Below are 115,343 nucleotides of genomic sequence, written 5' to 3' on the forward strand. Positions count from 1 at the left end.
ATCAGCGTCGAACACCTCGCCGACTGGATCGCCACCCGCGGCTACGCCACCAGCTGACCCAACCCGAACCACATGACCGAAGGGCCGGACCCCACGAGGGTCCGGCCCTTCGTCGTCTTTCCACCATCTGCGGCACGTATTGACAATTGTCGACTTCGGCGTGAGGCTGGGTGCAGTGAGAGCGCTCTCTCGCACCCGGCCCAACCGGCCACCACCCAGTCTGGCCAGGCACAACTCCGATGCCTTCGGCGGCGGCGCCGGAGCTGTCCCTGACCCGTCCCCCGACAGGAGTCACGATGGACAGGGCCGCACCCCTCTCCGGCATCCCCCGCCGACTGCGCCTCGCCACGGCGATCGGCGCCCTGCTGGTGCTACTCGGCACGTACCTGGTGTCCACCACCAACCGGGCCGACGCCGCCCCCGGCCAAGCCGGCGCTGACTTCGGCGCCAACGCCATCCGGGTCGCCGAGTTCCCCGCCGACTGCACCTACAGCCACCGGCTGCCGGACGACCCGATCGTCTTCCCCGGGCTGCCCGGGGCGTCGCACATGCACAGCTTCTTCGGCAGCACTGTGACGAACGCCAGGACCACCCTCCCCGACCTGGTCAACTCGCCCACCACCTGCAACCCGCGGGTGGACGTCTCGTCGTACTGGGTGCCGACCCTGTACCAGGACAACGTCGCGGTGGAACCGGCGATCGCCACGTTCTACTACCTGGGCGAGGGCGTACGCGCCGACGTCGTCGCGAACACCCAGCCGTTCCCGCAGGGGTTGCGGCTCGTCGCCGGCAACGCGAAGGCCACCGGGCCGAACGACAGCATCGCCCGGTGGTCCTGCCTGCACGCCGGGCACGTGCCGCCGTCGAAGGACTTCGTCAACTGCCCGTCGGGCACGATGCTGGAGTCGTACCTGGACTTCCCGCAGTGCTGGAACGGCCGTGACCTCGACTCGCCGGACCACAAGAGCCACCTGGCGTACCCGGTGAACCAGGCCTGCCCGAGCACCCACCCGGTGCACGTGCCGAAGTTGCGCCAGGTGCTGCGGTACCCGGTCACCGGCGATCCGTCGCGGTTCCGGCTGGCCTCCGGGCCGGGCTACACCATGCACGGCGACTTCTTCAACGCCTGGCCGGTCGCGGAGTTGGCCCGCCGGGTCCAGGACTGCATCCGTCCCGTCATCAAGTGCGGTCACGACGGCCGACCGATCTGAGCGACAGCTCCACACCACGGCGGCGGGTCCGGTCACCCGGGCCCGCCGCCGTGGTTCGGAAGGGAGATCGGATGCGCCAGCCCGCAGCGTCCACGGTGCTCATCGCCGTGCTGGTCGTCGCCGGCTGCGGCCCCGGGCCACGGGACGCGGTCAGCACCGCCACACCACCCGTGGCCGCACCACCGGCGACGACCACGCCGACCCCCACGGGTACGGCGTTCAACCCGACCGACGTCGCCTGGCTGCAACTGACAGTGGCGATGACCGAACGCCTGCTGCCCGTCCTCGATCTGGTGCCGGGGCGGACCACCGACCCGGCCTGGCGGCAGACGGCCACCCAGGTGGCCACCACCCGACGCGCCGATCTGGAGTCCGCCCGCCGGCTACTGGCCGACGCCGCCGCGCCGACCACGAATCCGCACGAGGGCCACGACATGCCGGGCATGGCCACCGCGCAGGAGATGGCCGCGCTGCGGGCGGCCAGCGGGCAGCCGTTTCACCGCCTGCTCGCCGGGCACCTGCGGGCGCATCTCGCACAGTCGGTCCGGATCGCCACCGCGGAGCAGCAGAGCGGCGTCCAGCCGGCGACCGTCGCGCTGGCGGCGGCCGTGGTTCGGTCCGGCACCGCTGACCTCGAACGGCTCGATCACCTCGACCCCGCGTAGCCGCGCGCTCGGTGGGCGGTCCGGCGGGGTCGACGCTGGCAGGCGGATGGCCACACCGACGACTTGGAGGAGCAGGCGGCGCGGCTCAGGCGGCGTAGCGGGCGGCGAGGTCGACGACGCGCCGCGCGGCGGCCACCATCGCCCGGTCGGCGAAGCGGCCGTCGGGCAGCACCACGGTCCCCGAATCCCGCTGGTGCGCGTCCGCCACGGCGGCCAGCAGCTCCGCGGCGCGGGCCACCTCCCGATCGGCCGGGCGAAACGCGTCGACGATCACCGGGAGCTGGCGTGGGTGGATCGCCGCACGGCCGAGGAAGCCGAGCCGTCGGCCCGCCGCGCAGGTGGCGGCCAGACCGGCGAGGTCGACGACGTCGGCGTACACCGACATGGCCGGCGGGGCCAGACCGGCCGCGCGGGCCGCGACCACCACGCGGCCGCGCGCCCAGAGCAGCCCGTCGTCGTCGCTCACCCCCAGATCCGAGCGCAGGTCGGCCTCACCGAGCCCGATCGAGGCCACCGCGGGGTGAGCGGCGGCGATCGGGTACGCGGCCTCCAGCCCGGCCGCCGACTCGATCAGCGGGTGCAGGGGCACGTCGACCCGCTCGGCGAGGGCCGCCAGCGTCGCGGCCGACTCGACCTTCGGCAGCCGCAGCCCGGCCAACCCGGGCCGGCCGGCCACCGCCGCCAGGTCGGCATCAAGGTCCGGGCCGGTCAGCTCGTTGACCCGGACCTGCACGGGCACCGGGTGCGCCTCGGTGAGGAACTCGGCGACGGCGTCCCGGGCGTACGCCTTGCGTCCGGCGACGACGGCGTCCTCCAGGTCGAGGATGACCGCGTCGGCACCGGAGGCGACCGCCTTGGCGAACCGGTCCGGGCGGTCGCCGGGTACGTAGAGCCAGCTCAACAGCATCAGAGCACCCCCCGCTCGCGCAGCGCGGCCAACTCCTCGGCGCTCAGGCCGAGCGCGCCGAAGACCGTGTCGGTGTCCTGGCCGTGCCGCCGACCGGCGTGCCGGATCTCGCCGGGCGTCTCGGTGAGGCGGAACGGCACGTTCTGCATCCGTACCTCGCCCAGTTCCTCGTCCGGCACGGTGCGCACGGTGCCCAGCGCGGCGTACTGCGGGTCGGCGAGGATGTCGCGCACGTCGTAGACGGGAGCGACCGCGGCCTGGGCCTCCTCGAACGCGGCCACCACCTCGTCGCGGTCCCGTTGCGACACCCAGGCGCTCACCGCCGCGTCCAACTCGTCGGCGTGGGCGGCCCGCCCGCTGCCGGTGGCGAACCACGGCTCGTCGATCAGCTCGCCGCGGCCGACCAGTCGCAGCACCCGCTCGGCGATGCTCTGCGCGCTGGTGGAGACCGCCACCCAGCGCCCGTCGGCGCAGCGGTAGGTGTTGCGCGGGGCGTTGTTGTTCGACCGGTTGCCCAGCCGGGGCTGGATGTAGCCGAGCTGGTCGTACCAGGTGACCTGCGGCCCGAGCATCGCCATGATCGGCTCGATGATGGCGAGGTCGACCACCTGCCCGGCGCCGGTGACGTCGCGGGCCCGCAGGGCGAGCATCACCGCGTACGCGGCGGCGAGCGCGCTCACCGAGTCGGCCAGCCCGAACGGGGGCAGCGTGGGCGGCCCGTCCGGTTCCCCGGTGGCCGCGGCGAAACCGCTCATCGCCTCGGCGAGGGTGCCGAAGCCGGGCCGGCGGGCGTACGGGCCGACCTGCCCGAACCCACTGATCCGGGTGATCACCAGCCGGGGGTTGACGGCGTGCAGCTCGGCCGGCCCGAGCCCCCACCGCTCCAGTGTTCCGGGGCGGAAGTTCTCCACCAGCACGTCGGCGTCGGCGAGCAGCCGACGCAGCAACGCGGCGCCGTCCGGGTCGGAGAGGTTGAGGGTGACGGTGCGCTTGTTGCGGCCGAGCACCTTCCACCAGAGCCCGACACCGTCGCGGGCCGGGCCGTGCCCCCGCGACGGGTCCGGCTTGGCCGGATGCTCCACCTTGATCACGTCGGCGCCGAAGTCACCGAGGAACGCCGCCGCGAGCGGCCCGGCGAAGAGGGTGGCCAGGTCGACGACCTTGACACCGTCCAGTGGCGCGGTCATCGGGTCACCTCCGGCAGGTCGGCCGCACAACGGAAGCCGACCTGTTCGGAGCGGGCGAGGCCGGCACCGGTGAGCAGCAGCTTCACCGACACGTCCGCCGGTTGCGGGCCGCCGTCGAGGTACCAGTCGGAGCCCTGCGCCCGGTACTGGGCGCCGCCCTTGAGGATGGCGAAGCGGGTACGACCGTCGGAGTGCTCACTCTCGGTCAGGTTCCACACCAGCGGTTCCCGCCGTACGAGCAGCCCCGCCTCGGCGGCGACCTGCCACTCGTCCTCGGTGGGCAGTCGCAGCCCGGCCCACGCGGCGTACGCCCGCGCGTCGGCCAGCTCGACCCCGGTCACCGGGGCGTCGGCCGGACCGGAGCCGGCGGTGAACCGCTCCGGGCGCACCGGAACGTAGCCGGCGGCGCGCAGGAACTCGGCGTACTCGCCATGGGTGACCTCGTGCACGGCGATGGCGAACCGGCCGAGCCGCACACTGCGCCGCAGCGTGCCGGGGTGGTGCAGCCGGGGCGGCAGGGGCTTCCACTCGTCGACGTAGGGCGCTTCGCCGTACAGCCCGGTCTCCCGTACCCGGTGCCGGACGACCAGGTCGTGCCGGCCGCCCTCGACGGCGACCAGGCCCGGCGGCACCTGCGGTCGGGGCGCCCATGGCGTACGGACTCGCACCGCGGCGCGGGCCGGGAAGGACGGGTCGCCGGTCGACGGGTCGTGCCGGTGCGCGGAGGCGGGTCCGCGCGCCACGGCCGCGATCGCGCCGGCGGGGAGCGGGCCGCCCACCGCCAGTCGACCGTCGGCGGTCTCGGTGACGGTCAACGCGGCACCGGTGACCAGGTCGACGAAGTGTCGGCCAGCGCTCGGGTCGGTGACCAGCCACGGGCCGTCGTGGTCCGCGCCCCGGTTCACCACCGTCCACAGCGGCTCGTCGTCGTGCGTCCAGCGGGACGCGTACACCTGGCCGTCGCCGGGGTGGTCGGCGAGCGGCACCCAGTCCTCGGCGCGCAACCACGCCGCGTGGCTGGTCTGCACCCGGCGCATCGCCCGCAGCACCGCGCGGTCGCGCTCGTTCCAGCCGACCCAGACGCCGAAGACGCTTTCCCAGACCAGCACGCCGACGCCGTTGAGCCAGGCGGAGTGCAGCTCGTCGAGGTGGTCGCGGTGCCAGCGCCGGGTGTGGTGCAGCACGTGCCGTCGCTCGAACCACTTCGCCCGCAGCACGCCGGGCACCTCGGAGTCGGCGAACCACTGCGCCCAGGACATGGCGTGGTCGGCGATGCGGGCCAGCGGCACCCGGCTCTCGCCCTCCAGGACCATGCCGGGGCGCACCGCGTCCAGCGCGGCGCGCAGCTCCCCGGCGCCCTCCTTGAGGGTGTCCAGGAAGACCCCGTCGACGCCGAGCTTGCCGGCCAGCGTCGCGACCTCCTCGGCGTCACTGCCCACCTCGCGCCGGGTTCCGGTGTCCCACGGGTTGTAGTCGACAAAGACCCGCACCCCACGCTGCTGGAACGCGCGCACCACATCGGGTAGCTCCGGCACGTCCCGGTACCAGTCGAACTGGTTGCGGTCGTCGAGGCCGATGACCGGGTACGCGTGCCAGAGCACCACCCCGTCGAAGCCGCCGAAGTCCCGCCCGGCCGCGTCGAGGAACTCGTCGACGGTGAAGACGCCGCGTTCGTGGTCGTAGAGCGTCTCGTCCCAGAGCCAGGCCAGGCAGACGCTGAAGCAGTCACCGGCGATCTCGTCGTAGTGCTCGCCGACGTAGCCGATCCGGTCCCGGGCGTCGACCCGCCACCGGGCGATCTGTTCCCGCCAGGCCGGCCAGTCGGCCGGGTCGGCGGGGGCGGCGAAGATCTTCGCCTCGTCCAGGGTGCTCAGGTCGGCGTGCCCGCCCAACGGCACCTCGGTCGGCCGGTCGATCGGGCGCGGGACGTACGGGTTGAAGCTCACGGTGCACCTCGGTAGGTCGCGTCGTAGAGGGCGTCGATGGCCGGCCGGTCGGGCAGGGCGGTGGACGCTCCGGGCCGCTGGGCACAGGCCGCGCCGGCGGCGCAGGCCCAGCGCAGGCTGGCGGTGACGGTGTCCTCGCTGCTGGCGCCGCCGCGTTCGGCCCAGCTCACGGCGAGCGCGCCGGTGAACGCGTCACCGGCGGCGGTGGTGTCCACCGCGTCGATCTGCGGCGCCGGGACCGCGAGACGCAGGCCGTGTCGATCGGCGTACGCGGCCCCGCGCGCGCCGAGGGTGAGAACCACCCGGGGCACCAGCTTCAGCAGGGCGTCGAGCAGCATCGGCGGGTCGTCGGAGGCGACCTCGGCAACGACCGCCGCCTCGTGCTCGTTGACCACCAGCACGTCGACCAGGTCGAGCAGGGCGGTGGGCAGCGCGGCGGCGGGCGCGGCGTTCAGCACCACTGTGGTGCCGTCGGCCCGGGCCCAGCTCGCCGCCTGGAGCACGGCGCTCAGCGGCACCTCCAGTTGCAGCAGCAGCACGTCGGCCGCCGCGATCCTCGCCCGGTCGTCCGCGTCCAGCTCGGTCAGCGTTCCGTTGGCGCCGGGCGCGACCAGGATGAAGTTCTCCGCGTCCCGGTCGACGGCGATCAACGCGACACCGGAGGGGCCGGCGGCGGTCCGCAGACCACTGACGTCCACGCCGGCGTCGACGAGACTGGCCCGCATCCGGGTACCGAACTCGTCGTCGCCCACCGCGCCCACGAAGTCGCAGGCCGCACCGGCCCGGGCGGCGGCGACGGCCTGGTTGGCGCCCTTGCCGCCGGGTACGGTCCGGAAGTTCTCGCCGAGCACCGTCTCACCGGGGCGGGGCAGCCGCGACGCCGTGACCACCAGGTCCAGGTTGCTGCTGCCCACCACCGCCACCCGCGCGCTCATGCCACGCTCCCTTCCGTCGCCGGCTGTGCCAGGGCGAGGGTCCGCTCGGCCAGTTCGTCGAAGCCGATCCCGTCGAAGCCGGCGATGCTGCTGGCCAGCCGGTTGCCCAGCGGGGCGACCCAGCGCTGCGGCAACCCGGACGCGCCGGTGAGCGCTCCGGTCACCGCGCCGACCGTCGCGCCGGTCGAGTCGGTGTCCCAGCCACCACTGACCACGGCGGTGATCGACCGTTCCAGGTCCCCCCGCCCGTACGCCAGGGCGGCGGCCACCAGCGCCGCGTTGTTGCGGACGTGCACCCAGTGCAGGTGGCCGTGTCGTGCGTACAGCTCGTCGACGACGCGTTCCCAGTCGTCGGTGCCCGCGCCGAGGGCGCGCGCCTCCCGGACCGTGGCGGCGAACCTGCTGGTCGGCGGCAGCACCGCCTCGGCCGCGTCCAGCACCTCGTCCACGGTGTCGGCCACCGGCGCGGCTGCCGACAGGGCCGCAGCCCAGAGCGCGCCGTGCACCCCTCCCCGGACGTGGCTGACCGTCGCGTCGCGTACCGCCAGTTCGGCGGCGCGGTCCGGCCGGCCGGGGTTGACCCAGCCGTACACGTCGGTGCGGATCTGCGCGCCGATCCACTCACGGAACGGGTTGTGCCGGCGGGCGCTCTGCGGCGGCGGGTACCCGAGCAGTAGGTTGCGGTAGGCCACCCGCTCGGCGGTGAAGACCCGCCCACCGGGCAGCCAGTCCAGCCACGCCTGCGCCACGTCGGCGCTGGTGAAGCCCCGACCGTGCGTCTCCAGCACCCGCAGCGCCAGCAACGCGTAGTTCAGGTCGTCGTCCTCGGGCATCCCGTCGATGTTCTCGGCGAGGCTGGTCGGCGCGCTGCGCCGGTTCCACGGCCAGCGGGCGGCCACGTCGGCCGGGAGCCCCTTCGCGGTGAACCAGTCGCGCAGTGGCCACCGATCGGTAGCGGTGAGGATCTCCCGGATGCCCTCGCGGGGAATCTTCTCCACCGGCTTGCCGAGCAGGCAGCCGACCGCCCGGCCGAGCCACCCGCCGTGCAACCGGTCGTACGCCGCCTCGGTCGGCAGCGACCAGGTGGTCGGCCACCCGGTCCGCAGCGAGGTCAGGTCGTCGGCCTCGTCAGTGGTGTCGACCGCGGGCACCGCGTCGGCGGCGTCCAGCAGCTCCGTGGCGAGGACCCGCAGCTCCGGCGACGCCGGGTTCACCGACGCCCCGCTGACCGGTGGGGTCAGGTCCCCGCCGGCCGCCGTCCACCGTTGAGCGATCGCGGCGACGTCACGCCCCTCGTCCCGGCTGGCAGCAAGCTCGTGCGGCAGCAGGTCCTCCGGCTGAACCCAGGTGATCCTCACCGGGTCTCGCCCCCAACCCCCCGGGTGGCACCGGCGGCCAGCCCGGCGAACCGCTCCGCCCGGCGGGCGAAGCGGGCCTGGTCGCGCTCGAAGACCTCGCCGGCCACCGTCGCGAGAACCCGGGCCGGTTCCACCAGGTCGGTCCTTGAGGCGGTGGCGACCACGTCGGACCATTCCGCCGGCACCGCGTCGGCGCCCCCGAGCGCCCCGGCGATGGCGGCGGCCATGGTGGCGGTGGAGTCGGCGTCCCGGCCGTAGTTGACCGAGCCGAGCACCGCGGCCCGGAAGTCGCCGCCCGCCACCACGAGCATGCCGAGAGCCACCGGCAGCTCCTCGATGGCGTGCAGGCGACTGGGCCGCCGCGCGCCGAGGCCGGGGCTGCGGTACTCCTCCCCCACCGTGTCGTAGGGGGCGACCGCGGCCCGCAGCGCCGGGATGGCCTGCTTCCAGTCGTGGTGACCGCGGGCCTCCTTGACCACCGCGTCGATGGCCGCGCGGGTGCCGTCGCGGGCCAGGTCCAGCGCCGCCGCGACGACGTCCTCGACGCCCGCGCCGGGGGTCGCGGCCGCCGCGACCGAGGCCGCGAACACGGCGGCGGCCTCCCGCCCGTAGCTGTGCTGGTGCGCGCCGGCGATCTCCACCGCCTCGGCGTACGCCCCGGCCGGGTCGCCCGCGTTGACGATGCCGACAGGTGCCATGTACATGGCCGCGCCACAGTTGACGATGTTGCCGACCCCGGCCTCGCGGGGGTCCGCGTGGGCGTGGTGCAGTCGGGTGACCAGCCACCGTTCGGCGGCGGCGAGCCGGTGGAAGGTCACCCCGTCGCGCTCCAGGTCGGGGATGTACACCACCCGCTCGATCAGGTCGGGAACCAGCAGGTCCACCACGTCGAAGGCATCGAGGTGGTCCCGTTTGGCCGCGTAGGCGCGGACCAGGGCGTGGGTCATCAACGTGTCATCGGTGAGGTGCCCGTCGCCCTTGTGGTAGGGCGCGAGGGGTCGCGCGGTGGCCCAGTCGGCGTGGTACGGGGGCACGATGCCCTCGACCCAGCCGCCGAAGCGGGCACGGATCTGCTCGGGCAACGCCGTCTCGGTGGCGCCACCCAGGGCGTCTCCGACAGCGGCGCCGACCAGGCAACCAACCGATGTGTCGAGCAAGAGTGACATGTCGTTACCTCAGAACCTGCTTGCCACCGTCGACCAGCTGCGTGCCGAGCTGATCGAGGGTGATCTTGTTGGCGAAGTACTGCTGGAGGGCCGGGGTGGCGTACTTGGTCTTCCACTCCGGGTAGCCGTCGGCCTGCTGGAACGGGGCGACGGTCAGGTCCGCGGCGCTGTCCGCGGCGACGTCCCAGCCCTGCTTGCCGTCGGTGAGCTTGACCAGTTGCTCGTTGGCCTGCTTGCCGGTCGGCACCAGCCAGTCGCCCTTGGCCAGGGCGGCCATGTTCGTCGGGTTCAGGAAGTACTCCAGGAACTGCGCGGCCTGCTTCTTGTGCTTGCTGTCCTCGGAGATCGACAGCGTCTGCGGGTTGGCGGCCTGCTTGGTGGAGAGTCCCTTGATCGGGGGCAGGGTGACCCACTCGAAGCCGGCCGGCGCCTGCTCGACCATCTGCTGGCGCAGCGACACCGAGCCGGGCAGCATCGCGTACTTCCCGCCGAAGAAGCCGGGCAGGGTGTCCGCGCCGCTCATGCCGAGCGCCTCCGGGGAGGCGGACTTGGCGGTGTAGAGCATGTCGTGGATCCGCTTCGGGATTTCCTTCTCCGCGTCGCCGACCTTGACCTCGGTGCGTCCACCGTCGCCGTAGAAGAACTTGCCGTCGTAGTTGAGCGCCAGGTTGAGCACCCGGTTGGTCGGCGACTTCAACGCCCACGCCGCGCCGTACTGGCCGGGCTTGGTGAGCTTCTGCGCGTTGCTCTGGAACTCGTCCCAGGTCCAGCCGCCGTCGGCCGGCGGCACCGCGACACCTGCGGCGTCGAGCAGCTTCTTGTTGGCGATGACGACCTGCGACTCCAGCAGGAACGGCACGCCGGTGACCTTGCCGTCGACGGTGGCGGTGTCCCAGATGCCCTTGTCGATCTGCCCCTTCAGGTCGTCGGAGACCAGGTCGGAGAGGTCGGCCAGGTAGCCCTGCTTGCTGAACTCCCCGATCGAGGACGCCTCGTAGTGCACGATGTCCGGCGCGTCGCCGCCCTCGAAGGAGGTGAGCAACTGGTCGTGCACCGAGTTCCAGTCACCCTGGACGTACTCGACCTGGATGTCCGGGTGCTCGGCGTTCCACTTGGCGACCAGGTCCTTGTTGACCTGAAGCGACTCCTTCTGCCAGGCGAGGCTGAGGAAACGCAGCTTGGCCGGGCCGGACGCGGCCTCGTCGTCGCCGCCGGAGCCGCACGCGGTGAGCGCGCCGAGGCCGACGACCGCGACCGCGGCGCCCGCCGCGAGTCGGCGGAATCGGGTACGAAGCATGGGGGGTACCTCCTTGGTGGTGGTTGGGGGGACGGTTCAGCCCTTGACCGCGCCCGCGAGCGACCCGGACGAGAGCCGGCGCTGCATGAACGCGAAGAAGATCAGGCTGGGCAGCGTGGCCAGCAGCGAACCCGCGGCCAGGGGACCCAGCCGGGCGGTGCCCTCGATGCCGACGAACCGGGCCAGCGCCACCGGCAGGGTGGCCAGCTCCGGGGTCTTGATCAGCACCAGTGCGAAGAAGAACTCGTTCCAGGCCGAGATGAAGGAGAACAACGCGGTCGCGACCAGGCCCGGAGCGAGCAGCGGGAAGACCACCCGCCGCAGGACCTGCACCCGGGTGGCGCCGTCGACCGACGCTGCCTCCTCCAGCTCCCTCGGGATGTTGCGGACGAAGCCCTGCAACATCCACAGCGCGAACGGCAGCGCCCAGACCACGTAGATCAGCACCAGCCCGGCGTGCGTATTGGCCAGACCGACCTGCCGCAGCACCAGGAAGATCGGGATGATCAGCAGTACGAAAGGGAAGAGCTGGGACAGCAGCACCCAGCCCAGCGCGGCGGTGCCGAGCTTGGAGCGGAACCGGGCCAACGCGTACGACGCCGGCATGGCGACCAGCACGGTCAGGACCGCCGAGGCGAGGGAGACCTGGAGGCTGTTGAGCGCCGCCCGGCCCAGCTCCTGTTCGGTGAACGCCTGCACGAAATTCTGCAGCGTCGGGTTGTCCGGGATCAACGTCGGGTGCAGGCGTACCAGTTCGCGCGGCGGTTTGAACGCCGTGGAGAGCAGCCAGACCAGAGGGAACCCGAGGAAGATCAGGTAGCCGGCGAGCGCCAGATACTGCAGCGTCCGGCTCGTGCGGCTCGGCTTTCCGAACATGTCAGTTCGCCTCCCTGAGCCGGCGACGGAGATAGACCGCGAGCAGCGCGATGATGATCACGACCATGACGTTGCCGAGTGCCGCCGCGTAGCCGTAGTTGCCGTAGCGGAACGCCTCCTCGTACGCGAAGAGCATCGGCAGCATCGTCTTGCCGCCCGGTCCACCGGCGGTGAGCACGTAGACCAGGCCGAACGAGTTGAAGTTCCAGATGAAGTCCAGCGAGGTGATCGCCACGATCACCGGCGCCAGCGCGGGCAGCGTGACGTGCCGGAACCGGTGCCAGGTGCTGGCCCCGTCCACCGCCGCCGCCTCGTGCAGCTCGCGACCCACACCCTGCAGGCCGGCGAGCAGGACGACAGTGGTCTGCGGCATGCCCGCCCAGACCCCGACGATGATCACCGCGGGCAGTGCGGTGCTGAAGTCGCCCAGCCAGTTCGTCCGCAGTCCGTCGGCGCCGACGCGGTGGAAGAACTCGTTGATCAGGCCGGCGTCGGGGTGGTAGACGAGCTTCCACAGGATGCCGACGACGACGGGCGGCATCGCCCAGGGCACGACGGCCAGCACCCGCGCCACGCCTCGGAACCGCAGTTGCTGGTTGAGCAGCAGCGCCAGCCCGAGGGCTAGCAGGAACTGCAACACAGTCACCCCGACCGCCCAGAGAAGGCCGATCTTGAACGAGTTCCAGAACAGCTCGTCGCCGAGGAGGTCCCGGTAGTTGGCCAGGCCGGTGAAGCTGACCTCGACGTTGCGACCGGCGCGGGCGTCGGTGAAGCCGAGGTAGATGCCCCGCAGCAGGGGAAACACCGACAGCACCAGGATCGGCAGCAGCGACGGCAGCAGGAGGAGGTAGATGGTGGTGCGGTCGGAGCGGAACCGGTTGCGCCGGCGGGCCGGCTCGGCCCGTTCGACGTCCGGCCGCTCGGTCAGGGTGGTCATGCGGTCACCCCTTCGCTGGACGGGTGGGTGGTGGGTGGGCCGGCGGGTCGAGGGACCGGCAGGGTCGCGGCGCTCGACGCGCGAACGACGAGACTCGGCGGCACCTGCTCGCGTCGCGGCGGCACCGTGGCGTCGGCAATGCGGTGCAGGAGCAGTTCGGCGGCTCGGCGACCACGCTCGGCCGAGCCGAGCGAGACGCTGGAGAGCTGGGGAAACATCATCCGGGCCAGTTCGGTGTCGTCCATGCCGACCAGGGCGACGTCCTGCGGCACCCGACGGCCGGCGACCAGCAGGGCGTGCAGCGCGCCGACCGCGATGAGGTCGTTGGCGCAGACCAGGGCGTCCGGGTCGGCGCGGGCGAGCAGTCGCTCGGTGGCGGCGCGGCCGGCCGCGTACTGGAAGTCGCCGACCTCGATCAGGTCGGCGTCGAGCGGGATGCCGTGTCGGGTCAGGGCGGCCCGGAATCCGGCGTCACGGGCGGCGCCCGGAACGGTGTCGAGCGGACCGTTGACGAAACCGATCCGCCGTCGGCCGGTGGCGACGAGGTGGTCCACGGCCAGCGCCACACCGTGGCGCGAGTCGGTACGCACGTTGTCGATCGGAGCGTCCGCGCCGAGCTGGCCGACGACCACCACCGGCACCGGACTGTCCACCAGCGCGGTGAGGTGGTCGTCGGTGACCCGGATCGGCGAGACGATCATGCCGTCCACGTAGCGGTTGGCCAGCCGTCGCAGCAGAGCGGTCTCGTTGTCGATCCGCCCGCCGGTGGCGTGCACCAGCAGTTGCCGCCCGGAGGACGCGACCACGGCCTCGATGGCCCGCATCATCTCCACGTAGACCGGGTTGCCGATGTCCTCCACCGCGAGCGCGATCAGACCGGTGCGCTGGGACTGCAACGACCGGGCGATCGCGTTGGGCACGTAGCCCACCTCGGCCGCCGCCTCACGAACCTTGCGGATCGTCTCGGGGCTGCCGCCGACGCCGTTGAGCACCCGCGAGGCGGACGCGATGGAGACGCCGGCGCGGGCGGCGACGGTGTGCACCGTGGGCCGGCCGTCCGCCGGTTCCTGTAAACGTTTACGACCCACGTTCGGCACCTCCACCCGATAGCTGTAAACGTTTCCGGGGAGTCTGCTCCGCAAGTGGCGGAGAGGTCAAGGGCCCGTTACGAAAACGTTTCCAACCCCGCACCGCGCACTACCGCACCCCGCCCCGCCGCGTTGATCATGAAGTTGTTGCCCTGCGCAGCGGCGTGTCGTGGCAATAACTTCATGATCAACTGTCGGGGTGGGGGTGGGTTCAGGTGGGGAGGCGGAGCTCTCGGCCGGGCCAGCGGGAGCGGAGTCTGCGGTCGTGGCTGGCCACGACGATGGCACCCGGGCCGGTGCCCAGCGCGTCCTCCAACTCGTCGCAGAGCGTCGGCGAGAGGTGGTTGGTGGGCTCGTCGAGCAGGAGCAGCTCCGGCGGATCGGCGACGAGCACCGCGAGGGCGAGCCGACGGCGTTGTCCGACCGACAGGTCGGCCACCGGGTGGTCGAGGTCCGCCGGGGCGAGCAACCCGAGGGACGACAGCGGTACGGCAGCGGCCCGTTCCATCCCGACGGCCGCCTCGAAGACCTGCCGGGCCGTCCGCCGCGCATCCGCGAAGACGCTGTCCTGAGTGAGCAGGCCGACCCGCAGCTCCGGTCGTCGCCAGAGCGTTCCGGCACCGGTCAGCCGGCCGGCGAGCACGGCGAGCAGGGTCGACTTGCCAGCCCCGTTGGGGCCGGTCACCAACAGCCGGTCGCGGGACCTGAGCTCCAAATGCGCCACCCGCAGTCGGCCGGGAACCTCCAGCTGGTCCGCCGTGACGATGACGCTGTCACTGTCACCGACGGCGAGCGCCGTCGCGTGAAAGCGCAACGGCTCCGACGGCACCGGAACGGGGTCGCGCTCGATCGTCTCCAGTCGACGGACGGCGTCGCGGACGCGCCGGGAGATCTGGTTCTGAACACGGCCGGCGGTGTGCCCGTACCCCATCTTCTCGCTGTCGCGCGGGCCCCGGCCGTGGGCGACCTGGTGCCCGGTCACGGCGGCGGCCTCGCGCAGGTCGGCGAGGAGCGCCTGCTCGTCGTCGTAGCGCCGCCGCCACCGTTGCGCCTCGGCGCGCTTCGCCGTCAGGTACGCCGTGTAGCCGCCGCCGAAGCGGACCGGCCCGTCGACCGCCGGGTCCAGGTCGATGAGATCGGTGCAGACGGCGTCCAGGAAGGCCCGGTCGTGACTGGCCACCACGACCACCCCCGGCATGGCACGGAGCTGGTCCTCGCAGAACGCCGCCGCCGCGTCGTCGAGATGGTTGGTGGGCTCGTCGAGCAGCAGCGCGCTCGGCCGGCGGATCAACGTCGCCGCGAGGGCGAGCCGGCCACGTTGCCCACCGGAGAGCGCACCCACCATGCGGTCGTGGGGCAGCCCGCCGAGACCGAGGCCGTCGAGGACCGTGCGGGCACGCCGGTCGGCGTCCCAGGCGTCGCGGTCCTGTGCCCGTTCCAGCACCTCGCCGTACGCGGCCAGCAGCCGGTCGTGCTGCTCGGTGCCCTCCGGCGCGTCGGCGAGCGCGACGCCGATCCGGTCCAGCTCGGCGAGGTTGGCGCGAGCCTCGCGCAGCGCGTCGTCGAGGACGGCGGCGATGGTGGCGGATGCCCGCAACGGCAGTTCCTGGTGCAGGAAGCCGACGTCCGGTGGACGGGTGACGGTGCCGGAGTCGGGTACGTCGACGCCGGCCAGGACCCGCAACAGGGTCGTCTTGCCGGTGCCGTTCTCACCGATCAGGCCGATCCGGTGGCCGGGCGCGGCAGTCAGGGAGACGCCGTCGAGCACCCGGCGGTCGCCGCGGACCCGCACGAGGTCATGGGCGGTGAGAGCAGGTCGAACAGACATGGGGAACCTCGGATAACGACGATCCGGGGCGCACACCGGCACCCCGGCGGAAGCAGGACATGACGACGGAGGCCGCGGCGACGGAGGCGCGATCACGCGCCCGTCGGCGGCCGGTCCGGGTGCTCACCCGGAGATGTCGTCGTCACCTGCCACGTCTGCTCCGATCTCCCAGAACTCGGGCGCAACAATAACCGTGCCGGCTTCGGCTCAGCTCCCGCCCGTGCTCGACGAGCTGTTGTCCGACGAGTTTCCCCGCCGGGACGTGTATCGGCCCGCCAGTCGCCCGGCCCGAGCGCGACGCCCCAGCACGGCGATGATCACCAGCAGCAGACCAGCGCAGAGCGCGACCCCGCCGCCCACCAGTGCCGCCGCCATTCCTGCCGACATGATCGACCGCCCCTCTCCGACCGCGACCGACACGGCCGGACGGGCAGATCCTGACACGATCAGGCCGTCCGGGCACCTGCCCGCAGGGAGTCGATGGTGAGGTCGAGGGCCGCTTCCAGGTGGTCGGTCTTTCCGGTGGAGAGCAGCAGGAGTACGCCGCCCTGGATGCCGGCGAGCAGCGCCGCGGCGGCGCGGTCGGCGTCCACGTCCGCGGAGATGTCCCCGGTCGACTGCATGTGCCGGACGCCGTCGGCGATCGCGTTCTGCCAGCGCCACATGAGCCCGGTCACGATCGCCTGCGCGCCCGGCGCCCGCCGCCCGGTCTGGCCGAGCAGACCGTTGAGCGGGCATTTCACTCCCTGTGCCCGGTAGCGCTCGATCAGTCGGTCGCGCCACGCCAGCCAGGCCGGCCAGGACGTCAGGTTGCTGAGCATCGGCTCCTGGTCGAGCAGGACCTGGTCGGCCTCGTGCTGGGCCACCGCCAGCAGCAGTTCTTCCTTTCCCTCCGGGAAGTAGTGGAAGAGTTGACCCTTGCTGGTGCCGGTGTGGGCCATCACATCCTCGAGGCGTACCTCGTCGACGCCGCGCTCACGGATCTCGGCGGCGGCGCCGGCGACGATCCGCGCCCGGGTGGCCTCGCCCTTGCGGGTCAGCGCCCTTGTCATGAGACCTCCCTCACCGCTTGCCCCTCGTGCCTGCCCGTCCGACCCTAGCTCGGCTTTTGGACTTGCAGGTCCAATTTTGCCGAGCAAAGGTCTGGAAAACGGTCCGCTCGGGGCCGCCACGTGATCGAGAGGACACAACGATGAACCACTACTACCTGCTCGGGCGGTCCGGTCTGCGGGTGAGCCGGCTGGCGCTGGGCACCATGAACTTCGGCGTCGACGGATTCCACGCCGCGTACGGCAAGACCGAGGAGGAGGCCGAGCCGATCTTCCGCCGGTATCTGGAATCGGGCGGCAACTTCATCGACACGGCGGACTTCTACACCGCCGGCGAGAGCGAAAAGATCCTCGGCCGGCTGATCGAGCGGGCCGCTGTGCGCGAACGGCTCGTGCTCACCAGCAAGTTCACCAACACCGTCGACCCGAGCGACCCGAACGCGAGCGGCAACGGCCGTAAGCACATCATGCGGGCCGTCGAGGCGTCGCTGAGCCGACTGGGCACCGACTACATCGACCTGTACCTGCTGCACACCTGGGACCGGATCACCCCGGTCGAGGAGGTCGTGCACACTCTCGACGACCTGGTGCGCGCCGGCAAGATCCGGTACGCCGGCCTCTCCGACGTACCGGCCTGGTATGCCACCCGGGCGCAGAGCTACGCCGAGGCGCACGGCCTGGCCCCGATGATCAATCTGCAACTGCCGTACTCCCTGGTCAGCCGCGACATCGAGGCGGAGTACGTGGCGATGGCCCAGACCATGGGCATGGGGCTCACCGCATGGAGCCCGATCGCCAGCGGCCTGCTCAGCGGCAAGTACCGCCGCAGCGGCGACGGCCTCAGCGGGACCGGCCGGTTGACCAATCCCGACACCGGCGGCCGCGAGGTCAGCGCCAGCGAGTGGCAGGTCATCGACGCCCTGGAGAGCGTCGCCACCGAGTTGGGCCGCAGCATGGCCCAGGTCGCGATCAACTGGGTCGCCACCCAACCCGCAGTAGCCTCGGTGATCATCGGCGCGAGCAGCGCCGAGCAGATCGGCAGCAACTTCGAGGCGCTCGACTTCGAGATCCCGGCCGACGCGCGCCGCCGTCTCGACGAGGCCAGCGCTCGGCAACTCGGGGTGCCCTACGTGATGTTCACCCCGCAGTACCAGTCCTGGGTGGTGAGCCCCGGCCTCGGCATTGGCGACAAGCCAGCCGGCTACGCCCCGCCGGTGTTCAACGCCAAGTAGCACCTCACACGATCACGCCCCTGCCCCTCCCCCGCCCCCTGCCCCTCCCCGTCGATCTTGCACTTGCTGTCCCGACATAAGGGGCGTCCCACTCATGTCGACAACCGAAAGTGCAAGATCGGCGGGGTGGGGGCGGGGGCGGGGCGGGGGCGGGGGCGGGGCGGGGGCGGGGGGCGGGGGCGGGCGGGCGGGGGGATTTAGTGGGGGGTCGGCGTGGGGTCTGGTTCTGGTGCTGGTGCACCCTCGTAGAGCGCGACGTACAGCCGGCGCAGCTCGTCGCCCTCGACGCCGAGGGCGGCGAGGTTGAGGGTGTTGTGTTCGACGCCCAACGTCTCCGGCAGGGTGCACACCCGCAGCGGTATCGCGTTCGCGTCGGCGATCCGGCGCGGCACGTCGACCGCCGCCCTGAGGTCCACCACGCCGTCGAGCGGGCTGATCGCGACCGCCGCGCTCCGCAGACCGGTCCGCCGTGGCGGCTTCGGCAGGGTGCGCGCGATGGTCAGGTACTGGGTGACGGCGGCGAGGGAGTATCCCCGCGACGTGACGCGGTCCCGCAGAACGCGACGCCCGTACAGCGTGATGAGCGGTTTCACCGCGTAGGCCGGCGCCTGTCGCGGATTCGGAGCAAAGAACGGCGACAGCAACAGCAGATGCCGTACGACGTTTCCCGGCACCTGGGCCAGCCAGGCGGCCAGCACTGCGCCCCCGGAGATGCCCACGACCCCGACCTCGTCTCCCAGGGCCGCCGCGACGGCCCACCCCTGCGCGGCGTACGTCGTCAGCTCACCGGCCTCGACCCGGTGGTGGGCCCGCCGGTCGACGGTCCCGTGCCGGGGCGCCCGGGGAACCCAGACGTTGTACCCACTGTCGAAGAACTCCTCGGCCAGCCGTTCGTACTGCTCGGGCGCGAGGGTGTAGCCGTGCAAGAGCAGCACGGCCCGGCCGGTACGGGAACCGTGGCTCAGCAGGCGACTGCGCGACTCCGGTCGCACCTCCGGATCGGCCGTCTCGGCGGCGATGATGGCCGCGGCGGCACGGGTGGCCGTGTCGAAGTCGAGCGGTCGGGCCGGCGCGACCCGTAACCCACGGCGGCCCACCGGCCAGAGGTAGAGCCCGGCGACCGCCGCCACGACGAGCGCCAACCCGCCGACGAGCAGCGCGATGATCTCCGGCATGGTCAGATGCTGACAGGGGCCGCGCTCAACGCCGGCTGAGGGGGTGCGCCCGGGTGACCGGGCGCACCCGGTCAGCTATTCCTTGTTGTTCGGCGGCGCGAAGACGACCCGGGAGCGCAACTGCCGAAAGCCGGTCCGCTCCAACTCTGCCAGCACCGCCACCCGGTGCGAGTCCACGTCGGCGATGACCTCGCGGGCACCGCCGGCGGCCAGCACCCGGACCGCCTCGGCCAGCAGCTCGGGCCGGGCCGCCTCGTCGAGCAGGCCGAGATAGGCGAGCAGGGGGTAGCAGGCGTCTCCGGCCGTGCCGGCCAGGCCCACCGGCTCACCGGCGTCCACCGCGACGCGCCATTGCCCGGTGTTGTCGCCCAACCAGGCCAGCGGGTCGGTGGCGAGGTCGACGCCGCCGACCACCCGCGCGATCTCGACGCCGGTCAGCACATCTGGCTCGGCGATCCTGGCGACCAGCGCGTTGACCTCCGCCACGTCGACGGGCACGCGGAAGTCGTACCGACCGGAGGACGCCGGCAGGGGTGTGCCGGTCCAGGAGCAGCGAAGTCGCTCCCCCCGCTCGACCAGCCCGGCGAGGCGAGCGGCCGTCATGGGCGCCCGCACCACGGCCAGCACCTCGGGCCGACGCCGCCAGTGCGCCGGCAGGGCGGCGTAGTACAGACCGGGACCGCCCAGCGCCTCGTGGGCGGCGCGCAGAAGCTCGGCGCCCACCTCGGGCTCGGCGTCCAGATCGAACCGTTCCAACCACGGGGCACCGACCGCACCCGGGGGAAGGAGCCAGGCGGCACGGCCCACCAACCGCCCGGCGCGCAGCGCGACCCAGGTGTTCTCGGGACGGTAGCCGCCACCGGCGATCCCGTCGGCGTACGCGAGCTGGCGCAGTTGGGGCAGCGGATCAGGCATGGAGTCGAACAGGTTTTCCTCGCCCGCGACGAGCGGACGGATGACCAGATCAGTCATGGGTTGGTCCTCCGGGAAGCGCGCGCCCCGGGTCAGATCCGCGCGGACGCCGGAGCGCGGAGGGGGCGCAGAACATCGGACATTGTTCTGACCTCCTTCCAGCTCGACGGCGTGCCCGACGACCATATGCGCAGGGGTCGCCGGCCGCAATGGATTGTCACAGCGTCGGGTTGGTCTGCGCCCCACGCTTGTGGGCTCGCTGGTCGTACACGGTGATGCCGGCCAGGATGATCGCCGCGACGGCCGCCACGGCGATCGGCGGGAGCAGCACCATCGGCGGGGCCGCCACGAGCAGCGCCACCGCGCCGAAGTACAGCGCCCGACACCGCGGCGCGGTTCGGGTTTCCTTCTCCAGGGTGCTCCGCCCGATCAGGAACAGCACCGGGCCGCCGAAGATGATGGCCACCAGAGCCCAGTCGATCGGCGGGTGCGGATCCTCGATGACCTGTCCGAAGCCGACGGCGGTGCAGATGATGCCACCGACGATCAACAGCAGGCTGTAGCTCGCCCACCGGGACAGTTGGATCCCCTCCCCGCTCGGCGTCGAGGCGGAACCGGATCTGACGTGGTAGAAGTAGATCCGCCAGAACGAGACGACCGCCACGAACGAGGCGACGAGGGCGATGGTTCCCTCGGTGGTGAAGCCCGGGAAGCTGACCGCGGCGCCGGCTTCGAGCACCACCTCGGCGAGGGCGATCATGAAGAACTGGTTGTACCGCTCGGCGAGATGCTCCTGCGAGACGGTGACCCGCAGGCTGGTGAGCTGTCGCCGGCCCATCCGGGGCAGGGGGTAGGTGGTGGCGGCGCCGATCAGCTCGATGGCGAGCGCGAGGGTCCAGAAGACGCCTCGGCCGAGACCACCGCTGATGCCGCCACTGATCCAGAGGACGCTGGACGCCAGGTGCCAGGTCAGCACCCGCAGCGAGAACGCCTGACCCGCGTGACCCCGCAGCGCGAACACCAGGAAGAGCGGTCGGCCGACCTGGATGATCACGTAGGTGCAGGCGAATATCACGCCGCGTTGGCCGAATGCTTGTGGCAACGTGACAGCCAGCACCAGCGTGCCGAACATCGTCGCCAACAGGACGGCCTGCAGATCGGGGCGCCGGGGGTCGTAGGTGCTCGCCAGCAGGGCGTTGAGCGACCAGATCATCCACATCGCCGTGAAGAAGAGGACGGTCTGGCCGGCCTCGGACAGCAGTGTGTGCCGGACGATGGTGAGGTCGTCGGCGACCCGCCCGGCGAGGCGGGCCAGCGCGAAGACGTAGACGATGTCGAAGAGCAGTTCCAGGACGGTCGCCGAGCGGGGGCTCCTGCTGTCCCCGAGCCCACGGAAGAACTCGGTGCGCGTCAGCACGGACGGCGGGACAGCTCAGCCGGCCAGGGTCGTCGAGACGGGCGCACCACTGTGGTGGCCCCGTTCCGCTGCCATCGTCCCCGAGCCTCCCTCGCCGACCGGCCCACCTGATACCTATCTGCGTATTTTATCCATCTTCATCGGGTCTCCGTCGCTGATGGCGGATACCGGGTCGGCGGTACGCCGGATCATCTGTGCCGTCACCCTGCGGTACGAGCCCGGGTCGACGGGAAGCAGCCACTGTCGGGCCCGGGTCAGCGGGCCGACGTTGAGCCCCAGCTCGTCGAGCACCTCGTCGACGTTGTGCATCGAGAACGGGATGATGTTCGTGCCGCGAGCGTGCCGTCCGTTGGTGCGCTTCGTCATCCAGAACAGTCGGGCGCGCACCTCGTCGCGCATCTGGACCTCGGTCGGCAGTGTGATCCCTCCCCGCAGGTACGCGGCCGTCCAGACCGCCGCCATCTCCGCGCTGAGCGGGCTGAAGAACGACGAGTTGTAGCCGGCGAACGTCAGCCGCGGCACGCCGATCGGCAGGATCTGCCGGTGGAGCATGAAATTGCCGGCGTCGTCCTGGAGCCGGGCGTGCAACGCGTCGTCGAAGAACGGCACGTGCTGGCGGAAGCCCGTACCGCAGATCACCAGGTCGGCGGGGAGCACCGTGCCGTCGGCCAGGCGCGCGGCGGGCCGGCCACCGTCGACCAGCAACTCGGTGATCACCTGTTCCCGGTGTACGGCGATGCGGCCGTCGGTGACCCGCTCGAAGAAGCCCTCGGTGGCGAGGCTGACCGTGCTGCGGGCGATGTCCTCGAAGCTGCCGTTGGGCACGAGACCCAGCTCGCGCAGGTTGAACTGCCGGGTCGCGACCGAGCCGACGCTGTCGACCATGCGTTGGCGCAGACCGTTCCCCGGGCCGTGCAGGAACCGCTCGAAGCCCTTCAGGTGCAGGTAACGGAAGAGCGCCTCACCCATCCGGGTGAGCAGCAGGTACTTGTAGTTGAGCGCTCCACCGAGCTTGCGGGGCATCTTCCAGAGCAGTTCGCGCGCCACCACGTGGGTCTGGGCGGCGACCTCGCTCACCGGGACCGCTACGTCGCAGGACGACTTGCCGTACCCGACCACGAGGACGTTCCTGCCCCGGGCGGCCTCGATGTCGTGGAACTCCCCCGTCGCCAGTACGCGCCCTCCGGCAGCCGCGAAGCTCGCGTGCCCGTCGAAGGACGGGACGACCGGGTCGGAGAAGATGCCGTTGGCGACGATCAGGTGGTCGTACCGTTCCACGGTCAACGGGGCCGGGGCGCCCGCCGGCCGCGAGGTGACCAGCCACCCGGTCTCGTCGTTGACCAACTCGGCCGAGGCGACCTCCGTGGACAGGCGCAGCGCGCCGGCCAGCCCGAACTTCTCCACGTAGCTCTCCAGGTACCGCTGGACCTGCTCACCCGACGGCCACTGCGGGTAGTCGGCGGGCATCGGCAGGTCGGAGAGGTGGTAGGTGCCCTTGTCGTTCTGGGTGTGCAGGCCGGGGTATCGCCGGGTACGACTCCACACCCCGCCGACGTCGGGCGCGCGCTCGAACACTGTGACGTCGAATCCGCTCTGCCGCAGCACCTTGGCTGCGCTCACACCGGCGAATCCGGCACCGACGACGGCAATCCTCATGATCTCCTCCGAAGGACGTACGAACCGTGCCGGCGCTGACCGCCCGCGGTGCTCGCACGCTAGCGAGCAGGCCGCGAAGGTCGCTATCCGCTCGACGCGGGCGCTGTCCGCCGTGCGCAGCCGGACCCTTTCCCTGTCGGGTCGACGGCTTTCGGATCTGGTCCGGCCCGATCACGCCTTACGGTCAGCGCGACGGGACGCCCGGGAGGTGTCGGATGGATGCGGTGACGGTCCGGACGGAGGACGTCGACCGGGCTCGCGCCGAGGTGGGTCGGGTCTTCTGTCCACACCGGCTCACTCCGCAGGCGGGTGTGCACGCCGTGCAACTACGGATGGCGGCTCGCCGGGCGGGCGGGGTGGGCGTCATCGACCTGGACTACGGGCAGGCGGTGCGCATCCAACCGCCAGCGCTGGAGACCTTCTACCTCGTCCAGATCCCCAGCGCCGGCAGCACGATGGTCCGGCACGCCGGTCAGACAGTGACCTCGACCCCCGACGTCGCCTCGGTGCTGTCCCCGTACGACTCCTCGGACATGCGGTGGTCCGAGGGATCACCCCACCGGATCTTCTACGCCGACCGGCACGCCGTCGACCGGGAACTCGCCCGCCTGCTGGGCCACCCGGTGGACGACCCGGTCCGCCTCGACGTCGGCATGCTCATGACCACGCCGAGCGCGCAGGCGTGGGCGCGCGGGGTGGCGTTCCTCGCCGACGAGCTGTCCCAGCCGGCGGACGCGTCCCTGTTCGACCACCCGCAGGTGGCCGCCCGCTTCGAACAGGGGCTCATCGGCAAGCTTTTGCTGGCCCATCAGCACAGCCACTCCCACCTGCTGGCCGAGCCGGGCCAGCACGCCCACCCCGGGCGTCTCGTCCGCCGGGCCTGCGCCCTGATCTCCGAACACCACGGGGAGGCGCTGACCGTCGGTGACGTCGCCGAGGCGCTACAGGTGAGCGTACGGACGCTTCAGGACTGCTTCCGCCGTGAACTGCAGATCACCCCGACCGCGTACCTGCGGGCGTGCCGACTCGACGCGGCGCACCGCACGCTCCGCTCGGCCGCGCCGGGGGCGTCCGTGACGACGGTTGCCCTGCAACACGGCTTCGTGCACCTCGGTCGTTTCGCGACCGAGTATCGGAGCCGCTTCGGCGAGACGCCGTCCACGACCCTGCGTCGGTGACGAGGGTCGCCTCGTACGGTCGGCCCTTGCCTTGACGCTGACGACAAGGTTTAGCGTGGTCGCGACGGGCCGATGGAGGAGGTTGGATGCTGATCGGCGAGCTGGCTGAGCGGGCCGGCACGAGCCCTCGCACGCTGCGCTACTACGAGGCGCACGGATTGGTACGGGCGCAGCGCTCCCCCAACGGCTACCGCGACTATGACGAGTCGGAGCTACGCGTCGTGCGGGAGATCCGGGCGCTGCTCGACGTCGGGTTCGGCCTCGACGATGTCCGGCCGTTCGTCGCCTGCCTCCGGGCCGGCAACACGTCCGGTGACGTCTGCCCGGACTCGGTGCTGGTGCTGCGGCGCAAGATCGTCGAGGTCGAGGCCGTCATCGACCGGCTCGGCGCGGTGCGCCAGCAACTGCACAGTCAACTCACTCAGGCGATCGCACATCGGGAGAAGACATGCCCCAGGAGACGCAAATAGGCTCGCTGGTCACCGTCACGGACGACACATTCGCGGAGCTGGTGCTGAACAGCGACAAACCCGTGGTCGTTGATTTCTGGGCGGACTGGTGTCCCCCCTGCAAGGCCATCGAGAAGAGCCTCGCCGAACTGGCCCAGGAGTTCGGTGACCGGATGGTCGTGGCGAAGCTCAACTCCGACGAGAACCCCGGGGCGACCCGTAGCTACCGGGTGATGTCCCTGCCGACGCTGCTCGTGTTTCGTCAGGGCGTGGTCGTCGGCTCGACAGTGGGGTCCAGGCCGAAGACGTATCTGCGAGAGACCCTGACCGCGCAGGCCGGGTGGTAACGGCCAGCGGTGCGCCCCGGGGGTCGGCTCCAGACGCCCAGGGTTTCGCCCGAGATCATCAGCGGTGGAAATCGTTATCCCGGTGCGGCCGGCCAGTCTCCTGAGGGGAGGCAGGTGACGGATCTTCCGTCATCGTCTCCGTCAGTCAGCGGTACGACCGAACGAGGGAGTCGAGACGATGCGCGCAACCGGCCAGGGTGAGGCGGACGCCGCGAGGGGGAACCGGGGCGTCCACGCGGAACCCCGACGCGGGATGCTCGGCCGCCTCCCGAACGGCGCGAGGCGGCTGCTGTGGCCTCTCCTCGTGGCCGCCGCTGTCGCCGTACTGGTGACGGGTGTGATCGTCGTGGTGCAGCCGACCGGGCCGACGCCCGCCCCGGCGGCGACGCAGGCGCTCGACGCGTCACCGTCCACGAGCCCGCTGCCGGGCACACCCGCCGCGACCACGCCCGCCGCCACGGCGAGCCCGACGGGGACGGCTCCCCCGTCGACACCGGCGGCGAAGCCGACATCCGGGCGTCCGGTCGCCCCGGCGGCCACCGCGGTGACCTCCAGGCGCAAGGGCGTCGGCGTGTGGACCTTCGACGGCGTCAGCCAGGCGTTGGCCAACTCCGGGGCGAGTTGGTACTACACCTGGGACGTGAAGCACCAGGGCGTCACCAGCCCGCAGGGCACCGAGTTCGTCCCGATGATCTGGGGGGCGAAGAGCGTCACCGCGAGCAACCTGCAACAGGCCAAGCAGAACGGCCGTTACCTGCTCGGCTTCAACGAGCCGGACCTGAAGGGCCAGGCCGAGATGACCGTCGAGCAGGCGCTTGAGCTGTGGCCGCAGTTGCAGGCCACCGGCCTGCCGCTGGGCAGCCCGGCGGTGGCCTGGGGCGGCGACCGGCAGGGCGAGTGGCTCGACCGGTTCATGGCCGGGGCCAAGCAGCGCGGCTACCGGGTCGACTTCATCGCCCTGCACTGGTACGGCGGCGACTTCACCACGGCCAACGCGGTCAGCCAGCTCAAGTCGTACCTCCAGGCCGTGCACGACAGGTACAACCTGCCGGTCTGGCTCACCGAGTTCGCCCTGATCGACTTCTCCAACGGCGTCCGTTTCCCCACCCAGGCACAGCAGGCCGCATTCCTCACCGCGGCGACGAAGATGCTGGGTGGGCTGTCCTGGCTACAGCGGTACGCGTGGTTCGGCCTGCCCGCCACCGACAAGGACCAGACCGGCCTGTTCCGTACCGGCAGCGCCGCCACCGCCGTCGGTCGCGCCTACCAGGCGGCACGCTGACCTACAGCACGTCCACGTGGTCTCGCCAGGAGTGCCGCGGCTCGTAGCCCAGCACCCGGCGGGCCTTGTCGATGCTGAGCAGGGTCTCGTGCTCACCCAGTTCCTTGCGGATCTCGACGCCTGGGTAGACCTCGGCCATCAGGCTGGCGCTGGACCTGGTCATGACGGTGTCGGCGTTGGCGATGACGAAGACGTCGGCACCGGGCTGGTCGTGCGCGAGCGCGCGCTCGACCGCCTGGGCCCCGTCGCGCGCGTCGATGTAGCCCCACAGGTTCCACCGGCGCAGCTGCGGATCGGCGTCGAACGAGGGGAACGGCGCGTAGTCCTCGACGTCCATCACGTTGGAGAAGCGCAGACCCACCATGACCAGCTCCGGGTCCCACCGGCAGAAGTGCCGGGCCATCTCCTCCTCAAGTGCCTTGTTCAACGAGTACGTCGACTCGGGCCGGGGCGCGTACTCCTCGTCGACCGGCGCGTACGGCGGCGGCGTATCGAACGGCAACCCGAGCACCGTCTCGCTGGACGCCCAGACGACCCGCTTGATCCCGGCCGCCCGCGCGGCGGCGAACACGTTGTACGTGGCGGCGGAGTTGTTCGCGAACGTGGTGGCGTTCGACATCAGCCCGGGGGCCGGGACCGCCGCCAGGTGCACGACCGCGTCGACGCCGCCCGCGTGCTCGTCGGCGCCCCCGGTGAACGCCTCCACCACCTGCCCGTAGTCGGTCAGGTCGACCAGGAGGAACTCCCCGTCCACGTCGCGGGGGTCGCGGCCGCCGGCGCGGTCCACCGCCAGCACGTCGACACCCCCGGCCCGTAGGTGGGCGACGACGGCGCGGCCGAGCTTGCCGGTGGCACCGGTGACGACGACACGCCTGGGCAGTGCGGAGATGCTCATGACCACATCTTCGCCGCCGTCAGCGGCAGCCGGGCACCGGGGTGGGATCGGCCCGCCGCGCCGCGATCGCGATCCGAGCGCGATCGGGTGGGCAGGTGCGTAACGTGCAGGGGTAAACGTTGTCGCGAAGAGGAGACTTCATGTCCAAGCCACCGCTTCCCGAGGCCGCGGTCGCCATGCTGCAGAAGCCGAACCCGGCCGTCATGACCACGCTTCGCAACGGTGGTCAGCCGGTGTCCGCCGCCACCTGGTACCTGTGGGAGGACGGCCGGATCCTGGTGAACATGGACGAGAGCCGCCGCCGGTTGGAGCACGTCCGCAACGACCCCCGGGTGTCCCTCACCGTGCTCGACGAGGCTGGTTGGTACACCCACGTCAGCATCATCGGGCACGTCGCCGAACTGCGCCCTGACGAGGGCCTGGCGGACATCGACCGGTTGTCGAAGCACTACACGGGCAACGCGTACCCACGGCGGGAACGCGCCCGGGTCAGCGCCCTGATCGAGATCGACCGCTGGCACGGTTGGGGAGCGCAGAAGGACAACAACCAGGTCGGCTGACCGTTGCCGTCCGCCCTGTCGCCTCGACGGCTGCCGTCGGGGCGACGGGGCGCCGGCCGTCAGGGCGTCAGGGCGGGGGCGGACCGGGCGCCGACGCGGGTCACCAGGTAGCCGAAGGCCGCTGCGGTGAAGAACATGACGATGCCGTAGACGGCTCCCGGGATCGCCATCTGGGTGCTGTTGAGCAGTGCCGGGCTGAGCGCGATCGTGATGGCCAGGGTGCTGTTGTGGATGCCGATCTCGAAGCCGGCGGCCGTCGCGGCGCTCCGGTCGACGCCGGCGAGGCGCGGTACCCCGTACCCGATGGCGAGGCTGAGCAGGTTGAACGCGAGCACGGCCAGGCCGACCGAGACGAAGTAGTCGGCGATGTTCTCCCGCTCGCCGAGCACCGCGCCGGCGATCACGCCGATGAGCACGACGACGGACAGGATCCGGACCGGGCGGTTCAGGCGTTCGGCGACGTGCGGCACCCGGGCCCGGATCAGCATGCCGATCGCCACCGGGACGAGCACGATGGCGAACACCTGGAGCACCTTGTCGAACTGCAGGCCGATGCTCCGCCCGTCGGGCAGGAAGTACGCCGCCGACAGGTTGACCAGGATCGGCAGGGTGACCACGGCGAGCACCGAGTTGATGGCGGTCAGGGTGATGTTCAGGGCCACGTGCCCGCCGAACAGGTGGCTGTAGAGGTTGGCGGTGGTGCCGCCCGGTGACGCGGCGAGCAGCATCATGCCGACGGCCAGTTCGGGTGCCAGGTCGAACGCGAGGACGAGGCAGAAGCAGAGCGCCGGCAGCACGAGCACCTGGCAGACCAGGGCGATGACGGCGGCTCGCGGGTGCTGAGCCACCCGGCGGAAGTCCGCCATGGTCAGTCCGAGACCCAGACCGAGCATGATGATGCCGAGGGCGACGGGTAGTCCGATCAGTGTCAGGGCGGAGTCCATGGCACAACATCGTTACCACCGGGTAACGCGTTCACAATCCCCCGTGCGGACGGACGCCTCTTGACCGCAGACGGTGACCGGCTTAACTTCATCAATCAGATAAGTCTCTTAACTAATTCTGCTTGATGTCTCGTGGAGTGTGCCGATGCGACCATTCCGTCACCGCCGTCTCACCGCCGTCGTCGCTCTGACGACCCTTCTGGTCACCGCCGCCCCACCGACCGCCGCGAACGCGGGCGCCAAACCTGAACGCGCCGGCTACCACCGGGTCGGCTACTTCACCCAGTGGGGCATCTACGGCCGGGCCTTCCCGGTCAAGAAGCTCGAAACCTCCGGGGCGGCGAGCCGCCTCACCCACCTCAACTACGCCTTCGGCAACGTCAGCGAGGACGGTCGCTGCTACGTCGACGGTGGGCCGGGTGAGGGCGACGCCTGGGCCGACTACCAGCGCCCCGTCCCGGCCGAGGAGAGCGTCGACGGTGTCGCGGACGCCCCGGGCCAGGCGCTCAACGGCAACTTCGGCCAACTCGCCAAGCTGAAGGCCAAGCACCCCAAGCTGAAGGTGCTGATCTCATTGGGCGGCTGGAGCTGGTCGACGTACTTCTCGAACGCGGCCCGCACCGACGCGTCCCGCAAGGCGTTCGTCACGTCCTGCATCGACCTCTACCTCAAGGGCAACCTGCCGGGCACCACCGCCGGTGCCGGGGCCGGCGTCTTCGACGGCATCGACCTCGACTGGGAGTGGCCCGGCTCGGACGGTGAGCCCGGCAACGTCATCCGCCCGGAGGACCGGGAGAACTTCACCAAGCTGCTCGCGGAGTTCCGCCGGCAGCTCGACGGGTACGGGCGCACGACCCGCGCGCACCACCCGCTGACCGCGTTCCTGCCGGCCAGCCCGGCCACCATGGACGCCGGCTACGAGGGCCGCAAGATCTTCAAGTACCTGGACTTCGCGACCGTGCAGGGGTACGACTTCCACGGCGGCTGGGACGCACGGGCCAACCAGCAGTCGGCGCTACGCGTCCCGGCGGGTGCCCCGGACAACCCGGACTTCTCCGTCGAGGTCGCCATCGACGGGTGGATCGCCCGTGGGGCGCCGCGCGACAAGCTCGTGCTCGGCATCCCGTACTACGGTCGCGGCTGGACCGGCATCACCGGCGGCGGCAACGGTCTGTTCCAGCCGGCCACCGGGCCCGCGCCGGCCACCTTCGAGGCCGGGTACGAGGACTACAAGAACCTCAAGACCCTGGTCGGTAACGGCTACACCGTGCACCGCGACCTGCGCGCCGGACACGCCTGGCTGTTCGACGGTACGACGTTGTGGACGTACGACGATCCGGCGGTCGTGTTGCAGAAGACGCTCTACATCCGACGGGCCGGCCTGGCCGGCGCGATGATCTGGTCGCTCGACGGCGACGACGACAACGCCACGCTGACCAAGACGATCGGCCTCGGTCTGACGACCTGGTAGCCGTACCCGATCCACCCGGCCCGCCGCCGGCCGACTCCTCGGCTGGCGGCGGGCCGGCGGCGAACCGCCACTGCGTCACGCCGTCGGGCTGCTGTTACCCGACGTGCCGAGGTGGATGTCGACGTCCGCGGCCCCGGTCATCTGGTCGTACGCCCTGGTCTTGAGCCGGTTGGTCTGCAGCTCGCCGTCGAGCAGTGCCGCCCGCAGAGCCTCCGCGTCCGTGATCTCCTTGCTGGTGATCGCGTCCGCCGCGGTCGTCGCACCCTGCACGACCTCCAGGTGAGTGCCGTCGGTGGGCATCAGCTCGGCCCACTTGGCAAGGCAGTAGACCCGCTCCGGCACCTCCTGGCACTCGCCGGTCAGGTCGGGCATCTCGTCGCCGGTGCCGAGGTGACTGGTGCGGAACGCGGCCAGTTCGTCGACGAACGCGGCCAGTTGCTCCTCCACCGCCGGCGCGAGCCGGGTCGCCACAGCCTTGCCGAAGATCCACCGCAGCGCGGCAAGCTCCATACCGGCCCGCACCGGGAGGTAGAGCTTGGCCCAGCTGGCGTTGAGGAAGTCACTCGGGTCGCGCTCGGGGGCACGGGCGTCACCGGCCGACCACCAGCCGGGGTACGACACGAACGAGGCGCGCTCCCAGTCGAAGACGCGGTGCCAGAAGTCGATCTCCCACGCCTCGTCCCGCACACTGGCCGGGAAGTGCGCCTCGACGATCTGCGAGACCATCTCGTTGACCGGTGAGTAGCCGCCGCGCAGCCGCGCCTCGAACTCGTCCCCGGCCTCCTCGGCCGCCGCCAGCGCCGCGCCGCGCGTGTCCTGCCAGGCTTGCAGATCCGTGAGATAGCCAGCCACCAGCGCGTTGTAGGCGGCGTCGTCGGCATTCTGGTCGACCAGCGTCGGGGTACGCCGGAACGTGGCGGCGAGCTGCACGTCGGCGCCGGGGCCGGCGAGCCAGCTGGCCGCGCCGACGTGGATGCGTACCCGCAGTGCCGGCTGACCGTTGACGTCGGTGACCACCGGAACGCCGACCACCCGAGCCGCGATGCCCGACGGCGGCCGGCGGGTGATCAGGTTGAGGCTCTGCCGAATGCTCTCGATGTCGCCGTCCCACTCCCACCCGCTGTCGAAGGTGACGTCGATGTCGTAGTCGGCGCTCATGTCGCCGGTGAAGCCCCACTTGTCGAGTGTGACCACCGGGGAGTGGATGGTGCGGGTCTCCACGGCGGCCGGCACGCCGGGTGCGGGGCGCACCGGCTTCACCGGCATGGTGGGCAGCGCGGCGAGAGCGTTGTCTCTGATCCGCTGGCGCCCGTCGGTGATCTTCTTGGCGAACGCCAGCGCCGGGTCCTTCACCGTCGGCGCCCAGCACACCCGGGCGCCGTACCGTTCGTGGGCCAGCTCCAGGCGTTGCAGCACCTTGAAATAGTGCAGCGTGATCGGCGTTACCCGGTTGGGATTGCGGACGGTCCGCTTCGAGGTCGACTCCATGCCGGTCTCGCTCACCAACTTGAAGTCGGTCTTGTGCTGGGTGCGATAGCGGGCGGCGACCTTGGAGGTGGCGGTCTGACTGTCCTTCACCGCACGGCGGCTGGTCTCCTGACTGGCCGCCGTCACGCTGCGCGTGTAGCCGATCGTGTGGCTGGCGTTGAAGGTGCCCCAGACGCCGGTCGGGCTGGTGTACTGGCCGGTGTGGCTGGCGTTGAGCCCCCACGTGTCGGTGAGCGACTTCTGCCGCTCGAAGCCCTCCTGCAGTTCCGTGGTGAGCGCGCTGGTCAGCTCGACGTCCGTCTGCCTCTCGGTTTCGTCCTGCTCCTCCAGGGTCAGCTCACGCTTGGTGTAGGTGCGCTGCTCCAGCACCGCCTCCTCGCCGGGTGCGAGCGCCAACGCATAGACGTGCTCGCCGAGCGCGCAGCCCACCGGCCTGATCCGGGTCCGGTCGAGGAACGCGATGCCCACGTCGGACTGGAGCAGGCCGGCGACGAACTCCGCCTCCTGGTCGCCGAGGATGCTCTGGCGCCGAGCCGGCGGCTCCCGGTAGATCATGCCGGAGTCCTGCCCCGGCAGCGCGGCCTCGGCGGCCTCCATGTCGTTGGCTTTCCACAGCCCCGACAGACCGAGTTCCTTGAGCAGGTGCGGCAGCCGGTCCTGGGAGAGCCCGCCGTACCGCATCGCCTCGATCAGCGCCTGCTTGACGTAGAAGGGCAGCAGCGGCGTCTGCCCGTCGTCGAAGGTGAGCTGGACCGGCACGAAGTAGTTGGAGTAGACGTAGCGGTCGGAGTGCGCGTTACTGAACCCCAGCGTCGCCAGGTCCGCCTCGGCGACGACGACTTCACCCATCGGTGCTCCTCTAGAGTGGCAGTTTGAACAGGGCGTGCAGACCCTGGTAGGTCATTTCGTGCGAGGTGACGAAGAACCCGGGAAACAACTGGCTGAGGGCGGCCTGCCGGACGACGGTCTCCCGCACCGCGTGCGCCGTCAGCTCCTCCAGGCCGGCGACGACCTCAGCCGGCACCCCGCCCTTGCTGGCCCGCTGGTAGGCGTCCGCGATCGCCTCCCAGCGACCGTCGAACGCCTCGCCGAGGTCGTCGGCGACCGTGCCCCACGTCTTCTCGAAGCGCTCCAGCTTCGTCGACGCGGTCCAGTCCACGTTGGTGACCCGGGCCGCCTCCGAATCGACCAACAGCAGGTCGCTGCGAAGCTCACCGACGGTGGTGGACGCCTTCCAGCCGAACCGCTCGGCGAGGTGGGTGGCCAACGCCTTCTCCGCGCCGGCCCCAGCCGGGCTCCTGGTGAACCCGACGAGACGCAGCAGAAGGCCCCGGTCCGGGTGGCTGAGCAGGAGCTGGGCGACCGTCTGCCGAAGCACCGCGTCGGAGCCACGCAGGGCCGCAGCCAGCTCCGGGTTGGCCGCGCGGACCGCTTCGACGACAGTGGCGAGCGACTTCTCCGCGAACGGCTGCAACCCCGGTGAGCGCGCGACCAACTGGGCGGTCTCGGCCGCCATCCGCCGGTGTACCTGTTGGCCGAGCCGCCAGGGTTGCGCCTGCCCGGCCTTCCGCAGCGCGCGGAACTCCTCGTACGCGGCGGTCTGCAACGCCCGGTTGAACACGGTGGTCAGGCGCTGCTCAAGCTGACGGGCGATGGCGGCCCGCACCGCGGCGGCCCGGATGTCGCGGGGGGTCTTTGGCGGTTTGAGCTCGCGCAGGTCCTCGACCCGCTTGATGATCTCGTCGAGCGCCTGGTTCAGCTCCGCTCGGCTGGCCGAACGACCGGCCGACGACACGGTCTCCGACATGCACGCCATCAGGACCGGCTTGCCGTCCGCGCTGATCAGCGCGCTGAGCCGGGCGCCCGCACCCGCCCCGGCGAACGCCTCGGCGTGCGCGGCCTGGTTGAACACCGTCAGGGTCAGCTCGGCGTCGACGAGCAGCGCCCGGCCCTGCCGGAACAACGCGTCGAGCACCTTCGGGGGGAACAGGGTACGCAGCACCGCCAGGCCTACCTGCGGCGTGGCGAGCAGTGCCGCCCGGCCGATCGCGACGAGCAGCGCGGCGATCTGGGTGGTCAGGAGACGGACCTCGGCGGCGGCCTCCCGGGCGCCCACGATCAGCAACGGCACGTACCGGATCGCGGCGCGCACCGCCACGCCACCGAGTAGCCGGACCAGGTGGACCAGGCCGGTCAGCACCTGGAACAGGTCGCCGGCGATCCGGCCGAGCAGCCGGCCGGCGGCGAACGGGTCGAGATCCTCCAGGTGCCGCCCGAATTCCGTCGCCCAGCCGCGCCAGAGCGTCAGCAGCCGCTCGGGCACTGTGCTCGGATCCAGCGCGGCCACGACGCCGGCCAGCGCCTCGCGGACGACGGTGGCCTGCTCGGCAAGACGTCGCAGGCCGGCCCGGGGGTCCACGGTGAGCACGATCAGGGTGGTGAACTGCTCCTGCTGGAGCCGACCGACGAGCTGGACGAGTTTGCCGAGGTCGACCACCACAGTCGCCAACGACTCCCCGACGCCCACCAGGAAGCCGTCGAGGAACAGCTTCGGATTGATGCCGTTCCAGGCCGCGTAGTGGCGCATCGCGTCGAGCAGCGCGGGGTCGAGGCCGAGCAGGAACCGTCGGAACGTACCGTCAGTGTCGACGTCGGAGGCCGCCAGGTCGAAGAACTCCTCGGCCAGCCCGAGCCTCGCCAGCATCGCGACCAGGTCCCAGACGTTGTCGGCGGAGATCCGGCCGGTCATCGCCTGCAACACCCGGTCGCGGGTCATCGAGCGGGTGGCGTGCGCGTCCACCCAGTACCGTACGGTCAGCGCGACGAACTCCACCCGCGGATCCTGGGTCCGTACGCCGTAGACCGCCGCCCGGTTCTCGGCGGACACCCGCGGCACACTGAACCAGTCCCGGATCATGACGGTCTCGCCCGTCGGTTGCCCCAACTTCCCCACCTCCTCCGGCGCAGTGCACTGTCCGGGCAAGGGGATTCGGGCGGTAGCGCTGGGTCGAGAACCCGACATGCATCCACTTCGGAGCGTGCGGCCGGGTGATCGTGCAGCGATCGATATCGGTCATCGTCAAGGCGGGTGGTACGTCGACGACTGTCGGGTGCGGGCAGCCGGTCGACCTGCTCGGGCCGGAGCGGCTCAGCGGTCGTTCGTCTCGACCGTCGGTCGGTGATCGGCCAGAGCACGCACCGCAGCCTCGATGAGCGCTGTCACCTGATCCATGTCACGAGCACCGCGGACGTCCAACTCGGCCGACCAGCCGTCCGCACCGGTGAGCCGCACCGCCACGTCCTCGCGGCGGTGGGTCAACCAGCCGGCGATCGCCTGCACCAGCACCATGACGGCGCCGCCACCGTCGACGGCGACCAGCAGCACGTCAGTGGCACCCGCGGCGGGCGCGGTGGTCACACTGTCACGGAGCCGGTCCTCGGCGCGAAGCCAGGACCCCAGAGAACGTCGAGCATCGGCAGAGGGAAGATCCGGACAAACCGACAGCGTGATCATCTCCTGAGACGCGGGCAACGTCTTCTCCTTCCGGCGAAGGCCAACCCCACTCCGTCATCCTGCCAGCCGGCGTGGCCCTCGGCAGCCCTCGCAGTCACCGAAGTCGATCAGAGCTTGACCGTCGCGTCCGCCCGTCCATAGGCTCCGGCCACTGCGAGGCTTTCCCCCAAGAAGGGAACCCGAGACATGGCCCCATCGTCGCGTCCGTTCTGGACCCTCCCTGCGAAGCGGCTGGCCAACGCCGCCACGATCGCGCTCCTGCTCGGTATGGCACCCCTGCTCAGCGGCCCGGCAGCCGCGAGCCCCGCCCGGCCGACCCCCTGCAGCAGCGACCCGACCGCCCGGCTGACCACAGTGCCCAGCCCGGACGCCGTGCTCGGCTTCCCGCTCGGCGCGGGACAGGAGCGGGTCGTCACCAACGACGAGGTCCGGACCTACCTCGGGGCGGTCGATCGCGCCTCGAACCGGGTCGTGACCGGTGTGATGACCACCAGTGTGCTCGGCCAGCCGTTGCCGTACGCGGTGGTGTCCAACGAACGACACGTGCGGCCCGCCGCGCTCCGCGAGATCGCCGACGACATCCGGGACCTGCGCGACCCGCGCCGGACCAGCACGCGAACGGCCGCCCGGACGGCGAAGGACAGCCCGGCCATCGTCTGGGTCACCGCGAACGTGCACGGCGGAGAGAAGAGCGGCGCCGACGCGGCGCTCAAGACGCTGTACGAGTTGGCAGCGGGTCTGTCCTGCGCTGTCGCCCAGCGCAACGACAACCTGGTCACCATCATCGTCCCCACCCAGAACCCGGACGGCCGCGACGCGACCCGCCGGCAGAACGAGTTCGGCTTCGACCTGAACCGGGACTGGTTCGCCCGCACCCAACAGGAGACCGACGGCAAGCTCGAACTGCTGCGCCGCTACCCGCCGCAGGTGTTCATCGACGCACACGAGATGGGCGGCCGGCAGTACTTCTTCCCGCCCAACGCCGATCCGATCCACCACGAGATCGCCGGGGAGGCGGTGGACTGGATCAACCGCATCGGCGAGGCCAACAAGGCCGGCTTCGGCTTCAACGGAGCCTGCGACGAAACCGTCACCACCGAGTGCTACTTCAACTACGACACGTACGACATGTTCTTCATGGGCTACGGCGACACCGTGCCGACCACCGGCTTCGGCGCGGCCGGCATGACGTACGAGAAGGGCAGCGCGTCGGCGGTGGCCGACCGGGTCCAGCAGCAGTTCCACACCCAGTGGTCGACGCTCGGCTGGGCCGCCGCGAACAAGCGCGAGGTGCTGGACGGCTACTTCGACATCTGGACCGACGCGCTCGCCCAGGGCAGGGCGGGCACCCTGGAGCCGAACGAGGTGGTGCAGCCCACCAACGAGGTGCAGTTCCCGGTGCCGGATCTCACCATCCGCTCGTACTTCCTGCTGCCCGACCGGCAGCTCGCCGACGTCCGCCAACTCGTCGAGCGGCTGCGCCGGATGGACGTCGAGGTGTACGAGGTGCAGAAGGCGACCCGGGTGCCCACCGCGCGGGTCTTCGGCGGGCGCAGCGCCACGAACGTGACAGTGCCCAAGGGCGCGTACTGGATTCCGATGGACCAGCCGCAGAAGCACTGGATCCAGGCTGTCATGGGCGAGGACCCGTACGTTCCGTTCCCGTACTTCTACGACGTGTCGTCCTGGAGCAACCCGCTGCTGATGGGCATCAACACCATCTACACCGGAGACACCGTCCGGCCGAGGGCCGAACTGGTGCGCAAGGTCTCCGGCGGTCGCACCGGTCCGGCGTGGCCCTGGGGCTCGTACACGTACCCGCTGGACTCGGCCGCCGCCGCGGAGTTCACCTTCACCCTGCTCGGCCGTGGCGTACCCCTGGTCCGGGACCTCACGACCAGCCGGGTCGCCATCCCGGCCGCCACGGTGAGCCGGACCGTGGACGAGCTGGCCAAGCGGCTCGGTGTCACCCTCACGCCGGGCGGTCAGCCCTCCGGCACCCGCCTCGACCTGCCCGACGTGGGGCTGTTCCAGGGCACCGGCATCTCCACCACCTCCGGTTCGCACGGCGAGGCCCGTTACGTGCTCGGCAAACGGTGGGGGCTCGACCTCACACCGGTCACCACTGCCGACATCAACGACAACACCGAGGCGTTCACCGGGCGTACCGTGCTGCTGGTGCCGGACGGCAGCAGCGCCACCGGCGGCCTGACCGCCGCCGGGCAGGCCAACCTGCGCGACTGGATCGGCCGGGGCCACACCTACCTCGGGCTGCGCAACGAGGGCACGCGGGTCGCCCGCACCGCCGGGCTCACCTCGACCACCGAGAAGACCAAGCCCGCGGACTACCTGGTGATCGGCTCGCACCTGCGCGTCGACGTCGACCGGGACAGCCCGGTGGCGCTGGGTCGCCCGGCGGAGGACTTCGAGTTCAACAACAGCGACCCGATCCTCACCCCGAGCACCACCGGAACGAACGTGCTCACCTACCCGACGGGTGACACCTTCTGGGCCAACGGTTTCACCGTCGGCGCGGAGACGTTGAAGGGCACGGCGGCCGTCGTCGACGAACCGACCGGCGCCGGTCGGGCGGTGCTGTTCGCGTTCAATCCGCTCTTCCGCGCGTACAACGAAAATGGCCTGCACCTGGTCGCCAACGCGCTGCTCTACCCGGCGACAGCCGCATCGGACGCCCGGCGCCCGGCCGGCGTCGACGCGGCGCGCGCCAGCGCCGCCGCCGCGCCGGTGACGCCGGACCTGGGCGGCGGCTGGCGGCCGATCACCATCCAGGTGGCGGCCGCCGACCTGCCGCGCACCCGGGCGATCGTCGAACGCTTCACCACCGACGCCCAGGCGTCCGAGAAGAACGGTTCGGCGTACGTCGTGATCCCGAACCCGCAGGGGCTCCAGGTGGACGAACACCCGTTCGCCAGGGATCTGGTACGCGCGCTGAACGCCGCCAAGGTGCCACTGCGGTCGGTGGTGGGCTGACCAACCCCCGGCCGTGAGCCCGTGCAGATCTTGGACAGTTTCCGTTACGGCGTGACGGGAACTGTCCAAAATCTGGTGGTGGGGCGGCGCTCAACGGCGGAATCCGTGCGGCGCAGGCGGTGGCGGGTGAGCCGGGTCGGCTAGCGGACATCCACCGGGCCGGATCACGACAGCGCTCGCGGCCCCCTTCGGCGCAGGCTGGCCGGGATCTGTGCCGACCGTCGGCACCCGGAGGAGGCTCGCGGCCCATGGGCGTACCCCGCGCAGGGACGGTGGTGATCGCCAGCGGTCTCGCCGTGCTGCTGTTGGTCATCACGGTCGGGTGCAGACGGTCGCGTCCGTCACCGACACCGACCAGCGGCACGGCGACTGTCGGCCTGACGGTCAGCGCCTCGCAGCCGTCGTACCGGATGGGTGAGCAGATCAGCCTGCGGCTGAGGCTGGTCAACAACCGCGACGCCGAGTGCCAACTCAGTCGGGTGCCGGACGGGGCGGTGACGGTCATGTCGTTGACCCGCGACGGCACGGCGGTGGCGCCCGCGATTGGCGGCGCGGCCTACTACCGGGACTTCACCGCGTACCTGATCGAGAACCTGGTCCGGGTGCCCCCGCGTGGGTCGGTGGAGCTGACGCTGGGCAGCGACCCGCAGAGCCCGGTCGGCGCGGCGCTGACCACCTCCACGCCGGACGGGCGGGGCGGGGCCACCGTCACGTGGTGGCCGATCGACCAACCGGGGGCGTACCGGCTGGTCCTGGGCTACCTGCGAGCGCCGCTGCGCGGTGTGCCGGCGGACGCCTGCGCCGCGACGGCCGAGCAGGGCACTGTCGCGTTCGAGGTGAGGGGCGGGTGACCGGGTTGCGGAGCCGAGTGCGAACGGGCGTCGTGCTGGCGGGCGTCCTGGTGCTGCTCGCCCCACAGGCGGCGTCCGCCGTGGTCAGCGTCGACAGCGACCTGCAAGCCGAGTACGCGGGCTGCGTCGGACAGATCCGCGGCTCCGGCAACGGCGCCGTCCTCGACGAGCTGGAACGCTCCGGCAAGAAGATCAAAGTCCGGAGACCCATCTTCGGTACGGAGAGCAGCACCACGACGTACATCCCGGGCAGTGACGTGCAGATCAACTGGGTGCCGGAGAACGACGGGCGGGCGCTGACGGAGGAGGGGGCGGGTTTCACCGAGGACCAGTGCGCCACCCTGATCCACGAGATGAACCATGCCCTCGACGAGGTCAACGACACCGACCGGGGCCAGTTCTGCACGCAGGGCGGTCAACAGGCCAGCACCGTGGACCCGGCCGAGGTGCACGCGGTGTTGGCGGAGAACGCGTACCGCAGGGCCGTCGGTGTGCCACTGCGCACGACGTACAGCGGTGTGAAACTCCCGTCCAACGGCAAGGACTGCGACCGGCCCAAGCCCCGACCGCCCGGTGGAGGTGGTTGTTCGATCTCGGTGATCGGCAAGGGTTACCGGTGCGCGAACAGCAACGGCGACCCGCACCTGCTCACCTACGACGGTCTGCGCTACGACTTCCAGGCCGCCGGTGAGTTCGTCCTGACCCGCTCGACGACCGACGACTTCGAGGTCCAGGTACGACAGACGATGTTCCCGGCCAGCTCGGTGGTGGCCGTCAACTCGGCAGTCGCCGCTCGGGTGGCCGGTGACCGGGTCGGCGTGTACGTCACACCCGACGGTCCTGCGGTCCGGGTGAACGGCGCCGCGCCGGTGTCCGCGCCGGACGGGGTGAAGCTGCCGCACGGTGGCACCGTCACCACCTGGGGAGACGGCACTGTGACAGTGCAGTGGCCGGGCGGCGCGCGACTGACCGCGCAGCCGATCGGGGTGTGGGGGCTGAGCGTGAGCGTCAGCGCGCCCACCGCCTGGGCCGGGACGCTGCAGGGCCTGCTCGGCGACCATGACGGTGACCCCGGCGACGACCTGACAGTCCGCAACGGCAAGCGGATGGCGCAGCCGCCCACCTTCGAGGCGCTGTACCCGGGCTTCGCCGACAGTTGGCGCGTCGAGGCGCAACGGTCGCTGTTCGATTACGAGCCGGGGCAGAACACCGGCACGTTCACCGACCGGCGGTTCCCGGACCGACTGCTCACCGTCGGGGACCTGCCCAACCGGGCCACCGCCGAACTCGTCTGCCGGCGGGCCGGTGTCACCGACCCGCAGATTTTCGCCGACTGTGTGCTCGACGTCGGCCTCACCGGGCAGGTGGCGTTCGCCGAGGACGCCGCCCGCGCGCAGCGCGACGTGCCCGCCGCCGGTGATGTCGACCTGGAGGTGACCAGGGCCGGCGCCACGGCCGCGACGAAGGTGCCGGGCCGGGCCGGTCAGAAGATCTTCGTGGAGGTGCCCGCCGCCACCGTGCCGGATCGCTGCGGCGTGTTGCTGCTGCTCGACCCGCAGGGCCGGCAACTGGCGACCGGCTGTGTCATCTCCGGTGCCGGCTTCATCGACACGACCACGTTGACGGCCACGGGCGACCATCAGGTGGTGCTCGATCCGTGGGATGCCGACCTCGGTCGGGCAACCGTACGGGTCGTTGCGGTGACCGACGAGGAGAAGACGCTCACGCTGGACGGGCCCTCGGTCCGGGCGACGCTCGCCCAACCGGGCGCGGTCAGCCGTCTGTCCTTCGACGGCCGCGCCGGTCAGAAGATCTTCCTCCAGGTCACCGACGCCACAGTGCCGGACCGGTGCAACCTGCTGCGCCTGCGCGACCCGGCCGGTGAACAGGTGACCAGCGGCTGCGTGATCGGCGGCCAGGGACATGTCGACGGGTTCGTCCTGCCGGTCACCGGCCGGTACGTGCTGGAGGTCGACGGGACCTCCACCGACACCGGCTCGGCGGACGTGCGGCTACGCGACGCTCACGACGAGGAGGCCGACAGCGTCGCGGACGGCCGAGCCGCCACCCTGACGGTCAGCAGACCGGGTGCGGTGAGCCGGCTGAGGTTCACCGCCGACGCCGGTCGTCGCGTCACCGTCGAGGTGACTGCCGGGAGTCTGCCTGACCGGTGCGGCATCCTGCTCCTGACCGGCCCGGACGGCGACCCGATGGGCAGCGGCTGCATCATCGGCGGGACCGGCCGGTTCGAGACGGGTCCGCTGCCTAAGCGCGGCACGTACACGCTCGTGCTGGACCCGTGGGCCGACGAGACCGGCTCGGCGACGGTCACCGTCCGTCAGATCGGTTGAGCCTGCCGTCTGTCGGCCAGGCCGCCAGCCCGCCCCCGACCGGGCATCGGTCGGGGACGGGCCGTTGAGCGTCCTTCGCGCGGGGCAGTGACCTGTCGCCGTGGTCGGCGACCAGGTCACCCGACGCTAGGCGACGCCGCTCCGCCACCGGTCACAGGTGTCGGTGGCCCAGGCGGGCTGGTCCACGCAGGAGCGGAAGCGGACGGTGCGCCCCTCGCCGAAGTTGTGGTCCCACTGCGAGCAGTCGCCGCTGCTTCCCGGGTTGTAGTGCGAGCCGGTCTGCAGGGATCCGTCGATGCGGACGTACTCGAACGCGACGTACGAGATCAGGCCGTCCGAGGACGTGTCGCAGTTCTCGAACTTGTCTCCGTAGCTGATGAACCGCGACGACGAGCCGGTCACCGAGGACGACGCGTCGGTCCCGGCGTACGCGCTGGTCCCGGTCGCGAGAATCGTCGCCGTCGCGGCGACGGCTACCACACTGAGCTTCCCGAACGTCCTCATGCGACACCCACCACCCAGTTGCTGCAGGGGTCCGGGATGATTCCCGGCATGTCGGCGCAGGCACGGAAGGTGACGCTGCGGCCCTCGCCGAAGTTGTGGTCGTACGAGGCGCAGGTCCCGCTCCCGAGGCCGTTGTACTCGATGTCGTGCTGGAGACTGCCGTCCTTGCGGATGTACTTGTACTCGTTGTAGACGTTCAACCCGTCGGTCTCGGTGTCGCACACCGAGAACGAGTCGCCGTAACTGGTGAACGTCACCTTCGCGCCGGACATCGAGGCCACCCGGTCGGTGCCGGCGTGTGCGATGCCGCCCGTGCCCAGCAGGACCGCCGCAGTCGTCGCGGTGACGACGAGCGGTCGTTTCAGCCATCCCATGTCGTTCTCCTCCATCTCGTTGCCAACCCGTCCTGGGCTGTCCCGACCGACTATCGGCGTGGGGTCTGGGGTCGGTCTGGGACGGACCTGGTATCCGCTGGTCCAACCGGGGTAAGGCATTGACGGGGCCTCGGTGAGGAGATGCGGGTGGCGGTGCGATTCGGCTTGCTCGGGGACGTCGTGGCGACCGTTGACGACCGTCCGGTGGCCCTCGGGCATGCCCGACAGCAATGTGTCCTGGCCGCGCTGCTCGTCGACGTCAATCGGGCGGTCTCCGTCGACCAGCTCATCGACCGGGTCTGGGGCGAGAGCCCACCGCAACGCGCCCGGGACACCCTCTACGGCTACCTGTACCGCTTGCGCCGCAGTCTGGCCGACGTTCCCGACGCGGCGATCACGCGCCGGTCCGGCGGCTATCTGCTGGCCGCCGACGAGATGGCGGTGGACCTGCACCGCTTTCGTCATCTGCGTGACAAGGCCCGCGCCGAGCGGTCCGAGGACGACCGCCTCGCCCTGTTCGACAAGGCACTCGGTCTCTGGCGCGGTGACCCGTTCTCCGGGCTGGACGCGTTCTGGCTCGACACCGTGCGGACGGATCTGGAGCAGGAGAAGCTGACAGCGGAGCTCGAACGCGTCGATGCGGCGCTGCGGGTCGGCCACCACGACGAGGTTCTGGCGGACCTGTCGCGGCTCGTGTCGGGGCAACCGTTGAACGAGCGCCTGGCCGGCCAGATGATGCTCGCGCTCTCCGGCGCCGGCCGCTCGGCCGAGGCGCTGGAACACTACCGGCGTTTTCGGGACCTGCTGGTCGAGGAACTCGGCGTGGAGCCGAGCCCGCATCTCCAGCAGCTGCACCGGTCGATCCTGGCGCCGGATGTCGCGGCGGACCCGCCCTCGGCCGGGCCACCTGTCCCCCGACAACTGCCGATGCCGTCCGGGTCGTTCACCGGCCGGTCCGAGGATCTGGCGCAGCTCGACGCGGCCCTGCTGACGTACGGGGAAACGACCGCTACCGCAGTGGCGGTGAGCGGCACCGGCGGGATCGGCAAGACCTGGCTCGCGCTGCACTGGGCAGCCACCCACCTCGACCGGTACCCGGACGGTCAGCTCTTCGTCAACCTCAGCGGCTTTCACCCCACCGAACCGCCGATGACCCCGGCCGGGGCGGTACGCGCGATTCTGGACGCGCTCGACGTCGCCCCGGACGCCGTGCCAACGGACCTCGACTCCCAGATCGGTCTGTATCGGAGTCTGGTGGCCGACCGACGGATGCTGATTGTGCTCGATGACGCCAGGGACCCCGATCAGGTCCGTCCGCTGCTGCCGGGCTCGGCCAGTTGCGCGGTCCTGGTGACCAGCCGGAATCAGATGTCGGGCCTGGTGGCGACCGAAGGGCTCCGTCCGGTGCCACTCGGCTGTCTGAGCCGGGACGAGGCCTTTCACCTTCTCGCCGGCCGGCTCGGCGCGGACCGGCTCTCCACGGAAGCGGATGCGGCGGGCAGCATCGTCGGGGCCTGCGCCGGCCTGCCGCTCGCCCTCTCGATCGTGGCGGCCCGGGCCGCCACGAACCCGGCCCTGTCGCTCCAGGACCTGGCCGACGAACTCACCGATCAGAAACTTGGGTTGGACGCCCTGGCCGACCGCGACGCCGTCGCCGACGTGCGGTCGGTCATCGCCGCGTCCTGTCGGGCGCTCAGCGCCCCGGCGGCCGCGCTGTTCCGCCTTCTCGCGCTGTACGCCGGCCCGGACGTCAGCCTGCCGGCGGTGGCCAGTCTCGTCGGGCTGCCCGTTCAGCAGGTACGTGAACCGCTCGACGAGCTACTCGGGGCCCACCTGGTGGACCTGACCGGTCCGGATCGTTACGCGTGCCACGACCTGCTGCGGGCGTACGCCGGCGAGCTGCTGGAGGACAGCGACCGCGCATCCGCGATGCGCCGGCTGTACGACCACTGGCTGCACGGGGCTCACGCTGCCGCACTGACGATCGAGCCGCATCGGGACCGCATCGAGCTGCCGCCGCCGGCCGCCGGGACAGCCGTCGCGGCGTTCACCGACAGCGAGCAGGCACAGCAGTGGCTCGACGCCGAACGGCCCGTGCTTCTCGCCGCGATCGACCAGGCCGCCGAATCCGGCCTGGACGGTCACGCCTGGCGGCTGGCCTGGGCCGTCACCACCTACCTCAGCAGGCTGTCGCGATGGTCGGATCTGGCCGCGGCCCAGCGCACCGCGGTGACCGCGGCGGCACGGGCGGGTGACCTCGTCGGGGAGGCACACGGCCACCGCGATCTCGGCCTGGCGCTGCACCAGCTCGGCGAGCTGGCCAACGGGCTGGACCACCTTCGGTGCGCCGGCGAGCTGTTCGGGCGGCTTGGCGACCGTGCCGGCGAGGCGTACGTCGCGCTCTACCTGGGCTGGGTGCACGAGGGGCAGGGTCAGCACCGGGAGGCGCTGGAGTGCGACGAGCGGGCCCTCGCCCTCTTCGCCGAGGTCGGCCACCTGGTCGGGCGGGCGAAGGCCCTCAACGCCATCGGCTGGGATCACGCCCGTCTCGGCGACCATCACCGGGCCGCCGACCACTGCCGGCGCGCACTCGCGTTGCACGAGGGGGTCGGCAACCTGACCGGTGCGGCCAAGACCTGGGACAGCCTCGGCTACGTCCACCATCAGCGGGGTGACTCCGACGAGGCCTGCGCCTGCTACCGGAGGGCGCTGGAGCTCTACGAGCAGTCGGATGACAGGTGGGGCGTGGCCGAGACGTCGACCCGGCTGGGCGACGTTCTGCACGACGCGGGTGACGTCGAGGCGGCCCGGGACAACTGGCTGCGGGCGTTGCGGCAGTTCACCGAGGACAACCCGGTGGAGATCGCCGAGCTGCGCCGTCGGCTCGACAGCGCCGACCCGCCGTGACACGGCGACCGCGGGTAGCGGATGCGACACGTGGTGGTCCGGCCGACCAGGCGAACCGGTCAGCCGGACCACAGTGATGTCAGCTGGTGCTACAGATGGTGCCGTTGAGGGTGAACGCCGTGGGCAGCACGTTCGGCCCGCCGTACGCGCCGACGAAGCCGGCGCTCAGCGTGCCGCCGGCGGCGATCTGCCGGTTGTCGGTGGTGGGCGTGACCCGCACCGCGGTGCCGACCTGTTCCCAGGTGGCGCTCCAACCGCTGCTCACCTGTTGCCAACCGGTGGGCCAGGTCCAGGTGAGCGTCCAGCCGTTGATCGGGCTGGACCCGTTGTTGATGATCTCGACGCCACCGATGTAACCGTTGCCCCAGTCGTTGTTGGCGCTGAAGCGGACGGTGCACGTACTGGCGGCAGGGCTGCCGGTGGCGAAGGTGAGCGGCGGTGAGGCCCAGGAGACGCGTCCGGCGGTGTCGCGGGCCAACACGTTGACGGTGTACCTGCTGCCCGGCACGAGGTTGTCGACGGTGAACGAGGTGCTCGTCGTCTCGCCGACCTGCTCGCTGACCGCGCCGTACTGCCGGTGCACCTCGTACTTGGCGATCGGGCTGGCGCCCGAGGCGGACGCCGGCCAGGTGATCGTCGCGGCGCGGTCGGTGACGCCGCTCGCGGTCGGCTGGCCCGGTGCCGTCGGCCGTCCAGCGGTGGTGCCGGCCGCACGCAGCACGAGCGTGGTCAACGAGTACGCGGGCAGTGTCCGGCTGGTCGCCGAGCCGGACTGGCTGGTGACGATGCCGGTGGCCCCGTTGGTGAGGGTGGACACCGTCGGCGCGACTGCCGACGGGGTGAACCCGGAGTAGTCGATGGTGACCGGGTGGTCGTTGTCCGGGTCCTTGTTCACCAGAAGCACGGCGAGGTCACCGTTGCTCCGGCGGACGGCGTGGGCGGTGACCAGAGGCTCGTCGGTGCCAGCGCGAACGAACTGGTCGCCGGTCTTCGCGAAGAGCTTCATCATGCTCAGCCCGTGGTACGGCGCGAACGGTGTGTTCAGCGGCGGTTGACAGACCGAGCCGTCCTCGGTGCAGGCCCCGCTGGAGAGCATCCCGAAGTCGCCGTAGTCGGTCTGACCGGCCACCTGCGTCACGGTGCCCATGCCGTTGTGCACGTTCCACCAGTGGACGGTGAAGACACCGTTCTCCAGCAGACCGCTGTAGACGTCGGCGAGGAACAGTGCGGCCGGTTGGGTGTTCCGGCCGGCGTCGACGTTCAGCTCGGTGAAGCTGATGCCGATGCGGTCAGCGTTCGGGCCGGCGTACCGGGCGAGCTGCTGCCGCAGCAGGTAGGTGGCGTCGGGGAGGTGGTTGACGCGGGCCAGCGACTCGGCGGCGGTGCCGCCCGGGTACCAGTGCACATCCACGAAGTCGATCTTCGAGCCGGCGATGGAGAGCACTGCCTGGTTCCACGGGCCCGGATCGCTGCCGGCGGTGATCCCGTCCGGCCAGTTGCCCGGCATCGTCAGCACCGCCCCGACCTTGATGCTCGGGTCGACCGCCTTCATCGCGTCGGCGTACTCGACGACCAGCCTCGCGTACTGTGTGGCGCTCTTGTCGGGGTGGTCGTCGGCCTCCCACGCGGACCCGTAGTGGCCGTTGCCGTAGTTCTCGTTGCCGACGGTCCAGTACCGCGCGCCGTACTTCTTGGTGACGTTGGCGTACCGCACCCAGTCGGCTGCCTCGGCGGGCGAGCCGGTGCCGTAGTTCGCGATGATCATCGGCTGCGCGCCGACGCGGCGGACCCCCGCCATGAAGGTGTCGAAGTCGGTCCCCGGCGCCACGTAACCGCCGGGCGCGGTGTGGTCCTTCCAGTGGTAGATGTCGGCATACGAGCCGCCGGGGTAGCGCATCATCTGCACACCGGCATCGCGGAGCAGGTCCGATGTCTCGGCGGTGCCGAGGTTCGAGTCCCAGATGGCGTGGTTGACGCCAAGAGCGGTGTCCGGCACGCTCGCCAGTCCCGCGCGGGTGTTGACGGTCACGGTGACCGGGTCGGCCGCCGCGCTGGCGGTTGGTGGGTTGACGCCCGCGAGCGCGCTCGCGGCGAGCAGCAGGCCCGCAAGGAGTGCTGCTCGGGTCTTCGGTTTAGGCATGGGCGGGGTTCCTTCGCGCAGATGAGCCGCCCGACCGGTCAGGGTGCGACCGGTGACGGGCGATCTCGTGGACGGCAGACCCGGGTTGGTCCATCGCTCGTGTCACCGCCCCCCGAGATCACCTCTGGATCCCGGCTGCCCAGTGGACGGACGTCAGCCCCGCGCGCGCGGCTCTTCATCGACGTACCACAATGGCACTGTCGGTTGGGCAATCTCAATACGCGTCAGACGTCGTCTTCGCCGCGCTCGCCGCGCCCGGAGCGACGCCCGCGGACACTCACGGCGGCCAGCAGAGTGACGACCGCGGCGGCGAGTTGCAGCACGCCGCCGAGCAGTTCGACGATGCCAGAGATGGCAGCAGCGTCTGGCAGATGGGTCATGAGACGGCCTCCGGGTTCGTGCCCACCGTCCGCTTCCTGCGGAAGGCCCTCCCCCGGGCTCAGCGGTGACCACGTGAGCGCCGCCCTCATTGTGGCATCCACCCTCCAGCGAGTGGAAGCCGTGAAGGCCCCGACATGAGATCGACAATCGTCGAACGTTACAGCTTGACGAACGGCATGTTATCGCTCACAGTCGATGCGAGGCGGTCAGCGTCCGCGGCTCACCGGGAGGCCCCTCGCTGGTTCGATCTCAGTGGTCAGGACGTCCCCGGGGCAGGTGGACGTCGCATCAGGTTCCGTCAGCAGCCGCCGGTGACGCGCGGCGGACGTCGCGCGCCCCGGGGCCACCCTGGCGCCGTCGTCGATCCGCCTGCGCCGGACCGCCGTGCTGCCGCCGGATCCCCGACTCACGACAAAGAGGAACCGCCGATGAGATCAAGGATCGCACTGCTGGCCGCCACGCTGGCGACGGCCCTGGCGACGATGACGGCAGTGGTCACGGTCGCCACCCCGGCGTCGGCCGCGACGCTCACCCAGGTGACCAACTTCGGCACCAACCCGACGAACCTTCAGATGCACCTGTACGTGCCGGACCGGGTCGCGGCCCAGCCGGCCCTGCTCCTCGCCCTGCACTACTGCACCGGCAGCGGTCCGGCGGTGCACAGCGGCTTCGGCCTGAGCGCCCTCGCCGACCGCTACGGCTTCATCGTGATCTACCCGTCGGTGACCCGGAGCAGCAAGTGTTGGGACGTCTCGTCACCGCAGGCCCTGCGCCGCGACGGCGGCAGCGACCCGGTGGGTCTCAAGTCCATGGTCGACCACGTCCGGAGCCGCTACCCGGTCGACGCCAACCGGATCGGCGTGGGTGGGTTCTCCTCCGGCGCCATGATGACCAACGTCATGGTCGGCCTCTACCCGGATGTGTTCCACCCCGGGTTCAGCTCCTCCGGGGTCCCGTTCGGGTGCTTCGCCACCACCAACGGCGCGGAGTGGAACAGCGAGTGCTCCGGCGGCCGGATCGTCAGGACCGGGCAGCAGTGGGGTGACCTGGTCCGCAACGCCTACCCCGGTTACTCCGGCAAGCGTCCCCGGTTCCAGATCTGGCACGGCACCACGGACACCACGCTGAGCTACGTCAACTTCGGCGAGCAGATCAAGCAGTGGACCAACGTGCAGGGCGTGTCGCAGACCCCCAACTTCACCGACTCCCCGCAGGCCAGCGCCACGCGTACCCGCTACGGAGGCACCGGCGGCACGGCGCCCGTCGAGGCGATCAGCTTCCAGGGGTACGGCCACTCCATCCCGTTCGACGCCGCGCAGGCCATCCGGTTCCTCGGCTTCGACACCACGAGCCCCACCACGCCGCCACCCGGCGGCACGTCGGCGCCGCTGCGCAACACCGGCGCCAACCGCTGCCTCGACGTCCCGTCGCGGTCGCAGACCAACGGCACCCAACTGACGTTGTGGGACTGCAACGGCGGCACCAACCAGCAGTGGACGTCGACCGCCGCGAAACAACTCCAGGTGTACGGCACGAAGTGCCTTGACGCCGAGGGCGCCGGAACCTCGCCCGGCACCCGGGTGATCATCTGGGACTGCAACGGCGGCACCAACCAGCAGTGGAACGTCAACACCGATGGCACGGTGACCGGCGCGCAGTCCGGCCTGTGCCTGACGCCCAACGCCGCCGGAACCGCCAACGGCACCCCTGCGGTCCTGTCGAGCTGCAACGGCTCCAACAGTCAGCGGTGGTCCCGAAGCTGACGCGGTGACCGACGGGGGCGTACCCCGTCGGTTGTTCGTGCGGGTGTGCGTCCCGCTGCTCGGGCCCGGACTCCGAACAGCGGGACGCAACCCGGCGGCCAGGGCCGGGATCGACGGTCGCCATCAGGGCGGCCCAGCTGTGGGCCACTGCTCAGCGGTGTGCGCTGGGCAGGTGGGCGGGCCGGTCGTCGTCGCACGACTGTCCCGGCTGCTGCGGTGCCCTGGAATCCCGGTGGCCGTTCACGCCTCGGCCGCGTGGCGCGCGGGTCGCCCGGTGGTGGTCTCGGGCCGTCTCGCGCCGGCCACGTGCCACCCGCCCCACGCCACGATCGTCATCCGTCACGCCTCGGGCCAATGGCGACAGCTCCGTCACGGCGGCTCGAGATCGGTCGAGTATCGACGACTGTCCGTCACGTTAGCGTTAACAGTGAGCGATTGTCCATAGACAATAGTCATCGTCGCCGTTCAGCGGCACTGCCGCGACGGAATGATCCGCGACGGCGGCTCGGCCACCCGCGGACCGAGGAGGGAGCTATCGAACGAAACGGTCGGTGACATCCACACCGTCCGGCAGGACGTCCGTCAACCGGATCCGGACGCGGGTGCGAACCACCTCGGTGCCCTTGCCGAAGCTGGTCGGCATCCGCCGGGTCCGCCACTCCCCCAGCGGCTTGCCCGCCTCCCGCTTACGGCGCTTGAGGATCGCCTCTGCGGCCATGACGTCAGCGTGCCGGCCCTCGACGACCTCCAACAGTTCGGCACCCCCACGGAGATGCTCCCGTACCCTCGGCATCCCGCCCACACCGAATTTCAGCAGCCCGCGATGCTTGAACAGGTAGAGCAGGTAGGGCGTGTCCCGCAACGCTGCGAACGACCGGTCACCGGCCTCCGGCGGGCACGCGACGCAGCCCTTACCCGGGCCTGTCAGCCGCTGCCAGGACCCGCACCGGAGATGCACGCCCCACGTCCCGTGGGACATGGATAGCTGCCGTTGCCCGTACCAGGGAAGGCCGTGCACGTCCCCGGCCAGATCAGTCCAGCCGTCGCCGCGGCGGCGGTCGAGATCAATCCCGAGCGCTACCGCGGCACGGAACTCGGCGGCGGCGCGCGGTGAGACCGCGTCGTCGGTGGCCGCATCGGCGAACTGGCGTACCTGGTGAGCCAGTGCCGGCTCCGCTGACAGCCGGGAAAGCAGCTCCCGCCCGGTGTCGAGCGCTGCTCCCGAGGAGCGCTCGTCGAGGCAGATGTGGCAGCGGGTCCGCCATCCCTTCCGGCAGATCCGGTGGTTGCCGCAGCTGCGGCACCGGTGAATGTCGACGCCGCCGGTGGCCGGAAGGACGCCGAGAGGCTCCATCTGGAACGCGACCAGCGCCGCGCACGCAGGGCAGTGCACGTACCAGGCGATGTCCGGGCCGCGCTGACGCGTGTTGGCCCTGCCGTGGACGGCGTCACCACAGTTGACACAGGCGGGCCCATCCGACACCGCTGACGGCCTCATCTCGGGTGTCGCAACCATCTGCCCTCCCGTCGGTTCCTGGGCACGTGACCCGGATACCGAAGCAGACGCGCACCGCTGAGCCTCAGGTCAGTCGGAAAGGCGACTAACTATGCGACGCTGGCCGCGACGGGTGGGTCGTCGGAACAGGCCTTGCCGCACAGGTCCCGGTGCTGGCCGTTGATTCGGCTAGGGCATCGGGTCGACGCCGACGACAGTCGTGAGCGCGGGCGGAATAGCCTTGCGGCATGCGGGGACGATTCGGCGCGGCCAGACGCTGGTACGGGGAGCACCCGTTGGTCCGTCGTACGGTCCTCGCGCTCGTGGTGGGGATCGTGGTGCTGACCGGCGGCACGGTGGCCAGCGTGACGTGGATCCGCGACACCGCGGAGGGCCACCTCTACGGCGAGTCCGAGGTGCCGGACGCCCCGGTCGCCCTGGTCCTGGGCACCAAGGTGGACGCCGACGGCACGCCCTCACCCGTCCTCGCCGCTCGGTTGGAGATCGCGCGACGGCTGTTCGACGCCGGCAAGGTGCGGGCGATCCTCGTGTCCGGCGACAACATGAACGCCGACTACAACGAGCCCGCCGCGATGCGGACATGGCTGGTGGAGCGGGGCGTACCAGCGCACAAGGTGGTGCCGGACTACGCCGGCTTCGACACGTACGACTCGTGTGCGCGCGCTGAGCGGATCTTCGGGGTGCGGCGAGCCACTGTGGTGACCCAGACCTTCCACCTTCCGCGCGCCGTGGCACTGTGCCGCCGCCTCGGCATCGACGCCAACGGCGTGGGCGACGACAGCGCGAAGCGGTACGCCCAGACGTGGTGGTTCAGTTCGTACCGGGAGAACGGCGCCTGTCTGAAGGCAGCGCTGGAGTTGCTCTCCGGTCGGGATCCGGCGCACCTCGGCCGCCGGGAGACGGGCGTCGACGACGCGTTGCGCATCGACTAGGCAAGGTCACGAGCGTCTTGGTGCGGCGCTGTCGCGGACGATGAGTTCGGTGGCGAGTTCGACCCGGGGGCTCTCGGTCCTCTCGCCGCTGGCGAGGCGCAGCACGGTCCGCGCGGCCAGCATGCCCATCTCGGCCAGGGGTTGCCGGACGGTGGTCAGCGGTGGCGAGCACCAGCGCACCTCCGGCAGATCGTCGAAGCCGACCACGCTGACGTCGTCGGGCACCCGCAGACCCCGTTTACGGACCGCCTCGTAGACGCCGAGGGCCATCTGATCGCTGGAGGCGCAGATGGCGGTGGGCGGGTCGGGCAGGGCCAGCAGTTGCGTACCCGCGGTGAAGCCGGCCTCGTGGTAGAAGTTGCCGGGGCGGATCAGGGCGTCGTCGATGGGGATCCCGGCGGCGCCGAGGGCGGCCCGGTAGCCGTCCATCCGGGCCCGGCTGCACATCAGGTGCGGCGGGCCGGCGATGAAGCCGATGCGGCGGTGGCCGAGGCTGATCAGGTACTGGTTGGCGCTGAGGCTGCCCGCCCAGTTGGTGGCGCCGATGGTGGGTGACTCCTGCGGGTCGACCCCGGCCGGGTCGATGATGACGACCGGCAGGTGGAGCCGGCGCAGCTCGGCCTGCAACGGTGGGTTCACCATCGAGGTCACGAAGATGATTCCCTCGGTGGAACGCGTACGCATGTTGTCGAGCCACTGCTTGGCCGAGGAGATGCGCCAGTGGATGGCCGAGACGACGGTGCCGACGCCACTGGTTTGGCCGACGTCCTCCACCCCACGGATGATCTCCACGGCCCACGGGCTGTCCAGGTCGTTGAAGACCAGATCGATGAGGGCGGCGTCGGTACGCCGTGACGGTGAGCGGCGGCGGTAGCCGTGCCGGTTCAATAGCTCCTCGACGCGTTCCCGGGTGTCGGGGGCGACGTCGGAGCGGCCGTTGATGACCCGGGAGACGGTGGGCACGGAGACTCCGGCCAACCGAGCGATCATGGCGATGGTGACGTTTCGGCCGTTCTCCGTGCCCACGGTCCCCCCTGCGGAGCTATGGATCTCCGAAACTTTCAATGCTTCGCCGGTAATGCCGATCGATGGCCGGCACGCTACGAGCTGTTGTCCCAGCGGTCAAGACCTCTGTCCTATTGCGAAAAGAGCGGCTAGCGTAAGTAGGGCCTCCAGTGATCCAGGACCGCGATTTTCCGGAAGTTCCAGACAGCCCGTCCAGAGGAGCGCTCGTGTCGACCGACATCGCTAACGTGGCGACCGCTATCCGGTCGATCCGCAATCCCATCCTCGCCGGCTTCCACCCGGACCCGTCGATCCTGCGCGTCGGCGACGACTACTACCTGGCCACCTCGACCTTCGAGTGGTACCCGGGTGTGCTCGTGCACCACTCGCGTGATCTGGTGAACTGGCGCAGCCTGGGTGGGATCATCACCGACCGGCGCCTGCTCGATCTGCGCGGGTGCGGCGACTCCAACGGAGTGTGGGCGCCCGACCTGACGTACCACGACGGTCAGTTCCACCTCGTCTACAGCGACGTGGCCAGCTTCGCCAGCGGCTACTGGGATCCGCAGAACTTCCTGGTCACCGCCGAGGACATCACCGGCCCCTGGTCCGATCCGGTGAAACTGCACGGGCGCGGGTTCGACGCGGCGCTGTTCCACGACGACGACGGCACCACGTGGCTGCTGGGCATGAGCGCGGACTGGCGGCCCGGCCGCGACCGCTTCGGGGGCATCGAGATCCAGCAGTACGACCGGGCCGCACGCCGTCTGGTCGGCAGCCCCCGCATCCTGTTCCCCGGCTCCCCGGCCGGGCTCACCGAGGGTCCACACCTGTACCGCCACGACGGCTGGTACTGGCTGATCACCGCCGAGGGCGGCACCAGTTGGGAGCACCAGGTCACCGTGGCGCGGTCCCGGGAGCTGTTCGGACCGTACGAGGTGGACCCGGACGGGCCACTGCTCACCTCCTTCGGGCGGCCCGACCTGCGGTTGCAGAAGGCGGGGCACGGCAGTCTGGTCCACACGCAGAACGGCGAGTGGTACCTGGCCCACCTGGTTGGTCGCCCGTACTCCCCGCTGGGCAACTGCGTGCTGGGTCGGGAGACAGCGATCCAGCGGGTCGAGTGGCCGTCGGGCGGCTGGCCGCGCATCGTCGGAGGGGTGCCGGCGGACGACGTCGTCGCACCCGACCTGCCCGCGCACCCCTGGCCGGCGGAGCCCGAGACGGACCACTTCGACGCCCCCGAGCTGGGCCGGTGCTGGTCCACGCTGCGTCGGCCGGCCACCCCGGACTGGGTAGACCTGCGCACCCGCCCGTCGTACCTGCGGGTCCACGGCGGGCAGTCGCCGGTCGGTCGACAGGCACCCAGCCTGGTCGGGCGGCGCGTCGGCGCGAGGGAGTGCTCGCTGGAGACCGTGGTGGAGTTCGCACCGGCCGACCACCGTCAGCTCGCCGGGATCACCGCCTACTACAACACGCTCAACTGGCACCACCTCTACCTGACCCGGGCCGACGACGGCCGGACGGTGCTGGAGCTGCTCAGCTCCGACAACGGGCGGCGCACCGCGTACCCCGAGCTGACCGTCGATGTCGACGGCGTCACCCGGGTCGGCCTGCGGGCCGTCTTCGACGGGCCGGCGGTGCGCTTCGACTACGACCTCGGCGCCGGTTGGCAGCGGCTACCTGTCGAGCTGGACGCGACCATCCTGTCCGACGAACACGCCGCGCTGATCATCGACGGTGAGCCGGCGGCGTGGGGCTTCACGGGGGCGTTCCTGGGCCTGTGGGTGCAGGACCTGGGTGGCGACGGCGTACACGCCGACTTCGACCTGGCCACCTACCGGGAACAGTGACCACGCGGACGGCACTCGGCGGGTGCCGTCCGCGTGCCCACTCCTCCTACCTGGCCTGGGCGGCGACGGCCCGCAGCTGGCCGAGAGTGGTGCGGAACCCGCGGCCGGAGACGGCCGGGTCCTCGGCGTTCAGGCCGCTGACGGCCATGGTCTGCGAGCGCGTCGTGGCGACGGCCTCCGCGCCGGACCCGTTCAGGTCGAACACTCCGAAGTCGCCGCTGAGCGTCCGGAACGTCGAGGCCGCCGGGTCCTGGGCGAGGTAGAGCACCACGACCTGGCCGGCCTCAAGCTTCGACATGTGCGCCATGTCCGGCACACCGGCGGGCAGTTGGGCGAGCGTGATCCGCGCCCCGGCCCGGACTGTCGATCCGCTCGTCGCACCCAGCACCTCGTCGACCCGGAATCCGGTCTCCTCGACCTCACCGCGTACCACCAGGTCCGCGGTGTCGCTGAGCTGCCGCACGGTGGCGTACCCGCGCAGCTTGCCCTTGATCGGCGGGGGCGCGACGTCCGTCGGCGTGGCGGCGCTGCTCGGGGCGGCGCTGCTCGGCGCGGCGCTGCTCGGCGCGGCGCTGCTCGGCGCGGCGCTGCTCGGCGCGGCGCTGCTCGGCGCGGGCCCGGCGGCCCGGTCGGCGTCACCGCCGCTGCCGCAGGCGGCCAGGGCCGCGACGGACAGCACGGCGGCGGCCGTGGCCCACAGCGGCCGGGTACGGCGAAGGTCGACTGCCATGGAACGCTCCTCGCGTCTCGGTGCCGTCCCGGGCCGTCTCGCTCGGAACGCGGCACTGCTTACGCCTTCTATCTGTGCGTCCCGGGCACCGAGTTCCATTTTTCTTGCGGGCTCAGTTTCTCCGGGGTCAGCGCCGCTCGCGCGCGAGCTGACGAAGCTCGGCAAGCGTGGTGACGAACGCGCGACCCGCAGCGGTGGCGTCCTCGCTACGCAGACCGGTCACCGACATCGCCGGCGACCGGCTGGTGGCCGTCTCCCCGGCGAGGTCGAAGATCCCGAACTCGCCGCCGAGCGGGTGGTAGACGCGCGCAGCCGGGTCGACGTGGCCCAGGTAGAGGACGCTCGGCCGGCCGGCCGTCCCGGCCAGTTCCGCAGCCACGATGATCTCGGTGGGCACCGGGGCGCCCGGGTTGCGGTACAAAACCTCCGCCACGCGGTAGACCGCCCGCCCGTCCGTCACCGACGCCACCTCGCCGCGGACCACCAGGTCGGCCGTGTCGGTGAGTTGGCGCACGGTGCCGTACCCGCGATTCTTGGCGGCCGTGCCCGGCGGTGCCGGCCGAGCGGCCGGACGGGTCGCCTCGGGCGACGGGAGCGCGGCCGGGGGCGCGTCGCCGGACCGGGTCGCGAGCCCTCCGCCGATCCCCGCCACCACCAGGACCAACGCGGCCGCCGCGAGCGCGGGCCGCGACGACACGAAGGCCCTTCTTCGGGTACGCGGCTCCTGCGTGATCGCCGCGAGCAGGCGACGGCGGTGCACCTCGTGCCGGCCCTCCGGCAGGTCCTGATCGCCGGGGTGGGGGGCGATCCTCGCCCACTCGGCCGGGTCCGGCGCGCTCACTGGCTGCCCTCCCGTACGAGCGAGGCGTCCACGACGGGCGGTCGCGCGGCGCGCGGCGGCGCGTCGACGAGGGTACGGAGCCGGGCGCGGGCCCGCGACAGCCGGGAGCGCACCGTACCGACCGGAACACCCAGCGCCTCCGCCGCGGACTCGTAGTCGAGGCCCTCCCACAGGCACAGGGTCAGCACCTCGCGCTCGGATCGACGCAGCCGGGCGAGCGCGTCGATGGCGGCGGCGATGCGTCGGCTGTCGTCGAGTCTGCCGGCGACCTCGTCGGCGTGGTCGGGCAGTGTGAAGTCGGAGGCGAGCAGCGCTGCGGCCACCCTGCGGTAGCGACGGTTGCTGCGGGCGTGGTTACGGGCCTCGTTGGTGGCGATGCCGAGCAACCAGGGACGCAGCGACCCACCCTCCTCGGTGACCCGCTCCCGGGAGCGCCAGGCCTGCAGGTACGTCGCGGCCATGACGTCCTCCGCCGTGGCCCAGTGGGCGGTCAGCCGGAACGCGTGGTTGTACACCGAGCGCGCGTACGTGTCGAACAGCTCGGCGAACGCGCCGGGGTCACCGGCTCGTACCCGAGCGCGCAGACTCGACTCCATGACCATCTTCTGTCCGTCGGACGGTGCTGGTTCCGACGGACCGGCCCGTTGATCAGTTACGGCCCGACGATAGCCACCGGCAGGTACGTCCCGCCAACGACGGGATGAACAGACGCCGTCACGCCTCGCGGTCGTCGATTGACGGCGAATCGACGTACTGGTATCTGTTAATACAGTTTCCTGATGCTTGGCCCGGCGCGGCAGTTCGGCGCCGTAGGGCACCGCGAACCGACCGGCTGGCGGCACGCCGCCCCTTCCCCGAGGAACACCCATGGTTCACAAGAGAACAGCCGCCTACGTCGTGGGCACCCTGCTGATCGGCGTCGCCGCCGTCGGCTACGGCCTGCCGTCGGCGAGCGCCGCGACCGCCGGCCCGATCACCGGCCTGGGCGGCAAGTGCGTCGACGTCGCGGGCGCCAGCTCGGCCAACGGCACGGCCGTCCAGCTCTACGACTGCAACGGCAGCGCGGCCCAGACGTGGACCGTCGGGAACAGCGACAACTCGATCCGGGCGCTCGGCAAGTGCCTCGACGTCACCGCCGCGTCGACAGCCAACGGCGCCAAGGTGCAGCTGTACGACTGCAACAACACCGGCGCGCAGAAGTGGACCGCCAGCAACGGCACGCTCGTCAACACCGCCTCCGGCAAGTGCCTCGACGTCACCGATCGGAGCACCGCCAACGGCGCCCGGTTGCAGATCTGGACGTGCGGCGGCACCACGAACCAGCGGTGGACCCTGCCGGGCGGCGGCACTCCCACCACTCCCCCGCCCACCACCCCGACCGGCACCAACCTCGACGACCCGGCGAAGAAGGACGTCGCCATGCAGCTCGTCTCGGCCGCCGAGAACTCCTCGCTCGACTGGCGCGCGCAGTTCTCCTACATCGAGGACATCGGCGACGGGCGCGGCTACACCGCCGGCATCATCGGCTTCTGCTCCGGCACCGGCGACATGCTCGAACTGGTCGAGGCGTACACCCGCACCAAGCCGGGCAACGTGCTCGCCGGCTACCTGCCGGCGCTGCGCGCCGTCAACGGCACCCCGTCGCATGCCGGCCTCGACCCCAACTTCCCCCGCGACTGGCGGACCGCGGCCAACGACTCCGTGTTCCAGGCCGCCCAGGAAGCCGAACGCGACCGGGTCTACTTCAACCCGTCCGTACGCGACGGCAAGAACGACCAGGTCCGGGCGCTCGGCCAGTTCGCCTACTACGACGCGGCGGTCATGCACGGGTACGAGGGCATGCGCCAGATCCGCAGCCGCGCCCTGAACCGGGCCAAGCCGCCAGCCCAGGGCGGCGACGAGCGGACCTGGCTGAACGCCTTCCTCGACGAGCGGGTCCTCGAGATGAGGAAGGAAGCGGCCCACTCGGACACCTCCCGCGTCGACACCGCCCAGCGGGTGTTCCTCAACAACGGCAACTTCAACCTCAACACGCCCCTGACGTTCGCCGTCTACGGCGAGCAGTTCCGTATCGGCTAGCTCGCTGAGTGGTGGCGGGGTCGCCGTTCGTTTCGCCGACGGCCCCGCCACCCGGCGCTTGCGGCAGGATCGTCCGGGTGAACCGGCCGCTGCTTCTGCTCGACGTCGACGGTGTCCTCAGCCCCTACGGGACTGCTCAACCACCCGCCGGTTACACCGAGCACCGCCTGTTCCCTGGCGAAGAACCCGTCCGCGTCAACCCCACCCACGGCGGCTGGATCACCGAGGCTAGCGCCGTCCTGGACATCGCCTGGGCCACGAGCTGGAACGACGAAGCCAACCGACTCCTCGCTCCACTTCTGGGCATCGCTCCCCTGCCCGTGATCACCATGCCACCCGCGCCGTTCCACCCCAGCGACAAGATTCCGGTCATCGCCGCCTACGCCCAACGACGGCCCGCCGCATGGATCGACGACCTCCACACGCCGCAAGCCCACAGCTGGGCCGCAGCACGCAGCAGCCCCACACTCTTGATCACCGCCGACCCGACGATTGGCCTCAGCCGCAACTCCATCGACGACGTCATGACGTGGGCCAGGGCTCTTCGACGCCCGTCCGGCTGATCCCCAGCGAACGCGCCCAGCTCTTGCTGATCCCGAGGCGACGCGACCAGCTCTCGCTCATGCCACGCACCCGGACAACGCCGTCGACAGCGCCTTCGCTCGCACCGGGCACCAGACACCAGGCAGCGCCGCCGGCACAGAGCCCTCGCTCACGCCAGGCAGCACGCAGCGCCGCCGACACCAGCTCCTGGAACCGCCAGGCAGCACGCCCGTCCCGGCCGTCAACTGGGCGAGTCCGGCACCGACGAGCCCTCCGGTGACCGCCCAACGACGACTACGCCGGGGTGAGACGGCACCAGCCATGAATCGATCATGGTCAACCAAAGATGTCGTACACCTGTTCTAGTATCGGGTCATGGTCGAGGAGTTGGCGCAGGCAGACGACGCGATCGCCGCCTGCGTCGACGCCCCCGCCTGGGCCCTGCCTGAACACGATCTGATCGCCGCACTTGACGCCGCGCACCGCTTGGAGCAGCGCCTGGCCGCAGTCAAGCTGACTCTGATCCGCGAGATCGACGGCCGGGGCACCGCCCGCACCCAAGGAGCCTCGTCCACCGCGGTCTGGCTCCGCGAACGGCTACGACTCACCGTCCCCACCGCCCGCCGCCTGATCGACCTCGCCACCGCCCTCGACACCGGCAGCCCCGGCATCCGACAAGCGCTGGCCGACGGCACCATCAGCATCGAGCAGGCCCGGGTCATCGCCGACACCGCCACCACCGTGCACGCCACCGCCGGCACGCAGGCCACCGACAAAGCCGTCAGCCTGCTCACCGACTGGGCCACACAGTTCGACCCCACCCTGCTCCGCAAACTCGGCACCCGCATCCTCGACCACGTCGCCCCCCACCTCGCCGACACCGCCGCCCAAGCCGCACTCGACGCCGAAGCCACCCGCGCCGCCCGCGACCGGCACCTCACCCTGTCCGAACAGACCGACGGACGCCTGCGACTCACCGGCACCCTCGACACCGAAACCGCCGGCCTACTCCGCGCCGCCATCGACCCACTGACCACGCCATCAGCGGCCGATGACCAGCGCTCCCCCGGGCAACGCCGCCACGACGCCCTCACCGAGGTCTGCCGACTCGCCCTACGAACCGGCGAACTACCCGAACACGGCGGCGACCCCGCCCAGATCGTCGTCACCACCACCTACGACGCGCTCACGGCAAAGCTCGGCACCGGCACCCTCGACACCGGCCTGCCCCTCACCCCGCAAACAGTGCGCCGACTCGCCTGCGACGCCACCATCCTGCCCGCCGTCCTCGGCGGCACCGGCCAGGTCCTCGACGTCGGCCGACAACGCCGCCTCATCACCGGGCCGCTACGCCGCGCCCTCGTACTCCGCGACCGCGGCTGCGCCTTCCCCGGCTGCGACCGACCACCGCGCTGGTGCCACGCACACCACATCCACCACTGGGCCGACGGCGGCACCACCAACCTGGCAAACGCCGTCCTGCTCTGCGGCCACCACCACCGACACCTGCACCACAGCGACTGGACCATCCAGCTCGGCCACGACGGCCATCCGGAGTTCATTCCACCCGCCTGGCTCGACCCCGAACAGCTTCCCCGCCGCAACCACTACCACCCACGAACATAGGAGCGGGCAGCCGAGAACGATCAGCCAGGTGTCGGGTCGACACCGTCGCCCACCCCGCACCGCCTAAGGCATCCTAGGAGACCGGTTGGCCTGGCCTCCGCTGCGGAAGCCGAAGCGTCGAGCGGTACGTGCCCAGGCGCGGGCCGGATGGGTCGAGGAGAGAGATCTCAACGGGCCCACGCTGACCCGCAGCAACTCACGACGGCCTGCACCGGGCCGCAGCGAGCCGCGAAGGCTCGTGGGCCAACCTCTACGCGCCAGTGCTTCACGGGCGCGGGGTCGTCGTCGTTGAGCGCGGTACCGAATGTCGTGGACGACGCCGACGCGGTCCCTGGCTACGGCCAACGTGAACAATCCGTAGCCACCGAATCGCGTGGTGACTTGACCTCAAGCTCGGGTGAGGTCCTAACCTCGCGTATCGGAGGTAATGCATGAGTATGGAATTTGCCGCGTGGACGTCTCTGCACCACGCGATGAACGCGCAGGACGAGCGACCGCTGTCCCGCGCCACCTTGAAGCGAATAGCGCAGTTCGCACGGCCACACCGCGCCTTGATCGTCAGGTTCCTGCTGCTGAGTGTGGTGACGGCTGTCCTCACTGTGGCGGCACCCGTTCTCGCCGGTCGGGTGGTCGACGCGATCGTGGACGGCGCCGACAGCGGCGTGGTGATCCGGTTGGCCGTACTGATTGCCGTGATCGCCCTCGCCGAGGCCGGGCTGGGGTTGGTGACGCGATTTCTCTCCGCCAGCATTGGTGAGGGGCTGATCGTTCAACTGCGCACGGCCGTGTTCGACCACGTACAGCGCATGCCGGTGGCCTTCTTCACGCGGACCCGCACGGGCGCACTGGTCAGCCGCCTGAACAACGACGTCATCGGCGCGCAGCGGGCTTTCAGCGACACCCTGTCGAGTGTGGTCGGCAACGCCGTCACGCTGATGCTGACGTTGGCCGTGATGCTCACCTTCTCGTGGCAGATCACGCTGCTGGCGCTCGTCCTGCTGCCCATTTTCGTTCTTCCGGCCCGCCGGATGGGTTCGAGGCTCGCCCAGTTGCAGCGTGAAGCAGCCGAGCACAACGCGGCCATGAGCACCCGGATGACGGAACGTTTCTCCGCACCCGGTGCCACGCTGGTCAAGCTGTACGGGCGGCCGGCCGAGGAGTCCGCCGAGTTCGCGGCTCGGGCACGCCGGGTCCGGGACATCGGCATCCGCGCCGCGATGCTCCAGTGGGTCTTCATCACCGCGCTCACCGTCGTCGGCTCGCTGGCACTGGCCCTGGTCTACGGGCTGGGTGGTCTCTACGCCCTACGGGGCAGCCTCGACGCCGGGACGGTGGTCGCTCTCGCGCTGCTCCTGTCGCGGCTCTACGCACCGCTGACGTCGCTGGCCAGTGCTCGGGTCGAGGTGATGAGCGCGCTGGTGAGCTTCGAGCGGGTGTTCGAGGTCCTCGACCTCAAGCCGCTGATCCTCGACAGATCCGACGCCCGACCCCTTCCGGAGGGGCCGGTCGCGGTCGAGTTCGACGGGGTCCGGTTCGGTTACCCCTCAGCGGACAAGGTGTCGCTCGCGTCCCTGGAGGACGTGGCGAAGCTCGATACGCGCGGCGGTGAGGAAGTGCTGCACGGGGTGTCGTTCCGCGCCGAAGCGGGGCAGATGGTGGCGCTAGTCGGCTCCTCCGGGGCGGGCAAGTCGACGATCGCGCAGCTCGTGCCTCGCCTGTACGACGTCGAGGACGGCGCGGTGAAGCTGGCCGACGTCGACGTCCGTGAGCTGTCGGCCGAGTCGATCCGGGCGGCGCTCGGCGTGGTGACCCAGGACGGGCACCTCTTCCACGAGAGCATCCGCGCCAACCTGGCGTTCGCCCAGCCGGACGCGACAGAGGACGAAATGTGGGAGGTGCTCCGGCGGGCCCGCCTCGACGACCTGATCCGCTCGCTACCCGATGGGCTGGACACAGTCGTGGGCGAGCGCGGATACCGCCTGTCCGGCGGGGAACGGCAACGGCTCACCATCGCGCGCCTGCTGCTGGCTCGCCCGCGCGTGGTCATCCTCGACGAAGCCACCGCGCATCTCGACTCCACCTCGGAGGCGGCGGTTCAGGACGCCCTCGCCGAGGCGCTGACCGGCCGGACGAGCGTGGTCATCGCGCACCGGCTCTCCACCATCCGGGCGGCCGACCAGATCCTCGTCGTGGAAGCGGGGCGCATCGTCGAACGTGGGCGACACAGTGACCTGCTCGTGGCGGGTGGCCGCTACCACGAGTTGTACCGCACCCAGTTCGCCCAGGAGCAGCCGACCGTCCAGGAGCAGCCAACCGTCCAGGGGCAGCCGACAGCACAGGAGCGACCGCCGGTCCAGGAGCAGCGCGTCGCCACATGACGTACGCGGTGGTCGATCCGCCCGGGAGGGGCAGTCCGACCACCGCGTCACAACGCGCCGCCGCTCACCGCAGCACCCGGGGTGAGCGGCGACCGCGCTCAGTCGTCGTCGTTGTCGTCGTCGTCGTTGTCGTCGTCGTCGTTGTCGTCGTCGTCGTTGTCGTCGTCGTCGTTGTCGTCGTCAGCGTCGACCGGCTCCTGCTCGGCCTTGACCACCGAGCCGTTGTCCCGGTCGACGTCCACCTCGTGCTCGGTGTCGCCAGCGACGATCTCGACGCTCCACACCGGTCGGCCGTTCTCCTTCTCGGCTTCGACCTCGACGATCTGACCGCCACCGGCCTTGGCGAGCGCGATCTCACCGGCGCGCTTCTCGTCGACCGCGCTACCCCCGGGCGCGCCGCCGGTCGACGGCGTACCGGACGGCGTTGCGCTCGACGGCGTACCCGATGGGGTGCCGACTGACGGCGTACCGGTGATTGCCGGCTCGTCGGTGGCGGTCGGCGCGACGGTTGCCGCGGCGAGTGCCGTGCCGCCGGTCCGCGAGTCGTTCGCGGCGTTGACGCCGAGCGCGACCCCGGCCACCGCCAGCACCGCCGACCCGCCGACCGACGCCAGAAGCAGATTGGTGCGCTTCATCGTGGTGTCCACCTTTCCTCGGTTGTCGACTCCGAGGATCGGCCAGATCGGGATAGCACCGCGCTGTCGGGATGCTAAGGCCGGGTTAAGGCGGTCGAGGGCCGGGTCAGCCGCGTCGGTTGAGTTCGGCTTCCAGCCGCTGGACGAGCGTCTTGCGGTCCTTGCTGGCGCGCTCGTTACGCAACGCGGTCTTGAGCTGTCGGGTGTCGAGGCCACGGACCAGCTTGGCCGCCTCCGCGACCGACATCTCCGTCATCCGGCCGGCCGTTGTGGCGTCCCGACGCGCCCGTTTGGCCGGTCCGGTGTTGGCGACGTACTGCTTGCCCGTTCGAGAGGCTTCCCGCTTCTTCGTGTCGGTCGCCCGCTTCTGGCTCTCCGACATCTCGTCCCATGCCTTCTTGGGCAGGTAGCGACTCGTCGTGCCGTCCTTGCGCGCCCGGGCGTCGCCCTCTTTCGTCTGCCACTTCTCGTTGCCCCAGCGCTGGAGCGCCTTCTGCCGTTCGTCCTTTTGACCCAGGAATCCGCCGCCGCGCCGCTTGTACTCCTGCGTGACCAGCTGCGACTTGCGCGCCGACCACTGCCCCGGCTTGCCGCCCTTGTCGGAGGCCTGGATCTCTTCCTTGATCTGCTCTCTGAGCTCGGGTTTCGTATACCGCGCCATGACTGGCAGCTACCCGGCACCGCCGGGCCTATGCGTCCCCTGGCGACGTCGACGGTCCGAGCCGGAGCAGCACCTGCGCGCCGCCGCGCGGGCCGGCCCGCACGTCCAGTCGACCGCCGGCGGCCTGCGCGGCACGCCGGGCGATGTCCAGGCCGAGGCCGGTGGACCCGGCCGCGCTGGCGCCCCGCCGGATCGCCCCGGCGGGCATGCCCGGCCCCTCGTCGGCGACGGTGAGGACCACCTCGCCCGCCTCACGGGCGAGCCGGACGGCGAACGGCGTCTCGTCGGGCGTGTGCGCGAAGACGTTGCCGAGCAGGGCGTCCACGGCCGCCGTCAGGTTGTCGGCGGCCACACCGACGGGGAGAGGGCCGGGCGTCAGGTCGAGGGTGACGGCCCGGCCGGTGTCCTCGGCCAGCACCGACCAGAACGCGACCCGGTCGGCGACGATCGCCGCCGCGTCCGAGGAGGCCGGTTGCGCCGGTGCGTGCCGCCACCGGGCCTGCCGGATCAGCCCGGTGACCGCGCGTTCGAGCCCGTCGGCGGCGGCGGTGATCCGGGCGGCGTCGTCCGGGTCACGCAACGACTCCGCCTCCAGCCGCAACGCGGTCAGCGGCGTACGCAGCTGGTGGGACAGGTCAGCGACCTGTTCGCGTTCCTGCACCAGGAGCACCTGGATCCGGGTGGCGAGGTGGTTGAGCGCGCCGGCCACCTCGCGTAGTTCGGGCGGGCCGGCCGGCGTGACGCGGGCGTCCAGTTCGGCGTTGGCCAGCCGGTGTGAGACGGCCGAGAGGTCGCTGATCGGCCGGACCAGGGTGCGCGCCAGCCGGTCGGCGACCAGCAGCCCGATCAGCACGAGGATCACGCCGAGCAGCGCCAGCACCAGCCAGGCCCGGGTGACCCCGGCGGTCAGCTCGTGCTGCGGCACCGCGATCCGGATCACGCCGGTGCCGTCCGCCCGGCCCTGCACGGCGATGACCACCTCCCGGCCGGCCGCCGACTCACCGGTGAGGCTCTGTCCGCGCGCTGCGAGGGCCACCGCGGGCGTACGCGGTGTCTGGGCGCCGAGCACCGTGCCGTCGGGCAGGAAGACGCTCACCGGTCGACCTGACTCCGCGGCGAGTTGCTCGACGGTGAGCCGGATGGTCGCCGCGTCGGCGGTGCCGACCACCGGCACCAGGCTCTGCGCGTCGGCGGTGGCCCGCACGGTGGCCCGGTCCTCGGCGACGGTGCGCACCAGCAACGCCAACGGCACCAGGAACGCGATGAGGGTCAGGACGCTGACCGCGGCGACCAGCAGCGCGAGACGCGCCCTCACGGCTGCGCCGCCGGGGCTTCCAGACGCACCCCGACACCACGCACCGTGTGCAGGTAGCGAGGCTGTTGGGCGTTCTCCCCCAACTTGCGACGCAACCAGGACAGGTGCACGTCGACGGTCTTGTCGGCACCGCCGTACGGGATCTGCCACACCTCCGTGAGCAGCTCACGTTTGGTGACCACCTGGCCCGGCCGGCCGGCGAGGTGGTGCAGCAGATCGAACTCACGGGGCGTCAGCTCGACCGCGACCCCGTCCAGGGTCACCTGCCGCGCCCGGGGGTCGACGCGGAGCCCACCGACAACCAGCGCCGGGACCTGCCCTTCGGCGCCGGAGGGGCCCCGCCGCAGCACCGCCCGGACGCGGGCGTCGAGCTGCGCCGCGGTGAACGGTTTGACCACGTAGTCGTCGGCGCCCGCGTCGAGCACCCGGACGATCTCGGTCTCGTCGTCGCGCGCGGTGGCCACGATGACCGGCACCGCGCTGACCGCGCGCAACATCCGCAGCAGCTCGCGGCCGTCCAGGTCGGGCAGGCCCAGGTCGAGCACGACGAGGTCGGGCCGGTCCTCCAGCGCGTCGCGGAGCCCGGCCATCGCGGTCGAGGCCGCCGCGACCGCGTGGCCGCGTTCGCGCAGGGCCCGGATCAGTGGGGTACGGATCGTCAGGTCGTCCTCGATGAGCAACAGGCGGGCCACAGCTGGCAGGCTAACCGCTGCCACCGTCGACGCCGCGTACGTTAACCACGCCTTAGCGTTCGGATGTGCTGACGACAAGGACGGATCGGGGATAGTCAGGGGATGGGCCGTCGTTCGATCCTCGTCGCCACCGGGTGGGTGGCGACCGCTGCCATCGCCACAGTGATCGGCCTGGGCGCGATCCGGTTGGTGGGCGAAAGTCTCACCGGCACCCCGGGTGGGGTGCGCAGCGAGGCCGATATCGAGCGGGCCCTCGCCTCACCAGAGCCGGTGCCCACGGCCGGACCGGGCACGACGGGCACCGCCTCGGCCCCGACAGGCGCCGCCTCGGCCCCGCCGGGCACGACGAGCGCCGCGCCGAGCGCCACCTCCGGGGCCCGCCGGGGGTTCGCCACCGACGGCGGCACTGCCGTCGCCGAGTGCGGCGTCGGCGGCGTACGCCTCGTCTCCTGGGCGCCCGCGCAGGGCTACCGGGTCCGCGACGTGGACCGGGGCCCGGACGACGACGTCGAGGTCACGTTCCAGGGGGCGACCCGGGAGTACGAGTTGAAGGTGCGCTGCATCGGCTCGGAGCCGGTGGCCGTCGCCGACGACTGACGACCCGCGGGCGCTCGAGGTGGATGTCGGACGGTTTACCGACTCCGCAGGGCGTCCACCAACCTCCGCAGTGTCGCGCGAGCATTATCAAGATCGTTAAGGCTGAGGCCGGCTCGGTCCACGGCATCGCGGCGGTCAGCGTCCGAGCGCTTCACGAGTCTGGTGAGCGTGACGCGCCCCGCTTCCGTGAGTGTCACGAGCGGCGCGCGGCGGTGATCGGGGTTGTCGTGCAACTCCACCATCCCGGCGTGGGCCAGGTCGTCGACCACCCGCTGCACGCTCTGCCGAGCGAGGCCGAGTCTGCGTGCCGCACTCGCGACGGTGCGGGAGCCGTCGGAGAGCACGCTCATCACGTGCCAACGGGCGGCAGTCTGTCCCTCTTCCCGGGCGAGATCCTCGCTTGAGCGCCGGGACTCGCCTGCCAGTTCGTACACGTCGGCCATCAGCAGACGGTAGGCGCCGACCCGGTCCTGCTTGCGTTCTTCCACCGGCTGGACCTTACCGGAAGATTGACACCCTACTACTGCAATGACAGCATACTGTCATGATTCTTCGACTGTGGAGCGGATGGACGCAGCCCGCTCTCGCTGACGCCTACGAGCGGTTGTTGACGCAGGACATCGCGCCCGCGATCCTCGCCCGGGGCGTGGCTGGGCTACAGGAGCTTCGGGTTCTGCGCCGTTCCTCGCAGGAGCTGGATCCCGCCAAGGGCAGCGAATTTCTCACCGCGATGACTTTCGCCGACTTCGCTGCGGTGGCGGCCTTCACCGGCGGCGAGCCGTCAACCTCCGTTGTCCCGCCCGCTGCCCGTGATCTGCTCGAAAGCTTCGATCGGCAGTCCCGGCACTACCTCAGCCGAGCGGTGTTCCGCGAAGGTGACAGCAGACCCTCATTCGGATGAGCAGCCCTTCGCCTCACTCACCCATCGACTGCCCACGGTCCGCGTTGCGGCCGAGGGCGACCATGCGCAGGGTCTCCTCCCGACGTCGCACGAGCAACGCCCCGGCCAGGAAGGTCACCGGCGCGACCAGCACCAGCATCGCCCACTGCGCCGGCACCAGGGGGATGGCGTGCCCCATGTTCATCGTCGAGGTGACCCACCCGGCCAGGGCGCTGTCGATCACCAGGGCGAGGGCCACCACGGGCAGGAGCATGACGACGATCCGTCGGCGTACCTCCGGAGTGAGCGTGGCCACCGCGATCACCATGGCCGACGCGGCGGCCGCCAGGCCCGCGACGTAGAGCCAGAGAACGACCTCACTGCTCGCCTCAAGACCATAGAAGACCTGGTAGGACACCCCATCGACGAAACTGAACGTGGGACTACCCACCCGGTTCGCCACCAACAGCGCGACCATCGCGGTTGGCGCGAGCACCAGTGCCAGCAGTCGACGTACGCCCAGCAGCGCGATCGCCCGGCGACGCGGTGCCGGCACGGTGAGCGCGGCGGCACCCACCACGGCGAGGGCGAGCTGCGGCAGCATGTCCACCACGTACGTCGGGTTGCCACTGGTCTGCGGGGCGACGAGCGCACCCCAGCCGAGCACGCCGGCCCAGGCCAGACCGGCGGCGAGCCAACGCCACCCGACCAGCGCCGCGGCACAGACGCCCGCCCAGCCCGCGACGCGCAGCCAGTCGACGAGATCCGGACCTCTCGGCGCGAACCCGGGCGGCAGGCCCGGCGCGCGGACGAGCTGATCGAGCAGCGTCTTGCTGGCGAACGCCAGCAGGACGAGTCCGACCAGCAGGCCGGTCACCGTCGCCGCGTCGGCCCAGCTCGGCTCGGTGAACCCCCGTGCGCCCACCCGCAGCCGCGCCCGCAGGCCGGCACCGATCAGATTCCGCACGTCGGCGGCATCAGGTCGCCGCTGACCCGGTCGCGCACCGGCGAGGAGCACGGCCAGCATCTCGTCCTCGTACACCCGACGGTGTTCCCAGGGATAGACGGTCAGCAGTCGCCGGTAACCGCGCTCCAGCTTGTCGCCGCTCACGCCGCACCCCCGTCGGTCAGTAGGCCGCCGCGGCGCAGCCGCACCCGAGCGGCGTCCGCGTTGTGTCGCAGGCGGGCCGCCTCTTCGCTGAGCCGCCGCGCGCCCAACGCGGTGAGGCGGTAGTAGCGGCGCAGTCGGGACTGCACCACCTCCTCGCGCTCGACCTCGATGAGGCCGTCGGCGCGGAGTCGGTCGAGGGCGGCGTAGAGGGTGCCGGCGCGCAGGCGCACCCGGCCGTCGGAGATGCGCTGCACGTCCTCGATGACGGCGTACCCGTGCATGGGCGCCTCCGCCAGCGCGGTGAGCACCAGGAACGTTGGTTCCCGCAGTGGAGCCTCAGCCATGCCAGGGAGCATATACCGATAGACGGTATATACAAGGCCGTGAACGAACGTGGCCGGCACGGATCCCCGTGCCGGCCACGTCATCGGTGGTGGTTCAGCTGGCGTAGGCCTCCAACTCCCAGAGCGAGTGGCCATATCCGGTGCCCCGAGCCGTGCCAAGGATCCGCAGGTAGCGGCCGTTGGCGCCGAGGGCGGTGTGCTCGTCCACGCCGCCGTCGGCCCCGGTCACCGTCTTCACCGTGGTCCAGGTGGTGCCGTCGTTCGACGTCTGGATCTGGTACGCGCTGCTGTACGCCGCCTCCCAGCTCAGCTTGACCCGACCGATCGCGGTGGGGCTGCCGAGGTCGACGCGGATCCACTGCGGGTCGGAGAACGTGCTCGACCAGCGGGTGGTGAGGCTGCCGTCGACCGCCTGGGCGCCGGACACGTCGGCCCCCTCGTTGCTGGACGTCGACGTCGGCTTGTTCAGCAGCAGGTTGCCGCCGGGCGGACCGGTTCCACCGCCGCCGCCGTACACCTCGAACTCGAACAGCGAGTAGCCCCAGGCGGTCCCCCGGGTGGTGCCGAGGAGCCGGATGTACCGGCCGGACCCGCTGAGCCCGGTCAGGTCGTCCACCCCACCGTCGCCACCGGTCACCGTGCGGATCGTGGTGAAGTTGACCCCGTCCGGCGAGGTCTGGATCTGGTAGCCACTGCCGTACGCCGCCTCCCAGGTCAGCTTGACCCGGTTGATGGCGTACGAGGCGCCGAGGTCCACGTCGATCCACTGTGGGTCCCCGAAGGCGCTGCCCCACCGGGTCCCGGCCACGCCGTCGAACGCGTTCGCCGCGGTGAACGCGCCCTCGAAGCTGGACGCGCGCGCCGGCTTGCCCCGGGCCAGGTTGGCGCCCGGCTCCGGATCGGGGTCCGGGTCCGGGTCAGGCCCGGGACCGCCGGGGCTGGTGGAGAGGGTGAACTCGTCGATGTCGAAGTACGGGCCGGTGCCCTTGAAGACCAGGAACAGGGTCCGGGTGCCGGTCGGGGCGGTGACCCCACCGGTGACCGTGGCGAAGTTGGCGTACCCGCCGGTGGAGGTGACGGTGGCCGAACCGACGAGCGGGCCGGTGGGCGAGTCGACCCGCAACTCCAACGTGCCGCCGCCACCGGCCGGTGCGCCGACCCGGGCGCTGAACGACTGGACGCCGGTCAGGTTGTACGGGCGGAACGAGATCCAGTCGTTGTTGTCGACGTAGCCGACCGCCGCGCCGCCGTTGCCCGCTGCCCCGGCGACGATCTGGATGCCGGACGAGTCACCGAAGTGCTCGGCCTGGCGTACCCGAGGTTGCAGGACGGCCTGGGTGTGTGTGGTCAGCGCCGGCTGGCCACCTCCACCCAGGTCGGTGTACTCGGCGTCGATGATGCCGAAGATGTTCGCCGCCGCGTCGTGCTCGCCGTCCTTCGAGGTCTGGATGACCCCGGTGCAGCCCTGCACGCTGCCGAGCTGGTGGCCGTGCGAGTCGTGGCCGAGGACGTAGTTCACCTTCACCCGGGCGCAGTTGATCGCGCCGTCCTGGGCGTCGGTGACAGTCACGGAGAACGGCACGGCGTCCCCGAAGGTGAAGGTCTGCCCGTTCAACGGGGTGTTGACGGTGACCACCGGGGCGCTGTTGCCGACAGTGACGACCACGCTCGCGGTGGCTGTCTTTCCGGTGGTGTCCCGGACCGTCAGCGTCGGGCTTCGGGTCCCGTTCGTGGTGTACGTGAAGCTCGGGTTCGCCGCGGTCGAGTCGGTGGTGCCGTTGTTGTCGAAGTCCCAGGCGTAGGTGAACGGGTCCCCGTCCGGGTCGAGGGTGCCGGCCGAGGAGAAGGCCACCGTCAGCGGCGCGGTGCCACTGGTCGGGGTGGCCGAGACCCTGGCGACGGGTGCTCTGCCCTCGCGGGCGTACTCGATGCGGTAGAGCGCCGAGTTGGCGTCGCCGTTGAACCAGCCGGTGCCGTAGTCCAGCACGTAGAGCGCGCCGTCCGGGCCGAACTCCATGTCCATGACCTGGGTGCCGGTCCACGGGAACGGGTTGATCTTCAGCGGTTGGCCGGACGCGTCGAGCTTGATGTTCTTGATCCAGCGGCGACCGAACTCACCGGCGAAGTAGGTCCCGTCGTAGTACTCGGGGAACGCCACGGGCGAGGTGCTGTTGCGGTCGTACCGGTAGACCGGGCCGCCCATCGGCGAGAGGCCACCGCCGGTGAACTCCGGCGGCGAGCCGGAGCCACCGTACGGCAACCAGGCCGGAACGGCCGGCGGCAGCTGGGTGATGCCGGTGTTGTTTGGTGAGTTGTTCACCGGCCCACCGGCGCAGTTGAACTTCGCCCCGGACGGGCCGGACGGGAAGGTGTAGTCGTTGTAGGCGTCGTTGCGGGCGGTGCAGTACGGCCAGCCGTAGAAGCCCGGCCTGTCGATCCGGGCGAACTCGACGTTGCCCGCCGGCCCCCGGTTCGGGTCGGCGGTGCCCGCGTCGGGGCCGTAGTCACCGAGGTAGACGATGCCGGTGGCCTTGTCCACGCTCATCCGGAACGGGTTGCGGAAGCCCATCGCGTAGACCTCCGGGCGGGTCCGCGCGGTGCCCGGGGCGAACATGTTGCCGGCCGGGATGGTGTAGCCGCCGGCCGCGCTCGGCTTGATCCGGAGAACCTTGCCGCGCAGGTCGTTGCTGTTCGCCGAGGTGCGCTGCGCGTCGAACGCCGGGTTACGGCCCGCCCGCTCGTCGATCGGGGTGAAGCCGGCCGAGTCGAACGGGTTGGTGTCGTCACCTGTGGACAGGTAGAGGTTGCCGGCCGCGTCGAAGTCCATGTCGCCGCCGACGTGGCAGCACATGCCCCGGCTGGTCGGCACGTTCAGGATCAACGTCTCGCTCGCCAGGTTGATGGTGTTGTCCGCGTTCACCGTGAACCGGGCCAGCCGGTTGACACCCTCCCAGACGGCGAATTGAGCCGGCGTGCCCTCGGCGGGCGCACCACCGCCAGGGGTGCTCAGTGGTGGGGCGAAGTACGCGTACACCCAGCGGTTGGTGGCGAAGTTCGGGTCGGCCTTGATGCCCTGCAAACCCTCTTCGTCGCCGGTGTAGACCGGCAGGGTGGCGGCGATCTTGGTGTTGCCGGCGGCGTCGGTGTGCCGGATCACGCCGTTGCGGGAGGTGTGCAGCACGCCCCGGTCGGGCAGGACGGTGAGGCTCATCGGCTCGCCGGTCTCGGCCGCGCCCTTGGCCAGCTCCACCTGCTGGAAGCTGCTGGTGACGGTGGGGCCACAGTCGGCGTCGACCGCGCCGGCGGCCGTCCGGATGCCGCCGAGCAGGTGCTGACGGAAGTTCGCCTCGGTGTACGACGCGTCGGTGTGGCCGAGGCCGGTGTACCAGGCTCGACCGCCGGAGTAGTTCTGGCACCAGGAGATCGGGTGGTCGGCACCCATGCTGCCGCCGGTGTAGGTGGTCTCGTCCAGGGTGGCCAGCACGTGCGCGTTGCCCCGGGGGTTGGTCCGGTAGTTGTACAACTCGTCGAACCGGCTCCACCGCTGCGGCAGCCCCGCTGTGGACGGGTGCACCTGGTCGGCGACCTTGACCGTGACGTTCTGCTCGGCCGGGTGCGAGGCGAAGTACGCCCCGACCAGTCCCCCGCACCAGGGCCAGTCGTACTCGGTGTCGGAGGCGGAGTGCACGCCGACGTACCCACCGCCGCCGGTGATGTAGCGCTCGAACGCGGCCTGCTGGGCGGCGTTGAGAACGTCACCGGTGGTGGAGAGCCAGATCACCGCGGCGAACCGGTCCAGGTTGGCGTCGGTGAACTGGGCGGCGTCCTCGGTGGCCTCGACGGTGAAGCCGTTTGCCGCACCGAGTTGCTGGATCGCGGCGATGCCCGGGGTGATGGATCCGTGCCGGAACCCGGCGGTCTTGCTGAAGACCAGCACGGTGAACGGTGCGGCACTGGCAGTGGGTGGCGAGGCGACGATGCCGCCCGCCACGAGGATCGCGCTCAGCGCGAGGCCGAGCCACGATCTCAGGGATCTGCGCACAGTGGGGTCCTTTCGCGGTGCGGGGGACGGCGTGCGCCGATCACGCCAGGCGGTGGTGGGACGAGACATGTGAATGCATCGTTGCGGTCGGATCACGGGCGCGTCAAGCACTCTCCCAGCATCCGTGAGAGCGTTATCTCCGCAGGTCACGGACGACTGTGTGAAGTGAGATCGAATAACGGTTTTCGGGCCACGAACCACAGTCCGAGGGCTCCGGTGCCTGAGTCGCCGGCATTAGTGGTTAGGCAAGGCTGGCCTACACAAACGACCCCAAAAGATAGGGAATTGTCCGGTCGGAGCCGGGTATGGAGATGACCCGGTGCCACCGACGGAAGCGAGATCGTCATGACCGACATGCTGGAGATGCCGCGGGTACACGAGTGCACAGTCACCGACTGCGGCTACAACCACGACGGCTGCCACGCGTTCGCCATCACCATCGGGCAGCAGAACGCCAGCTGCGCCACGTTCATCGACACCTCGGCGAAGGGCGGGCTGGACCGCGTCATCGCCCAGGTCGGTGCCTGCAAGCGGTCCGACTGTCAGCACAACGCCGAGCTGGAGTGCCACGCGCCGTCCATCCGGGTGGGTCCGGGTCAGGACATCGCGGACTGTCAGACGTACGAGCCGCGCTGATCCCGGCGCGACGCGAGTGAGGGACGGCCTCCACCGCCGTCCCTCATCAGCGTCGGATACCGGCTACGCGGGGACGACCATCGGCGTGCCGGCAGGTGCTCAGCGCCCGCCCGCGGCCAGCTCGGCGATCATCCCCTCGCAACTGCGGACGACGACCTGAGCGCCGCGGCGCTGCGCCAGCGGGAGCAGAGGATCCTCCGCCCGGTCCCGCCACCGCCACTGCGCCTCGGCCGCGACCTCCCAGAGTTGCCGCACGTCGGCCTCATGCTCGACACCGAGCCGAGCCGCGAGGCCCACCCCGTCACCGCCGACCAGCCGTTGCGCCTCGGCAGCCAGCTCCGCGTCGAACCCCAGCCGGGTGTTCCGCAGCGCCACCAGAAGGCGCAGCTCCCGGAACTCGTGCGCGCCGGCGAGGATCTGCTCCACCGCGCCGACCAGCTCGGCGGAGCCCCGAGTCGGCTCGGCCCGCAGCAGCGCCTCCACCGCGGCCAGCGCGGACCGCGCCTTGAGGGCGTCGCGGCGATCGATGAAGGACCGCGTCACCGACTCACGCAGCTCGGTGAGACCACTTCGCCGAATCAACTCGGCGGAGAGCTTCACCCGGCTGTCGAACCCGCTGCGCACCAGCGTCGCCGCCAGCCGGACACCGAAGAGCCCGAACCGGCCCAGCAGCGCGTCGCGCACCTCGGTGTCCAGCCGTACCGGCAGCTCGCCGCGGAGGAAGCGGTCGGCGGAGATGAGGTGGGCGTCCAGCTCCGCCCGGGGCACCTGAGCCACTGTCGCGAGCGCGGCGAAGTCGGATTCACCGAGCAGACGACCGGCCAGGCCGATCATGCCGCTGCACGCCACGACGTTGACGCTGAGCGCGTTCACCCTCGGGTCGCGGTAGTGCCGGCGAGCGAGCTGGCGGGCAGTGAGCAGACCGTCAATCCGGCCGCCACCGGTCTCGTCGGCGCGGGACAGCACCATGATCACGTTGACCGGAGCGGACTGCCCGACGGCACTGTCCCGTGCGGACTCCAGCACGCGCAGGTCGCTGTCGCGACCGTCACGGGTCAGGTACAGCACCGCGTCCGAGTCGCGCAACACCCGCTCCAACACCGGCACCCGGCCCTGCTCGACGCCACCGGTGACCGCCGGAGTGTCGATCAGGGTGATCTGCCGCAGCGCCCGCGTCGGCCACCGCACGACGATGTCCCGCACCTCCCCCGCGCCCCAGCCCAGATCCACCCGCAGCCCGGTCGCCGACTTCACCACCGCCAACTCCTGCGGTGGCTGCCCGACCGGGTAGGCGGTGGCACGCGGCGCGGCACCGTCCTCGTACCAGGTGAAGGCCCCGTCCGCCCGCTCGACCGGCGCGACCTCCTCGCCCATCAACGCGTTGAGCACCGTCGACTTACCCGATCGCCACGGACCGACGATGGCGATCCGCAACGGCTGCTCCAACCTGGCCACCTGTTGCCGAAGCTCGGCGACGGCCCGGGGATTGTCCTGGTACAGCTCGATGGCCTGGTGCAGCAACCCCCACGCCGCCTCGTCCAGGCGCACTCCCACAGTCATGCCTGCGGCTCCAACAGCAGCGGGGCGGAACGGGCACCGGTCAACTGCTGAGCCTGCTCGTACACCGCAGCCAACCTGGTCATCTTCAGCCGGATCTCGCGCTGCCGCTGCTCGCGCACCGAGGCATCGGTGTCGGCCTCCTGCTTCGCGCTGCGGAACGACTGCACGATGGCCTCCTGCAGCTCCTCGGTCAGCCCCGTGAAGTGGTCGCGCAGCATCCGCTGCACCTGCCGGGCGGCGTCGCGGCAGTCTCGGATGATCCGGACGAAGAAATCGTCGACATGCCGCTGGATGGCCGTCTTGACCGTCGCCTGCCGCCGACGGAGCAACTGCTTGCTCTCGTCACGGATGCTCTTGCCGCCGAAGAGCGCCCCGATGCCGACCGAAACCGGATTGATCATCGGCATGCCGGCCAGGGTGGTCGCCAGACCGAACATCAGCATGCCGCCGTACGAGCCCTTCATGCCGGTGAACAGCTTCTGACCGGTGGTGAACCTGTCGATCGTCGGCCGTTGCAGGTCGGGCAGTCGCTCGCCGATGTCGTCCGGCATCGTCATCGACCAGGGCGGCAGCACGTCGTAGCCGTACCTGTCGAAGTTGGCGGCAACCCGCCGGGCGATCCAGTCACAGCGCTGGATCAGCCACTCGTGGTTCGCCTCCGCCGCCTCCACCAGGCTGCGCTCCAGCCAGTCCTGGAAGGTGTCCCAGGCGACCAACGGGTCCGCGGTGTCGAACGCCTCGTCCACCGCGCGCAGGATCTGTCTGGTCCGGTCACGCAGGTCGTACTCAAGGTCGGCGAGCAGATCGGTGATCTCGTCGGTCAGCGTGTTCTGCCACCGGGTGGAGCACCGGCGCAACTCGTCGACCTCGCGCTGCGCCGCGTGCAGACGGGAGATCGGCCCGGACTGCTCCTCGGCCTCCTGGGTCGCCAACTCGGCGCGCAGCGGCGCGGCCAACTGCTCCACCACCGTCCGGGCCACCGTCTGCACCGCCGCCCGGGCCAGGTGATCGGCCTTGCCGGCCAGGTCACCTTGCAGGCGGGCGATCAACGCGGGGAAGCCCGACTCGGCGTTGAGCCCACGGTCGTCGGCGGCGGCCGCGCGCAGCCGCAGCGCCGCCGAAACCGGGATCAGCGTCGCCGGAAGCCCCGCCTCGGCCAGGTGCTGCCGGTTGCGCTCGGCGACAGTCCGCCAGTCCGCCACCAGATCGGTCTTGCTCTGCACCACCACCACGTTCGGATGCGAACGCGTGATGTGCAGCAGCATGTTCAGCTCGGCGACCGACAACTCCCGAGTGGAGTCGGAGACCAGCAGCACGGTGTCCGCGCGGGCTGGCGCGGCGACCGAAGCGGCGGCGCCGATGCCGGCGACCTCGTCGGCGCCGGGAGTGTCCACCAGCACCAACCCGGCACCGAGCAGCGCACGGGGCACTCCGATCTCGACGTACGCCGGGCCGCCGCCCGGCCGACGACCGACCAGGCCGGCCACGCCCGCCGCTACCTGGTTGAGCGCCAGCGGGGTCCGCTCGACGGCCACCGCGTCGGCGGCGCCGGTGGGGTGCCCCGGGGCTGATGGTGGCGCCTGCGCCACCGCCGCGGTGGGGGCCTCTGCGTGCCGCACCACGGTCGGCAGGATTGTCGTCCGGCCGTCGCCGACCGGGCAGGCCGGAGCGTTGATGATCGCGTTGATCAGCTGACTCTTGCCCTGGTTCGGCTCGCCGATGACCAGGACACGCAGCGTCGGGTCCAGCAGTTGCGCGCGCTTCTGCCGCACCGTCTGAAGGAGGTCACCGCGACCGTGTGCACTGCACGTGCGGGCAATTTCGTCCAGCACGTCCAACCAGATCCCGGCCATCACCGCACCAAGTGTGCGGATTTCGGCTCAATTATCAAGAGGGACCGGATGTGGAACCGGGAAGGGCCGGATCGCCCGAGACGATCCGGCCCTCCGCTCCGACCGGAGATCCGGATCAGAGCAGACCGCCGGTGATACCCAGCAGCCCGTGATCGGACGAGGCGTGCGAGTCGCCGCCGAGCACACCATCGGTGACCCCACCGGTCACGTCACCGACCGTGTCGGTGACACCGGGGAGGAGGCTGTCCACCTGGTGCGTCACGCCGCCCACCGTCGACGAAACGTCGAGCGGCGGGACCCCGCCGACGATGCCGTCGCCGTGCCCGAGGCCCAGCCCGCCAAGGGTGTCGTCGACACCGAGGGAGCTGACGACCCCGCCGAGCTGACCGTGGGTGCCGGAGAGGACACCGCCGGTCAGGTCGCCGCCGATCAGGTTCGAGTCAGCGACGCCGAGCAGACCGCTCGGGTCTCCGACGGTGCCGGTGACGTCCCCGAGCACCGGGTCCGCGATCGCGTCCACCGGCTGCACCACGTCGGCGTCGAGGGTGTGCGCCACGTCGGAGACACCGGCCAGGTCGGTGTCGAGGCCGGACGGGCCGACACCCAGACCGATGCCCGGCAGCACGGTGACCCCGGCGGCGGCGGTCGACGGGTCGACAGCGATGGCGCCGAGCACGCCGGCCTTGACGTCCACGCCACTGGGCGAGCTGGTGACGCTGATCTGCTGCGCCACGCTCTGCAACTGACCCACCACGTCGGTGGTGTCGGTGAGCAGCGGGTCCAGCCCGAGCTGCCCGACCGGCGAGGCCAACGGCGCGAGACCGGCACCCGGCGCGTAGTCGACGACCAGCGGTACGACGTCCTGCACGTCCGCAGCGGTGATGTCGGTGAGCCCGGCGCCCCGCAACGCGCCCTCGGGGTCGAGGTCGAAGGCCGACCGCGCATCCGGGTTCGTCAGTAGGTCGAGCACGAAGTCGTGGAGCGTCTGCTGCGAGTCCATGTGCCGGTTCTCCTCGGATGTGGCATTGGCGGGGTGTCGTACGTCGACAGTGACGACGCTATTGCCGGGGCTCACCCCCGGGCATCGGGGCTGAGCCCGCATCCGGGCCGGTTGAACTAGGGGCTGCGCCACCTCGTACGTTAGGGGGACAGGGGGAAACCATCCCGTCGAGATTAGGGTCCCGACCAGGGACTGATCTCTGGTACGAACGTAGGAGCCCGCGGGGTTCGCCGGGGGTGGGTCGTCGGGCAGCCGACGCCATCGCCACCGACCGGCTGACTCACGGGGAGAGACAGAGACGATGCCGTACGTCCTGGGGATAGACATCGGAAGCAGCAACACCGCCGCCGCCGTCGCACGGCGACGCGGCGCGACCTGGACCCGTCCCGAAGCCGTCCCACTGAGCGCCGGCTCACCTCTCATTCCTTCGGTGCTGTGCCTGGTCGAGGACGGTTCGCTGCGCGTCGGCGAGCCGGTGACCGACGACGGCAGCCGCACCACCCGGGACTTCGTCCACCGGATCGGCGACGACGTGCCGGTGCTGCTCGGCGGCGAGCCGTGCGCGCCGCAGACGCTGACCGCCGAACTGGCGGCGTGGGTGGTCGAGCGGGTCCACGCCCTGGAGGGTGGGGCGGCCGAGGCGATCGTGCTCAGCCACCCGGCAGGGTGGCGCCCCTACCGACGGGAGGTGCTGCACCGGGCCCTGTCGGACCTCGGCCTACGGCACGTGACGTTGCTGCCCCGCACGGTCACCGTCGCCGAAAGCCACGCCGCTCGGGGGTTCGCGGGAAGCACTGCCGTTGTCTACGCCCTCGGGGGCAACAGTTTCGAGGCGGCTCTGGTGCGCCGCACCCCGCGCGGCACGTACGAGACGTTCGGCACCCCGCAGGGTCTCGACTCGATCGGTGGCGCCGACTTCGACGAGGCGCTCGCCGAGCATGCCCGTACCGTGCTGGCTCGAGAGTTGGCCGCGACCGGGCGTCGCGGGGCCCAGGCCGCCCTGCGCGGGCTGCGCGCGGAGTGTGACCGGGTCAAGCGGGTGCTGACCGTCGACCTCACGGCCGACGTGGTGCTGACCCTGCCGAGCGGCCCGGCGCGGGTGCCGGTGACCCGGGCGCAGTTCGAGGCCATGATCCGCCCGACGGTGCAGGCCACCGTCGACCTCCTGCTCCGGGCCGTGCGCAGTGCCGACCTGACCCCGGCGCAGCTCGACGGCGTCCTGCTTGCTGGCGGCTCCACCCGGGTCCCGCTGGTGACCGAACTGATCGGCGCGGCTCTCGCGGTGCCCGTCGAGGTGGAGCCGGACGCACAGTTGACCGCCGCCACCGGGGCGGCGATGGCCGCCTGCCAGGTGGTGTCACCACGCCCTCGCCAGCCGGCGCCGGCCCGAGTTCCGGCCCCGGTCAGCGGCGCCGGGCAGGCCACCCTCCCGGCACCACGCCGCGCTCATCACACCGTTCCGGGCGATCCGCCACCGCGGCCCCCGGTCCGGGTCCTCCCACTGGAACTGCCGAAGCCGTCCCGCCTGGCGCTGGCCCGCGGCCGCGGACGCGAAGGATGACCCCGATGATCATGAATGACCTCGCCGCACCAGGGTTGATCCTGGACAGGGGGTTGCAGGCGCTACTGGACACGGTCGCGCAGGACCCGAGCGGCCCACTCGCCGTCGGCGTCGCCGGCCCGGCCGGTCACGGAAAGACCGCGTTCCTCACCGAGCTGGAGCGCGTTCACCAGCGCGCCGGGATCGCCGTCCGCACGGCCGCCCCGGAGCCGGATGAGCCGGTCGACCCCGACACGGTGGTGCTGGTCGACGACGCGCACCTGCTCGACGACGCACGGACCGAAGCGCTGCTGCGTCTGGTCGCGGGCCGGCGACACCGGCTGGTGGTCGCCCACCGACCGTGGCCCCGTTCAGCGGCGTTCAGTGAGCTGGTCGACGCTCTGCGACGCGACGGGCAGGCCGTGCTGCTCACACCGTTCACCAGGGAGCAGACCGCCGCCCATCTCGCCACCACGCCCGAGCTGGGCCGCCCGGCCGACCTGGTCGACTTCGTCCACACGCAGACCGCCGGCGTACCCCGGGACGTGGCACGGCTGGCCCGCGGCCTGGCCGGCGCGGAGACCCGGACCGGCACGGTGGACCCACCCCGCTCCGTCATCCTCGAGTTCGGGCCGGACCTGGACGTCCAGCCCGCCGGGGTACGGCGACTGCTGCTCGCTGTCGCGGCCGGCGGGGCGCTGCCGGTGAGCATGCTCGGCGCGCTGCTGGGCCGGGACCCGGCCGGAGTGGACGAACTGATCGCCACGACCAGGGCGGCCGGGCTGCTCGGCGCGGACGGCAGGCTCGCACCGATCGTCCGGCGGGCCGTCGCGACACTCAGCCCCACCACCGAGCGGACAGCGGTCTGGCGGGGGCTCACCGAGTTGCAGCTCGCCCGGGGTGGCGCGGTGCTGCCGCTGGTCCGTTCCCTGCTCGCACTCGGCGCGCTCGGCGACTGCCCGGCCGCGACCCTGGCCGCTGCGGCGGACGAGGCGCTGGCCGACGAGCCGGCGTTCGCCGCCGAGCTGTTCGCGGCGGCCACGGCGGCCGGCCGGCCGCCCAACGCGCGGCAGGCGCTCGCCGCCGCGCTCGCCGGTGACCTCGACGACGCGCTTCGGCTGGCGGACCGACTCCTGGCCACGGCCGCTCCCCCGGATCGCTCCGAGGCGGCCGTGGTCGCCGCCACCGCCCTGGCCCACCGTGGTCACATCGGTCGCAGCGTCGAGCTGTTCCGGTGGTCGGGCACCGCCTCGGCGGCGGCGTTCGCCATCGTCGGCGGGTTGGCCATCGGTGACCCGGCCGCCAGCACCGAGTCACCGGCGGGCGACCCGGCGGGCGAACCCCCGACCCTGCACGCCAGCGCCGCCCGACTGATGGCCAACGGTGTACGGGAGAGCGTGACAGGCCCGCCGACCGCCGCGCTCTCCGCGCTCGTGCAGGCCGCCGCGCTGCTGGAGCCGGACGGCCGGGCGGCGCTGCTGCCGGACAGCCCGGCGGCACTCGCCGCGTTGACCGCGGTGCACTGCGGTGAGCTGGAAATCGCCGAGCGGGTGCTGCACCGCGCCCTGGGCGCCGGTGTCGGCGGCCCGCTGATGGCCCGCCGCCACCGGCTGTTGCAGGCCTGGATCCTGATGGTCCGTGGTGAGATCCACGCCGCCGGCGAGCGGCTCGCCACTGTGACGCTCGACGGGCGGCCACTGGAGTCGCGCGACCAGCTCTTCGCCGCCGCGATCCGGATGGGCATCGGCCGGCGCAACAGTGACCTCGGGGCGCTCAAGCGTGGTTGGGAGCAGGCGCTGGAGGCCGTGGTGCGGCACCCCGTCGACCTGTTCACCCTGCTGCCGTTGGGTGAGCTGGCCATCGCGGGCGCACGGCTGGGTGACCTGGCCCGGCTGGAGCCGTACCTGCACCAGGGGCGTGAGCTCCTCGACCGCCTCGACAATCCACCATTGTGGAGTGTTCCGCTGCACTGGAGCGGGCTGCACGCCGCCATCCTGACCGGCGAGCCGACAATCGCCGACGGACACGTCACGGCGTTGCTGGCCGCCGCTGGCCACAGCCGGTACGCGGCAGTGGTCGCCGCAGCCGCGGAGAGCTGGGTGGAGGTGCTCCGGGGTGTCGTCGACCCGATGCGGGTGGAGGCCGCCGCCCGGGGGCTGCACGACACCGGGTTGTGCTGGGACGGCGCCCGCCTCGCCGGGCAGGCCGCCATCCGCACCGCGGACCGACGGGCGATGACCACCCTGCTGGAATGCGCCCGAGCGTTGCAGGGGCGGCCCTCCGGCGGGCAGAGCGGGCAGACACCGACGACCGGTGCGAGCACGGCGCGGGTCGCCGGCCCCACCCAACACGGCCTGAGCGACCGCGAGTACGAGGTCGCCGAGCTGGTGCTCGCCGGATTGACCTACCGGGAGATCGGCGATCGGCTCTTCATCTCGGCCAAGACCGTCGAACACCACGTGGCGCGGATGCGTAACCGGCTCAACTGCGCCAACCGCACCGAACTGCTGGCGCTGCTGCGCACCCTCGTCGCCGACCGGGCCAGCGACACGGCCGGGCAACCATGGCCGCAGCGGGCGACCCGATGACCCGTGACGACGTCCGGCTGATCCGGACCAGGCTGGCCGTGCTGGCCGCCGTGCTGGTCACGCTCTGGTCGTACGCGGCCTACGTGTCCAGCCAGGACGCCGTCGACCTGCTGCGCGTCCGGGCACTGGCGGACACGCTGGGCCAGCCCATCGACCGCCTGATCCTGAGCCTCCAGACGGAACGCCGGATCACCGCCGAGACGATCGCCGGGGCGGGGCGGGCGACGCCCGCGCTGGTCGGGGCCCGCGACGGCACCGACCGGGCCGCCGCCGAGATCCGCGAGTTCACCAAGGGCCGCGACCTTCGGCTGCTCAGCGCCGGCACCGTCCGCGACCGGGCCGGCGAGCTGGTCCGCCGGCTCGACGGCCTGGGCACGACCCGGTCCCGGGTCGACACCGGGCGGCTCGACCAGGGCGCGGCAGTCGACGGGTACGACGAGGTCATCGACATCGCCTTCGGGGTGTACGGCCCGGAGTGGGGCGCGTACGAGAGCGGGTTGGCCGCCGACACCCGCGCGGTGATCGCGCTGGCCCGCGCCCGGGAGTTGCTCGCCCGGGAGGACACAGCGGTCAGCGCGGGCCTGGCCGCCGCGCGGCTCGGGGCCGACGAGCAGCGCCGGCTGACTGCGCTGGTCAGCATCCAGCGGTACGCGCACACCGAGGCCGCAGCCGGGCTCCCGCCCGACGGCCGGGCCGCGCATCAGAACCTCGCGGCCGGCCCCGAGTTCGCGGCCCTGCTCGCCCTGGAGGACCGGCTGCTGCTCCAGGGCGGCGCCGCCAACGCCCTGGCCGGTCTCACCGTCCAGGACTGGCGGGCCGCGGCGGACGCCGCCCTCGGCGCGCTGCAGACAATGGTGACGAACACCGCCCGCGGCAGCGTCGAGCGGGCCACCCCCGGTGCCGCCATGCTCATCGCGCGTACCGGGGCCATCGTGGGGCTCGGCCTCATCGTCGTGCTCGTGCTCCTGCTGAGCTGGGCGGGGACCGTCCGACGCCTGACCGACGAACTGATCGGGAGCGACGCCGGCCTCCCGGCTCCGATGCCGGGCACGCCGGCCCCACCCCCGGCCCCGGCGACGCCGGAGGTTGACACCGAGCGGGAGCTGTTCCTGGGGTTGACCCGACGCAACCAGGTCCTGCTGCGCGACCAGCTCAGCCTGCTGGACGGGATGCAACGTCGGGAACGGTCCACCGAGGAGACCGGCGAGCTGTTCCAACTCGACCACCTCACCACCCGGGTCCGCCGCAACGTGGAGAAGCTGATCACCCTGGCCGGCGCGACACCCGCCCGCCGCTGGCGACGCCCGGTGCCACTGCTCGACGTGGCGCGCGGCGCGGTCGCCGAGGTGCCGGACTACCACCGGGTCCTGATCGCGCCCCACTGGCCGTGGTCGCTCGCGGGCCCGACCGTCACGGACGTCATCCACCTGCTGGCGGAGCTGATCGAGAACGCGCTGGCCTTCTCCGGGGCGGAGACCACCGTCCGGGTCAGCGGCGAACAGCGACCGCAGGGATGTGCCGTGATCGTCGTCGACGACGGGCCGGGCCTGGACCCCGGCGCGCTGGCCGAGGCGAACCACCTGCTCGGCAGTCCGCCGCCGGACGGCCCGCCCGCGGGCCGCGCTGGCTGGTACGCGGCCGCCGTACTGGCCGACCGATGCGGTGCCCACGTCTCGCTGCGCCCCAGCCGGCGCGGCGGGACGGCCGCTGTCGTGCTCCTACCCTCCCGGCTGATCACGGTCACCGGCACCGGCGGTATCCCGGCCCACGCACCACCCGACAGCCCGTACCCACCGGCCCACACCGGCGCCGACCTGACCGACCCCGTCGGCAACGGCGCGCTGCCGACGCGGGTCCGCCACCCCGGGCCGAACGGCCCGGAACACGTCAGGACCAGCCTCGACACGGTTGAGTTGCCGGTCGCCAGAACAGCGAGGAGACAACAATGACGTCTGCAGTGGTCACCGAGGGCGGCCTGACCGACGCCCTGAACGACCTGGTCGACCGGGTGCACGGTGCGGAGTTCGCGGTGGTGCTCTCACCGGACGGGCTGCCGCTCGGTGGCTCGCGGCGGGTGGGGGCGAAGCTGGCCGAGCAGATCTCCGGCGTGGTCGCCGGACTGATCGCGTTGGGACTGGCCGCCACCCGGACCTGTGAGGCGGGTGAGCTGCGTCAGGTCGTGGTGCAGATGTCGCGAGCGTTCCTGTTCATCGCCACCATCCCGAACGGGACCATCCTCACCGTGCGGATCGCCGGTGACGACGTCGAGGTCGGTGACATGGCGTACGAGGTGGCACTCTTCGTGGGGCAGGCCGAGCAGCACCTGCCGATCACGCTGGGCCCGGCCTCCTCGGTGACGATCGGGGACACAGGTGCACTCCAGCGGCGCCACTGACGAGGCGTGGTACGACGACGACGCGGGCCCGGTCGCCCGGCCCTACACGATGACCGGGGGGCGTACCGCGCCCGCACGCGGCCAGTTCGACCTGATCTCGCTGGTCGTCGCCCGGCGAGGGGTCACGCCTCCCACACCGCTCTTCCCCGAACAGGCGCGGATCGTCGAGCTGTGCCACCATCCATTGTCGGTGGCCGAGGTGGGTGCCGAGTTGGATCTTCCGCTGGGGACGGTCCGGGTGCTGCTCGGTGACCTGCTCGCGGCCGGGCTGATCGAGACGCACGAACCGCCGATCCTGTCGGAGCTGCCGACCGAGGACCTGCTCGAGGCGATACTCGTCGGGCTTCGCGGGTTGTGACCGGGCAGCCGCCACCCGCGACCCGGACGGATCGCGGGCACGCACCCGGCGACGAACTGAAAGAGAGACTGGCAGTGCCGGCAACACCACCCCAACCACGCCGTACCGTGGCGATCATCCTGCTGGATCGGGTCGTGGCCCTCGTCACGGCCGCACGGCGGGTGCTCACCGGTCGGGAGGACGTCTCGCGGGCCACCTGGGTGGCTGTCGTCGCGGCGCTCGGGGTGCTGATCGCGACGGCCGTGTCCGTCGTCGGGGTGCTGCGTACGCCGGAGCAGCTGACGCCGGTGACCCTCGACCCGCCGCCGTCGAGCGAGCAGGTGGGCGCGTCGCCGTCCGCCACTCCCCGCGCGCAGGCGCGACCGGCGCTCACCAGCCCGGCGGTGGCCGCGCCCCCGTCCGCCTCGGCCTCGTCGGTCCCACCGGCCGTCGCGTCGTCGACCCGGCCCACGCCGACCGGCGCCACCGCCGAGCCCACCCCGGCGGCCCTGGGCGCGGACTTCGCCATCACTGACAACGCCCTGCTCAGCTACGGCGCGACAGTGACGATCAGCAATCCGGGCCCGGTCCCGGCGCCGGGGTGGACGCTGGTCGTCACCCTGCCCCGGGAGTCGCTGGGGGTCAGCGGGGTCGAGGGGGCACAGGCCAGCCGGGACGGTGCGGTGTGGACGTTCGTGCCGGACCCGAACACCGGTCAGGTGCCCGGCAGCGCCTCGGTCCGGGTGACGTTCCGGGTGAATGGATCCTTGACCGGTGCCGCCCCGAGGGCGTGCACGATCGACGGGGTCGCCTGCTCCGGCCTGCCGAACTGACCAGTCCGGTTCGCCCGGATCGAGCACGGTACACCCGGCGTTCCGACGGCAGCCATGCTTGATTGATCATCAGTTCGGGCGTGCTTCGTACCGTCGCGACCATGACTGTCCCACCCGCATCACCGTCGCCTCGCCGCGCCGGGTCACGCCTCGGCGCCCTGGGTACCCGGGCCGCCGCCGCCGTCGCCGCTCTCGCCGTCACCGGCGCTGCCGTCGCGGTCGCCGTCGCCACCTCGTCGCCCGCCACCGCCGAGCCGGGCAGCGTCGTCGTCTCGGAGAACTTCTCGGCCGGATCGCTGCCCGCCGGTTGGCACGCGGTCGACGGCACCTGGAAGGTCGAGAACGGCCGACTGTACGGAACCTCCGCCAGCTCCAGCGAGAACAACAAGATCACCTTCGGTCGGCACCTTAACGACTTCCGCCTCGAGGCGACCATGCGCTTCGAGTCGGTCTCGGCCGCCACCCGCTGGGCCTCGCTCGGCATCGACGTCCCCGCCAGCGGCGCGACCCCCTGGTGGATCGCCACCATGCGCAGCGGCACCACCGCCGCCAACGGGCTCGAATTCGCCCAGCGGACCGCTGCCAACGCCTGGGTCGTGACGAACACCGCCTCCGCCCCGTCCGCCGCCGGCACCGGCCGGGACGTGCGTGTCGCCGTCGAGGTGCACGGCAACCAGGCCCGTTGGATCTTCGACGGGCGGGAGGCGATGCGGACCAGCAGCCTCCAGCGTTCCGCCGACGGCGTCCAGGGGCTCTTCGTCAACGGCGCGACCGTGTCGTACGACGACGTCACCGTCACCGAGCTGGCGCCGAACGGCTACCTCCGCCCCGAGGGCAGCCCGTTCACCGTGATCGCCCACCGGGGCGCGTCCGCCGCCGCGCCGGAGAACACCCTCGTCGCCCAGGAGATCGCCCGTAGGGGCGGCGCCGACTGGATCGAGAACGACGTCCAGCCGAGCAGGGACGGCGTCCCGTTCATCCTGCACGACGGCACCGTCGACCGGACCACCGACGGCACCGGCAACATCCGGGACCTGACCGCCGCGCAGATCAAGGCGCTCGACGCCGGCTCCTGGTTCGGCCCGCAGTACGTCGGCGAGCGTGTGCCCACCCTCGCGGAGCAGCTCGCCGACCTGCGGACGCGGGGTGGCAACCTGCTCGTGGAGATCAAGGGCAAGCACACCCGCGACGAGGTCGCCACGATCATCCAGGTGATCCGGGACGAGCAGATGACGGGCCGGGTCTTCATCCAGAGCTTCGAGGTCGACGCTCTGAAGTACACCTACGAGATCGCCCCCGAGCTGCCGCTCGGCCTGCTCCGCAGCACCCTGGACGCCGACCCGGTGGCGATCGCGAAGGAGCTGCACCTGACCGCGTACAACCCGGACGGCAACGCGCTGTTGGCCAAGCCCGAGGTCGTCGCCCCGCTGCACGCAGCCGGGGTCGCCGTGATGGCGTGGACGATGGACTCCGCCGGCCTGTGGCAGCGGCTTGAGCGGATCGGCACCGACGCGATCATCACCAACCGCGCGGCGGAGCTGGTCGGCTGGAACTCGGCGTTCGTCCAGCGGGCCCCCGCCGACCCGACCGTGCAGATCACCTCGCCGACCGACGGGGCTCGGCTGGACCGGGCGCAGTCACCGGTGATCGCGGTTGCCGCGACCAACGCCGACACCGTCACCGTGACGCTGGACGGTAAGAAGTCGGCCGCCGGGCGCAAGCTCGACCTGGCCAAGCTGACCGCCGGCCGGCACACCATCACCACCGAGGCGACCGGGCCCGAGGGCACCGCCACGGCGACCAGCACCTTCACCGTGACGGTGAGCCAGGCTGGCCTCGGCTACCTGATCCTCACCTCCGGCGCGGACCCGGCCGCCGTCACGGCGATGACCATCAAACTGGCTCACGCCCAGTACGCCGAGCTGGCCACCTACGCCGACCGGCAGGCCGGCAAGCTGGTGCCGGCTGAGCTCGCCAGCGTCATCGCCGCCGACGCCCGTACCCTCGCCCTCAAGTAGCGACTCGGAGGGTGGCGCTGGTCCGACGGGGCCAGCGCCACCCCGGTCCTCAGCGGATGCCGATCGGTGACCCGGCACGCTCGCCCCGCTGCCGTACCAGCGGCAGCGCCGGGGCCAACGCCAGCGCCATGCACAGGCCGCCGATGGGAAGCAGGTCGAGAGTGACCGCCGGCAGGACGATGCCGACGAGGAGCAGCGGCACGCTCCACCACGGCAGCCGCCGTCGGGCGGCGAGCATGCCCGTGAGCACGAGCAGGCCGAGGAAGAAGAACTGGGGTACGACGTCGTAGAAGGCCACCTCCACGCCGGGGATGTCCTTGAATTCCGCGCCGAGCCTCGACATCTCCGCCCGGTCCTCGGCCAGCAGCCCCTCGACGATGTCCGCGCCGAACTGCACCATCGTCGCGGCGAGGCCGACGAACGTGCCGGCCACCACCCCGGTGCGCCACGGACTGCGGGGCAGCAGGCGGGACAGCGCGAGCACACCCGGGACGAAGCACACCATGCCGGCAAGGGCGGCCAGGTGGGCGGCCTGCCAGTCGAGCCCGGGGCCGTACACCCCGTCTGACTTTCCCCACAGCCGGACCAGGCCGTAGGCCACGATGCCGACCGGGCCGGCGATCACGTAGAGCGCAGCGCGTTTCATGCCAGTCAGCATGTGACCGCCCGGTGCCTGCCGACCTCCGGGAGCTTCCCTCGGGTCGCCCTGGCATTCGTCTCAGGTCTTCCACCGAGCAACCCCGAACCTGGCGTTCAGCGTTCGCTGATGAGAGGGGCGTAGTCGCCGCGGGTGAGCGGCATGCTCGACAGGGAGCCGTCGGCCCGGGGCACGCCCAAAGCCCTGCCGTCGCGCAGGAAGGCCACTGTGGAGACGTCCTCGCGGCTGGTGAGAGTGCAGACGATCTGCCCGAAGGCGAGGACCTCGTCGCTGCGACCGCCCACCTCGGCGGGTTCGTCCACAGCGACGACGGCCTGCGTCCCGGTAACTGTCGCGAGGGCGGCGTTGACCGCCCCCGGCAGCGCACTGGTCAGATCGCTGTCCCGTTCGGCCCCGCTGGGCCCGGCGAGCAGGTGCCGCAACTGGTCCGCGATGCTGGGTGCCCTGTCTACGCGCCGGACCACGGGGACGATGCGGTTGTTCCGGACCAGGCAGAGCGTCTCGGCGGCGCTGCCGGCCGGTGCGGTGGTGTCGGCGGGAGCGGCGCTGCTCAGCGGCCCTCGCGGGGCCGGCACCGCGCGTGGGGTGTCGTCGGTGGGGATGCCACATGCGGTCAGCAGCACAACGAGGGCCAACGGGACGAGACGGCGGGGCCTCACGACAGGCTCCCCGGCAGGGTGACCCGGAAACAGGCGCCCCCGCCCGGACGGTCGGCGACCGTCACCTGCCCCGCGTGCGCGGCGGCGTGCTGCGCTACCAGCGCCAGCCCCAGGCCGGTGCCGTCGCCGGCGCCACGGGTGTGGGCGGCTCGCCCCCGGACGAACCGGTCGAAGATCGCCTCCCGGTCCTCCACGGGAACGCCCGGACCGTCATCGTCGACCTCGATGACGCCGCTGTCCCCGTCCCGGTCCAGGCGAACAGCCACCGGGCCACCGCCGTAGGTGGCGGCGTTGTCGAGCAGGTTCGCCAGGATCTGGGCGACCCGCCTCCGCTCGACCTGCCACGTCGTGGGCACGTCCGGTGCCAGGCTGACGAGGGTGCCCGGCAGGTCGTACGCGTCGCAGGTCTCCCGGGACAGCTCCACCACGTCCACCGGGGCACGGTGGGCCGGCTGGTCGCTGCGGGCCAGGTCGATCAGGTCATTGACGAGCCGTTGGAAACGATCGATCTCGTCGGCGACGAGCCCGGCGGCGGTGGCGGTCCGTTCGTCCTGGTGTTCCCGACGGCGGGCCAGGACGCTGGCCGCCGCGGCGAGGGTCTGCAACGGGGACCGCAGTTCGTGGCTGACGTCGGCGGCGAACCGGCGGTCCCGTTCGATGCGCAGGGCGAGGCGGTCGACCATCTGGTTGAACGACGAGGAGAGTCGGGTGAGATCAGGGTCGGTGGCCGGGTCGAGCCGGGCGGTGAAGTCACCGGCGGCGATCTTCTCGGCCGCGTCGGCGACCGCTGTCAGCGGCCGCAGCCCGTGTCGGGTGGCGTACCAGGCGAGGGCGGCCCCGGATCCGGCGACCAGCACCGCGACGCTGGTCAGCGCGAGGGCCAGCACCCGGAAGGTCTGCTCCAGCTCGCGCAGCGAATTGACCTCGAAGTACGTCGCGGACGCGGACAACGGCACACCGACCACCAGGGCCGGTTGCCCGTCGACGCGGACACGCTGCACGGCCGGCTCCCCGGCCGAGACGACCCGGAGCAGCTCGTCGGGGATGGCGGCCGTGGTGCCGGGATCGGCTGCCCTCGCGTACCACTCGCCGTTGAGGTGCAGCACCGGTCGACGGCTTCCGCCGGTGTCCAACGACCGGAGCACCTCCACCACGTCCGGGGTGTCGGTGTCGAGGCCGGCATGCACCACGGCGGCGTCGAAGTAGGCGGCCCGCAGGGCGATGCGTTCGCGGTCGTCGAGCAGGGACCGGCGGGTCAACTCGTAGGAGATCAGGGCCATCGACGCCGAGAGCAGGAGCGCGCCGACGGCGAACGCGGCGGTCACCCGGGTACGCAGTCCGAGGCGTCTCATCGTTGCAACTTGTAGCCAAGGCCCCGCAGGGTGACCAGGTGCCGGGGGTTCGCCGGGTCCAGCTCGATCTTCTGCCGCAGCCGACCGACGTGCACGTCGACGAGCCGCTCGTCGCCGCTGTCGTACCCCCAGACCCGTTGCAGCAACTGCTGACGTGACAGCACCCGACCAGCGTGCTCGGCCAGCTCACAGAGCAGCCGGAACTCGGTGCGGGTGACAGTGACCTGCTGGCCGGCACGGCGCACCTCCCCCGCCTCCGGGCTGATCTCCAACTCCCCGAAGGCGACCGCCGGCACGGGCTCCGGCGTCGAGGTCGTGACCACCGGCCGGGCACGGCGGCGCAGAGCCCGCAGGCGGGCGGTCAGCTCCCGGATGGCCACGGGTTTGACCACGTAGTCGTCGGCGCCGGCTTCGAGGGCGGCCACGATGTCGTCGGTGCCGTCACGGGCGCTGACCACCACGATCGGCACGTCGTCGTCTCGGCGCAACTGTCGGATGCACTCGAAGCCGTCGAGGCCGGGCAGCATCAGGTCGACGAGCACGTAGTCGGCCGGGTGGTGGCGCTGAGCACGCAGGCCCTCCTCGGCCGTGGCCGCGCCGAGAGCGTCGTAGCCCTCGTCCTCAAGTGCGAGCAGCAGCGCGAGCCGGATGCGGTCGTCGTCCTCGATCACCAGTACGGCCGTCATCCCGGAATCATCCTCGGCCGACCGCCGGGCGGCCAACCGTGCCCGCCGGACGGCGGTTTTGTCACACAACTGTCACAGAGCCTTGCAGTGACCGCCAACCCCGCCCAGCACGGTGGGCAGGAGGCAAGGTCGACGGAGAGGGGTACGGCAATGGCGACGCCGGTGCTGCCCGCGAGGTACACGCTGCCGCTGGTCGAGGTTCGCGTCACCGAACTCGATCTGGCCTGTCTGCCGGAGGTCGGCGCGGTGTTCGACCGACTGCTGGCGCTGCGCCCCGCACAGGTCGTGCTCGACCTGTCCGACTGCCAGCACCTCGACGCCGCCGCCATCGGCCTGCTGCTCGACGTGCACCGGCGGCTGACTCGCGCCGACGCGGCCCTCACCGTCCGCGATCCGAACCCCCGGGTCCGGCGCATCCTGCAGATCACCCGCCTGGATCAGGTGCTCCCGATCGTCAATGAGAAAGGACCAGCAGCATGACCGTCGTCCCGGACGAGTATCTGATGACCCTGATCTGCGACACCTGCGGCGAGACCATCCGCGGCACCGCGTGCGTGCTCCCCGACGCCGAGGTCGTCTGGACCCTGGTGGCCGAACACGGCTGGAGCGGCTCCCCCTTCGCCACCGGGCCGCACCGCTGCCCGCACTGCAGCCTCCTGCCCGCCTCGACAGGTGGCCACGCGTCGTGCGACGAGCATGGCCCCGGTGGCATCCTCGGCATCGACCACCTCGACGGCACGACAGTCATCGCCGCCACTGGTGACATCGACCTCGACACCGGCGACAACCTGCGCACGGCGCTGCGGCACGTGGCCGAGGTGGGCGGGCATGTCGTGGTCGACCTGAGCCGGGTGCACATCATCGACTCGACCGGCCTCGGTCTGCTCGTGCGCGCCCACCGTGACGCCCGGGAACGGGGTGTCACGCTCTGCCTCGCCGCGCCGTCGCGATTCATCCGCACCGTCCTGCACACAATGCGTCTGGACGGGGCCTTCCCGATCTTCGACAGCCGCGACCACGCCCTCGCCGAGCTCTCCGACGGTGGCGGGAGGCCGCTCCCCGAGGGGCACGCGGTGGCCGTCCCCCGTTGAGGGAACGGGGGCGAGGCGACCGGGTGGCGAGCATGTTTCATGCTGGAGTAATGATTCGTTTCGTACTGAATGTGCTGTGGCTCGTCTTCGGCGGTGGCCTCGTGCTGGCGGTCGGCTACGGCATCGCCGCGCTGATCTGCTTCGTCCTGGTCATCACCATCCCGTTCGGCGTCGCCTCGCTGCGCCTCGCGGTCTACTCGCTGTGGCCCTTCGGCCGCACCCTGGTGCCCAAGCCGGGCGTGGGCGTCGGCTCCGGCCTGGCGAACATCCTCTGGGTGGTGCTGGCCGGCTGGTGGCTCGCGCTCTCGCACATCCTCGCGGGCATCGCCCTCTGCGTGACGATCATCGGGATACCGTTCGGCATCGCCAACTTCAAGCTCGTACCGGCGGCGTTCTGGCCGCTCGGCCGTGAGGTCGTCGACGCGCCCTGAACACGGAAAACGGGAGACCTCTGGTCTCCCGCCACTTCTAACTTATAGCGCACTGGGGGGCTTGCGGCAAGACCCCGTTTATGACGCAGAATCGTCGGCCGAGGCCAGATTCTGCCGAAATGGAAGTCATGAATTGGATTCCTTGCCTACCTCCGTGTTCGACCTTCCCGATCACCTCGCCCCCAAGGCCGACCCGGCGCTCATCGCCCAGGACGAGCGGCACTTCGCGGCCATGGCGCAGGGCCTCGCGCAGCTGAACGCCGAGCTGTCCGACCGTCTGGACACCGCCCGCCGGGCGCCCGGCGGCAAGGGCCGGCAGGCCGTCGACCGGGACGAGGAGGTCCGCCGGCTGACCGCCCGCCTACGCTCGCTGAGCCGCTACGGGCTGGACCTGTGCCTCGGCCACGTCGTCGGGGCGGACAACCCCGAGCCGGTGTACGTCGGACGTCGCGGCCTCACCGACAGCACCGGGCGGCGGTTGCTGCTCGACTGGCGCTCACCCGCCGCCGAGCCGTTCTTCGGCGCGACCCACGCCAACCCGATGGGCCTGGCGAGCCGCCGCCGGTACCGCTGGACCCGCGGCCGGATCAGCGACTACTGGGACGAGGTGTTCACCCCGGACGGGTTCGTGGGGCACGCCGTCGCGCTCGACGACCAGTCCGCGTTCATCGCCAGTCTGGGCGGCGCCCGGTCGGCCCGGATGCGCGACGTGCTCAGCACGATCCAGGCCGACCAGGACGCCATCATCAGGGCGGGCTCGGCCGGCGCCCTCGTGGTCGACGGCGGTCCGGGCACCGGCAAGACCGTCGTCGCCCTGCACCGCACCGCGTACCTGCTCTACTCCGACCCGCGCCTCGGTCAACGCCGGGGTGGAGTGCTCTTCGTGGGGCCGCACCAGCCCTACCTGGCCTACGTCGCCGACGTCCTGCCCAGCCTCGGAGAGGAGGACGTGCAGACCTGCACCCTGCGCGACCTCGTCGCAGAGGGGGCCACGGCTACCGTCGACGCCGACCCGGACGTGGCCCGGCTGAAGTCCTCGGCCGAGCTGGTCCGGGCGATCGACGCAGCCGTCCGGTTCCACGAGGACCCACCGGTCGCCCCGATGACGATCACGGTCGGCGACTCCGACGTCCGCCTGAGCGCCGACGACTGGGCCGACGCGTTCCAGGCGCCGGGTCCGGGCACCCCGCACAACGAGGCGCGCGAGGACATCTGGGAGGAGTTGCTGACCATCCTCATCGACCGGTACGACAGCGAGGAGCCGGACGCAGTGCTCCGCGACTCGCTGCTGCGCAACCGGGAGCTGCGGGCGACCGTCAACCGTGCCTGGCCGTTGCTCGACGCGGCCGATCTCTTGGGTGACCTGTGGTCGGTGCCCGCGTACCTGCGCAGGTGCGCGCCGTGGCTCAGCCCGGAGGAGGTCCGCAAGCTGCAACGCGACGAGCCCCGGGCCTGGACCGTGTCCGACCTGCCGCTGCTTGACGCGGCCCGGCAGCGGCTCGGCGACGCGGAGAGGGCGGGGCGCACCCGGCGGCGCGACCCGGCCGCCGCCGTGGAACGCGAACACATGGCCCGGGTCGTCGACGAGCTGCTCGCGGCCGACACCTACGACGACGGCGAGGGTCTGCTGGCGATGCTGCGCCAACCCGACCTGCGCGACGTCCTGGTCGACGACTCCGCGCTGCCGGACGCCGACCCGGACCTGCTGGCCGGACCGTTCGCACACATCGTCGTCGACGAGGCACAGGAGCTGACCGACGCCCAGTGGCAGATGCTGCTGGCCCGCTGCCCGTCGCGCAGCTTCACCATTGTGGGAGACCGCGCCCAGGCCCGGCACGGGTTCACCGAGTCGTGGCAGGAACGCCTCAAGCGGGTCGGGCTCGACCGGGTCACAGTGGCCTCGTTGACCATCAACTACCGGACGCCGGCGGAGGTCATGGCGGAGGCCGAACCGGTCATCCGGGGCGTGCTCCCCGACGCCAACGTGCCCACCTCCATACGCGGCAACGGGCTCCCCGTCGTCCGCGGTCCGGCCGCCGACCTGCTGCCGATCCTCGACACCTGGCTCGCCGACCACGCCGAAGGAATCGCCTGCGTGATCGGCGACCCGACCTTCGCGCCGACGTCCCGGGTCCGGTCACTGAGCCCGGAGCAGGCCAAGGGCCTCGAATTCGACCTGGTCGTCCTCGTCGACCCGCAAGCGTTCGGCAGCGGCGTCCCGGGGGCGGTCGACCGCTATGTCGCGATGACCCGGGCCACCCAGCAACTCGTGCTCCTGACCAGCTACTGAGGGCGTTGCAGGCCCTGGCGCGGCACACCTGACTGTCGTTTGAGGACATCGACAGCCGATACGCTGCGCCCTGTGGAGTTCCAGGTGCTCGGGGATGTCGCGGCCAGCCACCGGGGCACCCCGGTCGAGTTGGGTCGACGGCAGGAGCGCTGTCTGCTCGGGTTGCTGCTGCTGGAGCCCGGCCGGGTGCTGCTGACGGAACGCTTGATCGAGTTGCTCTGGAGTGACGTCGACGCGGCCGATCGCCGCGCGACCCTGTACACCTACGTGGCCCGGCTGCGGCGCAGGCTCGCTCCGTACGGGGCTCGCATCGTCACGCGCGGCGCGGGTTACCTGATCGACGTGGACCCCGCGACAGTCGACCTGCACCGGTTCACGGCGGAGGTGGACCGGACGCGCACGATCGCCGACCCGGCGGTTCGCGCGCAGGCCCTGGCGGCGGCCCTCGATCTGTGGCGCGGTCCGCTGCTGGCCGGCGTCGCCGACGAGGCGCTACGTCGGCGACTCGGGCGTGGTCTTGAGGAGCGGCGGTTGGCTGCCTTCGAGCGGCGGGTGGAGGCCGAACTGGCGGCCGGTGAGCATGTCCGGGTGGTGGGGCTGCTGGCCGACCTGGTGCGGGAGTTTCCGACCAGGGAACATGGGATTGAGCTGTTCATGCTGGCGCTGAGTCGGGCCGGCCGGCGAACCGAAGCCCTGGAGGTCTACCGCGACGCGCGCCGGACGCTCGTCGAGGAGTTCGGTGTCGAGCCCGGCCAGGATCTTCAGCGCCTGCACCAACGGATCCTCACCGGCGATCCGGATCTCGCGTTCCCGACGCCCAGCGGCACCGACAGCATGTCCGCAGCACCGCGACACCTGCCGCGCGACATCCCGGGTTTCATCGGCCGCGAGGCGGATCTCGTGATCCTCGACAGTGCCGTCGGCGACGGTGGGGATCCCTCCGGGGTCGCCCCGATCTGCACGATCGGCGGAATCGGCGGGCTCGGAAAAACGGCGTTGGCGGTGCACTGGGCGCATCGGGTGGCGTCGCGTTATCCAGACGGCCAGGTGTTCGTCAACCTCCGCGGCCACGGAACCGATTCGCCGACCCGCCCGATCGACGCACTCGGCCAGCTGTTGCGGGCGCTGAGCGTGCCACCGGAGCGGATACCCCTCGACGTCGACGAGGCAGCGGCTCTGTACCGGTCGACGCTCGCGGACCGGCGGGTGCTGGTCCTGCTCGACAACGCCATCTCCTCCGAGCAGGTGAGACCGCTGCTCCCGGCGTCGGCGCGCTGCCTGACGGTCATCACCAGCCGTAACCGTCTCGACGGGCTGGTGGCGCACGAGGGGGCGCAGAGTCTACGGCTGGGTCTGCTGTCCGACGACGAGGCGTACCGGCTCGTCGCGACGATGATCGGCGCGGATCGTGCGGCAGCCAGCCGGGACGAGGTTTTCCGGCTGGCAGCGCTCTGCGGAAACCTGCCACTGGCCTTGCGCGTCGCCGCCGCACGGATCGTTGTGGACGAACGCCAGACCGTCCCGGATCTGCTGTTGGAGCTGGCCAACGCCCGAGAGCGGCTCTCCGGGCTGGTCGTCGAGGGTGACAGCGCGGTACGCGGCGTCTTCGCGGTGTCCTATCGCGCACTGCCGGCCGCCCCGGCGCGCGTTTTCCGGCTGTTGGGCCTCGTGCCGGACACGGCGCTGCCGGCCGCGGCAGTGGCAGTCCTCGCGGGCCAGGTCGAGAGTCAGATCCAGGAGCACATCGACGAGTTGGTGGGTCGGCACCTTCTCGACGACGACGGCACGGGCCGCTACCAGATGCACGACCTGCTCCGGCTCTACGGCGCCGAGCGGGCCGAGCAGGAAGACACCGATCAGGATCGCCTCCTGGCCGTGGGGCGGCTCGCCGATGCGTACGTCCAGCAGGGTGTGGCCGCTCAGAGCATGTTCCAGCGCCTCCGGACGTCCGTCGCCATGCGCATCGCGCATCCCCTCGCGCAGGCGCCCACCTTCGACTCGATGGGTGATGCCAGCGCCTGGTTCCAGGCGGAGGCCGCCAATCTGTTGGCGTTGGTCAGGATCTGCGACAGCCTCGGACTGGCGCGAGAAACCTGGCAGCTCGCCGACTGCCAGTACAGCTTCCTGGTGCGAACTCACGCTTTGACGACGCTGCGGGAGACTCACGAGCTGGGAATGGTCGCGGCGCGCCTCGACGACCGGCCGGACGGTGAGCGACTGATGGCGAACGGGCTGGGTGTCGCCTACGCGCTGGGGCGGAACTTCGACCAGGCCATCAGGTGGATGGAAGTTGCCGCGCAGGTCAACCTGGAGCAGAGTTCCCCCCGCGACGAGGTCGTCAGCCGGATGAACATCGGCAACGCCTACGGGCAGAAGGGCGACTGGGACGCATCCGAGAGACATCTGCGCCAGGCCCTGGCCGGTGCCCGGCAGTTGGACGACGTCTTCATCCTGTGTGTCTGCCTGAGCAATCTCGGATGGCTCTATACCGAGCAGGGTCGGGCGCAGGAGTCGCTGTCCCTCCTCGAAGAGGCGCTGCGGATCGCCGTCGAGCACGATATCCGGCAGCAGATCGCCCCGCTTGAGGTGCACCTCGCGCACCAGAACGCAAACCTCGCACGGTACGAGGCCACGGTTCGGCACGCCCGAGCGGCAATGGCGCTGCGACACCTCGGCGATCATCTCAGCACGGCTCGCGGGCTCTACTGGCTCGGCGTGGGTCTCGACGGCCTCGGGTCTACCGAGGAGGCGGTCGCCTGCTGGCAGGAGTCCCTCGGGTTGATGACCGACATCGGCACTGCGGATGCGGAGTACCCCGCCGCCGCCCTCGCGAGGGCGGGCCGTCACGCACCGACCGATCCGGCCTGAGCCACCGGGCTGCCCTGCCCTGGTAAGGGTTTGGTCAGTCCGCCGCGTCAGTCTCTCGGTAGAGCCGGCGCGGATCGACGGACCGGACGGACCCAGAGGGAGGGTCCATGCTCAGGCGGCAGCATCGCCGCGATCTCCGATCCGTACTGGTGAACCGAGCCCAGGCGAGCACGAAATTTCTCCGCAGGGCCAGCACGGGGGTGGCCCTGCGGAGACATCGGATCAGTTGCCGAGCGTGACGTGCAGGATTCTCTCGTTGCTGTTGTTCGGGGTGCTGTCCTTGTCACCGACGTTGGTGGTGGTCAGCCACAGCCCGCCGTCCGGAGCCGGCTCCACCGTCCGCAGCCGGCCGTAGGTGCCACTGAAGTACGTCTGCACGTTCGTCAGGCTGCTGCCGCTGATCACCGCGCGGTACATCCGAGCGCCTCGGGCGCAGGCCACGTAGAGCGCGTCGCGGACGATCGTGATGCCCGAACAGGACCCTTCGGCAGTCGGGTACGTGCGCGCCGGCGCGATGAACCCGGCCGTACCGCAGGTGCCGCTGGTGCCCTCACAGGCCGGCCAGCCGTAGTTTCCACCCTTGGTGATCAGGTTGGTCTCGTCCATCACCGAGTTACCGAACTCCTGCTCCCACAGCCGGCCCTGCGAGTCGAACGCCAGCCCCTGCGGGTTGCGGTGGCCGTAGCTCCACACGTAGTTGCCGAACGGGTTGTCCGAGGGGACGGTGCCGTCCGGGTTGAGTCGCAGAATCTTGCCTTCGAGGCTGGACCGGTCCTGGGCGTAGTTGCCGTTCTGGGCGTCGCCGGTGCTGGCGTACAGCTTGCCGTCCGGGCCGAACCGCAGGCGACCGCCGTCGTGGTACTTGTTACGCCGGATGCCGCTGAGCAGGACCTGCTCGCTGGCGGTGTTGAGTCGCCCGTTCTCCAGCCTGATCCGGACGATGCGGTTGTCGCTCGGCGAGGTGTGCATGATGTAGAGCCAACGGTCGCTGGCGTAGCTGGCCGAGATGGCGAGCCCCAACAGGCCACCCTCACCGTCGGTGCTCTGCACGTTCGGCACCGTGCCGAGGTTGGTCTTGGCCCCGGTGCTCGGGTTGAGCTGGATGATGTCGTGCGCGTCGCGGCGGTTGTAGAGCACGCTGCCGTCGGGCAACGTCACCAGACCCCACGGGATGTCGGTGTCGGTGGTGACCTGCCGCACCCCGCACACCGGGTTGGCGCACGCCGCACCGGTGGTCACCGTCACCGTGGCACTGCGCGACGAGGCGTTGTCCTGAGCGTCCCGAGCCACCACGTAGTACTGGTAGGAGGTGTTCGCCGTCAGGCCGCTGTCGGTGAACGTGGTCGCCGGCGGCGCGCCGGTGACAGTGCCCACCTTCGTGCCGGCCCGGTAGATGTCGTACGCCCGCACACCGATGTTGTCGGTCGACGCGGTCCAGCGCAGCGTCACGGTGGTGCCCGACGCGGTGCCGGTGAGCTGTTGCGGCGCGGTGGGCGGCTGACTGTCGCCCTGGCAGGGCGGCGGTGTGATCGAGACGGTGGCGCTCGCCTGCGAGACGTTGCCGGCGGCGTCGCGGGCGTTGACGTACAGACCCCAGGTCGCCCCGGCCACCACGGTCAGGTTGGTGGAGAGCGTCGTACCGCTCACCGACGTCATCAACTGGCCGTCGTGGTAGATGTCGTAGAAGGCCACCGCGACGTTGTCCGTCGAGGCGTTCCACGCGAACGTCACCGAGTTGCAGGTCAGGCCGCTGACCCGTGGGCTGCCCGGCGCCGTCGGCGGCTGGCTGTCGGCGCTGCCGAAGGACGTCGTCCACCGTTGGTTGGACTGCCCGTTGCAGGTCCAGAGACCGACTGTGGTGCTGTTGGCGGTGCCGGCGCCGTTCACGTCCAGGCACAGGCCGGACTGGACGCCGACGATCGTCCCCAAGGTGGTGGTCCGCCAGCGTTGGTTCGCCCCACCGGTGCAGTTGTTGATCTGCAGGGCGGCCGGCGCGGTGGTGTCCTGACCGACCACGTCCAGGCACATCGTGTCGTCGTAGACCCGCAGCTCACCACTTGAGGTGAAGGTCCACGCCTGATTGGCCTGGCCATTGCAGTCGTAGATGTTGATGCCGGCACCGGCGGTCCTGACGTTGCCGACCACGTCCAGGCAACGACCGCTGGCCACGCCCACGACTGTCGACGGCGCCGCGGCGGACGCCGGCACACCGACGGCCAGGCTCAGCAGCGTCACCGCCGCCATCGCCACCGGCAACAGCCGTCGTCGTGGGCGTCGTGGGTTGCTCAGTGCGACGACTCGCATCAGTCCTCCAGGCTCAGGGCATCGACCGGCCCACCCAGACGACGATGCGCCCGACCACGCCGAACAAGCACATCGACCATCAAAGATGCATTCGTCGCACAAGTCAAACGATGTCCCTCGATCGGGGGCATACCTGCCCACCATCGGTGCACCCGTCCTCCTCCTCAGGTCGTAAGCGCATTGCCGTCTCGCGCCAGATGGCTCGGGGCGGTCACTCGAACAGGCTTGTTCCAAGGCATCGGGTGACGCCGTACGGACCTGCTCCGGACACCCGTTCGCCAGGAAAGGCACTGGCAGACGATGCGCTCTCTTTCCCTTCTCGCCCCCGCTGCACCCCGACCGGTCGTCCGACTCGGCGCGGTGCTCCTGACCACTGTCGTCATCGCTGTCAGCGCCGCTGGCTGCGGCGCGGCGCAGCACGACCCCGCACCGCCCATCGACGCTCCAGCGGCACCGGCCGCCGCGAGCGGGGCGGGTTCCGCCCTGACCGACACCGACGTCAACGCCTGGCTCGACGGCCTGCTGCCGGCCGCCCTCGACCGTAGCGGCATCGCGGGAGCCACCGTCGCCGTCGTGAACGACGGCAAGATCCTTACAACCCGGGGGTACGGGTACGCCGACACCGGGTCCGGCGGGAACGCCGGCGTACCGGTCGACCCGGACCGCCATCTGTTCCGGATGGGATCGGTGTCGAAGCTCGTCACCGCCACCGCGGTGCTGCAACTCGTGCAGGACGGAAAGCTCGACCTCGACACCGACGTCAGGACGTACCTCGACTTCGAACTGCCTCTCCGCCACGAGCGGGCCGTCACCCTGCGGCACCTGCTGACGCACACCGCCGGCTTCGAGGAGCGGATCGCCGGCCTCATCGGCACCGACGGCAGCGACCTCAACCTGCGCAAGGCCCTGATGACCGACCCACCGGAGCAGATCTACCAGCCCGGCACCGTCCCCGCGTACTCCAACTACAGCAACGCGCTCGCCGGCTACATCGTCGAACGCGTCAGCGCAACGCGCTTCGAGGAGTACGTCCAACGCAACGTCCTGGACCGCGCGGGCATGCCGTCGTCGACCTTCGAGCAGCCCCTCCCGGCGGCGCTGCGCGACCGGATGTCCAACGGGTACGACACCTCCGCCGGGCCTGCCGTGCCGTTCGAGATCGTCGGCACGCCCCCGCCCGGTGCGCTGAGCGCCCCGGCGACGGACATGGCGCGATTCATGCTCGCCCAGCTCGGCGAGCCGGTGGGCTTCGCGCCCCTGCTGGACCAACCGACCCGTGAGCTGATGCAGCGGCCGGCACTCGACGCGACGTCGTTGGGCACGCTGGCCGACGGGCCCCGGATGACCCTCGGATTCTTCACCGAGAACCGCAACGGCCACCGGATCCTCGGCCACGGCGGCGACACCAAGTACTTCCACTCGCACCTGCAGATTTACCCCGACGACCGCGCCGGGATCTTCCTGTCCCTCAACAGCAACGGCTCCGGCGCCCTCGACAGCCACGAGCTTCGCGATTCGGTAGTGAACGGCTTCGCCGACCGCTACTTCCCCGCCCGCGACGACCAGCAGACCGTCGGCGTGGACCCGGCGACCACCGCCGAGCACGCCGCGCTGGCCGCCGGCACCTACGAGTCCTCGCGAGCGATCGGGAGCAACTTCCTGACGGCGATCGGCCTGGTCGGTCGGACCACTGTCAGCGTTGCCGACGGCGACCGGTTGCTGCTGGACCCGGGCCCGCTGTCGAACTCTCCCGCCCTCTACGAGGAGGTGGCGCCCTGGGTCTGGCGCGAGGTCGACGGGCAGCGCACGATCGCCATGCGGGCGACCGACGACCGGGTCGAGGCGATCAGTTTCGACTCCGCGTTCGCGTTGCTGCCCGTCGAGCCGGCCCGCGCCTCCGCCGTGGCCGTCCCGGTGCTGGCCCTGTCCACCGTCGTGCTGCTGCTCGCCGTGCTGTCCTGGCCGGTCGGGGCGATCGTCCGCCGTCGGCTCGGGCGCGCTCCCCGGGAACGGACGGGGCGCACCGCGCGGATCCTGAGCCGCCTCGCCGTCGCCGGCACGCTGCTCGCGTTCGCCGGTTGGGTGCTGACCATCGGCAGCATCATGAGCCTCCAGGACGTGCCCGGGCCCGCCCTGCGCACCATCCAGGTGCTGCAACTGCTCGGCCTGCTCGGAGTGCTGCCCGCCGCCGTCCGGCTCGTCGACGACGTGCGACGCCACGTCGGCTGGCGGCGGATCACCGGCAGCGGCCTGATCCTGTTCGCTCTCGCCGGAGCGGGCTGGTTCGCCGTGGAGTTCCACCTGCTCGCGCCTAGCATCTCCTACTGACCCGCCCGACCCGGGACGATCCGGAGCAAGGATGCGCACCCCATGAGGGACCACGTCGACACCGAACCCGGCACACCGCGACTGACGAAGTGGCTCGACGGACGGCTCACCCGGCTCGGGGTGAACGGCGTGTTCCACCGGGACTGCCTGCTGGCCGCGGCGCTGACCGTCCTGACGTTCGTACTGCTCACCGCGCTGTTCTGGTTCGTGGCACCGGAAGATGGGGTGTCGTTCGACCCGGCGCGGGCCTGGCTGCTCGTCGCCATCTGCTGCGCGCAGGCGATGCTGCTGTGCCTGCGTCGGGTCCGGCCACTGCTCTGCCTCGCGCTCGTCGTCGGCCTTCAACTGCCCATCATCGGCTTCTCCCTGCCGGAGGCGACCATCCGGGGCCTCGCACCGTTCGTCGCGGCGTACACGGTCGGGTCGTTGCTGCCGGTTCGCCGTGCGCTGCTGGCCGTCGGCGCGGTCGTGGTGGTGGAGTCGATCGGGGCGGCCGTCGTGGTGACCCCGGATCTGCTGACGGCCATCGCGTACGTCTCGGCGAGCGCCCTCACCTACGCCGGCGCGACCTTCGTCGGCGGCTACGTGGCCACCTACCGACGCTACGTGGAGTTGGTCCGGGTGCGGGCGGACGAGGCGATCCGGGAGCAGCACACGAAGGTCCAGGCGGCGATCGGCGCGGAGCGTTCCCGGATGGCCCGGGAGTTGCACGACGTGGCCGCGCACCACCTCTCCGGCATGGTCGTGCAGGCGGCGGCGGTCGAGCGGCTGATCGACCGGGACCCGGCGGCCGCGAAGGCCGGTGTGGCCTGGATCCGTAGCCAGGGCAAGGAGACCCTGGACAACCTGCGGCTGGTCGTCGGTGTGCTGCGCGGCAGACCGGGGCACGAGGGCGGCGACGGTGCTGCTCCGGTGCCGGGGCTGGGCATGCTCGACGACCTCGTCCGCACCGCGGGCAACCTCGCCGGCCCGGTGGAGTTCGTCCGGGAGGGCGAGCAGCGCGAGGTGCCGCCGATCGCCGACGTCGCGCTCTACCGGATCGCGCAGGAGTCGCTCAGCAACGCACGCCAGCACGCCCCGGGCGCTGCGGCGCGGGTGGTGCTCCGCTTCGAGCCCCGCTCGGTGTCGCTGGAGGTGGTGAACGAACCTGCCGCGCCGCGACGCGTACCGGCGGCACGCACCGGTGGCGTCGGCCTGGTGGGCATGCGCGAGCGGGCCCAGCTGATCGGGGCGACGTTCACCGCCGGCCCGACGGCGGCCGGTGGCTGGTCGGTCGCCGCGACCCTCCCGACGAACGGTCCTGCCACATCGCGTCCGAAGGAAGAGGCCCCGGCATGATCAGAGTAATGCTCGTGGATGACCAGGCAGTGGTCCGCGCCGGCTTTCGCGTCATCCTGGAGCAGGCCGGCGAGATAGAGGTCGTGGCCGAGGCGTCGAACGGGTCCACCGCCGTGGAGCTGGCCCGCCGGCTGCAACCTGACGTCATCTGCATGGACGTCCGGATGCCGCACGGCGACGGGCTCACCGCGACCCGGCAGATCGTCGCCGAGGCGAGCGGAACGCCACCGGCGGTGCTGGTCGTGACGACCTTCGACCTCGACGAGTACGTCTTCGGCGCGTTGGAGTCCGGCGCCAGCGGGTTCATCCTCAAGGACTGTGAGCCCGACGAGCTGATCGAGGCGATCCGTCGCCTGGCGAGCGGGTACGGGCTCGTCGACCAGGCCGTCACCCATCGGGTGATCTCCGAGTTCGCCAGGCGTACACCCGCTCCCCGCTCGGACGCGGCGGCGGCGCACCAGTTGACCGCGCGGGAGACCGAGATCGTGGAGTTGCTCGCGCAGGGCCTGTCGAACGTCGAGATCGCCGAGCGGCTCTTCATCGAGACCAGCACCGTCAAGTCGCACCTCGGGCGCGCCATGACCAAGATCGGCGTACGGGACCGGCTACAGACCGTCGTGTGGGCGTACCAGAACGGGGTGGTCCACCGGTGACAGCGCCCCTGGTCCGCTGCCCGGCGGCGGCGGGTCGACCCGCAGTCGAGAGTGGACATTGTCGGAGTACGATCCGGGTCGTACCGCTGTGGTGACCTCCAGCTGACGACCCCTCGATAGGAGCCTGGCATGGCCGGCCCGGACCCCGAACTCGCCGCGAAGCTTCAGCCCGACGTGCCGCACGCGGCACGGATCTGGAACTACTGGATGGGCGGCAAGGACAACTTCCAGTCCGACCGGGCGGCCGGCGACGCTGTCGCCGAGGTCTACCCGGAGATCGTCCTCATGGCACAGCAGTCCCGTGTCTTCCTGGTGCGGGCGGTGCGTTACCTCGCGGCCGAAGCGGGCATCCGGCAGTTCCTGGACATCGGCACCGGTCTACCCAGCATGCAGAACACGCACGCGGTCGCCCAGGGCATCGCGCCCGACTCCCGCATCGTCTACGTGGACAACGACCCGATGGTGCTGGTGCACGCGCGGGCGTTGCTGGCCAGCACGACGTCGGAGGGTGTCACCACCTACGTTCCGGCCGACTACCACGACCCGGAGAAGATCCTCGCCGAGGCGGCGCAGACGCTCGACTTCAGTCAGCCCATCGCCGTGATGTACATGGGCGTGATGGGCTACGAGCCGGACCTTGCCGAGGTGCGGTCGATCGTCGAGCGGACGATGGCCGCGATGCCGTCCGGCAGCTACCTCGTGCTCTGGGACGGCACCGACACCAGCCCCGCCGTGGTCGCCGGTGCCGAACGGCTGGCACAGAGCGGTGGAGTGCCGTACATCCTGCGCAGCCCGGAGGAGCTCGACACCTGCTTCGCCGGGTTGACCAAGGTGGAGCCCGGCCTGGTGCCGATCCCCCTGTGGCGACCGGACGACGCTGACGCGGTCGGGATCGACGCCTACGGGGCCGTGGCCCGCAAGCCCTGACCGACACGACGTCCGCCCCGCTCCCGCCGTCGCGCCGGAAGCGGGGCGGACGTCGTTCACCGGGCGCAGCTCATGGTCAGCCCGTCGGGAACCGCACCGGCCGTCACGAGCATCCCGAACGTCGTCGCCCCGTCCAGCACCAGCGTCCCGTTGTAGGACGCGTTGCGGACCGACACGTCGGCGTCGGTGGTCTCGACCACCCCACCCCAGACGGTCTGGACCCGCTCGTCACCGGACCACCGCCAGGAGACGCGCCAGCGGTCCAAGGGTTGCGTCCCGGTGTTGCGGACCGTGACCGTGGCGACGAAACCGTTGCCCCAGCGGGCGTCGATCGTGGCCGTCGCCCGGCACGAGGCCAGCGGGGCGGTCCGCGCCGGCCCGATCATGTACGGGTCGCGCTTGCCGTCAGGGTCGCTGAACCGGTACCAGTACTCCGTGTCGGGCGTCAGACCCCCGATGGTCACCGTGCCGGTGCGCTCCGGCCCGGAAACGGCCTCGGCCACCGGCGTCCGCCACTGTTGGGCGTCCTCGCGGCTGGCGAAGAGGCTGACGGTCATCGGCGGGTCGTAGCCGCAGGGCGGCCGGAAGAAGATCGAGTACGAGATGGTCACGCTGGTGGTGGTGACCCCGGCGACGCTCGCGGTGATCGGCAGGGCCGGCGGGCAGGCGATGGTCGGCGACGGCGACGGCGTGGCCGACAGCGTGGGGGCGGGCGTCGCGTCGGTGCCGCTGGTCGTCCCGGTCCAGGCGGCCAGCGCCATGGTGGTGACAGCGAGGAACATGCGAAGCATCGGAACCTCCGTGGTCAGCGGGCACCGATGACCGAGGTGGTGGCCGGTGCGCGCTCGGGTTTCCGGTCGTCGACGAGGCTGCCCGGCACGGGTGACATGGTCACCTCGCGCGCCCCGTGGACCGGAGGAGATCTGGTGCGCGCTGGCTCCCCGAGCACGACCGAACCACAGCATGGCAGTCGACAGTCATCGATACAAGGCGATCCCGAAGCCGTCGAGCATCGTCCGCTTTCTCGTCGCCGAAGGGACATCCGCCGGGCGCTCACCCCGAGAATGATCGATCACGGTCTATTCATTCGGACACGGGAGCACACCATGCTCGACGCAAGCAGCACGACCCGGCGACCCCGGGGAGTGAGGGTACTGATCGCGGTGATGCTGGCGGCCGTCGCGCTGGCCGCGCCCAGCCCCGCCGATGCCGCCGTCAGCCGGGCGGAACTGGCCCTCCGCTGGGCGCCCATCCACTACCAGGACGTCGACGCCACCGGCAGCCACGCCCTCAGCGGGCAGTCGGACTACGTCACCCGGGTCGATTTCGACGGCGACCTGGACGGACGCGACAACTGGGACCGGACCGGCCAGGCAGGCGCCGCACTCGCCGCGCACGTGTACTACTCCGTCGTGGAGACGAGCACCCACTGGTACATCACGTACTTCTTCTTCCACCCCCGCGACTGGACCGACCACCCGTTCTTCGAGACCGAGCACGAGAACGACGGCGAGGGCGCGCTGTTCGCGATCGAACGCGACGGCTCCACGTACGGCGTTCTCCGTTCGGCTGTCACCGTCGCGCACAGTGACTTCTTCTCCTACACGCCGACCGGCAGCACCTGGACCAGCGGCGGGGAGAGCATCGACGGCACCCTGCGATTCCAGGCGTCACCGCACGACACGTTCCAGCACCCGGTGACGGCACAGGAGGCGCAGGGCCACGGCCTCAAGGCGCACCCGCAGTACGACATCAACGGCGACGGCCTGGTCTACTACCCGTCGACCGTCGCCGAGACGCCGAGCAGCGGCAACGACCGCGACGTGCGGTATCAGCTGATCGACATCTTCGCCACCGGTGGGCTGTGGGCGCAGCGGTCCAACGCGAGCCTCTTCGCCGGCCTCGGCACGTTCGCCGGTGACACGTCCGGCGACTGCGGCGTCGGCACCTGGAGTTGTTCGACCAACTCGGCCAACGCGCCCTGGGGCTGGGACGACGGCAACGACGCCCCCGCGCGTGGCGAAATCGCCAGCGACCCGGCGAAGCTGGCGGCCGCGTACTTCACGGTGCCGAGCGGCCTGGCACGCACCTACAGCTACAACCCGTACGCCGGCGCGGCGGCAGCGCTCGCCGAGGCCGCGAGGACGGCTCCGCCGATCGTCGACTGACGCTGTCGTCTCCCCGGGGTCGGACCGTCCTGGTCCGTCACCGGGGAGACGGATCGACCCGCACCCGATCGCTCTCCTGGTCGGAGAGGAAGGAAGCCAACGCCTGCCCCTGCTCGGCCACGGCATCCCGCTCCGTCCGGGAGAGGCCGCCGAGCGGTCTCACGACGACCGTCCCCGAATCGACGGTCCAGGTCGCCGCGACCCGGCCGTCGACGAGCACCACGCGCTCACCGGCCACCGAGAGGTTACGGTGCGCGTCGTCGATGATCCGGCTGCGGTCGTCGTAGCCGAGGATCGCGTTGTCGAACGCCGGCAGGAACCGCACCGGGGCGGGTGTGTCCGGGTCGGGGCGCGGCGCGTCGGGAAGGTCGATGAGCTTCCGGCCACGCTCGTCGCGAAAGGTCACCAACTCGTCCCGCATGGCGGTCACCACTGCCGGCAGCCCGGCGAGACCACACCAGGCGCGCAGGTCGGCCGTGGCCGCCGGGCCGAACGCGGCCAGGTAACGGCGCACGAGCAGCCGACCGACCTCATCGACCCCGGTCGCGGCCGGCGCGTCGATCTCCCGGCCGAGCCAGGCGGAGAGCAGGACGTGACGCGCGCCTCCCTTCGCCCGCCACACCCCTCGCGGCGGGACCTGCGTCATCGGTAGCAGCGCGACAGCGATCTCGCCCAGCACGCGCAGCCCCGGCGTCGGCCACCGCTCGCTGAGCGCCCGCCCGATGTCGGGCATCGAGCGGGGCTCACCGTCGGCAACCACGGCAAGCGCGGCAGCGGCGAGTTCGTCGAGGTCCACCCCGTCGAGCTCGCCGCGGTAGACCCCGAGCACGCGTTGGCGCAGCATGGCGTCGTGACGGGTGCGCCAGGCCACGACGTCGTCGGCGACGAGCAGGTGGACGGTGCGGCGCATGAGGTGGGTACGCACCACGTGTCGCTGGGTCAGCAGGTTCGAGAGCACGGCCGGGTCGAACGCGCGCAGCCTCGACCACAGCCCGACGAACGGCTCCTGCGGCTCCTGGGCCTGCAGGCCGCCGAGGTGGGCGACGGCGTCGAGCGCCGGCAGGTCGGCGCGGTCGAGCAGCAGCTGCCGGGCGAGCGTCGCACGGTTGAGCGCCCGGGTGTCGAGAATGGTCATCAGGTCCCTTCGGTCGCGCACCGTCACGTCGGTCCACGGCATCAGGTGATCGAGTTGTAAACCGGCACCCAGCCCAGACTCTGGCCGCTTGCGGAGAACACCTCGATCTTGCGGACCACCGCACCCGGCGTGGTGGCGGCGACGCTGTTGCCGACTCCGATCCCGCCGACGGCGATGAGTTTGCCCTCGGTACGGATCTGCCCCGCGCCACTTCGCCGGATGATCACCGTGTCCGCCGGTGTCTGGTAGGGGACAGCCGCCTCCACCGCGTTCCATGCCAGTGTGACGTCGACCGAGGCAGTGTCCACGAAGACGGCGGGGTGCGACGGGTGCGCCTGACGCAGGTGGTTAGCCACCACGACAGTCTTTGTGGAGCCCTGGTGAACGGCGACGCAGCTCACGGCCCGGCTCGCGTTCGGATTCTCCACCCGGTTACCGACCACCGTGACGTCCCGGGAGGCCAAGACGTTGATGTGGCCGACACAGTTCGTCGCCACATTGCCGGTGATGGAAACGCCGACGGCCTGCCCTGACCGGGGCAGGGAACCACGCGCGCTGCCGTCGACCTCGATGCCCCGCAGTTGGCAGCCCGACACGGTGTTGTCGGCGACCACCAGATTCGTCACCTGCTGTGTGTAGACGCCGGCCTGGCCACACTCGGTGATGGTGTTACCGGAGATGACGGTGCGGTCGGCACCGAACCAGACGTTGATGCCGTCGTAGTACTTGGACTCGGCGCGCCAGACACCGCCCCAGTCCTCGGCTTCCTGCGACGACAACCAGTCCATCGCCACGTGGTTGTTGGTGATCCGCACGTCGTGGCCGTTGCTGGCGATGCCGAACCGGACGTCCTCGGTGGTGCAGTTCGTGATGACGATGTCGTTGGACGCGCCGGGGATGTTGTCCCACACGCTGATGCCGGTGTGGCGGAATCCGCGCGATACCACCCCGTCGACAACGATGCCGGTCGACGCCGTGATGATGAGGCCGCTGTACCAGTACGCGGCGGTGTCGTCGACGAGGTTGAGCCCGAGCACCTTCAGCCGGTGGCAGTCCTGGATCTGGAGCACACCGCGGACCTGATCCTTCACCGTTACCGGGGCGGGGTCGACCAGCGCCAACGTCGCCCCATGGCCCCGCAGCGCGGTGTCGGTCAGCCCCGAGAGTGTCACCCGGTTGCTGACGCGGTACGTCCGGCCGGCCGGGAACAGCACACCGAGGTTCGGTGTGGCCGCCCGCGCGGCGTTGAATGCCGCCTGGATCGCCGCGGTGTCGTCGGTGACTCCGTCGCCGACCGCCCCATGCGTCAGCACCGAGACCCAGCCGTCGTCAGAGGCAGGCAGCGCAGCCGCAGCCGGCTCGGCCGCCAGAGCAGCCCCACCCGCCAGGGCCGTAGCCGCCAGGCCAGCGCGTAGAGCCGCGCGTCGTCCCATCGATGTCATGTGATCGCCTCCCGTGAAACGTGCCCAATCACCAACGCCGCGCACCCTATCCGTCCCGCCTCGGCCAGTGGGGGCACGCGGATTCGCCCCGCCCGGTGAGGCCGGACGGGGCGAATTCGAGCGGGGTGGACCGATCAGTGCTTGCCGACGAAGATCCCGATGCCGTTGGCGACCATTCGCTCCGTACCGTCGGACGGGCTGTTGCGGGCGGTGGCCGCGGCCTGGCCCGGCTCGCGGACGGCGACAGTGCTCGACCCGCCGCCGTCGAGGTTCACCGCGGCGTCCGCGCCGAGTGCACGCATCAGGTCGGCCAGTTCGGCGATGGTGAACCCGGCGCTGGCCGGGGCGCGGCCGGCCAGGGCGACCAGGTACACGGTCCGGCCGTCCGGGCTGACACCGGCCGAGCTGCGTACCGCGGCGGTCCTGGTGTCCAGGCCGGCGAGCGGCGCGCCGTCGCGCAGGATCGGCGCGCCACCGACCGCGAAGGTCAGCTTCGGCTTGCCGGCGGAGACGAGTTTCTCGCGCACCTCCACCCGGTCACCGACGGCGAGGTCGTCGAGCGCGTCCGCGCCGCCCTCCCGGCCGACCAGCACCTGAGTGTCGGTCGGAATCGCTCCCGCGCCGGGCGTCGGGCCGACTGCGGTCACCACACCGTCGCGCACGGTCACCTCGTAGGTGTGGGTGCTGCACGGGTCGCTGCGGCTCGTGTCGGTGCCGCAGGTGGACCGGACCCGGGAGGCGGTCCCCCAGTCGGCGGTGAACAGGCCGACCCCGCCTACCGGGAGCGCGTACTGATTGAGGCCACCCAGAGCGATCGTGCCCTTCCTGCTGCGCACCTCGCCGTCCAGGCCCAGGGTGTCGACGCGCGCCTTGCCGTTCACACCGACGCCGAACACGTCCCGGGTCGAGGTGCCGGGGGCCAGGCCGGGGCCGAAGCGCTGCGCGGTCGGCACCGCGAACTTCAACTCCTCACCGTCGGCGATCTCCGGACCGGACGACGAGTAGGTGGGACTGACGCCGGCGTGCGTCTCACTGTTGTTGAAGAAGTCGCCGTTGACGCCGGCGACGGCACCCTGCTCGTTCGCCATCGCCGAGACGACAGTGCGCTGCGCCACCGCGTCGGGGTGCAGCAGGTCCAGGGAGACCTTGTTCTTCTGGAGGTCGGCGGTGAGCAGGTAACCGACGGTGACGCCCCGGGGCGTTGTCACCTCGAACGAGCCGTACGTGACGCCCGGGGCGAGCTGCTCGGTCGAGGTGATGGTGATCGGGGTGCCGGTCGCGGGTACCGTGGCGGTCGCGGCGTGGGCGACGCCTGCCGGCGTGACGAGCGCGGTGAGTCCCGCCGCGAGCAGCAGCGCCAGACGTGGGCGTACGAGGTGCGGTGACCTCATTGCCGCTCCTTTCCTGGTGCGTTCCTGGCCTGGGCCGGGATGGTCGGGCCGGGCGGTTGTTGACCGGACCGGCGATGATCTTCCTGGTCAGCCGATCACCCGGGGGTGAACACGGGAGGCTGCGGACGTGAACCGTCCGCACCGTCTTGATCAACTGCCGGAGCGGTCGGATCCGAAGAGTGCAGCCTTCGGGGGTGCCAAAAAGTTTTGTGGACTTCCTACAACTGAGGGACGGTGGGTTCGGTGGTTGCGCCATAGCGCTGGCCGCCGCCAGCCGGAAAGGTGATCACTGCTGGGAGCCGCCGTCTCTCCGCACGCAGGTCGAGGTCTAGCTAAGGGGTTTTTCGGGTGTTCAACCGTGTCGCCATCGTCAACCGTGGTGAAGCCGCCATGCGGCTCATCCACGCGGTCCGCGAGCTGGCCGCGGAGACCGGCATCCAGCTCGAAACCGTGGCCCTCTACACCGATGTCGACCGCAACGCCACATTCGTCCGCGAGGCAGACATCGCCTACGACCTCGGCCCGGCCTCCGCCCGCCCGTACCTCAACCTGGCGGTGCTGGAGCGCGCCCTGACCGAGACCGGGGCCGACGCCGCGTGGGTCGGCTGGGGCTTCGTCGCCGAGGATCCGGCGTTCGCCGAGCTGTGCGAGAAGATCGGCGTCACCTTCGTCGGCCCGAGCCCCGACGCCATGCGCCAACTCGGCGACAAGATCGGCTCGAAGCTGATCGCCGAGAAGGTCGGCGTGCCGGTCGCGCCGTGGAGCCGAGGCGCCGTCGAAACCCTCGCCGCCGCCCGGTCGGCGGCGGCCGAGATCGGCTACCCGTTGATGTTGAAGGCGACAGCCGGCGGTGGCGGACGCGGCATCCGCGTGATCAGGAACGAGGCCGAGCTGGTCGACGCGTACGAGCGCACCAGCCAGGAGGCGGCACGGGCCTTCGGCAGTGGCATCGTCTTCCTGGAGCGCCTGGTCACCGGGGCCCGGCACGTCGAGGTCCAGGTGATCGCCGACGGGCAGGGCACCGCGTGGGCCCTCGGCGTCCGCGACTGCTCGGTGCAGCGACGCAACCAGAAGGTCATCGAGGAGTCGGCGTCGCCGGTGCTCGACCCGGCGCAGGCCGCCGAGCTGAAGACGTCGGCCGAGCGACTGGCCGTGGCGGTCGGCTACCGCGGCGCGGCGACAGTCGAGTTCCTCTACCACCCCGGTGACCGGCTGTTCGCGTTCCTGGAGGTCAACACCCGCCTCCAGGTCGAGCACCCGATCACCGAGCTGACCACCGGTTTCGACCTGGTCAAGGCCCAGCTGCACGTCGCCTCCGGCGGGCGGCTCGACGGTGCGCCGCCGGCAGAGCGCGGGCACGCCATCGAGGCCCGGCTCAACGCCGAGGACCCCGACCGCGACTTCGCACCGTCCCCCGGCCGCATCGCCCGGCTGGACCTGCCCAGCGGCCCCGGCATCCGGGTGGACACCGGCGTCAGCGAGGGTGACACCATCCCCGCCGACTTCGACTCGATGATCGCGAAGATCATCGCGTACGGCCGGGACCGCGACGAGGCCCTCGGCAGGCTGCGCCGGGCGATGGCGAACACCACAGTGATCATCGAAGGTGGGGCCACGAACAAGAGCTTCGTGCTCGACCTGCTCGACCAGCCCGAGGTGATCGACGCCAGCGCGGACACCGGATGGATCGACCGCGTCCGCGGCGAGGGCCGCCTCGTCACGCACCGCCACTCCGCCGTCGCCCTGGCCGCCGCCGCCATCGAGGCGTACGAGGAGGAGGAACGCGTCGAGCGTCACCGGCTGCTGTCGACGGCGGCCGGCGGGCGCCCGCAGGTGCAGCACGCCAGCGGCCGACCGTTGGACCTCAAGCTGCGCGGCGTCGGCTACCGCACCCGCGTGGCGCGGGTCGGCGCGCACCGGTTCCGGGTCGGCATCGAGACCGGCCCCGTCGTGCGCACCGCCGACGTCGAGCTCGACCGCTTCGACCGGCACACCGGTCAGATCGTCGTCAACGGCATCCGCTACCGCCTGCTCACCGGCACGTACGGGCCGACCCACCTGGTCGAGGTGGACGGCGTGACGCACCGGGTCAGCCGGGACGAGGGTGGCGTCCTGCGCTCCCCGATGCCCGCGCTGGTCGTCGCCACGCCCCTGGAGGTCGGCGCGGAGGTCGAGGCGGGCGCGCCGGTGCTGGTGCTGGAAGCGATGAAGATGGAGACGGTGCTGCGGGCGCCGTTCAAGGCGCGGCTCAAGGAGTGCGCCGTCTCGGTGGGCAGCCAGGTGGAGGCAGGTGCGCCGCTGCTGCGCCTGGAGCCGCTCGCGGACGACGCCGAGGAGACCGCTGACGACGCCAGCACCGAGACCGTCGAACTGGACCTGCCCACCGCCGCCACGGACATCCCGGCGTACGAGCGCAGCAGGCGCGGCCAGGAGGACCTGCGGGGTCTGCTGCTCGGCTTCGACGTCGATCCGCACGACGACCGCCGGGTGCTCGACGATTACCTCACCGCGCGGCGGACGGCCACCGAAGCCGGTCAGCGGCCTCTGGCCGCCGAACTCGACCTCATCGAGGTGTTCGCCGATCTCGCCGAACTGAGCCGCAACCGGCCGACGGGCGAGGACGGCGGCGCCGCGCACGTACACAGCGCCCGGGAGTACTTCCACACCTACCTGCAGAGCCTCGACGTCGAGCGGGCCGGGCTGCCGGACGCCTTCCAGACCAGACTCGGCAAGGCCCTCGGCCGGTACGGCGTCACCGACCTGGACCGCACCCCCGCCCTCGAAGCCGCCGTCTTCCGGATCTTCCTCGCCCAGCAGCGCGCCTCCACGGACGCGCAGGTCATCGCGGCGCTGTTGCGCGCGTGGCTGCTGGAGACCCCGCCGGACGAGACGCTGCGCGAGCCGGCCGGCCTCGCACTGGAGCGGCTGATCGCCGCGACGCAGGTCCGCTTCCCCGTGATCGCGGACCTCGCCCGCGGCGTGGTGTTCGCCTGGTTCGCCCAGCCGCTGCTGCGCCGCAACCGCGCACGCGTCTACGCCGAGGTCCGTGGGCACCTGCGGCACCTCGACGCACACCCGGAAGCCCCGGACCGCGCCGAGCGCATCGCCGCGATGGTCCGCAGCACCGAGCCGCTGGTCCGGCTGCTCGGCCAGCGGCTCGTCCGCGACCACCTCGACAACGCCGTCATGTTGGAGGTGCTGACCCGGCGGTACTACGGCAACCGGTCGCTCACCAGCGTGCTCACCCGCGAGGTCGCGGGCTGCACATTCGTGGTCGCCGAGCGCGTCGACTCCAGCGTGGTCTCCGCCGCGGTCAGCTTCGACGCGCTGGGCAGCGCCCTGCGCGGGCTGGCCGAGCTGGCCACCGGCGAGGACGCCGTGGACGCCGACATCTACCTCGGCTGGGAGAACCAGCCGGAGGACTTCGACGCGATGGCGGCCGCGCTGGCCGAGGTCATCGCCGCGCACCCGCTGCCGCCCCAGGTCCGTCGGGTCACCACCACCGTCGCGGGTCGCGGCGGGGCGGTGATGCACCACCACTTCACCTTCCGTCCGTCGGGCGCCCAGCTGACCGAGGACCGGCTGATCCGTGGGCTGCACCCGTACATCGCGCAGCGGATGCAGCTGGAGCGGCTGCACAAGTTCGACCTGACCCGGCTGCCGTCGTCGGACGAGGAGGTCTACCTCTTCCAGTGTGTGGCCCGGGAGAACCGCGCCGACGAGCGCCTCGTCGCGTTCGCGCAGGTGCGTGACCTGACCGAGCTCCGCGAGCAGGACGGCCGACTGGTCGCGCTGCCGACGGCCGAGGACGCCATCGCCGCCTGCCTCGACTCGATCCGCCGCGCCCAGT

General features: G+C 71.2%; 92 protein-coding genes (1 of these 92 running past the window's edge). 41 read left to right on the top strand and 51 right to left on the bottom strand.

Annotated elements, in window-relative coordinates; translation table 11 throughout:
- The first annotated feature begins 296 nt into the window (after positions 1-296).
- Complete coding sequence (locus tag ACGF3C_RS28390; RefSeq protein WP_355010236.1) at positions 297-1,211, top strand: DUF1996 domain-containing protein; 915 nt, start codon at positions 297-299, stop codon at positions 1,209-1,211.
- Positions 1,212-1,282: 71 nt separating this feature from the next.
- Positions 1,283-1,876, top strand: a complete 594-nt coding sequence (locus ACGF3C_RS28395) for a DUF305 domain-containing protein (protein ID WP_393226708.1) — start codon at positions 1,283-1,285, stop codon at positions 1,874-1,876.
- An 85-nt stretch (positions 1,877-1,961) separates the two neighbouring features.
- Here ACGF3C_RS28395 and ACGF3C_RS28400 read toward each other — a convergent pair whose 3' ends face one another.
- The 13 genes from ACGF3C_RS28400 to ACGF3C_RS28460 all read right to left on the bottom strand — a co-directional run bounded on the left by ACGF3C_RS28400 (position 1,962) and on the right by ACGF3C_RS28460 (position 16,453).
- Entirely contained in the window at positions 1,962-2,783 is an 822-nt protein-coding gene (locus ACGF3C_RS28400; protein WP_393226710.1) for an HpcH/HpaI aldolase/citrate lyase family protein, read from the bottom strand.
- Positions 2,783-3,970: a CaiB/BaiF CoA transferase family protein gene (locus tag ACGF3C_RS28405; RefSeq protein ID WP_393226712.1), complete on the bottom strand. Its 1,188-nt coding sequence runs from the start codon at positions 3,968-3,970 to the stop codon at positions 2,783-2,785. The genes ACGF3C_RS28400 and ACGF3C_RS28405 overlap by 1 nt, the downstream gene beginning before the upstream one ends.
- Positions 3,967-5,916: an SUMF1/EgtB/PvdO family nonheme iron enzyme gene (locus tag ACGF3C_RS28410; protein ID WP_393226713.1), complete on the bottom strand. Its 1,950-nt coding sequence runs from the start codon at positions 5,914-5,916 to the stop codon at positions 3,967-3,969. Before ACGF3C_RS28410 ends, ACGF3C_RS28405 begins: the two co-directional genes overlap by 4 nt.
- Positions 5,913-6,851 carry a PfkB family carbohydrate kinase gene (locus ACGF3C_RS28415; RefSeq protein ID WP_357231816.1) on the bottom strand — a complete coding sequence of 313 codons (939 nt, stop codon included), beginning with the start codon at positions 6,849-6,851 and terminating at the stop codon, positions 5,913-5,915. The genes ACGF3C_RS28410 and ACGF3C_RS28415 overlap by 4 nt, the downstream gene beginning before the upstream one ends.
- The gene (locus ACGF3C_RS28420) at positions 6,848-8,209 is read right to left on the bottom strand and encodes an ADP-ribosylglycohydrolase family protein (protein ID WP_357231813.1); all 1,362 of its coding nucleotides are present in this window, start codon (positions 8,207-8,209) and stop codon (positions 6,848-6,850) included. Before ACGF3C_RS28420 ends, ACGF3C_RS28415 begins: the two co-directional genes overlap by 4 nt.
- A complete protein-coding gene (locus ACGF3C_RS28425) occupies positions 8,206-9,375 on the bottom strand; it encodes an ADP-ribosylglycohydrolase family protein (RefSeq protein ID WP_393226716.1) in 1,170 nt (389 codons plus the stop codon). The genes ACGF3C_RS28420 and ACGF3C_RS28425 overlap by 4 nt, the downstream gene beginning before the upstream one ends.
- Before the next feature lie 4 nt (positions 9,376-9,379).
- Positions 9,380-10,672, bottom strand: coding sequence for a sugar ABC transporter substrate-binding protein (locus ACGF3C_RS28430; RefSeq protein ID WP_357233654.1), 1,293 nt, complete (start codon positions 10,670-10,672; stop codon positions 9,380-9,382).
- 36 nt (positions 10,673-10,708) lie between these two features.
- Complete coding sequence (locus ACGF3C_RS28435; RefSeq protein ID WP_238667634.1) at positions 10,709-11,548, bottom strand: carbohydrate ABC transporter permease; 840 nt, start codon at positions 11,546-11,548, stop codon at positions 10,709-10,711.
- A gap of 1 nt (position 11,549) precedes the next feature.
- Entirely contained in the window at positions 11,550-12,485 is a 936-nt protein-coding gene (locus tag ACGF3C_RS28440) for a sugar ABC transporter permease (protein ID WP_355010245.1), read from the bottom strand.
- The gene (locus ACGF3C_RS28445) at positions 12,482-13,573 is read right to left on the bottom strand and encodes a LacI family DNA-binding transcriptional regulator (RefSeq protein ID WP_393226718.1); all 1,092 of its coding nucleotides are present in this window, start codon (positions 13,571-13,573) and stop codon (positions 12,482-12,484) included. Before ACGF3C_RS28445 ends, ACGF3C_RS28440 begins: the two co-directional genes overlap by 4 nt.
- A 211-nt stretch (positions 13,574-13,784) precedes the next feature.
- Complete coding sequence (locus ACGF3C_RS28450; RefSeq protein WP_393226720.1) at positions 13,785-15,401, bottom strand: ABC-F family ATP-binding cassette domain-containing protein; 1,617 nt, start codon at positions 15,399-15,401, stop codon at positions 13,785-13,787.
- 207 nt (positions 15,402-15,608) lie between these two features.
- Positions 15,609-15,788, bottom strand: a complete 180-nt coding sequence (locus tag ACGF3C_RS28455; protein ID WP_357233397.1) for a hypothetical protein — start codon at positions 15,786-15,788, stop codon at positions 15,609-15,611.
- A gap of 59 nt (positions 15,789-15,847) precedes the next feature.
- Positions 15,848-16,453 carry a TetR/AcrR family transcriptional regulator gene (locus tag ACGF3C_RS28460; protein WP_357233395.1) on the bottom strand — a complete coding sequence of 202 codons (606 nt, stop codon included), beginning with the start codon at positions 16,451-16,453 and terminating at the stop codon, positions 15,848-15,850.
- Positions 16,454-16,593: 140 nt separating this feature from the next.
- Between ACGF3C_RS28460 and ACGF3C_RS28465 the strand changes: the two genes are divergently transcribed.
- On the top strand, positions 16,594-17,682 hold the full coding sequence (locus tag ACGF3C_RS28465) for an aldo/keto reductase (protein WP_393226723.1): 1,089 nt from the start codon (positions 16,594-16,596) through the stop codon (positions 17,680-17,682).
- 197 nt (positions 17,683-17,879) lie between these two features.
- On the opposite strand, the gene ACGF3C_RS28470 is transcribed toward ACGF3C_RS28465, so the two are convergent.
- From ACGF3C_RS28470 to ACGF3C_RS28485, 4 genes are all read right to left on the bottom strand, one after another.
- Complete coding sequence (locus ACGF3C_RS28470) at positions 17,880-18,857, bottom strand: alpha/beta hydrolase (RefSeq protein ID WP_393226725.1); 978 nt, start codon at positions 18,855-18,857, stop codon at positions 17,880-17,882.
- A gap of 75 nt (positions 18,858-18,932) precedes the next feature.
- Positions 18,933-19,829 carry an acetyltransferase gene (locus tag ACGF3C_RS28475; protein WP_393226727.1) on the bottom strand — a complete coding sequence of 299 codons (897 nt, stop codon included), beginning with the start codon at positions 19,827-19,829 and terminating at the stop codon, positions 18,933-18,935.
- A 157-nt stretch (positions 19,830-19,986) separates the two neighbouring features.
- Positions 19,987-21,186, bottom strand: coding sequence for a low temperature requirement protein A (locus ACGF3C_RS28480; RefSeq protein WP_357231981.1), 1,200 nt, complete (start codon positions 21,184-21,186; stop codon positions 19,987-19,989).
- Between the two features lie 114 nt (positions 21,187-21,300).
- The gene (locus ACGF3C_RS28485) at positions 21,301-22,842 is read right to left on the bottom strand and encodes an NAD(P)/FAD-dependent oxidoreductase (RefSeq protein WP_357231984.1); all 1,542 of its coding nucleotides are present in this window, start codon (positions 22,840-22,842) and stop codon (positions 21,301-21,303) included.
- Between the two features lie 215 nt (positions 22,843-23,057).
- Between ACGF3C_RS28485 and ACGF3C_RS28490 the strand changes: the two genes are divergently transcribed.
- The 4 genes from ACGF3C_RS28490 (at position 23,058) to ACGF3C_RS28505 (ending at position 26,098) form a co-directional block, all read left to right on the top strand.
- Positions 23,058-24,020 (top strand): AraC family transcriptional regulator, encoded by a 963-nt coding sequence (locus ACGF3C_RS28490; RefSeq protein ID WP_393226729.1) that lies wholly within the window; start codon positions 23,058-23,060, stop codon positions 24,018-24,020.
- 86 nt (positions 24,021-24,106) lie between these two features.
- A complete protein-coding gene (locus ACGF3C_RS28495; RefSeq protein WP_357231990.1) occupies positions 24,107-24,490 on the top strand; it encodes a MerR family transcriptional regulator in 384 nt (127 codons plus the stop codon).
- Positions 24,469-24,816: a thioredoxin gene (gene trxA, locus ACGF3C_RS28500; RefSeq protein ID WP_393226730.1), complete on the top strand. Its 348-nt coding sequence runs from the start codon at positions 24,469-24,471 to the stop codon at positions 24,814-24,816. Before ACGF3C_RS28495 ends, trxA begins: the two co-directional genes overlap by 22 nt.
- A 178-nt stretch (positions 24,817-24,994) precedes the next feature.
- Positions 24,995-26,098 carry a glycoside hydrolase family protein gene (locus ACGF3C_RS28505; protein WP_357231996.1) on the top strand — a complete coding sequence of 368 codons (1,104 nt, stop codon included), beginning with the start codon at positions 24,995-24,997 and terminating at the stop codon, positions 26,096-26,098.
- Between the two features lies 1 nt (position 26,099).
- Here ACGF3C_RS28505 and ACGF3C_RS28510 read toward each other — a convergent pair whose 3' ends face one another.
- Positions 26,100-26,993 (bottom strand): NAD-dependent epimerase/dehydratase family protein, encoded by an 894-nt coding sequence (locus tag ACGF3C_RS28510; RefSeq protein ID WP_393226732.1) that lies wholly within the window; start codon positions 26,991-26,993, stop codon positions 26,100-26,102.
- Positions 26,994-27,133: 140 nt separating this feature from the next.
- On the opposite strand from ACGF3C_RS28510, the gene ACGF3C_RS28515 reads away from it, so the two are divergent.
- Positions 27,134-27,553 (top strand): PPOX class F420-dependent oxidoreductase, encoded by a 420-nt coding sequence (locus tag ACGF3C_RS28515; RefSeq protein ID WP_196926210.1) that lies wholly within the window; start codon positions 27,134-27,136, stop codon positions 27,551-27,553.
- A gap of 59 nt (positions 27,554-27,612) precedes the next feature.
- Here ACGF3C_RS28515 and ACGF3C_RS28520 read toward each other — a convergent pair whose 3' ends face one another.
- Positions 27,613-28,497 carry a bile acid:sodium symporter family protein gene (locus tag ACGF3C_RS28520; protein ID WP_357233628.1) on the bottom strand — a complete coding sequence of 295 codons (885 nt, stop codon included), beginning with the start codon at positions 28,495-28,497 and terminating at the stop codon, positions 27,613-27,615.
- Positions 28,498-28,642: 145 nt separating this feature from the next.
- Between ACGF3C_RS28520 and ACGF3C_RS28525 the strand changes: the two genes are divergently transcribed.
- Positions 28,643-29,968, top strand: a complete 1,326-nt coding sequence (locus ACGF3C_RS28525; RefSeq protein ID WP_357233626.1) for a glycoside hydrolase family 18 protein — start codon at positions 28,643-28,645, stop codon at positions 29,966-29,968.
- 75 nt (positions 29,969-30,043) lie between these two features.
- Here ACGF3C_RS28525 and ACGF3C_RS28530 read toward each other — a convergent pair whose 3' ends face one another.
- From ACGF3C_RS28530 to ACGF3C_RS28540, 3 genes are all read right to left on the bottom strand, one after another.
- On the bottom strand, positions 30,044-32,305 hold the full coding sequence (locus tag ACGF3C_RS28530; protein ID WP_393226734.1) for a hypothetical protein: 2,262 nt from the start codon (positions 32,303-32,305) through the stop codon (positions 30,044-30,046).
- Positions 32,306-32,315: 10 nt separating this feature from the next.
- Positions 32,316-34,409: a hypothetical protein gene (locus tag ACGF3C_RS28535; RefSeq protein ID WP_393226736.1), complete on the bottom strand. Its 2,094-nt coding sequence runs from the start codon at positions 34,407-34,409 to the stop codon at positions 32,316-32,318.
- A 195-nt stretch (positions 34,410-34,604) separates the two neighbouring features.
- Entirely contained in the window at positions 34,605-34,970 is a 366-nt protein-coding gene (locus ACGF3C_RS28540) for a hypothetical protein (protein WP_357222929.1), read from the bottom strand.
- Between the two features lie 186 nt (positions 34,971-35,156).
- Here ACGF3C_RS28540 and ACGF3C_RS28545 point away from each other — a divergent pair, with 186 nt between their 5' ends.
- The 3 genes from ACGF3C_RS28545 (at position 35,157) to ACGF3C_RS28555 (ending at position 41,163) form a co-directional block, all read left to right on the top strand.
- On the top strand, positions 35,157-37,961 hold the full coding sequence (locus tag ACGF3C_RS28545) for a M14 family zinc carboxypeptidase (RefSeq protein ID WP_393226738.1): 2,805 nt from the start codon (positions 35,157-35,159) through the stop codon (positions 37,959-37,961).
- A gap of 248 nt (positions 37,962-38,209) precedes the next feature.
- On the top strand, positions 38,210-38,812 hold the full coding sequence (locus tag ACGF3C_RS28550) for a hypothetical protein (protein ID WP_393226740.1): 603 nt from the start codon (positions 38,210-38,212) through the stop codon (positions 38,810-38,812).
- The gene (locus tag ACGF3C_RS28555; RefSeq protein ID WP_393226742.1) at positions 38,809-41,163 is read left to right on the top strand and encodes a VWD domain-containing protein; all 2,355 of its coding nucleotides are present in this window, start codon (positions 38,809-38,811) and stop codon (positions 41,161-41,163) included. The genes ACGF3C_RS28550 and ACGF3C_RS28555 overlap by 4 nt, the downstream gene beginning before the upstream one ends.
- 126 nt (positions 41,164-41,289) lie before the next feature.
- Here the strand turns inward: ACGF3C_RS28555 and ACGF3C_RS28560 are convergent, their stop codons facing one another.
- Positions 41,290-41,667: a hypothetical protein gene (locus ACGF3C_RS28560; protein ID WP_357222910.1), complete on the bottom strand. Its 378-nt coding sequence runs from the start codon at positions 41,665-41,667 to the stop codon at positions 41,290-41,292.
- Positions 41,664-42,041, bottom strand: a complete 378-nt coding sequence (locus tag ACGF3C_RS28565) for a hypothetical protein (protein WP_357222908.1) — start codon at positions 42,039-42,041, stop codon at positions 41,664-41,666. The genes ACGF3C_RS28560 and ACGF3C_RS28565 overlap by 4 nt, the downstream gene beginning before the upstream one ends.
- A gap of 147 nt (positions 42,042-42,188) precedes the next feature.
- Between ACGF3C_RS28565 and ACGF3C_RS28570 the strand changes: the two genes are divergently transcribed.
- Entirely contained in the window at positions 42,189-44,948 is a 2,760-nt protein-coding gene (locus ACGF3C_RS28570; protein ID WP_393226744.1) for a BTAD domain-containing putative transcriptional regulator, read from the top strand.
- A gap of 79 nt (positions 44,949-45,027) precedes the next feature.
- On the opposite strand, the gene ACGF3C_RS28575 is transcribed toward ACGF3C_RS28570, so the two are convergent.
- Together ACGF3C_RS28575 and ACGF3C_RS28580 are read right to left on the bottom strand one after the other, a co-directional pair.
- On the bottom strand, positions 45,028-47,088 hold the full coding sequence (locus ACGF3C_RS28575) for a cellulose binding domain-containing protein (protein WP_393226746.1): 2,061 nt from the start codon (positions 47,086-47,088) through the stop codon (positions 45,028-45,030).
- Between the two features lie 224 nt (positions 47,089-47,312).
- Positions 47,313-47,468 (bottom strand): hypothetical protein, encoded by a 156-nt coding sequence (locus tag ACGF3C_RS28580; RefSeq protein WP_357222900.1) that lies wholly within the window; start codon positions 47,466-47,468, stop codon positions 47,313-47,315.
- A 429-nt stretch (positions 47,469-47,897) separates the two neighbouring features.
- Here ACGF3C_RS28580 and ACGF3C_RS28585 point away from each other — a divergent pair, with 429 nt between their 5' ends.
- Positions 47,898-49,232 carry a PHB depolymerase family esterase gene (locus tag ACGF3C_RS28585; protein ID WP_393226748.1) on the top strand — a complete coding sequence of 445 codons (1,335 nt, stop codon included), beginning with the start codon at positions 47,898-47,900 and terminating at the stop codon, positions 49,230-49,232.
- A 532-nt stretch (positions 49,233-49,764) separates the two neighbouring features.
- Here the strand turns inward: ACGF3C_RS28585 and ACGF3C_RS28590 are convergent.
- Entirely contained in the window at positions 49,765-50,748 is a 984-nt protein-coding gene (locus ACGF3C_RS28590) for a hypothetical protein (protein ID WP_393226749.1), read from the bottom strand.
- 227 nt (positions 50,749-50,975) lie between these two features.
- Here ACGF3C_RS28590 and ACGF3C_RS28595 point away from each other — a divergent pair, with 227 nt between their 5' ends.
- Positions 50,976-51,680: an ElyC/SanA/YdcF family protein gene (locus tag ACGF3C_RS28595; RefSeq protein WP_357202398.1), complete on the top strand. Its 705-nt coding sequence runs from the start codon at positions 50,976-50,978 to the stop codon at positions 51,678-51,680.
- Positions 51,681-51,686: 6 nt separating this feature from the next.
- Here ACGF3C_RS28595 and ACGF3C_RS28600 read toward each other — a convergent pair whose 3' ends face one another.
- Positions 51,687-52,670: a LacI family DNA-binding transcriptional regulator gene (locus ACGF3C_RS28600; protein ID WP_387350884.1), complete on the bottom strand. Its 984-nt coding sequence runs from the start codon at positions 52,668-52,670 to the stop codon at positions 51,687-51,689.
- A gap of 242 nt (positions 52,671-52,912) precedes the next feature.
- Here ACGF3C_RS28600 and ACGF3C_RS28605 point away from each other — a divergent pair, with 242 nt between their 5' ends.
- Positions 52,913-54,538: a glycoside hydrolase family 43 protein gene (locus ACGF3C_RS28605; protein ID WP_393226751.1), complete on the top strand. Its 1,626-nt coding sequence runs from the start codon at positions 52,913-52,915 to the stop codon at positions 54,536-54,538.
- A 46-nt stretch (positions 54,539-54,584) separates the two neighbouring features.
- Here ACGF3C_RS28605 and ACGF3C_RS28610 read toward each other — a convergent pair whose 3' ends face one another.
- The 3 genes from ACGF3C_RS28610 to ACGF3C_RS28620 form a co-directional block, all read right to left on the bottom strand.
- Positions 54,585-55,268: a hypothetical protein gene (locus ACGF3C_RS28610; protein ID WP_393226753.1), complete on the bottom strand. Its 684-nt coding sequence runs from the start codon at positions 55,266-55,268 to the stop codon at positions 54,585-54,587.
- Between the two features lie 127 nt (positions 55,269-55,395).
- Positions 55,396-56,109, bottom strand: coding sequence for a hypothetical protein (locus tag ACGF3C_RS28615; RefSeq protein ID WP_393226755.1), 714 nt, complete (start codon positions 56,107-56,109; stop codon positions 55,396-55,398).
- On the bottom strand, positions 56,106-56,705 hold the full coding sequence (locus ACGF3C_RS28620) for an RNA polymerase sigma factor (RefSeq protein ID WP_393226757.1): 600 nt from the start codon (positions 56,703-56,705) through the stop codon (positions 56,106-56,108). The genes ACGF3C_RS28615 and ACGF3C_RS28620 overlap by 4 nt, the downstream gene beginning before the upstream one ends.
- 271 nt (positions 56,706-56,976) lie before the next feature.
- Here ACGF3C_RS28620 and ACGF3C_RS28625 point away from each other — a divergent pair, with 271 nt between their 5' ends.
- The 4 genes from ACGF3C_RS28625 to ACGF3C_RS28640 all read left to right on the top strand — a co-directional run bounded on the left by ACGF3C_RS28625 (position 56,977) and on the right by ACGF3C_RS28640 (position 62,735).
- Positions 56,977-58,188, top strand: coding sequence for a chitosanase (locus tag ACGF3C_RS28625; protein WP_393226759.1), 1,212 nt, complete (start codon positions 56,977-56,979; stop codon positions 58,186-58,188).
- 77 nt (positions 58,189-58,265) lie between these two features.
- Complete coding sequence (locus ACGF3C_RS28630; protein ID WP_393226761.1) at positions 58,266-58,751, top strand: hypothetical protein; 486 nt, start codon at positions 58,266-58,268, stop codon at positions 58,749-58,751.
- A gap of 355 nt (positions 58,752-59,106) precedes the next feature.
- A complete protein-coding gene (locus ACGF3C_RS28635; protein WP_393226763.1) occupies positions 59,107-60,357 on the top strand; it encodes a DUF222 domain-containing protein in 1,251 nt (416 codons plus the stop codon).
- A 431-nt stretch (positions 60,358-60,788) separates the two neighbouring features.
- Complete coding sequence (locus tag ACGF3C_RS28640; RefSeq protein ID WP_393226765.1) at positions 60,789-62,735, top strand: ABC transporter ATP-binding protein; 1,947 nt, start codon at positions 60,789-60,791, stop codon at positions 62,733-62,735.
- A 98-nt stretch (positions 62,736-62,833) separates the two neighbouring features.
- On the opposite strand, the gene ACGF3C_RS28645 is transcribed toward ACGF3C_RS28640, so the two are convergent.
- The 4 genes from ACGF3C_RS28645 to ACGF3C_RS28660 all read right to left on the bottom strand — a co-directional run bounded on the left by ACGF3C_RS28645 (position 62,834) and on the right by ACGF3C_RS28660 (position 66,038).
- Complete coding sequence (locus tag ACGF3C_RS28645) at positions 62,834-63,370, bottom strand: PepSY domain-containing protein (RefSeq protein ID WP_393226767.1); 537 nt, start codon at positions 63,368-63,370, stop codon at positions 62,834-62,836.
- Between the two features lie 106 nt (positions 63,371-63,476).
- Complete coding sequence (locus ACGF3C_RS28650; RefSeq protein WP_355006138.1) at positions 63,477-64,031, bottom strand: DUF5872 domain-containing protein; 555 nt, start codon at positions 64,029-64,031, stop codon at positions 63,477-63,479.
- Between the two features lie 28 nt (positions 64,032-64,059).
- Positions 64,060-65,346, bottom strand: coding sequence for an ATP-binding protein (locus tag ACGF3C_RS28655; RefSeq protein ID WP_393226769.1), 1,287 nt, complete (start codon positions 65,344-65,346; stop codon positions 64,060-64,062).
- Entirely contained in the window at positions 65,343-66,038 is a 696-nt protein-coding gene (locus tag ACGF3C_RS28660) for a response regulator transcription factor (protein ID WP_357232202.1), read from the bottom strand. The genes ACGF3C_RS28655 and ACGF3C_RS28660 overlap by 4 nt, the downstream gene beginning before the upstream one ends.
- A gap of 102 nt (positions 66,039-66,140) precedes the next feature.
- Between ACGF3C_RS28660 and ACGF3C_RS28665 the strand changes: the two genes are divergently transcribed.
- The gene (locus tag ACGF3C_RS28665; protein WP_393226771.1) at positions 66,141-66,635 is read left to right on the top strand and encodes a septum formation initiator; all 495 of its coding nucleotides are present in this window, start codon (positions 66,141-66,143) and stop codon (positions 66,633-66,635) included.
- A 35-nt stretch (positions 66,636-66,670) separates the two neighbouring features.
- On the opposite strand, the gene ACGF3C_RS28670 is transcribed toward ACGF3C_RS28665, so the two are convergent.
- Complete coding sequence (locus ACGF3C_RS28670; protein ID WP_357232196.1) at positions 66,671-67,123, bottom strand: MarR family transcriptional regulator; 453 nt, start codon at positions 67,121-67,123, stop codon at positions 66,671-66,673.
- A gap of 56 nt (positions 67,124-67,179) precedes the next feature.
- On the opposite strand from ACGF3C_RS28670, the gene ACGF3C_RS28675 reads away from it, so the two are divergent.
- On the top strand, positions 67,180-67,536 hold the full coding sequence (locus ACGF3C_RS28675) for a hypothetical protein (RefSeq protein ID WP_393226773.1): 357 nt from the start codon (positions 67,180-67,182) through the stop codon (positions 67,534-67,536).
- A 13-nt stretch (positions 67,537-67,549) separates the two neighbouring features.
- On the opposite strand, the gene ACGF3C_RS28680 is transcribed toward ACGF3C_RS28675, so the two are convergent.
- From ACGF3C_RS28680 to ACGF3C_RS28690, 3 genes are all read right to left on the bottom strand, one after another.
- Positions 67,550-68,626: a hypothetical protein gene (locus tag ACGF3C_RS28680; protein WP_393226775.1), complete on the bottom strand. Its 1,077-nt coding sequence runs from the start codon at positions 68,624-68,626 to the stop codon at positions 67,550-67,552.
- Positions 68,623-68,970, bottom strand: a complete 348-nt coding sequence (locus ACGF3C_RS28685; protein ID WP_357232187.1) for a PadR family transcriptional regulator — start codon at positions 68,968-68,970, stop codon at positions 68,623-68,625. Before ACGF3C_RS28685 ends, ACGF3C_RS28680 begins: the two co-directional genes overlap by 4 nt.
- A gap of 94 nt (positions 68,971-69,064) precedes the next feature.
- Entirely contained in the window at positions 69,065-73,012 is a 3,948-nt protein-coding gene (locus ACGF3C_RS28690) for a ThuA domain-containing protein (protein ID WP_393226777.1), read from the bottom strand.
- Positions 73,013-73,357: 345 nt separating this feature from the next.
- On the opposite strand from ACGF3C_RS28690, the gene ACGF3C_RS28695 reads away from it, so the two are divergent.
- Complete coding sequence (locus ACGF3C_RS28695) at positions 73,358-73,648, top strand: DUF1540 domain-containing protein (protein ID WP_357205816.1); 291 nt, start codon at positions 73,358-73,360, stop codon at positions 73,646-73,648.
- A 99-nt stretch (positions 73,649-73,747) separates the two neighbouring features.
- On the opposite strand, the gene ACGF3C_RS28700 is transcribed toward ACGF3C_RS28695, so the two are convergent.
- The 3 genes from ACGF3C_RS28700 to ACGF3C_RS28710 form a co-directional block, all read right to left on the bottom strand.
- On the bottom strand, positions 73,748-75,208 hold the full coding sequence (locus ACGF3C_RS28700; protein ID WP_357230698.1) for a hypothetical protein: 1,461 nt from the start codon (positions 75,206-75,208) through the stop codon (positions 73,748-73,750).
- Positions 75,205-76,980 carry a dynamin family protein gene (locus ACGF3C_RS28705; RefSeq protein WP_393226779.1) on the bottom strand — a complete coding sequence of 592 codons (1,776 nt, stop codon included), beginning with the start codon at positions 76,978-76,980 and terminating at the stop codon, positions 75,205-75,207. The genes ACGF3C_RS28700 and ACGF3C_RS28705 overlap by 4 nt, the downstream gene beginning before the upstream one ends.
- 196 nt (positions 76,981-77,176) lie before the next feature.
- Entirely contained in the window at positions 77,177-78,061 is an 885-nt protein-coding gene (locus tag ACGF3C_RS28710; RefSeq protein ID WP_393226781.1) for an IniB N-terminal domain-containing protein, read from the bottom strand.
- 301 nt (positions 78,062-78,362) lie between these two features.
- Between ACGF3C_RS28710 and ACGF3C_RS28715 the strand changes: the two genes are divergently transcribed.
- The 7 genes from ACGF3C_RS28715 to ACGF3C_RS28745 all read left to right on the top strand — a co-directional run bounded on the left by ACGF3C_RS28715 (position 78,363) and on the right by ACGF3C_RS28745 (position 87,772).
- Positions 78,363-79,622 carry an Hsp70 family protein gene (locus tag ACGF3C_RS28715; protein WP_393226783.1) on the top strand — a complete coding sequence of 420 codons (1,260 nt, stop codon included), beginning with the start codon at positions 78,363-78,365 and terminating at the stop codon, positions 79,620-79,622.
- A 5-nt stretch (positions 79,623-79,627) separates the two neighbouring features.
- On the top strand, positions 79,628-82,189 hold the full coding sequence (locus tag ACGF3C_RS28720; RefSeq protein WP_393226785.1) for a LuxR C-terminal-related transcriptional regulator: 2,562 nt from the start codon (positions 79,628-79,630) through the stop codon (positions 82,187-82,189).
- Positions 82,186-84,138 (top strand): nitrate- and nitrite sensing domain-containing protein, encoded by a 1,953-nt coding sequence (locus tag ACGF3C_RS28725; protein ID WP_393226787.1) that lies wholly within the window; start codon positions 82,186-82,188, stop codon positions 84,136-84,138. The genes ACGF3C_RS28720 and ACGF3C_RS28725 overlap by 4 nt, the downstream gene beginning before the upstream one ends.
- On the top strand, positions 84,135-84,584 hold the full coding sequence (locus ACGF3C_RS28730; RefSeq protein WP_355006158.1) for a roadblock/LC7 domain-containing protein: 450 nt from the start codon (positions 84,135-84,137) through the stop codon (positions 84,582-84,584). Before ACGF3C_RS28725 ends, ACGF3C_RS28730 begins: the two co-directional genes overlap by 4 nt.
- Complete coding sequence (locus ACGF3C_RS28735; RefSeq protein WP_357232905.1) at positions 84,562-84,942, top strand: DUF742 domain-containing protein; 381 nt, start codon at positions 84,562-84,564, stop codon at positions 84,940-84,942. Before ACGF3C_RS28730 ends, ACGF3C_RS28735 begins: the two co-directional genes overlap by 23 nt.
- Positions 84,943-85,049: 107 nt before the next feature.
- Entirely contained in the window at positions 85,050-85,754 is a 705-nt protein-coding gene (locus ACGF3C_RS28740; protein WP_393226789.1) for a cellulose binding domain-containing protein, read from the top strand.
- Positions 85,755-85,855: 101 nt separating this feature from the next.
- Entirely contained in the window at positions 85,856-87,772 is a 1,917-nt protein-coding gene (locus ACGF3C_RS28745; protein WP_393226791.1) for a glycerophosphodiester phosphodiesterase family protein, read from the top strand.
- Between the two features lie 49 nt (positions 87,773-87,821).
- Here the strand turns inward: ACGF3C_RS28745 and ACGF3C_RS28750 are convergent, their stop codons facing one another.
- From ACGF3C_RS28750 to ACGF3C_RS28765, 4 genes are all read right to left on the bottom strand, one after another.
- Positions 87,822-88,418 carry a hypothetical protein gene (locus ACGF3C_RS28750; protein ID WP_393226793.1) on the bottom strand — a complete coding sequence of 199 codons (597 nt, stop codon included), beginning with the start codon at positions 88,416-88,418 and terminating at the stop codon, positions 87,822-87,824.
- 107 nt (positions 88,419-88,525) lie between these two features.
- Positions 88,526-89,089: a GerMN domain-containing protein gene (locus ACGF3C_RS28755; RefSeq protein ID WP_357234273.1), complete on the bottom strand. Its 564-nt coding sequence runs from the start codon at positions 89,087-89,089 to the stop codon at positions 88,526-88,528.
- On the bottom strand, positions 89,086-90,441 hold the full coding sequence (locus tag ACGF3C_RS28760; RefSeq protein ID WP_357234270.1) for a HAMP domain-containing sensor histidine kinase: 1,356 nt from the start codon (positions 90,439-90,441) through the stop codon (positions 89,086-89,088). The genes ACGF3C_RS28755 and ACGF3C_RS28760 overlap by 4 nt, the downstream gene beginning before the upstream one ends.
- Complete coding sequence (locus ACGF3C_RS28765) at positions 90,438-91,127, bottom strand: response regulator transcription factor (protein ID WP_357234268.1); 690 nt, start codon at positions 91,125-91,127, stop codon at positions 90,438-90,440. Before ACGF3C_RS28765 ends, ACGF3C_RS28760 begins: the two co-directional genes overlap by 4 nt.
- A gap of 150 nt (positions 91,128-91,277) precedes the next feature.
- Between ACGF3C_RS28765 and ACGF3C_RS28770 the strand changes: the two genes are divergently transcribed.
- From ACGF3C_RS28770 to ACGF3C_RS28790, 5 genes are all read left to right on the top strand, one after another.
- Positions 91,278-91,607 (top strand): STAS domain-containing protein, encoded by a 330-nt coding sequence (locus tag ACGF3C_RS28770; RefSeq protein WP_357234266.1) that lies wholly within the window; start codon positions 91,278-91,280, stop codon positions 91,605-91,607.
- On the top strand, positions 91,604-92,218 hold the full coding sequence (locus ACGF3C_RS28775) for an STAS domain-containing protein (RefSeq protein WP_393226796.1): 615 nt from the start codon (positions 91,604-91,606) through the stop codon (positions 92,216-92,218). The genes ACGF3C_RS28770 and ACGF3C_RS28775 overlap by 4 nt, the downstream gene beginning before the upstream one ends.
- Before the next feature lie 50 nt (positions 92,219-92,268).
- Complete coding sequence (locus ACGF3C_RS28780; RefSeq protein WP_357228436.1) at positions 92,269-92,649, top strand: YccF domain-containing protein; 381 nt, start codon at positions 92,269-92,271, stop codon at positions 92,647-92,649.
- Between the two features lie 154 nt (positions 92,650-92,803).
- Positions 92,804-94,939 (top strand): RNA polymerase recycling motor ATPase HelR, encoded by a 2,136-nt coding sequence (gene helR, locus ACGF3C_RS28785; protein ID WP_393226798.1) that lies wholly within the window; start codon positions 92,804-92,806, stop codon positions 94,937-94,939.
- Between the two features lie 72 nt (positions 94,940-95,011).
- Positions 95,012-97,807, top strand: a complete 2,796-nt coding sequence (locus tag ACGF3C_RS28790) for a BTAD domain-containing putative transcriptional regulator (protein WP_393226800.1) — start codon at positions 95,012-95,014, stop codon at positions 97,805-97,807.
- A 222-nt stretch (positions 97,808-98,029) separates the two neighbouring features.
- Here the strand turns inward: ACGF3C_RS28790 and ACGF3C_RS28795 are convergent, their stop codons facing one another.
- On the bottom strand, positions 98,030-100,111 hold the full coding sequence (locus ACGF3C_RS28795) for a PQQ-dependent sugar dehydrogenase (protein WP_393226802.1): 2,082 nt from the start codon (positions 100,109-100,111) through the stop codon (positions 98,030-98,032).
- Between the two features lie 300 nt (positions 100,112-100,411).
- Here ACGF3C_RS28795 and ACGF3C_RS28800 point away from each other — a divergent pair, with 300 nt between their 5' ends.
- From ACGF3C_RS28800 to ACGF3C_RS28815, 4 genes are all read left to right on the top strand, one after another.
- A complete protein-coding gene (locus tag ACGF3C_RS28800; protein WP_393226804.1) occupies positions 100,412-102,439 on the top strand; it encodes a serine hydrolase domain-containing protein in 2,028 nt (675 codons plus the stop codon).
- Between the two features lie 42 nt (positions 102,440-102,481).
- On the top strand, positions 102,482-103,777 hold the full coding sequence (locus ACGF3C_RS28805) for a histidine kinase (RefSeq protein ID WP_357228453.1): 1,296 nt from the start codon (positions 102,482-102,484) through the stop codon (positions 103,775-103,777).
- Complete coding sequence (locus tag ACGF3C_RS28810; protein WP_393226806.1) at positions 103,774-104,430, top strand: response regulator; 657 nt, start codon at positions 103,774-103,776, stop codon at positions 104,428-104,430. Before ACGF3C_RS28805 ends, ACGF3C_RS28810 begins: the two co-directional genes overlap by 4 nt.
- 129 nt (positions 104,431-104,559) lie before the next feature.
- Positions 104,560-105,357: an SAM-dependent methyltransferase gene (locus ACGF3C_RS28815; protein ID WP_355006181.1), complete on the top strand. Its 798-nt coding sequence runs from the start codon at positions 104,560-104,562 to the stop codon at positions 105,355-105,357.
- 56 nt (positions 105,358-105,413) lie between these two features.
- On the opposite strand, the gene ACGF3C_RS28820 is transcribed toward ACGF3C_RS28815, so the two are convergent.
- A complete protein-coding gene (locus ACGF3C_RS28820) occupies positions 105,414-106,148 on the bottom strand; it encodes a cellulose binding domain-containing protein (protein ID WP_357235641.1) in 735 nt (244 codons plus the stop codon).
- Between the two features lie 354 nt (positions 106,149-106,502).
- Here ACGF3C_RS28820 and ACGF3C_RS28825 point away from each other — a divergent pair, with 354 nt between their 5' ends.
- The gene (locus ACGF3C_RS28825; protein ID WP_393226808.1) at positions 106,503-107,525 is read left to right on the top strand and encodes a hypothetical protein; all 1,023 of its coding nucleotides are present in this window, start codon (positions 106,503-106,505) and stop codon (positions 107,523-107,525) included.
- A 37-nt stretch (positions 107,526-107,562) separates the two neighbouring features.
- Here ACGF3C_RS28825 and ACGF3C_RS28830 read toward each other — a convergent pair whose 3' ends face one another.
- The 3 genes from ACGF3C_RS28830 to ACGF3C_RS28840 form a co-directional block, all read right to left on the bottom strand.
- Entirely contained in the window at positions 107,563-108,660 is a 1,098-nt protein-coding gene (locus ACGF3C_RS28830; protein WP_393226810.1) for a winged helix DNA-binding domain-containing protein, read from the bottom strand.
- Positions 108,661-108,701: 41 nt separating this feature from the next.
- Complete coding sequence (locus ACGF3C_RS28835; protein WP_393226812.1) at positions 108,702-110,093, bottom strand: right-handed parallel beta-helix repeat-containing protein; 1,392 nt, start codon at positions 110,091-110,093, stop codon at positions 108,702-108,704.
- 143 nt (positions 110,094-110,236) lie between these two features.
- Complete coding sequence (locus ACGF3C_RS28840) at positions 110,237-111,493, bottom strand: phosphodiester glycosidase family protein (RefSeq protein ID WP_393226814.1); 1,257 nt, start codon at positions 111,491-111,493, stop codon at positions 110,237-110,239.
- A 348-nt stretch (positions 111,494-111,841) separates the two neighbouring features.
- On the opposite strand from ACGF3C_RS28840, the gene ACGF3C_RS28845 reads away from it, so the two are divergent.
- Positions 111,842-115,343, top strand: the 5' portion of a protein-coding gene (locus ACGF3C_RS28845) for a carboxyl transferase domain-containing protein (RefSeq protein WP_357230129.1). It continues 1,961 nt past the right edge of the window; 3,502 of the gene's 5,463 nt are visible here — the first part of the coding sequence; its start codon is at positions 111,842-111,844; its stop codon lies off the right edge, out of view.

Source organism: Micromonospora sp. NPDC047762 (assembly GCF_043204655.1).
Classification (GTDB): Bacteria; Actinomycetota; Actinomycetes; order Mycobacteriales; family Micromonosporaceae; genus Micromonospora.

Coding starts and splice junctions, on each gene's coding strand:
- ACGF3C_RS28830 (WP_393226810.1), bottom strand. CDS start 108,660: ATGACCATTCTCGACACCCGGGCGCTCAACCGTGCGACGCTCGCCCGG.
- ACGF3C_RS28490 (WP_393226729.1), top strand. CDS start 23,058: ATGGATGCGGTGACGGTCCGGACGGAGGACGTCGACCGGGCTCGCGCC.
- ACGF3C_RS28515 (WP_196926210.1), top strand. CDS start 27,134: ATGTCCAAGCCACCGCTTCCCGAGGCCGCGGTCGCCATGCTGCAGAAG.
- ACGF3C_RS28760 (WP_357234270.1), bottom strand. CDS start 90,441: ATGAGACGCCTCGGACTGCGTACCCGGGTGACCGCCGCGTTCGCCGTC.
- ACGF3C_RS28665 (WP_393226771.1), top strand. CDS start 66,141: ATGGGCCGTCGTTCGATCCTCGTCGCCACCGGGTGGGTGGCGACCGCT.
- ACGF3C_RS28505 (WP_357231996.1), top strand. CDS start 24,995: ATGCGCGCAACCGGCCAGGGTGAGGCGGACGCCGCGAGGGGGAACCGG.
- ACGF3C_RS28545 (WP_393226738.1), top strand. CDS start 35,157: ATGGCCCCATCGTCGCGTCCGTTCTGGACCCTCCCTGCGAAGCGGCTG.
- ACGF3C_RS28640 (WP_393226765.1), top strand. CDS start 60,789: ATGAGTATGGAATTTGCCGCGTGGACGTCTCTGCACCACGCGATGAAC.
- ACGF3C_RS28810 (WP_393226806.1), top strand. CDS start 103,774: ATGATCAGAGTAATGCTCGTGGATGACCAGGCAGTGGTCCGCGCCGGC.
- ACGF3C_RS28600 (WP_387350884.1), bottom strand. CDS start 52,670: ATGATCGCTCGGTTGGCCGGAGTCTCCGTGCCCACCGTCTCCCGGGTC.
- ACGF3C_RS28720 (WP_393226785.1), top strand. CDS start 79,628: ATGATCATGAATGACCTCGCCGCACCAGGGTTGATCCTGGACAGGGGG.
- ACGF3C_RS28805 (WP_357228453.1), top strand. CDS start 102,482: ATGAGGGACCACGTCGACACCGAACCCGGCACACCGCGACTGACGAAG.
- ACGF3C_RS28835 (WP_393226812.1), bottom strand. CDS start 110,093: ATGGGACGACGCGCGGCTCTACGCGCTGGCCTGGCGGCTACGGCCCTG.
- ACGF3C_RS28700 (WP_357230698.1), bottom strand. CDS start 75,208: ATGACTGTGGGAGTGCGCCTGGACGAGGCGGCGTGGGGGTTGCTGCAC.
- ACGF3C_RS28455 (WP_357233397.1), bottom strand. CDS start 15,788: ATGTCGGCAGGAATGGCGGCGGCACTGGTGGGCGGCGGGGTCGCGCTC.
- ACGF3C_RS28730 (WP_355006158.1), top strand. CDS start 84,135: ATGACGTCTGCAGTGGTCACCGAGGGCGGCCTGACCGACGCCCTGAAC.
- ACGF3C_RS28620 (WP_393226757.1), bottom strand. CDS start 56,705: ATGGAGTCGAGTCTGCGCGCTCGGGTACGAGCCGGTGACCCCGGCGCG.
- trxA (WP_393226730.1), top strand. CDS start 24,469: ATGCCCCAGGAGACGCAAATAGGCTCGCTGGTCACCGTCACGGACGAC.
- ACGF3C_RS28840 (WP_393226814.1), bottom strand. CDS start 111,493: ATGAGGTCACCGCACCTCGTACGCCCACGTCTGGCGCTGCTGCTCGCG.
- ACGF3C_RS28470 (WP_393226725.1), bottom strand. CDS start 18,857: ATGCCGGAGATCATCGCGCTGCTCGTCGGCGGGTTGGCGCTCGTCGTG.
- ACGF3C_RS28650 (WP_355006138.1), bottom strand. CDS start 64,031: ATGGCGCGGTATACGAAACCCGAGCTCAGAGAGCAGATCAAGGAAGAG.
- ACGF3C_RS28645 (WP_393226767.1), bottom strand. CDS start 63,370: ATGAAGCGCACCAATCTGCTTCTGGCGTCGGTCGGCGGGTCGGCGGTG.
- ACGF3C_RS28750 (WP_393226793.1), bottom strand. CDS start 88,418: ATGAAACGCGCTGCGCTCTACGTGATCGCCGGCCCGGTCGGCATCGTG.
- ACGF3C_RS28820 (WP_357235641.1), bottom strand. CDS start 106,148: ATGCTTCGCATGTTCCTCGCTGTCACCACCATGGCGCTGGCCGCCTGG.
- ACGF3C_RS28525 (WP_357233626.1), top strand. CDS start 28,643: ATGCGACCATTCCGTCACCGCCGTCTCACCGCCGTCGTCGCTCTGACG.
- ACGF3C_RS28465 (WP_393226723.1), top strand. CDS start 16,594: ATGAACCACTACTACCTGCTCGGGCGGTCCGGTCTGCGGGTGAGCCGG.
- ACGF3C_RS28560 (WP_357222910.1), bottom strand. CDS start 41,667: ATGAGGACGTTCGGGAAGCTCAGTGTGGTAGCCGTCGCCGCGACGGCG.
- ACGF3C_RS28610 (WP_393226753.1), bottom strand. CDS start 55,268: ATGGCAGTCGACCTTCGCCGTACCCGGCCGCTGTGGGCCACGGCCGCC.
- ACGF3C_RS28575 (WP_393226746.1), bottom strand. CDS start 47,088: ATGCCTAAACCGAAGACCCGAGCAGCACTCCTTGCGGGCCTGCTGCTC.
- ACGF3C_RS28780 (WP_357228436.1), top strand. CDS start 92,269: ATGATTCGTTTCGTACTGAATGTGCTGTGGCTCGTCTTCGGCGGTGGC.
- ACGF3C_RS28585 (WP_393226748.1), top strand. CDS start 47,898: ATGAGATCAAGGATCGCACTGCTGGCCGCCACGCTGGCGACGGCCCTG.
- ACGF3C_RS28540 (WP_357222929.1), bottom strand. CDS start 34,970: ATGATCACGCTGTCGGTTTGTCCGGATCTTCCCTCTGCCGATGCTCGA.
- ACGF3C_RS28390 (WP_355010236.1), top strand. CDS start 297: ATGGACAGGGCCGCACCCCTCTCCGGCATCCCCCGCCGACTGCGCCTC.
- ACGF3C_RS28625 (WP_393226759.1), top strand. CDS start 56,977: ATGGTTCACAAGAGAACAGCCGCCTACGTCGTGGGCACCCTGCTGATC.
- ACGF3C_RS28635 (WP_393226763.1), top strand. CDS start 59,107: ATGGTCGAGGAGTTGGCGCAGGCAGACGACGCGATCGCCGCCTGCGTC.
- ACGF3C_RS28415 (WP_357231816.1), bottom strand. CDS start 6,851: ATGAGCGCGCGGGTGGCGGTGGTGGGCAGCAGCAACCTGGACCTGGTG.
- ACGF3C_RS28715 (WP_393226783.1), top strand. CDS start 78,363: ATGCCGTACGTCCTGGGGATAGACATCGGAAGCAGCAACACCGCCGCC.
- ACGF3C_RS28510 (WP_393226732.1), bottom strand. CDS start 26,993: ATGAGCATCTCCGCACTGCCCAGGCGTGTCGTCGTCACCGGTGCCACC.
- ACGF3C_RS28765 (WP_357234268.1), bottom strand. CDS start 91,127: ATGACGGCCGTACTGGTGATCGAGGACGACGACCGCATCCGGCTCGCG.
- ACGF3C_RS28550 (WP_393226740.1), top strand. CDS start 38,210: ATGGGCGTACCCCGCGCAGGGACGGTGGTGATCGCCAGCGGTCTCGCC.
- ACGF3C_RS28725 (WP_393226787.1), top strand. CDS start 82,186: ATGACCCGTGACGACGTCCGGCTGATCCGGACCAGGCTGGCCGTGCTG.
- ACGF3C_RS28450 (WP_393226720.1), bottom strand. CDS start 15,401: ATGTCTGTTCGACCTGCTCTCACCGCCCATGACCTCGTGCGGGTCCGC.
- ACGF3C_RS28815 (WP_355006181.1), top strand. CDS start 104,560: ATGGCCGGCCCGGACCCCGAACTCGCCGCGAAGCTTCAGCCCGACGTG.
- ACGF3C_RS28695 (WP_357205816.1), top strand. CDS start 73,358: ATGACCGACATGCTGGAGATGCCGCGGGTACACGAGTGCACAGTCACC.
- ACGF3C_RS28485 (WP_357231984.1), bottom strand. CDS start 22,842: ATGAGGATTGCCGTCGTCGGTGCCGGATTCGCCGGTGTGAGCGCAGCC.
- ACGF3C_RS28460 (WP_357233395.1), bottom strand. CDS start 16,453: ATGACAAGGGCGCTGACCCGCAAGGGCGAGGCCACCCGGGCGCGGATC.
- ACGF3C_RS28400 (WP_393226710.1), bottom strand. CDS start 2,783: ATGCTGTTGAGCTGGCTCTACGTACCCGGCGACCGCCCGGACCGGTTC.
- ACGF3C_RS28405 (WP_393226712.1), bottom strand. CDS start 3,970: ATGACCGCGCCACTGGACGGTGTCAAGGTCGTCGACCTGGCCACCCTC.
- ACGF3C_RS28595 (WP_357202398.1), top strand. CDS start 50,976: ATGCGGGGACGATTCGGCGCGGCCAGACGCTGGTACGGGGAGCACCCG.
- ACGF3C_RS28795 (WP_393226802.1), bottom strand. CDS start 100,111: ATGCGAGTCGTCGCACTGAGCAACCCACGACGCCCACGACGACGGCTG.
- ACGF3C_RS28530 (WP_393226734.1), bottom strand. CDS start 32,305: ATGGGTGAAGTCGTCGTCGCCGAGGCGGACCTGGCGACGCTGGGGTTC.
- ACGF3C_RS28435 (WP_238667634.1), bottom strand. CDS start 11,548: ATGTTCGGAAAGCCGAGCCGCACGAGCCGGACGCTGCAGTATCTGGCG.
- ACGF3C_RS28495 (WP_357231990.1), top strand. CDS start 24,107: ATGCTGATCGGCGAGCTGGCTGAGCGGGCCGGCACGAGCCCTCGCACG.
- ACGF3C_RS28475 (WP_393226727.1), bottom strand. CDS start 19,829: ATGACTGATCTGGTCATCCGTCCGCTCGTCGCGGGCGAGGAAAACCTG.
- ACGF3C_RS28770 (WP_357234266.1), top strand. CDS start 91,278: ATGGCGACGCCGGTGCTGCCCGCGAGGTACACGCTGCCGCTGGTCGAG.
- ACGF3C_RS28775 (WP_393226796.1), top strand. CDS start 91,604: ATGACCGTCGTCCCGGACGAGTATCTGATGACCCTGATCTGCGACACC.
- ACGF3C_RS28745 (WP_393226791.1), top strand. CDS start 85,856: ATGACTGTCCCACCCGCATCACCGTCGCCTCGCCGCGCCGGGTCACGC.
- ACGF3C_RS28580 (WP_357222900.1), bottom strand. CDS start 47,468: ATGACCCATCTGCCAGACGCTGCTGCCATCTCTGGCATCGTCGAACTG.
- ACGF3C_RS28800 (WP_393226804.1), top strand. CDS start 100,412: ATGCGCTCTCTTTCCCTTCTCGCCCCCGCTGCACCCCGACCGGTCGTC.
- ACGF3C_RS28710 (WP_393226781.1), bottom strand. CDS start 78,061: ATGGACTCGCAGCAGACGCTCCACGACTTCGTGCTCGACCTACTGACG.
- ACGF3C_RS28685 (WP_357232187.1), bottom strand. CDS start 68,970: ATGGCTGAGGCTCCACTGCGGGAACCAACGTTCCTGGTGCTCACCGCG.
- ACGF3C_RS28395 (WP_393226708.1), top strand. CDS start 1,283: ATGCGCCAGCCCGCAGCGTCCACGGTGCTCATCGCCGTGCTGGTCGTC.
- ACGF3C_RS28565 (WP_357222908.1), bottom strand. CDS start 42,041: ATGGGATGGCTGAAACGACCGCTCGTCGTCACCGCGACGACTGCGGCG.
- ACGF3C_RS28440 (WP_355010245.1), bottom strand. CDS start 12,485: ATGACCACCCTGACCGAGCGGCCGGACGTCGAACGGGCCGAGCCGGCC.
- ACGF3C_RS28675 (WP_393226773.1), top strand. CDS start 67,180: ATGATTCTTCGACTGTGGAGCGGATGGACGCAGCCCGCTCTCGCTGAC.
- ACGF3C_RS28425 (WP_393226716.1), bottom strand. CDS start 9,375: ATGTCACTCTTGCTCGACACATCGGTTGGTTGCCTGGTCGGCGCCGCT.
- ACGF3C_RS28520 (WP_357233628.1), bottom strand. CDS start 28,497: ATGGACTCCGCCCTGACACTGATCGGACTACCCGTCGCCCTCGGCATC.
- ACGF3C_RS28590 (WP_393226749.1), bottom strand. CDS start 50,748: ATGGTTGCGACACCCGAGATGAGGCCGTCAGCGGTGTCGGATGGGCCC.
- ACGF3C_RS28430 (WP_357233654.1), bottom strand. CDS start 10,672: ATGCTTCGTACCCGATTCCGCCGACTCGCGGCGGGCGCCGCGGTCGCG.